Source organism: Streptomyces sp. NPDC006193 (assembly GCF_040613915.1).
Taxonomy (GTDB): Bacteria; Actinomycetota; Actinomycetes; order Streptomycetales; family Streptomycetaceae; genus Streptomyces.
In genome coordinates this window covers 1-114633 of record NZ_JBEXTB010000003.1, presented here as the reverse complement: position 1 = coordinate 114633, position 114633 = coordinate 1, and the positions used below count along the sequence as shown (strand labels likewise).

97 protein-coding genes, 1 tRNA gene and 4 pseudogenes (1 of these 102 only partly in view) are annotated in these 114633 nt (G+C 72.5%); 59 read left to right on the top strand and 43 right to left on the bottom strand.

Annotated elements, in window-relative coordinates:
- From ABZ261_RS04290 to ABZ261_RS04275, 4 genes are all read right to left on the bottom strand, one after another.
- Positions 1-1293 carry the 5' portion of an FtsW/RodA/SpoVE family cell cycle protein gene (locus ABZ261_RS04290; RefSeq protein ID WP_356855115.1) on the bottom strand. It extends 69 nt beyond the left edge of the window, so 1293 of the gene's 1362 nt are visible here — the first part of the coding sequence; its start codon is at positions 1291-1293; its stop codon lies off the left edge, out of view.
- 81 nt (positions 1294-1374) lie between these two features.
- Positions 1375-2619, bottom strand: coding sequence for a HAMP domain-containing sensor histidine kinase (locus tag ABZ261_RS04285; RefSeq protein ID WP_356855113.1), 1245 nt, complete (start codon positions 2617-2619; stop codon positions 1375-1377).
- Positions 2616-3422 carry a hypothetical protein gene (locus ABZ261_RS04280; RefSeq protein WP_356855111.1) on the bottom strand — a complete coding sequence of 269 codons (807 nt, stop codon included), beginning with the start codon at positions 3420-3422 and terminating at the stop codon, positions 2616-2618. Before ABZ261_RS04280 ends, ABZ261_RS04285 begins: the two co-directional genes overlap by 4 nt.
- Positions 3423-3547: 125 nt before the next feature.
- A complete protein-coding gene (locus ABZ261_RS04275) occupies positions 3548-4054 on the bottom strand; it encodes a dual specificity protein phosphatase family protein (RefSeq protein ID WP_356855109.1) in 507 nt (168 codons plus the stop codon).
- Between the two features lie 98 nt (positions 4055-4152).
- Between ABZ261_RS04275 and ABZ261_RS04270 the strand changes: the two genes are divergently transcribed.
- Entirely contained in the window at positions 4153-4956 is an 804-nt protein-coding gene (locus tag ABZ261_RS04270) for a nuclease-related domain-containing protein (protein ID WP_356855107.1), read from the top strand.
- Positions 4957-5097: 141 nt separating this feature from the next.
- On the opposite strand, the gene ligD is transcribed toward ABZ261_RS04270, so the two are convergent.
- Positions 5098-5985 (bottom strand): non-homologous end-joining DNA ligase, encoded by an 888-nt coding sequence (ligD, locus tag ABZ261_RS04265; protein WP_356855105.1) that lies wholly within the window; start codon positions 5983-5985, stop codon positions 5098-5100.
- 44 nt (positions 5986-6029) lie between these two features.
- Between ligD and ABZ261_RS04260 the strand changes: the two genes are divergently transcribed.
- Positions 6030-7103 carry a Ku protein gene (locus ABZ261_RS04260; RefSeq protein ID WP_356855103.1) on the top strand — a complete coding sequence of 358 codons (1074 nt, stop codon included), beginning with the start codon at positions 6030-6032 and terminating at the stop codon, positions 7101-7103.
- Between the two features lie 179 nt (positions 7104-7282).
- Here the strand turns inward: ABZ261_RS04260 and ABZ261_RS04255 are convergent, their stop codons facing one another.
- Positions 7283-9310, bottom strand: coding sequence for a hypothetical protein (locus ABZ261_RS04255; RefSeq protein ID WP_356855549.1), 2028 nt, complete (start codon positions 9308-9310; stop codon positions 7283-7285).
- Positions 9311-10048: 738 nt separating this feature from the next.
- Here ABZ261_RS04255 and ABZ261_RS04250 point away from each other — a divergent pair.
- From ABZ261_RS04250 to ABZ261_RS04240, 3 genes and pseudogenes are all read left to right on the top strand, one after another.
- On the top strand, positions 10049-10591 hold the full coding sequence (locus ABZ261_RS04250) for a hypothetical protein (protein WP_356855101.1): 543 nt from the start codon (positions 10049-10051) through the stop codon (positions 10589-10591).
- A 41-nt stretch (positions 10592-10632) separates the two neighbouring features.
- Positions 10633-11256: a hypothetical protein gene (locus ABZ261_RS04245; RefSeq protein WP_356855099.1), complete on the top strand. Its 624-nt coding sequence runs from the start codon at positions 10633-10635 to the stop codon at positions 11254-11256.
- A gap of 306 nt (positions 11257-11562) precedes the next feature.
- Positions 11563-11744, top strand: a pseudogene (locus ABZ261_RS04240) (replication initiator); the annotation flags it as partial.
- Positions 11745-11890: 146 nt separating this feature from the next.
- Here the strand turns inward: ABZ261_RS04240 and ABZ261_RS04235 are convergent.
- Positions 11891-12640, bottom strand: a complete 750-nt coding sequence (locus ABZ261_RS04235) for a hypothetical protein (protein WP_356855097.1) — start codon at positions 12638-12640, stop codon at positions 11891-11893.
- Between the two features lie 361 nt (positions 12641-13001).
- Entirely contained in the window at positions 13002-13211 is a 210-nt protein-coding gene (locus ABZ261_RS04230) for a hypothetical protein (RefSeq protein WP_356855095.1), read from the bottom strand.
- A 457-nt stretch (positions 13212-13668) separates the two neighbouring features.
- On the opposite strand from ABZ261_RS04230, the pseudogene ABZ261_RS04225 reads away from it, so the two are divergent.
- Positions 13669-13848: pseudogene (locus ABZ261_RS04225) on the top strand (hypothetical protein); the annotation flags it as partial.
- 5 nt (positions 13849-13853) lie between these two features.
- Positions 13854-14717, top strand: a pseudogene (locus tag ABZ261_RS04220) (tyrosine-type recombinase/integrase); the annotation flags it as partial.
- A 75-nt stretch (positions 14718-14792) separates the two neighbouring features.
- Here the strand turns inward: ABZ261_RS04220 and ABZ261_RS04215 are convergent.
- Complete coding sequence (locus tag ABZ261_RS04215) at positions 14793-15401, bottom strand: hypothetical protein (protein WP_356855093.1); 609 nt, start codon at positions 15399-15401, stop codon at positions 14793-14795.
- Between the two features lie 337 nt (positions 15402-15738).
- Positions 15739-15810, bottom strand: a tRNA-Arg gene (locus ABZ261_RS04210).
- Positions 15811-15950: 140 nt separating this feature from the next.
- Here ABZ261_RS04210 and ABZ261_RS04205 point away from each other — a divergent pair.
- The 26 genes from ABZ261_RS04205 (at position 15951) to ABZ261_RS04080 (ending at position 44226) form a co-directional block, all read left to right on the top strand.
- Positions 15951-16565 carry a response regulator gene (locus ABZ261_RS04205; RefSeq protein ID WP_356855091.1) on the top strand — a complete coding sequence of 205 codons (615 nt, stop codon included), beginning with the start codon at positions 15951-15953 and terminating at the stop codon, positions 16563-16565.
- Positions 16566-16839: 274 nt separating this feature from the next.
- On the top strand, positions 16840-17997 hold the full coding sequence (nrtL, locus tag ABZ261_RS04200; RefSeq protein WP_356855089.1) for an ArgS-related anticodon-binding protein NrtL: 1158 nt from the start codon (positions 16840-16842) through the stop codon (positions 17995-17997).
- A gap of 51 nt (positions 17998-18048) precedes the next feature.
- Entirely contained in the window at positions 18049-19440 is a 1392-nt protein-coding gene (gene lysA / locus ABZ261_RS04195) for a diaminopimelate decarboxylase (RefSeq protein ID WP_356855087.1), read from the top strand.
- A gap of 154 nt (positions 19441-19594) precedes the next feature.
- A complete protein-coding gene (locus tag ABZ261_RS04190; RefSeq protein WP_356855085.1) occupies positions 19595-20887 on the top strand; it encodes a homoserine dehydrogenase in 1293 nt (430 codons plus the stop codon).
- A gap of 6 nt (positions 20888-20893) precedes the next feature.
- On the top strand, positions 20894-21952 hold the full coding sequence (gene thrC, locus ABZ261_RS04185; RefSeq protein WP_356855083.1) for a threonine synthase: 1059 nt from the start codon (positions 20894-20896) through the stop codon (positions 21950-21952).
- A gap of 270 nt (positions 21953-22222) precedes the next feature.
- The gene (thrB, locus tag ABZ261_RS04180; protein WP_356855081.1) at positions 22223-23140 is read left to right on the top strand and encodes a homoserine kinase; all 918 of its coding nucleotides are present in this window, start codon (positions 22223-22225) and stop codon (positions 23138-23140) included.
- A gap of 421 nt (positions 23141-23561) precedes the next feature.
- Complete coding sequence (rho, locus tag ABZ261_RS04175) at positions 23562-25547, top strand: transcription termination factor Rho (RefSeq protein WP_356855079.1); 1986 nt, start codon at positions 23562-23564, stop codon at positions 25545-25547.
- Positions 25548-25674: 127 nt separating this feature from the next.
- The gene (locus ABZ261_RS04170; RefSeq protein ID WP_356855077.1) at positions 25675-27519 is read left to right on the top strand and encodes a trypsin-like serine protease; all 1845 of its coding nucleotides are present in this window, start codon (positions 25675-25677) and stop codon (positions 27517-27519) included.
- A gap of 199 nt (positions 27520-27718) precedes the next feature.
- Positions 27719-28864 (top strand): LCP family protein, encoded by a 1146-nt coding sequence (locus tag ABZ261_RS04165; RefSeq protein WP_356855075.1) that lies wholly within the window; start codon positions 27719-27721, stop codon positions 28862-28864.
- 134 nt (positions 28865-28998) lie between these two features.
- Positions 28999-29223, top strand: coding sequence for a 50S ribosomal protein L31 (gene rpmE / locus ABZ261_RS04160; protein ID WP_014675000.1), 225 nt, complete (start codon positions 28999-29001; stop codon positions 29221-29223).
- Positions 29224-29329: 106 nt separating this feature from the next.
- Positions 29330-30397 (top strand): peptide chain release factor 1, encoded by a 1068-nt coding sequence (gene prfA, locus ABZ261_RS04155; protein ID WP_356855073.1) that lies wholly within the window; start codon positions 29330-29332, stop codon positions 30395-30397.
- 37 nt (positions 30398-30434) lie between these two features.
- The gene (prmC, locus tag ABZ261_RS04150) at positions 30435-31280 is read left to right on the top strand and encodes a peptide chain release factor N(5)-glutamine methyltransferase (protein WP_356855071.1); all 846 of its coding nucleotides are present in this window, start codon (positions 30435-30437) and stop codon (positions 31278-31280) included.
- Positions 31281-31332: 52 nt separating this feature from the next.
- The gene (locus ABZ261_RS04145) at positions 31333-31980 is read left to right on the top strand and encodes an L-threonylcarbamoyladenylate synthase (protein ID WP_356855069.1); all 648 of its coding nucleotides are present in this window, start codon (positions 31333-31335) and stop codon (positions 31978-31980) included.
- Between the two features lie 43 nt (positions 31981-32023).
- The gene (locus ABZ261_RS04140; protein WP_356855067.1) at positions 32024-32683 is read left to right on the top strand and encodes a protein-tyrosine-phosphatase; all 660 of its coding nucleotides are present in this window, start codon (positions 32024-32026) and stop codon (positions 32681-32683) included.
- Positions 32684-32771: 88 nt separating this feature from the next.
- On the top strand, positions 32772-34010 hold the full coding sequence (gene glyA / locus ABZ261_RS04135; RefSeq protein ID WP_356855065.1) for a serine hydroxymethyltransferase: 1239 nt from the start codon (positions 32772-32774) through the stop codon (positions 34008-34010).
- Between the two features lie 127 nt (positions 34011-34137).
- Positions 34138-35529 (top strand): MraY family glycosyltransferase, encoded by a 1392-nt coding sequence (locus tag ABZ261_RS04130; RefSeq protein WP_356855063.1) that lies wholly within the window; start codon positions 34138-34140, stop codon positions 35527-35529.
- Positions 35530-35829: 300 nt separating this feature from the next.
- A complete protein-coding gene (locus ABZ261_RS04125) occupies positions 35830-36270 on the top strand; it encodes a hypothetical protein (RefSeq protein WP_356855061.1) in 441 nt (146 codons plus the stop codon).
- A 210-nt stretch (positions 36271-36480) separates the two neighbouring features.
- Positions 36481-37317 (top strand): F0F1 ATP synthase subunit A, encoded by an 837-nt coding sequence (gene atpB / locus ABZ261_RS04120; protein WP_356855059.1) that lies wholly within the window; start codon positions 36481-36483, stop codon positions 37315-37317.
- 72 nt (positions 37318-37389) lie between these two features.
- Complete coding sequence (locus ABZ261_RS04115) at positions 37390-37638, top strand: ATP synthase subunit C (RefSeq protein ID WP_010357477.1); 249 nt, start codon at positions 37390-37392, stop codon at positions 37636-37638.
- 34 nt (positions 37639-37672) lie between these two features.
- Positions 37673-38218, top strand: coding sequence for a F0F1 ATP synthase subunit B (locus tag ABZ261_RS04110; RefSeq protein WP_356855057.1), 546 nt, complete (start codon positions 37673-37675; stop codon positions 38216-38218).
- Positions 38215-39030 carry a F0F1 ATP synthase subunit delta gene (locus ABZ261_RS04105; RefSeq protein WP_356855055.1) on the top strand — a complete coding sequence of 272 codons (816 nt, stop codon included), beginning with the start codon at positions 38215-38217 and terminating at the stop codon, positions 39028-39030. The genes ABZ261_RS04110 and ABZ261_RS04105 overlap by 4 nt, the downstream gene beginning before the upstream one ends.
- A gap of 140 nt (positions 39031-39170) precedes the next feature.
- On the top strand, positions 39171-40763 hold the full coding sequence (gene atpA, locus ABZ261_RS04100) for a F0F1 ATP synthase subunit alpha (RefSeq protein ID WP_356855053.1): 1593 nt from the start codon (positions 39171-39173) through the stop codon (positions 40761-40763).
- Positions 40764-40784: 21 nt separating this feature from the next.
- Positions 40785-41702, top strand: coding sequence for a F0F1 ATP synthase subunit gamma (locus tag ABZ261_RS04095; RefSeq protein ID WP_356855051.1), 918 nt, complete (start codon positions 40785-40787; stop codon positions 41700-41702).
- On the top strand, positions 41703-43139 hold the full coding sequence (gene atpD / locus ABZ261_RS04090; RefSeq protein ID WP_356855049.1) for a F0F1 ATP synthase subunit beta: 1437 nt from the start codon (positions 41703-41705) through the stop codon (positions 43137-43139).
- A gap of 111 nt (positions 43140-43250) precedes the next feature.
- Positions 43251-43625, top strand: coding sequence for a F0F1 ATP synthase subunit epsilon (locus tag ABZ261_RS04085; protein ID WP_067129289.1), 375 nt, complete (start codon positions 43251-43253; stop codon positions 43623-43625).
- Positions 43626-43779: 154 nt separating this feature from the next.
- Positions 43780-44226: a DUF2550 domain-containing protein gene (locus tag ABZ261_RS04080; protein WP_356855047.1), complete on the top strand. Its 447-nt coding sequence runs from the start codon at positions 43780-43782 to the stop codon at positions 44224-44226.
- Between the two features lie 91 nt (positions 44227-44317).
- Here ABZ261_RS04080 and ABZ261_RS04075 read toward each other — a convergent pair whose 3' ends face one another.
- The 3 genes from ABZ261_RS04075 to ABZ261_RS04065 all read right to left on the bottom strand — a co-directional run bounded on the left by ABZ261_RS04075 (position 44318) and on the right by ABZ261_RS04065 (position 48083).
- Positions 44318-46150: a glycoside hydrolase family 18 chitinase gene (locus ABZ261_RS04075; protein ID WP_356855045.1), complete on the bottom strand. Its 1833-nt coding sequence runs from the start codon at positions 46148-46150 to the stop codon at positions 44318-44320.
- Between the two features lie 123 nt (positions 46151-46273).
- Positions 46274-46915, bottom strand: a complete 642-nt coding sequence (locus ABZ261_RS04070; protein ID WP_356855043.1) for a response regulator transcription factor — start codon at positions 46913-46915, stop codon at positions 46274-46276.
- 4 nt (positions 46916-46919) lie between these two features.
- Positions 46920-48083: a histidine kinase gene (locus tag ABZ261_RS04065; RefSeq protein WP_356855041.1), complete on the bottom strand. Its 1164-nt coding sequence runs from the start codon at positions 48081-48083 to the stop codon at positions 46920-46922.
- 152 nt (positions 48084-48235) lie between these two features.
- Between ABZ261_RS04065 and ABZ261_RS04060 the strand changes: the two genes are divergently transcribed.
- On the top strand, positions 48236-48856 hold the full coding sequence (locus tag ABZ261_RS04060) for a hypothetical protein (protein ID WP_356855039.1): 621 nt from the start codon (positions 48236-48238) through the stop codon (positions 48854-48856).
- A 594-nt stretch (positions 48857-49450) separates the two neighbouring features.
- On the opposite strand, the gene ABZ261_RS04055 is transcribed toward ABZ261_RS04060, so the two are convergent.
- From ABZ261_RS04055 to ABZ261_RS04045, 3 genes are read right to left on the bottom strand one after another with little or no spacing between them, the layout of a single operon-like run.
- The gene (locus tag ABZ261_RS04055) at positions 49451-50023 is read right to left on the bottom strand and encodes a cob(I)yrinic acid a,c-diamide adenosyltransferase (RefSeq protein ID WP_356855037.1); all 573 of its coding nucleotides are present in this window, start codon (positions 50021-50023) and stop codon (positions 49451-49453) included.
- A gap of 13 nt (positions 50024-50036) precedes the next feature.
- Entirely contained in the window at positions 50037-50786 is a 750-nt protein-coding gene (locus tag ABZ261_RS04050) for an ABC transporter permease (protein WP_356855035.1), read from the bottom strand.
- An 8-nt stretch (positions 50787-50794) separates the two neighbouring features.
- Positions 50795-51580 carry an ATP-binding cassette domain-containing protein gene (locus ABZ261_RS04045; protein ID WP_356855033.1) on the bottom strand — a complete coding sequence of 262 codons (786 nt, stop codon included), beginning with the start codon at positions 51578-51580 and terminating at the stop codon, positions 50795-50797.
- Positions 51581-51659: 79 nt separating this feature from the next.
- On the opposite strand from ABZ261_RS04045, the gene ABZ261_RS04040 reads away from it, so the two are divergent.
- The 4 genes from ABZ261_RS04040 to ABZ261_RS04025 all read left to right on the top strand — a co-directional run bounded on the left by ABZ261_RS04040 (position 51660) and on the right by ABZ261_RS04025 (position 56781).
- Complete coding sequence (locus ABZ261_RS04040) at positions 51660-52301, top strand: helix-turn-helix domain-containing protein (protein ID WP_356855031.1); 642 nt, start codon at positions 51660-51662, stop codon at positions 52299-52301.
- Positions 52302-52562: 261 nt separating this feature from the next.
- A complete protein-coding gene (locus tag ABZ261_RS04035; RefSeq protein ID WP_356855029.1) occupies positions 52563-53411 on the top strand; it encodes a 3-hydroxyacyl-CoA dehydrogenase family protein in 849 nt (282 codons plus the stop codon).
- A 158-nt stretch (positions 53412-53569) separates the two neighbouring features.
- The gene (locus ABZ261_RS04030) at positions 53570-53893 is read left to right on the top strand and encodes an STAS domain-containing protein (RefSeq protein ID WP_356855027.1); all 324 of its coding nucleotides are present in this window, start codon (positions 53570-53572) and stop codon (positions 53891-53893) included.
- Positions 53894-54222: 329 nt separating this feature from the next.
- On the top strand, positions 54223-56781 hold the full coding sequence (locus ABZ261_RS04025; protein ID WP_356855025.1) for an ATP-binding protein: 2559 nt from the start codon (positions 54223-54225) through the stop codon (positions 56779-56781).
- A gap of 790 nt (positions 56782-57571) precedes the next feature.
- On the opposite strand, the gene nucS is transcribed toward ABZ261_RS04025, so the two are convergent.
- On the bottom strand, positions 57572-58243 hold the full coding sequence (nucS, locus tag ABZ261_RS04020) for an endonuclease NucS (protein WP_356855023.1): 672 nt from the start codon (positions 58241-58243) through the stop codon (positions 57572-57574).
- Positions 58244-58519: 276 nt separating this feature from the next.
- On the opposite strand from nucS, the gene ABZ261_RS04015 reads away from it, so the two are divergent.
- Positions 58520-58912: an SCO5389 family protein gene (locus ABZ261_RS04015; protein WP_014675028.1), complete on the top strand. Its 393-nt coding sequence runs from the start codon at positions 58520-58522 to the stop codon at positions 58910-58912.
- 112 nt (positions 58913-59024) lie between these two features.
- Here the strand turns inward: ABZ261_RS04015 and ABZ261_RS04010 are convergent, their stop codons facing one another.
- On the bottom strand, positions 59025-60053 hold the full coding sequence (locus ABZ261_RS04010) for an LLM class flavin-dependent oxidoreductase (RefSeq protein ID WP_356855020.1): 1029 nt from the start codon (positions 60051-60053) through the stop codon (positions 59025-59027).
- Between the two features lie 222 nt (positions 60054-60275).
- Here ABZ261_RS04010 and ABZ261_RS04005 point away from each other — a divergent pair, with 222 nt between their 5' ends.
- Positions 60276-60608: an ATP/GTP-binding protein gene (locus tag ABZ261_RS04005; RefSeq protein WP_356855018.1), complete on the top strand. Its 333-nt coding sequence runs from the start codon at positions 60276-60278 to the stop codon at positions 60606-60608.
- 25 nt (positions 60609-60633) lie between these two features.
- Here ABZ261_RS04005 and ABZ261_RS04000 read toward each other — a convergent pair whose 3' ends face one another.
- The 8 genes from ABZ261_RS04000 to mce all read right to left on the bottom strand — a co-directional run bounded on the left by ABZ261_RS04000 (position 60634) and on the right by mce (position 71041).
- Positions 60634-61542 carry an ABC transporter permease gene (locus ABZ261_RS04000; protein WP_356855016.1) on the bottom strand — a complete coding sequence of 303 codons (909 nt, stop codon included), beginning with the start codon at positions 61540-61542 and terminating at the stop codon, positions 60634-60636.
- A complete protein-coding gene (locus ABZ261_RS03995; protein ID WP_356855014.1) occupies positions 61539-62855 on the bottom strand; it encodes an ABC transporter ATP-binding protein in 1317 nt (438 codons plus the stop codon). The genes ABZ261_RS04000 and ABZ261_RS03995 overlap by 4 nt, the downstream gene beginning before the upstream one ends.
- Positions 62856-62985: 130 nt before the next feature.
- Complete coding sequence (locus ABZ261_RS03990) at positions 62986-63759, bottom strand: ABC transporter permease (protein WP_356855011.1); 774 nt, start codon at positions 63757-63759, stop codon at positions 62986-62988.
- A 1-nt stretch (position 63760) separates the two neighbouring features.
- Complete coding sequence (locus tag ABZ261_RS03985) at positions 63761-64714, bottom strand: ATP-binding cassette domain-containing protein (protein WP_356855009.1); 954 nt, start codon at positions 64712-64714, stop codon at positions 63761-63763.
- Between the two features lie 60 nt (positions 64715-64774).
- Entirely contained in the window at positions 64775-65035 is a 261-nt protein-coding gene (locus tag ABZ261_RS03980) for a DUF3253 domain-containing protein (RefSeq protein WP_356855007.1), read from the bottom strand.
- Between the two features lie 294 nt (positions 65036-65329).
- The gene (locus ABZ261_RS03975) at positions 65330-66265 is read right to left on the bottom strand and encodes a cellulose-binding protein (RefSeq protein WP_356855005.1); all 936 of its coding nucleotides are present in this window, start codon (positions 66263-66265) and stop codon (positions 65330-65332) included.
- Positions 66266-66447: 182 nt separating this feature from the next.
- On the bottom strand, positions 66448-70395 hold the full coding sequence (gene scy / locus ABZ261_RS03970; RefSeq protein WP_356855003.1) for a polarized growth protein Scy: 3948 nt from the start codon (positions 70393-70395) through the stop codon (positions 66448-66450).
- 205 nt (positions 70396-70600) lie between these two features.
- Positions 70601-71041: a methylmalonyl-CoA epimerase gene (gene mce, locus ABZ261_RS03965; protein ID WP_356855001.1), complete on the bottom strand. Its 441-nt coding sequence runs from the start codon at positions 71039-71041 to the stop codon at positions 70601-70603.
- 149 nt (positions 71042-71190) lie between these two features.
- On the opposite strand from mce, the gene ABZ261_RS03960 reads away from it, so the two are divergent.
- Positions 71191-72390: an acetyl-CoA C-acetyltransferase gene (locus ABZ261_RS03960; protein WP_356854999.1), complete on the top strand. Its 1200-nt coding sequence runs from the start codon at positions 71191-71193 to the stop codon at positions 72388-72390.
- 37 nt (positions 72391-72427) lie between these two features.
- Entirely contained in the window at positions 72428-73390 is a 963-nt protein-coding gene (gene meaB / locus ABZ261_RS03955) for a methylmalonyl Co-A mutase-associated GTPase MeaB (protein WP_356854997.1), read from the top strand.
- A gap of 1231 nt (positions 73391-74621) precedes the next feature.
- On the opposite strand, the gene ABZ261_RS03950 is transcribed toward meaB, so the two are convergent.
- The 4 genes from ABZ261_RS03950 to ABZ261_RS03935 form a co-directional block, all read right to left on the bottom strand.
- Positions 74622-75098 (bottom strand): MarR family transcriptional regulator, encoded by a 477-nt coding sequence (locus ABZ261_RS03950; protein WP_356854995.1) that lies wholly within the window; start codon positions 75096-75098, stop codon positions 74622-74624.
- A gap of 91 nt (positions 75099-75189) precedes the next feature.
- Positions 75190-75999 carry an AIM24 family protein gene (locus ABZ261_RS03945; protein WP_356854993.1) on the bottom strand — a complete coding sequence of 270 codons (810 nt, stop codon included), beginning with the start codon at positions 75997-75999 and terminating at the stop codon, positions 75190-75192.
- A complete protein-coding gene (locus ABZ261_RS03940; RefSeq protein WP_356854991.1) occupies positions 75996-76646 on the bottom strand; it encodes an AIM24 family protein in 651 nt (216 codons plus the stop codon). The genes ABZ261_RS03945 and ABZ261_RS03940 overlap by 4 nt, the downstream gene beginning before the upstream one ends.
- A gap of 1 nt (position 76647) precedes the next feature.
- Entirely contained in the window at positions 76648-77280 is a 633-nt protein-coding gene (locus ABZ261_RS03935) for an AIM24 family protein (RefSeq protein WP_356855547.1), read from the bottom strand.
- A 155-nt stretch (positions 77281-77435) separates the two neighbouring features.
- Between ABZ261_RS03935 and ABZ261_RS03930 the strand changes: the two genes are divergently transcribed.
- The 5 genes from ABZ261_RS03930 to ABZ261_RS03910 all read left to right on the top strand — a co-directional run bounded on the left by ABZ261_RS03930 (position 77436) and on the right by ABZ261_RS03910 (position 80875).
- Positions 77436-77780, top strand: a complete 345-nt coding sequence (locus tag ABZ261_RS03930; RefSeq protein WP_356854989.1) for a DUF3817 domain-containing protein — start codon at positions 77436-77438, stop codon at positions 77778-77780.
- Positions 77777-78070 (top strand): MTH1187 family thiamine-binding protein, encoded by a 294-nt coding sequence (locus tag ABZ261_RS03925; RefSeq protein ID WP_189986363.1) that lies wholly within the window; start codon positions 77777-77779, stop codon positions 78068-78070. The genes ABZ261_RS03930 and ABZ261_RS03925 overlap by 4 nt, the downstream gene beginning before the upstream one ends.
- Positions 78071-78185: 115 nt before the next feature.
- On the top strand, positions 78186-78695 hold the full coding sequence (locus tag ABZ261_RS03920; RefSeq protein ID WP_356854987.1) for a MarR family transcriptional regulator: 510 nt from the start codon (positions 78186-78188) through the stop codon (positions 78693-78695).
- Positions 78696-78738: 43 nt separating this feature from the next.
- Complete coding sequence (locus ABZ261_RS03915; RefSeq protein WP_356854986.1) at positions 78739-79077, top strand: DUF3817 domain-containing protein; 339 nt, start codon at positions 78739-78741, stop codon at positions 79075-79077.
- 97 nt (positions 79078-79174) lie between these two features.
- Entirely contained in the window at positions 79175-80875 is a 1701-nt protein-coding gene (locus ABZ261_RS03910; RefSeq protein WP_356854985.1) for a methylmalonyl-CoA mutase family protein, read from the top strand.
- 6 nt (positions 80876-80881) lie between these two features.
- On the opposite strand, the gene ABZ261_RS03905 is transcribed toward ABZ261_RS03910, so the two are convergent.
- Complete coding sequence (locus ABZ261_RS03905; protein ID WP_356854984.1) at positions 80882-81499, bottom strand: TetR/AcrR family transcriptional regulator; 618 nt, start codon at positions 81497-81499, stop codon at positions 80882-80884.
- A 210-nt stretch (positions 81500-81709) separates the two neighbouring features.
- Here ABZ261_RS03905 and ABZ261_RS03900 point away from each other — a divergent pair, with 210 nt between their 5' ends.
- The 4 genes from ABZ261_RS03900 to ABZ261_RS03885 all read left to right on the top strand — a co-directional run bounded on the left by ABZ261_RS03900 (position 81710) and on the right by ABZ261_RS03885 (position 86174).
- Positions 81710-82681, top strand: coding sequence for a tetratricopeptide repeat protein (locus ABZ261_RS03900; RefSeq protein ID WP_356854983.1), 972 nt, complete (start codon positions 81710-81712; stop codon positions 82679-82681).
- A gap of 621 nt (positions 82682-83302) precedes the next feature.
- A complete protein-coding gene (locus ABZ261_RS03895) occupies positions 83303-83959 on the top strand; it encodes a DUF6230 family protein (protein WP_356854982.1) in 657 nt (218 codons plus the stop codon).
- A 120-nt stretch (positions 83960-84079) separates the two neighbouring features.
- The gene (locus tag ABZ261_RS03890; RefSeq protein WP_356854981.1) at positions 84080-84625 is read left to right on the top strand and encodes a DUF6114 domain-containing protein; all 546 of its coding nucleotides are present in this window, start codon (positions 84080-84082) and stop codon (positions 84623-84625) included.
- A 94-nt stretch (positions 84626-84719) separates the two neighbouring features.
- Positions 84720-86174: a hypothetical protein gene (locus ABZ261_RS03885; protein ID WP_356854980.1), complete on the top strand. Its 1455-nt coding sequence runs from the start codon at positions 84720-84722 to the stop codon at positions 86172-86174.
- A 99-nt stretch (positions 86175-86273) separates the two neighbouring features.
- Here the strand turns inward: ABZ261_RS03885 and pyk are convergent, their stop codons facing one another.
- The 3 genes from pyk to pta all read right to left on the bottom strand — a co-directional run bounded on the left by pyk (position 86274) and on the right by pta (position 91081).
- Positions 86274-87698 (bottom strand): pyruvate kinase, encoded by a 1425-nt coding sequence (gene pyk, locus ABZ261_RS03880; protein WP_356854979.1) that lies wholly within the window; start codon positions 87696-87698, stop codon positions 86274-86276.
- Positions 87699-87782: 84 nt separating this feature from the next.
- Positions 87783-88994 (bottom strand): acetate kinase, encoded by a 1212-nt coding sequence (locus ABZ261_RS03875; protein ID WP_356854978.1) that lies wholly within the window; start codon positions 88992-88994, stop codon positions 87783-87785.
- Positions 88991-91081, bottom strand: a complete 2091-nt coding sequence (gene pta, locus ABZ261_RS03870) for a phosphate acetyltransferase (protein ID WP_356854977.1) — start codon at positions 91079-91081, stop codon at positions 88991-88993. The genes ABZ261_RS03875 and pta overlap by 4 nt, the downstream gene beginning before the upstream one ends.
- 193 nt (positions 91082-91274) lie before the next feature.
- On the opposite strand from pta, the gene ABZ261_RS03865 reads away from it, so the two are divergent.
- Complete coding sequence (locus ABZ261_RS03865) at positions 91275-92300, top strand: ATP-dependent 6-phosphofructokinase (protein WP_356854976.1); 1026 nt, start codon at positions 91275-91277, stop codon at positions 92298-92300.
- A 137-nt stretch (positions 92301-92437) separates the two neighbouring features.
- On the opposite strand, the gene ABZ261_RS03860 is transcribed toward ABZ261_RS03865, so the two are convergent.
- Both ABZ261_RS03860 and ABZ261_RS03855 read right to left on the bottom strand, forming a co-directional pair.
- Positions 92438-94894, bottom strand: coding sequence for an ABC transporter permease (locus tag ABZ261_RS03860; protein ID WP_356854975.1), 2457 nt, complete (start codon positions 94892-94894; stop codon positions 92438-92440).
- A complete protein-coding gene (locus tag ABZ261_RS03855; RefSeq protein WP_356854974.1) occupies positions 94888-95625 on the bottom strand; it encodes an ABC transporter ATP-binding protein in 738 nt (245 codons plus the stop codon). Before ABZ261_RS03855 ends, ABZ261_RS03860 begins: the two co-directional genes overlap by 7 nt.
- 172 nt (positions 95626-95797) lie before the next feature.
- Between ABZ261_RS03855 and ABZ261_RS03850 the strand changes: the two genes are divergently transcribed.
- Together ABZ261_RS03850 and ABZ261_RS03845 are read left to right on the top strand one after the other, a co-directional pair.
- On the top strand, positions 95798-97096 hold the full coding sequence (locus ABZ261_RS03850; RefSeq protein ID WP_356854973.1) for a sensor domain-containing protein: 1299 nt from the start codon (positions 95798-95800) through the stop codon (positions 97094-97096).
- Entirely contained in the window at positions 97060-97728 is a 669-nt protein-coding gene (locus tag ABZ261_RS03845) for a response regulator transcription factor (protein ID WP_356854972.1), read from the top strand. Before ABZ261_RS03850 ends, ABZ261_RS03845 begins: the two co-directional genes overlap by 37 nt.
- A 31-nt stretch (positions 97729-97759) precedes the next feature.
- Here the strand turns inward: ABZ261_RS03845 and ABZ261_RS03840 are convergent, their stop codons facing one another.
- Complete coding sequence (locus tag ABZ261_RS03840; RefSeq protein ID WP_356854971.1) at positions 97760-98461, bottom strand: response regulator; 702 nt, start codon at positions 98459-98461, stop codon at positions 97760-97762.
- Positions 98458-100104 (bottom strand): sensor histidine kinase, encoded by a 1647-nt coding sequence (locus tag ABZ261_RS03835; protein WP_356854970.1) that lies wholly within the window; start codon positions 100102-100104, stop codon positions 98458-98460. Before ABZ261_RS03835 ends, ABZ261_RS03840 begins: the two co-directional genes overlap by 4 nt.
- A gap of 153 nt (positions 100105-100257) precedes the next feature.
- On the opposite strand from ABZ261_RS03835, the gene ABZ261_RS03830 reads away from it, so the two are divergent.
- Positions 100258-101637, top strand: a complete 1380-nt coding sequence (locus tag ABZ261_RS03830) for a cation:dicarboxylase symporter family transporter (RefSeq protein WP_356854969.1) — start codon at positions 100258-100260, stop codon at positions 101635-101637.
- Positions 101638-102418: 781 nt separating this feature from the next.
- On the opposite strand, the gene ABZ261_RS03825 is transcribed toward ABZ261_RS03830, so the two are convergent.
- Positions 102419-103057, bottom strand: a complete 639-nt coding sequence (locus tag ABZ261_RS03825; protein ID WP_356854968.1) for a TetR/AcrR family transcriptional regulator — start codon at positions 103055-103057, stop codon at positions 102419-102421.
- 163 nt (positions 103058-103220) lie between these two features.
- Between ABZ261_RS03825 and ABZ261_RS03820 the strand changes: the two genes are divergently transcribed.
- The 4 genes from ABZ261_RS03820 to ABZ261_RS03805 all read left to right on the top strand — a co-directional run bounded on the left by ABZ261_RS03820 (position 103221) and on the right by ABZ261_RS03805 (position 108193).
- On the top strand, positions 103221-104894 hold the full coding sequence (locus ABZ261_RS03820; protein ID WP_356854967.1) for an MFS transporter: 1674 nt from the start codon (positions 103221-103223) through the stop codon (positions 104892-104894).
- Positions 104895-105008: 114 nt separating this feature from the next.
- The gene (locus ABZ261_RS03815; RefSeq protein ID WP_356854966.1) at positions 105009-105437 is read left to right on the top strand and encodes a MerR family transcriptional regulator; all 429 of its coding nucleotides are present in this window, start codon (positions 105009-105011) and stop codon (positions 105435-105437) included.
- Positions 105434-105766 (top strand): thioredoxin domain-containing protein, encoded by a 333-nt coding sequence (locus ABZ261_RS03810; RefSeq protein ID WP_356854965.1) that lies wholly within the window; start codon positions 105434-105436, stop codon positions 105764-105766. The genes ABZ261_RS03815 and ABZ261_RS03810 overlap by 4 nt, the downstream gene beginning before the upstream one ends.
- Positions 105767-105949: 183 nt before the next feature.
- Positions 105950-108193 carry an ATP-dependent DNA helicase gene (locus tag ABZ261_RS03805; RefSeq protein WP_356854964.1) on the top strand — a complete coding sequence of 748 codons (2244 nt, stop codon included), beginning with the start codon at positions 105950-105952 and terminating at the stop codon, positions 108191-108193.
- A 93-nt stretch (positions 108194-108286) separates the two neighbouring features.
- Here ABZ261_RS03805 and glgB read toward each other — a convergent pair whose 3' ends face one another.
- The 4 genes and pseudogenes from glgB to ABZ261_RS03785 all read right to left on the bottom strand — a co-directional run.
- On the bottom strand, positions 108287-110728 hold the full coding sequence (gene glgB, locus ABZ261_RS03800) for a 1,4-alpha-glucan branching protein GlgB (protein WP_356855545.1): 2442 nt from the start codon (positions 110726-110728) through the stop codon (positions 108287-108289).
- 143 nt (positions 110729-110871) lie between these two features.
- Complete coding sequence (locus tag ABZ261_RS03795; RefSeq protein ID WP_356854963.1) at positions 110872-112266, bottom strand: maltokinase; 1395 nt, start codon at positions 112264-112266, stop codon at positions 110872-110874.
- Between the two features lie 85 nt (positions 112267-112351).
- On the bottom strand, positions 112352-114052 hold the full coding sequence (gene treS, locus ABZ261_RS03790) for a maltose alpha-D-glucosyltransferase (RefSeq protein ID WP_356854962.1): 1701 nt from the start codon (positions 114050-114052) through the stop codon (positions 112352-112354).
- A pseudogene (locus tag ABZ261_RS03785) lies at positions 114049-114633 on the bottom strand (alpha-1,4-glucan--maltose-1-phosphate maltosyltransferase); the annotation flags it as partial. The gene treS and the pseudogene ABZ261_RS03785, both read right to left, overlap by 4 nt.

The following is a 114633-nucleotide window of genomic DNA, read 5'->3' as shown; positions in this document are numbered from 1 at the left end:
CGCCCAGTTGGTGACCACCGAGGAGCCGCCCTGGGCGAGGAACGGCATCGCCATGCCGGTCAGCGGGATCAGCCCGGTGACCCCGCCCGCGATCACGAACACCTGCAGCGCCACGATCGAGGCGAGCCCCACCGCGAGGAGCCGGCCGAACGGCTCGCGCAGCGCCAGGCCCGCCCGGTAGCCGCGCTCCACCAGCAGCGCGTACAGCAGCACGATCGCCGCGAGTCCCGCGAGGCCCAGCTCCTCACCGGCGGTCGCCAGGATGAAGTCCGACTTGACGGCGAAGCCGATCAGGATCGAGTGCCCGAGCCCCAGCCCGGTGCCGAGGACCCCGCCCGCGGCGAACGCGAACAGGGACTGGGCGAGCTGGTTGGGGCCCTGCCCGGCCTCGATGGTGGCGAACGGGTGCAGCCAGTCCTCGATCCGCCCGTGGACGTGCGGTTCCAGCCGCCCGACGGCCACGGCGCCGAGCACGGCCAGCAGCAGCCCGACCGCGATCCACCCGGTCCGCCCGGTGGCCACGTACAGCAGCACCACGAACAGCCCGAAGAACAGCAGCGAGGTCCCGAGGTCCCGTTCCAGGACGAGCACGCCCACGCTCACCAGCCAGATCGTCAGGATCGGCCCGAGCACCCGCCCGGTCGGGAACTGCATCCGCCACAGCCGGCGGCCGGCGTACGCGAGCGCGCTGCGGTTGGCGGCCAGATAGGCGGCGAAGAACACCGCGAGCAGCACCTTCGCGAACTCGCCCGGCTGGATGGAGAACCCGGCGACCCGGATCCAGATCCGGGCGCCGTTGACCGCCGGGAACAGGATCGGCAGCACCAGGAGGACGAGGGCGGCCACCACGCACACGTACGCGTACCGCTGCAGCACCCGGTGGTCGCGCAGCACCAGCACGACAGCGATGAACAGGGCCACCCCGAGCGTGGACCACACCAGCTGGGTGGGTGCCGCCCGGTCGCCCGGCGTCTCCAGGTCCAGCCGGTAGATCAGCACCAGCCCGAGCCCGTTGAGCAGCACGCCGATGGGCAGCGGCAGCGGATCGGCGTAGGGCGCCCGGATCCGGACCGCCAGGTGCGCGAACAGGGCGAGCACACCGAGCCCGGCGCCGTACCCGGCGGCGCCGGGCGGGACGGCGCCGGTCCTCGCCAGCCCCACCGCGCAGTAGCCGTACACGGACAGGAGCACGGCCAGCACGATCAGGGAGAGCTCGACGCCCCGGCGCCGGGGGAGGCGTACGGCGCGCGGGGGAGCGGGGGCCGCCGCCACGGTGGTTCCGGCCTTCGTCATGCCCGGAACCTACCGAAACAGTCGGCCTTGCGTGTGTTGTCCGGCGGCGCGTCAGCACCAGCGTGGCGCGAAGCCGGCGGCCTACCCGGCCCCTGGCAGCGCCAGGGTGGCCACCGCGCCCCCGTCCGGCGCGTCGGCGAACGTGAGCCGCGCCCCCAGCACCTCCGCCTGCCCCGCCGCGATGGTCAGGCCCAGCCCGTGTCCCGTGGCCCCGCCCTCCGTGCGGAACCGCTGCGGCCCGTGCGTCACCAGGTACCCGGGGAAGCCGTCCCCGTGATCGCGCACGGTCACCACGGGCCCGTCGACGGTGAGCACCACCGGCGGCCGCCCGTGCTTGTGCGCGTTGGCCACCAGGTTCCCCAGCACCCGCTCCAGCCGCCGCCGGTCGGTCTCCACCCGGGCGTCCCGCACGATCCGCACCTCCGTGTCGGTGCCCGACGCCCGCACCACCCGCGCGGCCAGCGCCCCCAGCTCCTCGGTGTCCACCTCCGACTCCTCCCGCCCGGTGTCCAGCCGGGAGATCTCCAGCAGGTCCTCGGTGAGGGTGCGCAGCGCCGCGACCCGGTCGCGGACCAGTTCCGTCGGCCGGCCCGGCGGCAGCAGCTCCGCCGCCGCGTGCAGCCCGGTGAGCGGGGTGCGCAGCTCGTGCGCCACGTCCGCGGTGAACCGCTGCTCGCTCAGCAGCTTGCTCTGCAGCGACGACGCCATCGAGTCCAGGGCCGCGGCCACCGCCGCCACCTCGTCCTGCGGCCGGGTCGGATCCTTCGTCCGCGGATCGTCCACCCGGGCGTCCAGGTCGCCGGCGCTGATCCGCCGGGCCACCCGCGCGGTGGCGTGCAGCCGCCGTGTCACCCGGCTCACCGCGAACACCCCGACCAGCACGGTCGCCCCGATGGCCGGCGCCGAGGACCACAGGATCGACTCGTCCAGACCGGCGATGGTGCGGGCCGCTTGCGCGTAGTCGACCTCCACCGCGAGCGCCCGGTGCCCGGCCACCGGTCCCGCCGCCCACATGGTCGGACGCCCGTGGTGCGCGGAGACCATCGTGCCGCGCCGCCCGTGCGCCGCGAGCGCCCGCAGCGGCGCGGGCAGCCCCTCCGGGTCCACCCCGGCGCCCGGCAGCAGCGTGTCCCCGGCCTCGTACGCCCGCGTGGCGTCCGCGAGCCGGGACAGCGCCAGGTCGCGTGCCTGGCCGACGGTCTGGTCGGTCACCGAGACGTGCACGAGCACGCCGAGCAGCGCGGCCAGCGCACAGCACATCACCGTGATGAACGCGGCGGCCTTGACGGCGAGCGTCCCGGCCCAGTGGGGCAGCGCGGGCCTCATCGCACGCCCGGGGACGACGTGCGCGGGGACGCGCCCGGGGACGACGAGTTCGGGGAGGACGTGCTCCGGGAGGACGCGCCCGGTGAGGGCCGGGCCGGGGCCGGCGGGGACGGCGTCCTGCCGTGCCGGCCGCCGCCGACGTGCAGGTACTCGTCGCGGGAGAACACCATCGCGCGCTGCACCGGGTCCCAGACCCAGGTGGTGCGGTACTCGTAGCCGGACACGTCGGCCGGCGACCGCTCGATCAGCGCCCGCCTGGCCAGCGCCACCCCGACGATCGCGTCGTCGTCGGCCAGCACCTGCACCAGCCGGCGCCCCTCGGCGGTGTAGACCCGCACCGCCGTCTGATTGGTCGGGTACAGCCGGAAGCCGAGCGTCAGCTCCGCCCGGCCGTCCCCGGTGAGGTCCCGGCGGTACGGCTCCAGCAGCGGGCACCGGGCCCGGTCCCCGCCCGGACGGCACTGCCGCATCCGGCCCGCCGTCGCGCGGTACGCCCCCTTCGGGCCGTAGTCGTCCGGGTGCGCCCTCAGCTCCGCCTCGACGACGTCCACCGGATCCACCGTCCGGACGTCGCCGCCGGACACCGTCACGCCCTTCACCGTCTCCCGCGTCGCCACGTCGTACGGGTACGCCGGGCTGGACGCCGGCCGCAGACCGGGCCAGAGCCGGACGGGGCTGACGGCGCTCGGGGTCGCTCCGGCGCCGCGCAGTCCGCCGGTGTCCCCGCAGGCCGCGGCCGTCGCCGTCAGCAGGGCGGCGGCGGCCACGGCGAGGGCGGTGCGCGCGGGGCGGCGGGCTGGCACGGTGCTCCTGGGCGTCGGGGGAGGGGATCCCGTACACCTTAATTCGTCAGTTCGTAGGCAAGTGTGATCAGTTCCCGGCGGACGTCCGTTTTGCGTGCCCGCGGCGCCCGGCGGACCGGCCAAGGCTATTCGGCCAGGTCCTCCAGCAGCCGCACGGTCGACAGCCCCGCCCGCAGGTACTCCACGAACAGCTCGTTGTGCAGCGCCCACGCCGAGCGCCGGGCCCGGATCAGCCGGATGGCCTCGTCGGCCGGGTGGCCCCGCTGGACCAGGGCGTGCGCGACGACCAGCCCCGAGCGGTTGTACCCGTGGTAGCAGCGCACGAGCACCCGGCGTCCGGCGTCCAGCGCCTCGTTCACCGCCCGCGCCAGCCGGATCACCCCGGCCAGCTGCGTCCCGTCCAGCGGGCCGTCCGGGATCGGCCACACGTGGTGCTCCACGCCCGGATCGGGCCCGTACCCCGGCAGCCGCAGCAGGGTCTGCACCACGTCGAACTCGTCGCGCACGACGGCGAACTCCAGGTCACCGGAGCGCGCCCGGAACTGGTGCCCGCCCATCCACAGGCCCGGCACGATCTCGCTCCACGGGCTGTCCGGAGCCGGTACGCCGAGCTGCTCTCCGCGGATCCGCAACGGCGTTCCCCCACTTCCCCTCGCAGGGCCGCCCTCCACGGTAACCGGTCTTGCCCGGGAGCGCCCCGCCTGTTCCCATGGTCGAGGGGTGATGGCACATGAGCGGACTGCGCGTGGTGCCGGCCTACCGGCACGGCAGGGAACGGCTGTACGTCTGCCGCACGGACGGAACCACCCTCGCCTGGTACGACCGCGAGGCCGGCCGGGTCAACCTGCTCGGCGCGGACGACGGCGACGACGTGCTGCGCGCCCTGCGGCCCTTCCTCACCGGCCCGGTGACCGTGGGCCCGCCCCCGGTCCCGACCCCGGCGGAACTCGCCCGGCTCACCCTGCACCCCGACGACGACCTGGCCCCCAACCGCCCCGGCGAGGCCCTGCTCGTCGCCCTCGACCGCGACCCCGGCCCGGCCCGCCGGCTGCGCCCCGACCCGCGCCGGCGCGCCCTGGCCGCCGAGGAGACCGTCGGCCGGGCCCTGGAGGAGCTGGAGGGCGCCGGCTGGCACACCCTGCACTCCGTCCCGCTGCCCGGCGGCGACCGCATCCACCACCTGGTGATCGGCCCCGGCGGCCTGTTCACCGTGCACGCCCTGTACGCCCGCAGGACCCGGGTGCTGGTCGCCGACCCCATGATCACCCTGGGCCGCCGCGAGGCGGAGCCGCTGCTGCGCCGCCTGCGCGCCGACGCCGACCGCGCCTCCTACGCCCTGACCGCCGAGGTCCGCCCGCTGCTGGCCCTGGCCGGCCCGGCGGAGGTGACCGTGACGGCGCAGCCGCGGCGGGTGCGGATCCTGCAGGACGCCGAGCTGGCGGGCCTGGCCCGGCTGGGCGGGGTGCTCAAGCCGGCGGACGTGGAGGCCCTGCACGGGATGGCCCGGGACCGGAACACCTGGGCGAGGCTGTAGCCGGGCGCGGGTGCGGGTGCGGGTGCGGGTGCGGCGGGGGCGCGGCCGGGCACGGATGCCGGCGCCGTCGGGCGGGGCGGGCGGACCCCTTGTCCGGGCCGGCCGGGGCTGCGGCGCGGTCCGCGCGGGCAGGGGCTGCGGTCAGGGCAGGGGCACGGCGCCGGCCGGGTCCGTCAGGGGCGCCATCAGGTCGCCGAGATCCCGCAGCCGCGGAGCGATGTCGTCGGCGTGGAACTCCAGCTGCCCGGGGCTGCGGCAGCCGGCGACCTCCTCCCAGGTCACCGGCGCGGACACCAGCGGCGCCCGGCGGGCACGCAGCGTGTACGGCGTGGCCGTGGTCTTGCGGGCCGCGTTCTGGCTCCAGTCGACGAACACCTTCCCCGGCCTGAGGCTCTTGGTCATCCGGTGCACCACCAGCCGGGGCATCGCCCGCTCGGCCTCCACCGCCAGCGCCTTCGCGTACTCGCTGGTGCGCTCGGACGAACTCCCGCGCACCGCCGCCAGCAGGTGCAGCCCCTTCGACCCGGCCGTCTTCGGGTACGCCTCGATCCCGTCCGCCGCGAGCCGCTCGCGCAGCCACAGGGCGACCTCGCAGCAGTGCACGACCGTCGCGGGCGCGCCCGGGTCGAGGTCGAACACCAGCCGGTCGGCCTCGCCCGGCGTCTGCACCCGCCACTGGTGCGTGTGGAACTCGGTGACCAGGTTCGCCGCCCAGACCAGGCTCGGCAGGTCCTGCACCACCACCATCCGCGCCGGACTGTCCGCCGACGACCGCGGCACCTCGGCCGTCCTGACCCAGTCGGGCGTACCCGGCGGCACGTTCTTGGAGAAGAACAGCTGCCCGTCCGGGCCGTCCGGGAAGCGCAGGAAGGACACCGCGCGGTCGCGCAGATGCGGCAGCAGGGCCGCGGCGGCGGTCGCGTAGTAGTGCAGCAGCTCCCCCTTGGTGAAGCCGGTCTCCGGATACAGCACCTTCTCCAGGTTGCTGAGCGCGACCCGGCGCCCCTCCACCTCTGTGATAGGCGTCATAGGATGACAATCCCAGACAAACCGTAAAAAACGGCAAAGGAAGGGTGCGGCACGTGCGATCCATCTGGAACGGCGCGATCTCCTTCGGCCTCGTCAGCATCCCGATCAAGCTGGTGAACGCCACGGAGAGCCACGCCATCTCCTTCCGCCAGATCCACATGGAGGACAACGGCCGCATCCGCTACCGCAAGGTGTGCGAACTGGAGGACCGCGAGGTCGCCCAGGCCGAGATCGGCAAGGGCTACGAGGACGCCGACGGGACGATCATCCCGATCACCGACGAGGACCTGTCCCACCTGCCCCTTCCCACCGCCCGGACCATCGAGATCGTCGCCTTCGTGCCGGCCGACCGGATCGACCCCCTGCAGATGGACGCGGCCTACTACCTCGCGGCCGCGGGGGCCCCCGCCGCCAAGCCGTACACCCTCCTGCGCGAGGCCCTCAAACGCAGCAACAAGGTCGCCGTCGCCAAGTACGCCCTCCGCGGCCGCGAACGCCTGGGCATGCTGCGGGTCGTCGGCGACGCCATCGCCATGCACGGCCTGCTCTGGCCCGACGAGGTCCGCGCCCCCGAGGGCCTCGCCCCGGACAGCGCCGTCACCATCCGCGACAAGGAGCTGGACCTCGCGGACGCCCTGATGGACACCCTCGGGGAGGTCGACTTGGAGGACCTGCACGACGAGTACCGGGAGGCCCTGGAGGAGGTCATCGCGGCCAAGGCCTCCGGCGAGGCGCCCCCCGAGGCCCCCGCACCCGCGGACGGCGGCAAGGTGCTGGACCTGATGGCCGCGCTGGAGAGCAGCGTGCGGGCGGCGCGGGAGTCCCGCGGAACCGCCGCCGACGAGGGGGCCGAGGTCAGGCAGCTGCGGCGGGGGCGGGCCGAGCCGAAGGAGACCGGCGGCGGGAAGACGGCGAAGGCCGCCGCGAAGAAGACGGCCACGGCGCGCAAGGCGACGTCCAAGGCCGGGGGGACGGCGAAGAAGACGACGACCGCGAAGAGCGCGGCCGAGCCGACGGCGGACAGGTCGACGGCGAAGAGCTCGACGCCGCCGGCTGCGGCGGCTCCGGCGAAGAAGACGGCGGCGAGGAAGACCGCGTCACGCAAGCGGTCCGCCTGACACAAGCCGAGACCTGAGCGGGAGCCGTCCCCCACGGCCACGGCCCTGACCGGGCCGCCGCGCACCGCTTCGCACCGACCGGCCGGGCAGCACCCCGGGGCCGGAGGTCCGCGGGAAAACGCCCGGCCGCCGCGGCGACCGCTGTCGCCGCGACGGCCGGGCGTCGCTGAGATGATGCGTCACACGCCCCGGGACTCGGCCCCCGGAGCGCTCCCTTCCAGCGGTGCCACGGCGTCCCGCTGCCGGGGGATGCCCGACAGATTCCGCACCGCCATGCCCGCCCGGTGCTCGTCGGCCGCCGCGCACAGCGCACGGGCCGCCTCGTTGAACCGGACGACGGACGGCGGGTCGGACGGACCCAGCAGATGCAGCTTCAGCTCGGCACGGGCCTCGGCGTACAGGTCCTTCTCCGGGTGCCGCACGGACTCCAGCAGGGCCGGTATGCCCGAGGCGTCCGGAGTCAGCACGGCGCCCGCCCGCACGGTGGGGAAGGTGTCGCGGAAGTCCTGCTCCGACAGGCCGCTGGTGTTGGCGACGGCGTAGGGCTTCTCGCTGGCCAGGTAGTCGGAGATGACGCTGGAGACATCGCTGATCAGCAGGTCGGCCACGTTGAAGCAGGCGTAGACGGACGGCCGGGCCCCCACGACGATCCGGTGCTCCCAGGCCGGGAACGAGGCCCAGTACGCGGCCTCCCAGGCGGCGGTCGCGGCGGTCACGGCCGCGGCCCGCCCGGGCTCCGGAGCCGTCTGCAGCAGCATCCGCTCCGCGTCGTCCGCGCTCGCCCGGAACGCGGACGTGGTCAGCCGGTCCAGTTCGGCGGTGCGGCGGGCCAGCTCCGCCGCCGCGGAGGGCGCGGGCCGCTCGCCGGCGTGCTCCGCGGCGCGCACGGCGTTGGCCGCGCGGATCATCTCCTGGATCCGCTTGTTCGCGGCTCCCGCCCGGGGATCGACCGAACCGGTCAGCGGGTGCGGCTTGTACAGCAGGCGGACCCCGGGATCGGCCAGCAGGGCGCGGACGATGTTCTCACCGGCCTCGATGACCGAGGTGTTGCCCGGGTTGCCGTCCCAGCCCTCCCAGGTCGGGGCGTAGAGGACCGTGGTGTACGGGCCCGTGGGCGCACCGGCGTACGGCTTTATCACGTCCAGCTGCGGGCGCCCGATCTCCACGATGTCCCGGTCGTCGACGCCCACGGCCGCCAGGGCGTACCGCTCGCGCGCCGCGGGACCGGCCACCCACACCTCGTCGTACGCCTTCGCGTACGGGTTGCAGCTGGAGAGCTTGTCGCTCTCGCCGTGGTTGACGAACGCGTGCTTGATGGTGGGGATCCGCAGCACCTGCGAGGTCTTCCCCGAGTTCGACGGGTGGATCAGCATCTTCAGCGTGGAGTGCTCCAGCCGCATCAGGTCGGCGACCTTCGGCAGGCACACGATCGGGATGTCCGTGGACGCGATCTTGCCCACCATGAAGCGCTCGCGCAGCACGATGATCGGCCGGCCCTCCAGCCGGGACAGCGGCTCCAGCCACATGTTCGCCTGGTAGGCCGAGCTGGTGCCGCCGGAGAAGTACATGCCCACCGTCGGCCGGTACTCGGCGAGCCAGGACTCGAACCACTCCAGCGCCTGCTCGCCCGTCACCGGCCGGCGTCGCGGCAGCAGCCGCACCAGCAGCACGCCTGCGGCCACCGCCATCAGGGCGGCGGACACGGCGATCCCCCCGACGGCCCACCGCGCCGCACCGGCTACCGCGGTGGCCGTGAGACCGGCCGCGGACGGCACACCGAACAGCAGCAGCCGCTGCCCGGAGCGGCGCAGCAGCAGCGCCGGGGGAGCGGGGCTCAGCCGCAGCGGCGAGGCGTCGATGTTCCGGGTCAGCACGGGCAGCGTGCGGGTGCGGCGCACGACGGTCGCGAGCGCCTGGCACGTGAAGTGCAGCCCGTAGAAGAGCAGCAGGCCGCAGACGAGGACCAGGTACCGCGTCTCGTAACGCTGCTCCTCGATCCGGAGCAGCCCGGTCACCAGGAGCATGTCCCGAACGACCTGACGCACGGTCACGGTCGCGTGCAGCTTCCCGAGGGCGACGGCCACGCTCCGCTGCCAGCGGTGCAGGGTGATGTCCGTCGCCAGTGCGCCGGCGGTGCAGACCACGAGCAGGGGAACGCTGGGGAGGAAGGCGCCCACGGCCAGACCGGCGAACGACAGGGCGAGCACCGTGGGCAGGAGGAGGCGCGCCGCTGCGGTGCGCAACCGAGCGGTGCGCGACCGAGCGGGCAAGGGCGATGCTGACACTTCGCGGGCTCCAGGCAACTCAACATCCTCGAGCACGGACTTGCTGACTGGCGCGATCAGACGGGCGCGGGCCGGAAGCCGATGCATACGGATGGTCTTCAACTCAAGTAGGTGGTCGGACTTTACCCGCGCACCGGTCATTCTGGCTCTCCGGGACGGCGTGAGATCGGCAACCGCCGGATCGGGAGCCTTCCCGGGCGGCACACGGCCGCGCGCACGGACACCCGGCAGCACCGTCCCGGCCGGCGCCGGGCTCGCCGGCCACCGAGAGCAAGGTACCCCGGCGCCGATCGCGCCGGGGCACCACGGCGCCGGTTCGACGCCCCTGTTGCAGCCTCGTGACCTGCGCGGGAGCGGGACCGCCACGGTACGGACACACGCTGTGCCGGAACCATGCCGGAACCGTGCCGGACCCATGCGGAAGCTGTGCCGGAGCCACGCCGCAGCCACACAGCAGCCGCAGCGCACGACAAAGACGTGCCGACGCCCCTTGCGTGCGCACGATGCCATCAAAACGGAAACCGCACCCCAAACACCTCCATCCCCAGATAGGCCGCCAACCTGTGCGAAATGTGCCATGCTCCTCCCGGAAGCTCCGGCCGGGGGCGGCCGAATCGCGCCGCCGGGCAGGTGACCGATGAACCGTTGGGGGGCCGTCAAGTGATCCAGTTCGTCGTGCCGATCGCCATTTCCGTGGGAATCGCTCTGCTGAACCGTGGACAAACCGACAAAACGGTCTGGGAGTCGGCCGGAAAATCGACCGACGGAACGGAGCGGGAACTCGACGCGGTGGAGCGCATCGGCGTGTGGGCGAACAGCACGCACGCCGCCGTCCGGGTGGAGCGGACCGTTTCCCGGCAGTGGCAGCGCTCTGTGGCGTGGGACGTCAAGGCGGCGATGAGCAGGGCGCTGAAAGCCGACGTGGTGGTGGCGGAGGCGGAACTGACCTCCACCCTGGAGGTGCACCGCGGCACGGAGACCACGGAACAGCACACCTCGTCCCAGCGCATGACCGTGGACATTCAGCCGGGCGCACACGTCGAGATCCTGGTGCACTGGTACCGGCAGATCCAGACGGGCACCCTCCTGCTGACCAGGCGAGCGGCCGGCGACGCCCGCCCGCCCCGCCTGGCGGTGCCCTACCGCGAGACAGCGGGACTACTGGCAGAGGTCCACGTCAACGACCTCCCCGCCCACCCCTGACCCACCGGCCCGGCCCCCCGTCATACGGCTTCGCCACCGCCGTGTACTTCACTCTGCGGGAGACGGTCATCCAGCGCGTGGTACCCCGGTTGACGGCCATGCGAGCGCTGGGCTTCGACTTCGAACTCGCCGGCGAGCTGCTCGACCGCGCCCAGGAGGAGAGGGGGACGACCGCCAGGAGGACGGCATCGGGCAGGCTGGAACACGCCGCGGACGTCCTGCACGGCGGCAGGATGCTGCGGCTCGACGACCAGCCGCACGGCAACGCCTCGCTCGTGGAGCTCCTCCGCGCCGCCGGCATGCAGATCGACGTGGTCGTCGTCTCCGGCTCGATTTCCTCGCGCGTAGCACCAGTCATCGGGGTATCTGCCCTGAGCGCTTTGGCAGTGAGTGCATACTCTGTTGTGCAGGTGATGGGCGTGCTTATGGGCACGCGAACGCCCTCGACGTCTTCCGGACCGCCGGAAACCCGGCTCTCGCTCGCATACAGCTACAGCGGTACTGTGAGCGTCTGCGACTTATCGGCGGCATACAGTTCCTGTCCCAGAGTACGGAAGAAGTCACCGACGCGGCCATTCTCGAACTGTGGCGGTGCATACGTCTTCATCATGCCAGGACAAGGAAGCTGCAGCGTGGAACGCGCTGGCTGCTCACAAGCACGATAATCCTGGTCGCCTTGACCGTGGAAAAGCTGGTCATCAGCCTCTTCTGACCCGGCTGCGTGTGTGCTGCAGCGCCCCCCCGTCGGCCTGCGACTCTGGCTGGCTCCCCTGACTTCACGTACATGGCCTAGCGGCGGTGAAACTCACGTGCCGCGTAGACATTGAGAAGGCCTGGCCACGCTCCGAGCGGCCTCCGAAACGGCATCGCCCTGCCCGACCCCTACCGCACCCGCGTAGTGGAGCGCCGATGGCTGCGGCCGCGTCCGCCTTCCCGCCAGCTCGACGTCCGCCCCCTCCGCTCCGCCGACCTTCCGCGGCCACTTCTCCACCAGGTCCCGCCGCTACTCCACCACCCTCGGCGCCCTCCGTGACGCCCGCGCCGGTGGCGCATCGCCCAGACCGCTCCAGTTGTCCCGCAGGGCGGCGAAACCACGCTCGTCCTCGCCCGCTGGGTTTTCGCCGGGACCGGCCTGTCGCGCGCCGAAGTCTGACTTGCCGCATCCCTCGAACCCGCCCCTCGAACGGAAGGAGCGCCGACATGAACGCCCGCCGCGACGAACTGATGACTGTTCACCGAGCCCTTGATGAGTTGGGCGGCATTTCCATCGCGCCTTGTGAGCTGATCGGCGGCAGTGGTTCACGCGTCCCAGCGAGTGGTGATGGCTTCCGCGACGCTGAAGACCTCGTCGCACTCGGCGCACTGTGCTCTGCCGAAAACGTAAGTCAGCTTGTGCGCGACATCGTTCTGACCGTCTGCCAGTGCGCGGCTGTGGAGTCTTTGGGCCAGCCCCTCCAGCGTCGAGGCGTCCGCAGGCTGTAGCGGCAGCTTCTTCGCTGCGGTCTCATTCATGTACATGCTGTCGGTCGTAGAGAAGCAGCCGTACTCGCCGAAGGCTATGAAGTTCTCTGTACTGCACGAGGGGCAGGGGACTTCGTACTCGCCGTCGTTGAGTTCTTCGAGTTGTTCTCCCCAGACCTCGATCCCCTCGAAACTGATGAGCGCGGCCAGCAAGTAGACGTAAGTATCGGGGTCGTTGCCGAGAGCCGCATCTTGAAGGGCTTCCTCTGCCAGTTGCGCCAGGTCGGACATCTCCGAGGCGTAGGCCACATGGGGATCGTGCTCGCCGTATGGCTGATCGGTGCTCGCTGCGATGGCACCTGCCAGCATGAGTGGCATCTGCCTGTCCGCAGGTGACCACTGACGTGCCATGTCTCGCAAGATCGGCAAGGCCGCGTGGCTTGCTGAGTAGACGGTGCCCTGATGGCACAGCCGGGACCACAGTGCGGTCCAGCCCGGATCGTTCGCTGCCGGGCTCACTGCGTCGAGCAGGCCGGGAACGTCTTCTGCCGTGCCGTAGGCGTGGTGGAGCTGGGACCAGTCCGTCATGCCGGCGATCTAAGCAGTCGGATGCGGCGGCTTCACGACTGGGGCCACGACGGTGCACTGCCGCCGAGGGAAGCCAGATTGTGGGTCGAAAGGAAGCAGTGACCTGCGGCGATGCTCCAAGATCCCGTGCGGCACACGCCTGCACATACGCGAAGACACCGGCCTCAGCGTTTCCGCTGGTGACGGGGTCTTGGACACACTTGCACAGTGTACCCCCGGCAAGATTCGAACCTGCGCACACGGCTCCGGAGGGCGTTTGGCACCGGGACGAAGCCGCAGGTCATGGCACGAGCGCGGCAGAACAGGCATGGACCGGTCCACGCATGGTCCACAACTTCCAGCGCGTGGTCGACGTCTCAGGTCATCCGCTGGCGAACGCTGAGACATGGGCCAGGGCGGCAGCCGTCAGAGCAGGGATCGCGGAAAGTGCCTCGTCCATGAGGTGCTCGATCGCTACCGCGGGGAACGCCGGCTGATCAACGTCAATCAGGTTGGCCCAGGTCTCTGGCTCGTAGCGGGCGAGAGAGGAGAGTGCCAGCAGGATCGCCCACCAGACGAGAAGAGGATGCACAGGCTCGGACACACCATGCAAGGCGGGTAGTACCCACCACTCCCCGCCATATTGGGTGGCTCGACGTACCCACGGTGCGCGCACATCTGGGAAACCACTCAGTTGCGGATTCAGTCGCTGAAGTTCTCGCCAACCGGCATGCTCCGCCTGTGTCGGCCACACCAACCTGATGCGGACATCACCGCCGAGCAGCGCAATCTTTGGCTTTCCTGTCCACCCTGTGAGTTTGGGATACCTCGCCAGCCACTGCTCAACGACGCCGGGAGAATCCCGATTGTCGTACAAGCTCCATGGCACGCCGTTAAGCCAAGCAACTTCGAAATCTGGCCCGGAGGCCATAGGGCCTGAGGCAAGGTGCTCGTAGCGTAGGGCCGTGAACGGGCTCAGCTCGTACGGAGCTCTTTCCGGCGCCGTGTCGGGAAGCAAAGGCCAGAGCTCTGCCAACGTCAACCTCGTTTTGGCGGACCAAATTGCTGTCGTCCTCGGCTTCTTCGCCTGGGGAGCGATCAAGTTCCTCGGCGTGCGCACCTGGATCGTCGTCCTGATCGCCCTGTTCGGCTTCTGGCTCTCGCACACCTTCCTCGCCCCCGCCATCGAGTCCGGCACGCGCTCCGGAGTGAGCGTCGTAAACGGCTCACCGCGATCGGCAGGGCCGTCCTGGAGTCGCTCAGCTGAACTCGACGGAACGGCGGCAGCTGCGGAGACTGTCCGGCGCGAGCGTCGGACACTCGTCAACGCGCTGCACTACGCGGTGGACCTCGGAGAGTTCAAAGAGAACCCGATCACGGCCATCCGCTGGAAGAAGCCGAAGGTTGCCGGGGAAGTCGATCCCCGGGTTGTTGCCAATCCCGAGCAGGCTCGTTCCCTGCTGACTGCGGTCTCGTACGTCGGTGGGTACAGCCGGGCGCGTGGCCGCCGACTGGTCGGCTATTCGCCTGCATGTACTACGGCGCCCTGCGTCCGGCCGAGGCCGTGGGCCTCACCAGTGCCGACCTGAAGCTGCCTAGAGTCGGCTGGGGGACGGCACTGCTGAACCGGACAAGCCTCAGTGTGGGCAAGCAATGGACCGACTCCGGCGAGACCCACGACGACCGCGGCCTCAAGAACAGGCCGGCGGAGGAGGTCCGGCTCGTACCAATACCGCCCCAGCTCGTCGCCATCCTCCGGCAGCACCTCGACACGTTCGGCAGTGCTTCGGATGGGCGGCTGTTCACCAACGAGCGCGGGGGAGTGGTGGGCTCGTCCACGTACTACCGCGTCTGGCAGGAGGCTCGTGCGCTGGCGCTCCCGCCGGCTGCGGTCGCTTCGCCGCTTGCTGCGCGTCCGTACGATCTCCGGCACTCCGCACTGTCGACCTGGCTCAACTCGGGCGTGGACCCCACCGAGGTAGCCGAGCGTGCGGGCAACAGCGTCGAGGTGCTACTGAGCCGCTACGCCAAGTGCATCGATGGTCGGCAGGAGATCGCCAACCGCAAGATCGAGGAGCTATTGCGCGAGTACGAGTGATCACTGCTCCACCAGGCGTGGGCCCCTCGGGTTCTTCGGGGGGCCTGCGCCTTTCGCATCATCGGCTGTAAATATTCAGTGGCTGTGTTGCCAATGCGATGCGGCCCCGATGTTGGGGTCGTACCAGTCTGGGAGTTCTTCAGTGGCGCGCACCTCAACACGCATGAGTGCTCGCACGTGCCCTTGTTGCTCGGTGAGTGAGTTTAAGCGACGGATGACGAGGTTGAGTTTCGCCTCGCGAGTGGATGAATCCGACTCGCCTGCTGCCTCCATCAGGTCCCTGTAAGCGGCTGTGAGCTGGGCGTTCACGCGGCTCTCGATCTGCAGTACTGCGTCGCTTGCAATCAGCTGAGCTTCAGCGCGGGTGTCCCGTTGGGCGCGCCGCGCAGTATTCACTTCCGCTGCTTCTGCATCGGCGGCTCCCGACTTGAGCGCGTAGGCGTACGCCAGCATTGCATCTCGGTAGTAGCGATCATTGGCGTTCAGTTGCACGTAGCAGCTTCGGAGCTGATCGATCTTCCGTTGATCTTCAGAAGCTCGCTGTTCCGCGATACGGACCTGCTTTTCCATCTCCGATCTTGCCGATTCGGCACGCTGGGCGAGCACTTGAGTGATCACTGCTGAGGCCAGCGTGCCGAGTACGCCAACGCTCGCGACGATCACAGAGATGGTGCCGCTGGACATCCCCACCCCCCGGAACTACGGCCTTGCCCTGATGCGCAGACGGTAGCCAACCCGCGCGCCTGGCTCGGTGCAATCCCTGACACAGCCGAGGAGGACGCCGCTGTGTGGCGTTGCTGGTGGCCTGCCTGGCGCTGTCGTCTAGTGCGCGGCCTGTAGACGCGTGCGCGGCTGCTCGGTTTGTCCAGCTGACCAGGGCGGACGCCTAACGATCCTGTCCACGAATGGTCCACAGGTCTCGGCATACGCCCGCTCCGAGCGGCACACGGCTGCACATACGCGAAGACCCCGGCCTCAGCGTTTCCGCTGGTGACGGGGTCTTTGGGCACCTCATGCTGGGTGCCCCCGGCAGGATTCGAACCTGCGCACACGGCTCCGGAGGCCGTTGCTCTATCCCCTGAGCTACGGGGGCGTGTCGGCTGCGGAGCTCTTCGCTCGCGGCGACGGGTAGAACACTAGCAGGTCCGGAGGGGTGATCAGGAACCCGATTCCCCGGTGGGGCGTGCGCGGGCGCTCCGCGGGGGCACGACGGGTCCCCGGCAGGGGGTGGAAGTGGGGAAAACCCGGACGCGGTGGCCGGTTCGGACCTACTCTCGACGTGTGCCAGGCGCTTCCGGCCGGGTGCTTGTTGTGGACGACAACAAGGTCATCCGGCAGCTGATCAGGGTCAACCTCGAGCTCGAAGGGCTCGAGGTCGTGACCGCGGCCGACGGTGCCGAGTGCCTGGACGTGATCCATCAGGTGCAGCCCGACGTCGTGACGCTCGACGTCGTCATGCCCCGGCTCGACGGACTGCGTACCGCCGCCCGGCTCCGCGCCGATCCCCGCACGCACCACCTGCCCCTCGCGATCATCAGCGCCTGCACGCAGTACGAGGTCGAGGCCGGCCTGGACGTCGGCGTGGACGCCTTCCTCGCCAAGCCCTTCGAGCCCGCCGAACTGGTACGGCTCGTCATGCGCCTCATGGAGCGCCGGACCGCCCACGGCCGGCGTCCTGGACGGGAGGGGCGGAGCGGGGACGGGCAGGAGGGAGACGGCCGCGGGGGCGACGGTCGCGCGGACGGGGGAGAGGGTCCCGGCGGTGAGCCGGGCGGGGGTGGTGACGGGGAGGCCGACGGTGACGGGGTCTCCGACGGCGTACCCGGTGGGCTGCCGTACGGGGCGTAGTTTCCGGGCCGCCCCCCTTGGTGGTCGGCGCCTGCGGGGTTGCCGCGTTCCCATGCGCGCCCCGGTGGCTTGACCAGCCGGGTTCGCAAGCTCCGCAGGTACGCCCGCCCCGGTGGACGGTGCCCTCGCGGGGCTGGAGCGGCCCGGTACGCACCCGCGGCGCGGTATGCGCGCACCGGGCTCCCGCGGCGGTCGCCGAAGGCACCCCCGCGCCCGGTCCGGGACGTGTCGACCGGCTCGCGTGTCCGTCCGCCGCCTCCCCTAGGCTTGTCCCGTGACCCCCGTCGAACTGTCCCGTACCGTGCTGCGCGCGGTGCGCCGTGCTGTGGACGAGGGGGAGCTGAGCGTGACCGTGCCCGAGCGGGCCGTGGTGACCGAGCCGGGGCCCGGGGGGTGCGGGGACTTCGCCACCGCGATCGCGCTGCGGCTGGCCCGGCCGGCGGGGCTGCCGCCGCGGCGGATCGCCGAGATCCTGCGGGCCCGCCTCGTCGGCGCCGCCGGCATCCGGGACGTCGTCGTCACCGGGCCGGGGTTCCTCAACATCAGCCTGGACGAGCAGGCCGACGCCGTCACCGCGCTGGTGCGGGAGATCCGGGACGCCGGGCCGCGGTACGGGCACTCCGACGCCCTCGCCGGGCAGGTCGTCGCGCTGCGGGTGCCGTACGAGGTGCGGGCCGAGGTCGTCGCCGACGCCGTCGTGCGCATCGTCGCCGCCCAGGGCGGGCGGGCCACCGTCGAGCACGGGGAGCCCGTCAATCTGCGGCCCGTGCCCGCGCCGGAGGATCCCGCTCCGCTCGGGCCCGACGCCGCCCGGTGGGCCCTGCTGCACCCCGCCCCGCACGACCGGCCCCGGATCACCGCCGACCACCTGGTCCAGCGGGAGGGCAACCCCCTCTTCCGGGTCCGGTACGCCCACGCGCGCATCCGGTCCCTCAGCCGCAACGCCGTCCGCCTGGGCTTCACCGCCGAACCCGGCCCCGTCGGCGGCCACCCGGACATCCTCGACGCCGGCCACCCGGACACCCCCGACGCCGGCCCGGAGGCGGCCGGCGGCACGGCCACGGGGGCCGCCCACCCGGCCACCGGAACCGCCCGCATTGGAACCGCCCGCACCGGAACCGCCCGCGCAGGAAACCTCCGCACCGGAACCGCCCGCGCCGAGGCCACCGCCGCGCACCCGCTCCTCACCCCCCTCGCCGACCACCCCCGCATCCTCGCCGCGGCCGCCACCCACCGTGCCCCGGACCGGCTCGCCCGGCATCTCGTCACCGTCGCCGATGCCGTGCTGCCTTTTCTGCCCTCCGTGCTGCCCTGCGGCGAGGAGAAACCCTCGGCCGCCCACCGTGCCCGGCTGGCCCTCGCCGAAGCCGCCGGAACGGTGCTGGCCGGTGGCCTGTCCCTGCTCGGCATCGACGCACCCGAACATCTCTGAGGCGCCCGAGACCGCGTGCGCCCCGGAGAGAGACAGAGAGTCCGAAGAGTCATGAGCCGTTCCGCCCACCCCGCCGGGCCCCGCCACGCCGACGTCCTTCCCGAGGGGCACTACTCCGCGCCGCCCGCCGACCTCAACGCCCTCGACCCCAAGGTGTGGGCCCGGACGGTCGGCCGGGACGAGGACGGCGTCCTCACCGTCGGCGGGCTCCCCGCCACCCGGCTCGCCGAGGAGTTCGGGACGCCCGCCTACATCCTCGACGAGGACGACTTCCGGGCCCGGGCGCGGGCGTGGCGCACCGCGTTCGGACCGGACGCCGACGTGTTCTACGCGGGGAAGGCGTTCCTGTGCCGGGCCGTCGTGCGGTGGCTGCACGAGGAGGGGCTGAACCTGGACGTGTGCTCGGGCGGGGAGCTGACCACCGCCCTGTCCGCCGGCATGCCCGCCGAGCGCATCGCCTTCCACGGCAACAACAAGTCCGTGGCGGAGATCACCCGTGCCGTGGAGAGCGGCGTCGGGCGGATCGTCCTCGACTCCTTCCAGGAGATCGTGCGGGTCGCCCACATCGCGCAGTCGCTCGGGAAGCGGCAGAAGGTCCAGATCAGGATCACCGTCGGGGTGGAGGCGCACACGCACGAGTTCATCGCCACCGCCCACGAGGACCAGAAGTTCGGCATCCCGCTCGCCGGCGGGCAGGCCGCCGAGGCCGTGCGGCGGGCCCTGCAGCTGGACGGGCTCGAACTGATCGGGATCCACTCCCACATCGGCTCGCAGATCTTCGACATGTCCGGGTTCGAGGTCGCCGCCCACCGGGTGGTCGGGCTGCTGCGGGACGTCCGGGACGAGCACGGGGTGGAGCTGCCCGAGATCGATCTCGGGGGCGGGCTCGGCATCGCCTACACGAGCGACGACGACCCCCGCGAGCCGCACGAGATCGCCAAGGCGCTCACCGAGATCGTCACGCGCGAGTGCGAGGCCGCCGGTCTGCGAACGCCCCGGATCTCCGTCGAGCCCGGACGCGCCGTCGTCGGCCCCACCGCCTTCACGCTCTACGAGGTCGGCACCGTCAAGCCGCTCGACGGGCTGCGGACGTACGTCTCCGTCGACGGCGGCATGTCCGACAACATCCGCACCGCGCTGTACGACGCCGAGTACAGCGTGGCGCTGGTGTCGCGGACCTCCGAGGCCGAGCCGATGCTCGCCCGCGTCGTCGGAAAGCACTGCGAGAGCGGGGACATCGTGGTCAGGGACGCGTTCCTGCCCGCCGACCTGGCGCCGGGCGACCTGATCGCCGTACCGGCGACGGGCGCCTACTGCCGCTCCATGGCGAGCAACTACAACCACGTGCCCCGGCCGCCCGTCGTCGCCGTGCGCGACGGCGCGGCCCGGGTGATCGTCCGGCGTGAGACGGAGGAGGACCTGCTGCGTCTCGACGTCGGGTGACCGCGCGCCCCAAGGTCCGCGGGGGCGGAGGATCTCCGGTCGTCCGCCGCGGCACACATGAAATACATGTCTCACGATCCGGACGAAGGGTAGATACTCCCGTTCGGTGCGTGAGACTGGTCCAACCGCAGACGGTATGAGGAAACGAGGTCGGATGATGCGTACGCGTCCGCTGAAGGTGGCGCTGCTGGGCTGTGGAGTGGTCGGCTCAGAGGTGGCCCGCATCATGACGACGCACGCCGACGACCTCGCCGCCCGCATCGGGGCCCCGGTGGAGCTCGCCGGGGTCGCCGTGCGGCGGCCGGACAAGGTGCGTGAGGGCATCGACCCCGCACTGGTCACCACCGACGCCACCGCCCTCGTCAAACGCGGCGACATCGACGTGGTGGTCGAGGTCATCGGCGGGATCGAGCCCGCCCGGACCCTCATCACCGCCGCCCTGGAGCACGGCGCCTCCGTGGTCTCCGCCAACAAGGCACTGCTCGCCCAGGACGGGGCCGCGCTGCACGCCGCCGCCGAGGAGCACGGCAAGGACCTCTACTACGAGGCAGCCGTCGCCGGCGCCATCCCGCTGATCCGCCCGCTGCGCGAGTCCCTCGCCGGCGACAAGGTCAACCGGGTGCTCGGCATCGTCAACGGCACGACCAACTTCATCCTCGACAAGATGGACAGCACCGGGGCGGGGTACCAGGAGGCCCTCGACGAGGCCACCGCCCTCGGGTACGCCGAGGCCGACCCGACCGCGGACGTCGAGGGCTTCGACGCCGCCGCCAAGGCCGCGATCCTCGCCGGCATCGCCTTCCACACGCGCGTGCGGCTGGACGACGTCTACCGCGAGGGCATGACCGAGGTCACCTCGGCCGACTTCCGCTCGGCCAAGGAGATGGGCTGCACCATCAAACTGCTCGCCATCTGCGAGCGGTCGGAGGACGGGGCGTCGGTCACCGCGCGGGTGCATCCCGCGATGATCCCGCTCAGCCACCCGCTCGCCTCCGTGCGCGGCGCGTACAACGCCGTCTTCGTCGAGTCCGACGCGGCCGGGCAGCTGATGTTCTACGGCCCCGGCGCCGGCGGTTCCCCGACCGCCTCCGCCGTCCTCGGCGACCTGGTCGCCGTGTGCCGCAACCGGCTGAACGGCGCGACCGGGCCGGGCGAGTCGGCGTACGCCGACCTGACCGTCTCGCCGATGGGCGAGGTCGTCACCCGGTACCACATCAGCCTCGACGTGGCCGACAAACCGGGCGTCCTCGCCCAGGTCGCGACCGTGTTCGCCGAGCACGGGGTGTCGATCGACACCGTCCGGCAGCAGGGCAAGGACGGCGAGGCGTCCCTCGTCGTCGTCACCCACCGGGCCTCGGACGCCTCCCTCACCGGGACCGTCGAGGCGCTGCGCAAGCTCGACACCGTGCGGGGTGTCGCCAGCATCATGCGGGTTGAAGGAGAGTAACCAGCAATGACCCACCAGTGGCGCGGAATCATCGAGGAGTACCGGGACCGGCTGCCGGTGTCCGGCAGCACGCCGGTCGTGACGCTCCGCGAGGGCGGCACGCCCCTCGTGCCCGCGCAGGTGCTCTCCGAGCGCACCGGCTGCGAGGTCCACCTGAAGGTGGAGGGGGCCAACCCCACCGGGTCCTTCAAGGACCGGGGCATGACCATGGCCATCAGCAAGGCCAAGGAGGAGGGGGCGAAGGCCGTGATCTGCGCCTCCACCGGCAACACCTCCGCCTCGGCCGCCGCCTACGCCGTACGCGCCGGCATGGTGTCCGCCGTGCTGGTGCCGCAGGGCAAGATCGCGCTCGGCAAGATGGGCCAGGCCCTCGTGCACGGCGCGAAGATCCTCCAGGTGGAGGGGAACTTCGACGACTGCCTGACGCTGGCCCGCGCCCTCAGCGACAACTACCCCGTGGCGCTGGTGAATTCGGTCAACCCGGTGCGCATCGAGGGCCAGAAGACGGCCGCCTTCGAGATCGTGGACATGCTCGGCGACGCGCCCGACATCCACGTCCTCCCGGTCGGCAACGCGGGCAACATCACCGCCTACTGGAAGGGCTACAAGGAGTACGCCGCCGACGGCGTCGCCGCCCGGACCCCCCGGATGTGGGGCTTCCAGGCGTCCGGCAGCGCCCCGATCGTGCGCGGCGAGGTCGTCAAGGACCCCTCGACCATCGCCACCGCCATCCGCATCGGCAACCCCGCCTCCTGGGAGCACGCCCTGCGGGCGCGCGACGAGTCCGGCGGCGCCGTCGACGAGGTGACGGACCGTGAGATCCTGCGCGCCTACCGGCTGTTGGCCGCGCAGGAGGGGGTGTTCGTGGAGCCCGCCTCCGCCGCCTCCGTGGCCGGCCTGCTCAAGGCCGCCGAACAGGGCAAGGTCGATCCGGGCCAGCGCATCGTGTGCACCGTGACCGGCAACGGCCTGAAGGACCCCGACTGGGCCGTCGCCGGCGCCCCGCAGCCGGTCACCGTCCCCGTCGACGCGGCCACCGCGGCGGAGCGGCTCGGCCTCGCCTGAGAACCGGACCCGCAATGCCCCGGCAGGGTGCACAGGGGGCTTGCGACACGCATCGTGCGCCTCCTGTGCGCCCTATGTCCTCGCAGAACGTTCCTTCGATAGGCTGTATCGAACCCGCCTGCCGCATATGCCGCCGCGAACGGCTCGGCGCCGCGCCGTCCTCGCGGCCCGGCGGGTCCCCGTAGGTCAGTCATCGGCAGTCCACGGATGACCATCGGATCCCGATGGCGTCATCCGACCGTCACGCAGCTCAAGGAGAGTCAACGAGCGATGGCCGGTCCAGCGTTCCGCGCCGCCGCCGTGCGGGTGCGCGTCCCCGCCACCAGCGCCAACCTCGGCCCGGGCTTCGACGCCCTGGGCCTGGCGCTGGGGCTCTACGACGACGTCGTCGTCCGGGTGGCGGACTCCGGGCTGCACATCGACATCGCGGGCGAGGGCGGCGAGACCCTGCCGCGCGACGAGAGCCACCTCCTGGTCCGCTCCCTGCGCACCGCCTTCGACCTGCTGGGCGGGCAGCCCCGCGGCCTGGAGATCGTCTGCGCCAACCGCATTCCGCACGGCCGCGGCCTCGGCTCCTCCTCCGCCGCCATCTGCGCCGGGATCGTCGCCGCCCGCGCGGTGACCATAGGCGGCGAGGCCCGTATGGACGACGCCGCGCTGCTGGAGCTGGCCACCGAGATCGAGGGCCACCCGGACAACGTGGCCGCCTGTCTGCTCGGCGGCTTCACCCTGTCCTGGATGGAGGCCGGCGCCGCCCGGGCGATCAGGATGGAGCCGCACGATTCCATCGTTCCGGTGGTTTTCGTGCCCGGGAAGCCGGTCCTGACCGAGACGGCGCGCGGTCTGCTGCCGCGCACCGTGCCGCACGTCGACGCCGCCGCCAACGCGGGCCGCGCCGCCCTGCTGGTGGAGGCCCTGACCAGGCGCCCCGAGCTGCTGCTGCCCGCCACCGAGGACCGCCTCCACCAGGAGTACCGGGCCCCGGCCATGCCGGAGAGCGCCGCGCTGGTGGAGCGGCTGCGCGCCGACGGCATCCCGGCCGTGATCTCGGGCGCCGGGCCCACCGTCATGGCCCTCGCCGACGCCGGCACCGCCGACAAGGTGGAAGCCCTGGCCGGCGCCGACTGGGCCGCCAACCGGCTGAGCCTGGACGTGCGGGGCGCGAGCGTGCTGCCGCTCGCCGCCTGACACGCGGCAGCCGGATTTCGAGAGGGGGAATGTTTGTTGGATCCGGTAGTGTTAATCTCAAGTCTGCACCCGACCCCACCATGGCGAGGTGCCTTGTGTCCCCGTCCGGGACAGACATTCTTCCGGAAGCCTCCCGCGCCACTCCGTGTTCCCTGCGTCGTGCCTGGGCAGTACGTCGTATGCGAGCACTGAGCGGTCCGCTGGTCGGGGTACCCCCTCTGGGGGAGCTCCGGAACCGGTGCTACCACGCCACGTGACACTGGGTGCCACGGCTCGCGGAAGCGCCATCACCGCACATTTCTTCCGCCGCTTTGGCGGACCACCGCCCCGGCACGGTCCACAGAAGACAGGACCGTAGCCGGACAGCACAACCGGTCGCCGAGCCAGACAGGCCGACGTCCGCTCCAGGGAAGGACCCTTCGTGAGCGACACCACCGATCTGATGGGCGCACGTGTCGAGGAGACCGCTGCCGCGCCCGCCACGGACGCCTCCGCGCCTGCCACCGGTGCCGGCTCCCGGCGGCGCCGCGGTACCGGCCTCGAGGGCATGGTGCTGGCCGAGCTGCAGCAGGTCGCCTCGGGCCTCGGCATCAGGGGCACCGCGCGGATGCGCAAGAGCCAGCTGATCGAGGTCATCAAGGAGGCGCAGGCCTCCGGGGCGGCCCCCAAGGCCGAGCCGGCCGCCGAGAGCAAGCCGAAGCGCCGGGCCACCTCCAAGGCCCGCACCGGCGAGGACGCGGAGAAGAAGGCCGAGGCCACGACGGACGCGGCCGCCGACAAGGCCGCCCAGCAGCAGATCGAGATCCCCGGCCAGCCGTCCCCCAAGCTCGCGGCGTCGCCCGAGCAGACGGGCGCGCCCGCCGAGGACGCCCCGGCCGAGCGCCGTCGCCGCCGTGCCACCGCCGACGCGGGCAGCCCGGCCGTGAACGGCGCCGAGACCTCCGCCGAGGCCAAGGGCGAGTCCAGGGCCGAGACGCAGCAGCAGGGCGAGGGCAAGGGCGACGCCGGCGACGGCGAGGGCCGCGGCCGCCGCGACCGCCGCGAGCGCGGCCGGGACCGTGACCGCGACCGCCGCAACAAGGGCGACGAGCAGCAGGGCGGCGGCCAGCAGCGGCAGCAGCAGGGCCAGCAGCAGGGCGGCCGTCAGGACCGCCAGCAGGACGACGACGACTTCGAGGGCGGCCGCCGTGGCCGCCGGGGCCGCTACCGCGACCGCCGGGGCCGCCGGGGCCGCGACGACATCGCCGAGCCGCAGGTCACCGAGGACGACGTCCTGATCCCGGTCGCGGGCATCCTGGACATTCTCGACAATTACGCCTTCATCCGGACCTCGGGCTACCTGCCCGGCCCGAACGACGTGTACGTCTCCCTCGCCCAGGTCCGCAAGAACGGCCTGCGCAAGGGCGACCACGTCACCGGTGCGGTCCGCCAGCCCAAGGAGGGCGAGCGCCGCGAGAAGTTCAACGCGCTGGTCCGGCTGGACTCCGTCAACGGCATGGCGCCCGAACACGGCCGAGGCCGCCCGGAGTTCAACAAGCTGACCCCGCTCTACCCGCAGGACCGCCTGCGCCTGGAGACGGACCCCGGCGTCCTGACCACCCGCATCATCGACCTGGTCTCGCCGATCGGCAAGGGCCAGCGCGGTCTGATCGTGGCCCCGCCGAAGACCGGCAAGACCATGATCATGCAGGCGATCGCCAACGCGATCACGCACAACAACCCCGAGTGCCACCTGATGGTCGTCCTCGTCGACGAGCGTCCGGAAGAGGTCACCGACATGCAGCGGTCGGTCAAGGGCGAGGTCATCTCCTCGACCTTCGACCGCCCGGCCGAGGACCACACCACGGTCGCCGAGCTGGCCATCGAGCGCGCCAAGCGCCTGGTGGAGCTGGGTCACGACGTGGTCGTGCTGCTGGACTCGATCACCCGTCTGGGCCGTGCGTACAACCTGGCCGCGCCGGCCTCCGGCCGCATCCTGTCCGGTGGTGTCGACTCCACCGCCCTCTACCCGCCGAAGCGGTTCTTCGGCGCGGCGCGCAACATCGAGGACGGCGGCTCGCTCACCATCCTGGCCACCGCTCTCGTGGACACCGGGTCCCGCATGGACGAGGTGATCTTCGAGGAGTTCAAGGGCACGGGCAACATGGAGCTCAAGCTCGACCGGAAGCTCGCCGACAAGCGCATCTTCCCGGCGGTGGACGTCGACGCGTCCGGCACCCGCAAGGAAGAGATCCTGCTGGGCGCGGAGGAGCTGGGCATCGTCTGGAAGCTCCGCCGTGTGCTGCACGCGCTCGACCAGCAGCAGGCCATCGAGCTGCTGCTCGACAAGATGAAGCAGACGAAGTCGAACGTCGAGTTCCTCATGCAGATCCAGAAGACGACGCCGGCGCCGGGCAACGGCGACTGACGTCCCGCTCCGGGTCCCGGAAGCCCGCTCCCGTCCACAGTGACAGGGGGCGGGCTTCCGGCGCTGAGAGGTACGGGACCTGCGTCATGCGTCCCTGTCCGCTCATCTCTCCCCGGGGGGAACCTCCTTGCCCACGCCCCTGCCCGGGCGGCACAGACGTCGTGCCCGTCCGGCCCTGTCCCTCGCCGCCGCCGGTCTCGCCGGAGCCGTCGCCGCCGCCCTGCTGACCGTCTCCGCCGGCGCGGCCACCGCACTGCCGCAGCCGCAGCCGAGCGCCCCGCCCGTCGTCGACCAGCCGTCGCAGGCCGCGCTGGAGAAGCGCATCGCGGGCGCCCTCCGGACGGACGCCCAGGCCCCCGCCGGCACACCGGACAAGAGCGGCGGCAGCCCCTCCTCAGTGTCCGGGATCATCGGCGGCAGCGAGACCGCCGTCACCTCGGCGCCCTGGATGGCCCAGCTCTGGTACCACGACAAGAGGGGCACCAGCGACACCGGCGACGACCTGGCCTTCTTCTGCGGCGGCTCGGTCGTCACGCCGTCGAAGATCCTCACCGCCGCGCACTGCGTCCGCGACGAGGACGGCAGGGCCTACGACTGGAAGGCCAACGGCGCCGTCGTCACCGGCACCGGCCAGTTGCCCACCACCGACTCCTCCGGCGCGACCGACCTGCACGGCGGCCAGGCCACCGGCGTCCTGCGCCAGTGGAACCACCCGTCGTACGACCCGGTGGAGATCGACAACGACATCGCGGTGCTCACCCTGGCCGCCCCGGTCAAGGCCACCCCGATCGGCATGGTCACCTCCGGCGACACCGCCTCCTACGCGGCCGGCACGAGCGCGAAGGTCTACGGCTGGGGCCGCACCAGCTCCACCGACCCGGACATCTCCCCGACTCTGAGGACGGCCACCCTGCCCGTCCAGTCCGACACCACCTGCACCGGCTACTACGGCTCCTACTTCGTCAAGGGCCACATGGTGTGCGCGGGCAAGCCCGCCAGCGGCGGGGACAGCGGGACGACCTCCGCCTGCAACGGCGACTCCGGGGGCCCGCTCGTGGTGAACGGCCGGATCGCCGGCGTGGTCTCCTGGGGCGTCCAGGACTGCGTGGCCCGGGGCGCCTACAGCGTCTTCAGCAAGGTCACCACGTACGTCGGCGCGGTCCAGCCGCAGCTCGACGACGCCAACCTGAGCCGGTTCAACAGCGTCCACGACGGCAAGGCCGACCTCTTCGTGCGCAAGGCCTCCACGAAGACGGGCTACGAGAAGGACTCCAAGGGCACGTCCTTCGGCTCCGCGGTCTCCTGGGGCGACTACAGCGGCGTCGACCTGGTCGTGCAGACCGACCTCGACCGGGACGGCTACCAGGACCTGCTCCACCGGGTCGGCTCCTCCGGCGACGTCTACTGGCAGCACGTGGTGCTCGACAGCGCGCGCACCCAGGCCGCCTGGACCACCACGAAGGTCTTCACCGGCTGGAAGACCCGCACCCGGATCATCGCCCCGGGCGACGTCACCGGCGACCACCGGCCCGACGTGCTGTCCGTGGACTCCGGCGGCGCGCTGTGGATCTACCCCGGCAGGGGCGACGGCACCTTCGCCTCGCGTGTGCAGGCCGGCACGGGCTGGAACCAGTACGACATGGTGCGCGGGCACGGCGACTTCACCGGCGACGGCCGGGCCGACCTGCTCGCCCGCGCGTCCGGCAGCGGCGATCTGTACCTGTACAAGGGCACCGGCAGGTCCGGCACCGGCGCCTTCGCGGCCCGCATCAAGGTGCGCAGCGCCTGGACCGGCTACAACGCCTTCGACGCGGTCGGCGATGTGAGCGGCGACGGCCGGGCCGACTTCCTGGCCCGCACCCCCGGCGGCACCCTGTACCTGTACAAGGGCACCGGAAAGGCCACAAGCGAGATCTTTGCCACAAGGGTCTCGATGGGCACCGGGTTCCAGGCATACGACCTCTGGGGCTGAATCCGCAGGTGAAGGGGGGTCCACCCCCGCGCAGCCACTACGCACCGTGCCCGCCGCCGCGCGCGGCGGGCACGGTGCGTAGTGCAACCCTTTCCCGAGTTTCCCCGTCCTGCCGGGTGGAGCGACGATGGAGCGGTGAGGACCGCGCCTGACCCTGACCCGCAGGGGGTAATCGACCGACGAGAGACCTAGGAGCGAAGTGGCCGCCGAGAGCACGCCCGCCATACCCGACCCGGGAACGAACGGCCCCCGCCGCAGGGGCAAGGGCCGCCGCCGCAAGGCCCGCGGCACCGGCCGCACGGCCCTGCGCGCAACCGCCTGGACGGCCGCGGGCGTGGTGGTGCTCGGCGGCGCCGGCGCCGGCTACCTGGTCTTCAAGCTCAACGGCAACCTCCGCAGCGTCGACATCGACCAGGCACTCGGCGGCGACCGGCCCACCAAGATCGACAACGGGTCCCAGAACATCCTCGTCCTCGGCTCCGACACCCGCTCCGGCGGCAACCGCAAGCTCGGCGGCGGCACGGACGACGGCAGCGCCCGCTCCGACACGGCGATGATCGTCCACGTGCACGAGGGCCACCGGAGCGCCGACGTCGTCTCGATCCCCCGCGACACCCTGATCGACCGCCCCGCCTGCACCGGCGCCGACGGCGCGACCCACCCGGCGGCCACCGGGGTGATGTTCAACTCGGCCTACTCCACGGGCGGCGCGGCCTGCGCGGTCAAGACCGTCGAGTCCCTCACCGGCATCCGCATGGACCACTACCTGGAGGTCGACTTCTCGGGCTTCCAGCAGCTCGTCGACGACCTCGGCGGGGTCCGGGTCACGACCACCAGGGACATCGACGACCCGCAGAGCCACCTGCACCTGCGGGCCGGCGCCCACACCCTCGACGGCAAGCAGGCCCTCGGCCTGGTCCGCACCCGGCACGGCGTGGGCGACGGCTCCGACCTGGGCCGCATCCAGCTCCAGCAGGCGTTCGTCAAAGCCCTGATCGACCAGGTCTCCCACGTCGGCGTCCTCACCAGCCCCAAGAAGCTGTACGACCTCGCCGACACCGCCACCAGGGCCGTCACCACCGACTCCGGCCTCGGCTCGGTCAACTCCCTGATGGACTTCGCGAACGGCCTCAAGGGCATCAGCTCGTCCCGCGTGAAGATGGTCACGATGCCCGTCCGGTACGACCCGGCCGACCCCAACCGCGTCCTCCTGGCGAGGTCCAAGGCGCGGCTCGTGTGGAACGCCCTGCGGAACGACGAGCCGATCCCCGCGGCGGCCACCGAAGGCACCGCCACCGGCGAGGCGGACGGCGTGGTCGGCACCGGACAGCGCACGGGGCGGTAGGGCCGGAATAGAACGACCGCACCCCCGGTTTGGGAGGATGGCCCCAGTCCTGGCAGACTGGTACGTCGGCTCCGGTTCACGCTCCCGCATCCCGCGGCTGCGACCCGGCGCCCTCCCGGAACCTAGGAGACACCTTGAAGCGCGACATCCACCCCGCGTACGTCGAGACGCAGGTCAGCTGCACCTGCGGCGCGTCGTTCACCACCCGCAGCACCATCGAGTCCGGCACCATCCGGGCCGAGGTCTGCTCCGAGTGCCACCCGTTCTACACGGGCAAGCAGAAGATCCTCGACACCGGTGGCCGTGTGGCCCGCTTCGAGGCCCGCTTCGGCAAGGCTGCCGCCGGCTCCAAGAAGTAGCGAGCCCCATTCCGCCGGTCCACGGCCACACCCCGCCAGGGGTGTGCCCGGGACCGGCGTTTTTGGTCGCCCGCCGTCGTCCTTCACCGCAGCACAGGAGCCCAAGATGTTCGAGGCCGTCGACGAACTCGTCGCCGAGCACGCCGATCTGGAGAAGAAGCTCGCCGACCCGTCGGTCCACTCCGACCAGGCGAACGCGCGCAAGCTGAACAAGCGCTACGCCGAGCTCACCCCGATCGTCGCCGCGTACCGCTCCTGGAAGCAGACCGGCGACGACATCGAGACCGCGCGCGAGCTGGCCGCCGACGACCCCGACTTCGCGGCCGAGGTCAAGGAGCTGGAGAAGCAGCGCGAGGAGCTGACCGAGAAGCTGCGCCTGCTGCTCGTCCCCCGCGACCCGAGCGACGACAAGGACGTCATCCTCGAGATCAAGGCCGGCGCCGGCGGCGACGAGTCCGCCCTCTTCGCGGGCGACCTGCTGCGCATGTACCTGCGCTACGCCGAGCGCGTCGGCTGGAAGACCGAGATCATCGACGCCACCGAGTCCGAGCTGGGCGGCTACAAGGACGTCCAGGTCGCGGTGAAGGCCCGCGGGCAGGTCGAGCCGGGGCAGGGCGTGTGGGCGCGGCTGAAGTACGAGGGCGGTGTGCACCGCGTGCAGCGCGTTCCGGCCACCGAGTCCCAGGGCCGCATCCACACCTCCGCCGCCGGTGTGCTCGTGACGCCGGAGGCCGAGGAGGTGGACGTGGAGATCAACCCCAACGACCTCCGCATCGACGTCTACCGCTCCTCCGGACCGGGCGGCCAGTCGGTCAACACCACCGACTCCGCCGTGCGCATCACGCACATCCCGACCGGGGTCGTCGCCTCCTGCCAGAACGAGAAGAGCCAGCTCCAGAACAAGGAGCAGGCGCTGCGCATCCTGCGCTCCCGGCTGCTCGCCATCGCGCAGGAGGAGGCGGAGCGGGAGGCCGCCGACGCCCGCCGCAGCCAGGTCCGCACCGTCGACCGCTCCGAGAAGATCCGCACCTACAACTTCCCGGAGAACCGCATCTCGGACCACCGCGTCGGCTTCAAGGCGTACAACCTGGACCAGGTCCTGGACGGTGACCTCGACGCGGTCATCCAGGCCTGCGTCGACGCCGACTCGGCCGCCAAGCTCGCCGCCGCGTAAGACCCCCCTACGCACGAGCACGACACGGAGGACTCGCGTGAACCTGCTGCTCGCGGAGGTGGCCCAGGCCACCCAGCGGCTGGCCGACGCCGGCGTGCCCTCGCCGCGCACCGACGCGGAGGAACTGGCCGCGTTCGTGCACGGCGTGAAGCGCGGCGAACTGCACTCCGTGAAGGACGCCGACTTCGACGCCCGGTACTGGGAGGTCATCGCCCGGCGCGAGCAGCGCGAGCCGCTGCAGCACATCACCGGGCGGGCCTACTTCCGGTACCTGGAGCTCCAGGTCGGGCCCGGGGTGTTCGTGCCCAGGCCCGAGACCGAGTCCGTGGTCGGCTGGGCCATAGACGCGGTACGCGCCATGGACGTGGTCGAGCCGTGCATCGTCGACCTGTGCACCGGCTCGGGCGCCATCGCGCTCGCCCTCGCCCAGGAGGTCCCCCGCTCGCGCGTGCACGCCGTGGAGCTGTCGGAGGAGGCCCTGGTGTGGACCCGCAAGAACGTCGCCGGGTCACGGGTCGACCTGCGCCAGGGCGACGCCCTCACGGCCTTCCCCGACCTCGACGGCCAGGTCGACCTGGTCATCTCCAACCCGCCGTACATCCCGCTCACCGAGTGGGAGTACGTCGCCCCGGAGGCCCGCGACTACGACCCGGAGATGGCGCTGTTCTCCGGCGAGGACGGACTCGACCTGATCCGGGGCATCGAGCGCACCGCGCACCGGCTGCTGCGCCCCGGGGGTGTCGTCGTGATCGAGCACGCCGACACCCAGGGCGGCCAGGTGCCGTGGATCTTCACCGAGGAGCGGGGCTGGGCCGACGCGGCCGACCACCCCGACCTCAACAACCGCCCCCGCTTCGCGACCGCCCGCAAGGCGCTGCCGTGAGCACCCCGAAGACTTCGACCCCGCAGTACGTGTACGAGGAGGCCAGCTAGACATGGCACGGCGATACGACACCAACGACGCGACCGACCGCGCGACGGGTCTGCGTGAGGCCGCGTCCGCCGTCCGCCGGGGCGAGCTGGTGGTGCTGCCGACCGACACGGTGTACGGCATCGGCGCCGACGCGTTCTCCCCGGAGGCCGTCGCCGACCTGCTCGCCGCCAAGGGCCGGGGCCGCAACATGCCCACCCCCGTCCTCATCGGCTCCCCGAACACCCTGCACGGCCTGGTCACGGACTTCTCCGAGAAGGCCTGGGACCTGGTCGACGCGTTCTGGCCGGGCGCCCTGACGCTGGTCGCCAGGCACCAGCCGTCGCTGCAGTGGGACCTCGGCGACACCCGGGGCACGGTCGCCGTGCGCATGCCCCTGCACCCGGTCGCCATCGAACTGCTCACCGACGTCGGCCCGATGGCCGTGTCCTCCGCGAACCTCACCGGCCACCCCGCCCCGGAGAACTGCGACGCCGCGCAGGAGATGCTCGGCGACTCCGTCTCCGTCTACCTCGACGGCGGCCCGACCCCGGGCAACGTGCCGTCGTCCATCGTGGACGTCTCCCGCGAGGTGCCGCTGCTGCTGCGCCAGGGGGCCGTCTCGCCGGACGAGCTGCGCAAGGTCGTACCCGACCTCGAGGTGGCGAATTGACGGCCCCCGGACGCCCCGGGCTCCCGGAGCAGGGGGTGCCCCCATGCGTGGCATAGGCGGCGGGGGATACAGCGCGGAGGAGACGACGACCTTCGGGTTCCCGCGCGACACCTTCCGCATCCTCCACGTCAGCACCGGCAACGTGTGCCGCTCGCCCATCACCGAGCGGCTGACCCGCCACTTCGTCGCGGAGCGGCTCGGCGTGCTCGGCGGCGGGCTGATCGTGGAGAGCGCGGGCACCTGGGGCCACGAGGGCGCGCCGATGGAGTCCCACGCGGAGACCGTGCTGGCCGAGTTCGGCGCGGACGCCTCCGGCTTCGTCGGCCGGGAACTGCTGGACGAGCACGTCATCAGGGCCGACCTCGTGCTGACCGCCACCCGCGACCACCGCGCCCAGGTCATCTCCATGGGCCACTCGGCGGGCCTGCGCACCTTCACCCTGAAGGAGTTCACCCGGCTGGTCCGCGCCATAGACCCGGCCACCCTGCCGCCCCTGGAGGACGGCCTGGTCATGCGGGCCCGCGCGCTGGTGCGGGCGGCCGCCGCGCTGCGCGGCTGGCTGCTCGCCCCGAACGCCGAGGCGGACGAGGTGTACGACCCGTACGGCGCCCCGCTGACCTTCTTCCGGTCGATCGGCGACGAGATACACCAGGCGCTGGATCCGGTCGTCACTGCGCTGACAGGCGTACCCGCACGCACCTGAGCGGGCGGACGGGACGCGGCGACCGCGCGGCGGCCGCACCCCGGGCCTACATTGGGGATACGTCACCGTCGACCGCCCGGAGCCCGTCATGCCGGTCACCACCGCCCACGAGACCGACGTCCTGCGGCGGCAGGACCCGGCGATGGCCGAGATCCTGCTGGGGGAGCTGGCGCGGCAGTCCACCACGCTGCAGCTGAACGCCGCGGAGAACTTCTGCTCGCCGGCCGTGCTGGCCGCCCTGGGCTCACCGCTCGCCAACAAGTACGCCGAGGGCTATCCCGGCGCCCGGCACCACGGCGGCTGCGAGATCGTCGACGTCGCCGAACGCGCCGCCGTCGACCGGGCCAAGGCCCTGTTCGGCGCCGAGCACGCCAACGTCCAGCCCCACTCCGGCTCCTCCGCCGTGCTGGCCGCCTACGCGGCCCTGCTGCGCCCCGGCGACACCGTCCTCGCCCTCGGCCTGCCCCACGGCGGCCACCTCACCCACGGCTCACCGGCCAACTTCTCCGGGCGCTGGTTCGACTTCGTCGGCTACGGCGTGGACGCCGAGAGCGGGCTGATCGACCACGACCAGGTGCGCCACCTCGCCCGCAACCACCGCCCCAAGGCCCTGGTGTGCGGCTCCATCGCCTACCCCCGCCACCTGGACTACGCCTTCTTCCGCGAGGTCGCCGACGAGGTCGGGGCCTACCTGATCGCCGACGCGGCGCACCCGATCGGGCTGGTCGCCGGGGGAGCCGCGCCGAACCCGGTGCCGTACGCCGACATCGTCTGCGCCACCACCCACAAGGTGCTGCGCGGGCCGCGCGGCGGGATGATCCTGTGCGGCGCCGAACTGGCCCGGCGCGTCGACCGGGCCGTGTTCCCCTTCACCCAGGGCGGCGCGCAGATGCACACCGTCGCCGCCAAGGCCGTCGCGTTCGGCGAGGCGGCGACCCCCGCGTTCGCCGCGTACGCGCACCAGGTGGTGGCCAACGCGCGCGTGCTCGCCGGGCACCTGGCCGCGGAGGGGCTGGCCGTCACCACCGGCGGCACGGACACCCACCTGATCACCGCGGACCCGGCCCCGCTCGGCGTGGACGGCCGCACCGCGCGGGGCCGGCTGCTCGCGGCCGGCCTGGTGCTGGACTGCTGCGCGCTGCCGCACGGCGACGGCCGCGGACTGCGCCTGGGCACGGCCGCGGTGACCACGCAGGGCATGGGGGAGCCGGAGATGGTGCGGATCGCGGCGCTGCTGGCGGCCGTGCTGCGCGGGGAGACGGAACCGGCCGCGGCGCGGGAGGAGGTGCGCGCGCTCACCGATCAGTTTCCGCCGTATCCCGGCTGAACGGGGGCGGTGGCCGCCGTGCACGGCTGCGCGTGCAACCATCGTCGCCACCCGGCAGTCTTCATCGGCATGCATCCGTCGCTAGGGTGTGGGGCTGTGATGGCCAGCGAGACCTGTGGGGAAGCCCGTGCGTGAATACCTGCTGACGCTCTGCATCACGGCCGCGGTGACGTACCTGCTGACAGGACCGGTACGGAAGTTCGCGATCGTGGCCGGGGCGATGCCGGAGATCAGGGCCCGGGACGTGCACCGGGAACCCACTCCCCGTCTCGGCGGTATCGCGATGTTCTTCGGACTGTGCGCGGGCCTGCTGGTCGCGGACCACCTCACCAACCTCAACCAGGTCTTCGCCAAGTCCAACGAGCCGCGGGCACTGCTGTCCGGGGCGGCCCTCATCTGGCTGATCGGCGTCCTGGACGACAAGTTCGAGATCGACGCGCTGATCAAGCTCGGCGGGCAGATGATCGCCGCGGGCGTCATGGTCATGCAGGGCCTGACGATCCTGTGGCTGCCCATCCCGAGCGTCGGCAACGTGGCCCTGACCCAGTGGCAGGGCACCCTGCTGACCGTCGCGCTGGTCGTCATCACGATCAACGCGGTGAACTTCGTGGACGGCCTGGACGGTCTCGCCGCCGGCATGGTGTGCATCGCGGCGGCCGCGTTCTTCCTGTACGCCTACCGGATCTGGTACTCGTACGGCATCGAGGCCGCGGCTCCCGGCACGCTGTTCGCGGCGATCCTCATGGGCATGTGCCTGGGCTTCCTGCCGCACAACATGCACCCGGCGCGGATCTTCATGGGCGACTCCGGCTCCATGCTGATCGGGCTGGTGCTGTCGGCCGGGGCCATCTCGATCACGGGCCAGGTGGACCCGGACGCGCTGGCGCTGTTCACCGGTTCGGAGAAGGCGGCGGTCCACCAGACGGTCCCGGTGTACATCCCGCTGCTGCTGCCGCTGACGATCATCGCCGTGCCCGCAGCCGACCTGGTCCTGGCCATCGTCCGCCGCACCTGGCGCGGCCAGTCCCCGTTCGCCGCCGACCGCGGCCACCTGCACCACCGCCTGCTGGAGATCGGCCACTCGCACAGCCGGGCCGTGCTGATCATGTACTTCTGGTCGGCGCTCATCGGCTTCGGGGCGCTGGCCTTCTCGGTCAACTCGGCCTCGATGTGGATCGTCCTGGGCGTGGTCTTCTTCAGCGCGGTCGGCCTGGTGCTGCTGCTCCTGCCGCGCTTCACCCCGCGCGTTCCGGTGTGGGCCCAGCGGTTCGTGCCCCCGCGGTACCGCAGGCGCCGCCGCGGCGCCGAGGCGGGCGCGTCGGCGCAGACCGCGGCGAGGCGGACCGGCGAGGCCGGGGAGGCCGGGGAGGCCGGCGACGAGACGGGAGTGACCCGAGAGGCGGGCGAGGCCGGCGGGCCCGGGGAAGGCGAGGGGCGCGCTCCCGTCGCCGCCGGCGTCCCGGGCGTCGACGGGGCCACCGCGATCGGCGCCCGGTCCCGGTCCCTCGACCGCCGGTGAAACGGCTTAGGTAAGAATCTGACGAGAGCATTGCCAAGTCGTGGGGGAACGAAGCCCCCCAATATCAGACAAGACAGCCCAGTTTTTGCACAGACGCGCACTGTCACTCTCATGTGTGACAGCAAGCACACCCAGCAGGTAAAGACCTCATCAAATAGTTTGTGATACGGTTCACGAGAACCCCGGATAGAGCCGAAGGACCGTGTGCGACGGTCCGTTGGCGTGAGGTCTCGACCACTCAGCCCGGGACTACGCTCGTCCATGACGACACCTGCCCCCTGTGAAAGCGGAGTTGCCGCCATGCCGTCCAATGACGCCCGGATCCTGGCCCAGGCCGCCGTGCCCACGGCTGCCGTCGGCGTGATCGCCGCCGTCGTCAGCGGGGTGGTCGCCGGCGGCAAAGGGGCCATCGGGGCCGTCGTGGGGACGCTTGTGGTGATCGCGTTCATGGGCCTCGGTCTCTACGTGCTCCAGCGCACCGCCGCATCCTTCCCTCAGCTGTTCCAGATGATGGGCCTGATGCTGTACGCGGCCCAGCTGCTGCTGCTGGTCATCTTCGTCGGCCTGTTCAAGAACACCACCCTCTTCAACCCGCGTGCCTTCGCCGTCGCGCTCGTGGTCGCCACCCTGACGTGGATCGCCGCGCAGACGCGTGCCCACATGAAGGCGAAGATCCTCTACGTCGATCCCGAAGCCTCGTCGAAGGGCGACAAGCCCGAGAAGACAGGGTCTTCGTCGTGAGAGGTAGGGCCGGGATAAAGGCGCACGAGAGATGCTGCTATCGTCCGGTGCCAACTGCGGCATCGCGGGCGCGGGCATCTGAGCTGACGCCTGCTCAATCGCGAGGCGAGATGCCCCCACGCCGCCCCCACATCCGTAACACCAGTCCCGTGCCGACCCGCGGCCGTACGCCGCGCCGACACAACGAGGTTGCCGTACCTATGCGCCACGATGAAGGAGCCCGCGGTGAGTGCTGACCCGACGCAGACGCTCGCTTTCGACACGAGCTGCCACCTGTTCGACGGGTGCGGCTTCCCGGCTCCGGGCCTGCACTCGTTCCTGTTCAAGCCGCTCTGGGGCGACGCGGACAGCAGCGTGTACTTCAACAAGACGATGCTGCTGGCGCTGCTCGGTTCCATCATCATCGTGGGCTTCTTCTGGGCCGCCTTCGCCAAGCCGAAGGTCGTCCCGGGCAAGCTCCAGCTGGTGGCCGAGGCCGGTTACGACTTCGTCCGTCGCGGCGTCGTCTACGAGACCATCGGCAAGAAGGAAGGCGACAAGTACGTCCCGCTCGTCGTCTCGCTCTTCTTCTTCGTCTGGATGATGAACCTCTGGTCGATCATCCCGGTCGCGGCCTTCCCGGTGACGGCGATCATCTCGTACCCGGCCGTCCTGGCCGGCATCGTCTACATCATCTGGGTCTCCCTGACCTTCAAGCGTCACGGCTTCGTCGGGGCCTTCAAGAACTTCACCGGTTACGACAAGACGCTCGGCCCGGTGCTGCCGCTGTCGATGACGATCGAGTTCTTCTCGAACCTCCTCGTCCGGCCCTTCACCCACGCCGTGCGACTGTTCGCGAACATGTTCGCCGGTCACACGCTGCTGCTGCTCTTCACGATCGCCAGCTGGTACATGCTGAACGGCATCGGCATCGCCTACTCCGGTGTCTCGTTCGTCATGGTCATCGTGATGACCGCTTTCGAGCTCTTCATCCAGGCTGTCCAGGCGTACGTCTTCGTACTGCTGACCTGCAGCTACATTCAGGGCGCGCTCGCCGAGCACCACTGAGCCACCCGACCACCCACCCAGACATCCGGTGGCCAACCCCCACCGGTCATTGAAAGAGAAGGAAGAACCGGCATGTCCGCTCTCCAGACCCTTGCCGCCGGCGTCGAGATCAAGGGCAACCTCGGCTCCATCGGTTACGGCCTCGCCGCCATCGGCCCGGGCGTCGGCGTCGGCATCATCTTCGGCAACGGCACGCAGGCCCTGGCCCGCCAGCCCGAGGCGGCCGGCCTGATCCGCGCCAACCAGATCCTGGGCTTCGCCTTCTGCGAGGCGCTCGCCCTGATCGGTCTGGTCATGCCGTTCGTCTACCCGAGCGCCTGATCCGACCGTCGCCCTTTAGACGAAAGGCACTGATATGAGCCCCCTGGTTCAGCTTGCGGCTGAGGAGGCCGAGAACCCCCTCATCCCGCCGATCCCAGAGCTCGTCATCGGCCTGATCGCCTTCGTCATCGTCTTCGGCTTCCTCGCCAAGAAGCTCCTCCCGAACATCAACAAGGTTCTGGAAGAGCGCCGTGAGGCCATCGAGGGCGGTATCGAAAAGGCCGAGGCCGCGCAGACCGAGGCCCAGAGCGTCCTTGAGCAGTACAAGGCCCAGCTCGCCGAGGCCCGGCACGAGGCCGCGCGCCTGCGCCAGGAGGCGCAGGAGCAGGGTGCCGCGCTCATCGCCGAGATGCGGGCCGAGGGCCAGCGGCAGCGCGAGGAGATCATCGCCGCCGGTCACGCCCAGATCCAGGCCGACCGCAAGGCCGCCGCTGCCGCGCTGCGTCAGGACGTCGGCAAGCTCGCCACCGACCTGGCCGGCAAGCTCGTCGGCGAGTCCCTCGAGGACCACGCCCGCCAGAGCCGTGTGATCGACCGCTTCCTCGACGAGCTCGAGGAGAAGGCCGAGGCCGCGCGATGAACGGAGCGAGCCGCGAGGCACTGGCAGCCGCACGTGAGCGTCTGGACGCGCTGACGGACTCCACGTCCGTGGACGCCGCGCGCCTCGCCGACGAGCTGGCGGCCGTCACCGCGCTGCTCGACCGCGAGGCCGGCCTGCGCCGGGTCCTCACCGACCCGGCGCAGCCCGGAGAGGCGAAGGCGCAGCTGGTCCAGCGCCTGATCGGTGGCCAGGTCAGCGGCACCACCGCCGACCTGGTGTCCGGGCTGGCGCGCTCCCGCTGGTCGCAGTCCCGCGACCTGGTGGACGCGCTGGAGGAGCTGGCGAACATCGCCGACCTCACGGCCGCGGAGCGGACGGGCGCCCTCGACGACGTCGAGGACGAGCTGTTCCGGTTCGGCCGGATCGTCTCCTCCAGCACCGAGCTGCGCGCCGCGCTCACCGACCGTGCCGCCGGCGCCTCGGCCAAGTCCGAGCTGCTGCACCGGCTGCTCGGCGGGCGGGCCAAGCCGGCCACCGAGCGTCTGGTGACGCGCCTCGCGACCGCGCCGCGTGGACGTAGCCTGGAGACGGGGCTGGAGTCCCTGTCCAGGCTCGCCGCGGAGCGCCGGGACCGGATGGTCGCCGTCGTCACGTCGGCGGTGCCGCTGAGCGACCCGCAGAAGCAGCGCCTCGGCGCCGCCCTCGCGAAGCTCTACGGCCGCCGGATGCACCTCAACCTGGACGTGGACCCCGGGGTGCTCGGCGGCATCCGGGTGCAGGTCGGTGACGAGGTCATCAACGGCTCCATCGCGGACCGGCTGGACGAGGCCGCCCGCCGCATGGCGAGCTAGCAGCAACTCGACAACTCGAGACAAGCAGTACGTACTTACGGCCCTGGTTGGGCCGTGCAGAGGATTCACCTCCTGTTGGGGGGAGTCCCCATCCCCCCAAAGTGAAACTTCGGGCCCAACAAGGAGAGCAGGGAACCCAGATGGCGGAGCTCACGATCCGGCCGGAGGAGATCCGGGACGCGCTGGAGAACTTCGTCCAGTCGTACAAGCCGGACGCGGCCTCGCGCGAGGAGGTCGGTACGGTCACCCTTGCCGGCGACGGCATCGCGAAGGTCGAGGGTCTTCCCTCGGCCATGGCCAACGAACTGCTGAAGTTCGAGGACGGCACCCTCGGCCTGGCGCTGAACCTGGAAGAGCGCGAGATCGGTGCCATCGTCCTCGGTGAGTTCAGCGGCATCGAGGAGGGTCAGCCGGTCACGCGCACCGGTGAGGTCCTCTCCGTCGCGGTGGGCGAGGGCTACCTCGGCCGCGTCGTCGACCCGCTCGGCAACCCGATCGACGGCCTCGGCGAGATCGAGACCGACGGCCGCCGCGCCCTCGAGCTGCAGGCCCCCACGGTCATGCAGCGCAAGTCGGTGCACGAGCCGATGGAGACGGGTTACAAGGCCGTCGACGCGATGACCCCGATCGGCCGTGGTCAGCGTCAGCTGATCATCGGCGACCGCCAGACCGGCAAGACCGCCCTGGCCGTCGACACGATCATCAACCAGCGCGACAACTGGCGCTCGGGCGACCCGAAGAAGCAGGTCCGCTGCATCTACGTCGCCATCGGCCAGAAGGGCTCCACCATCGCCGGCGTGCGCCGCGCGCTGGAGGAGAACGGCGCCCTGGAGTACACGACCATCGTCGCCGCCCCGGCGTCCGACCCGGCCGGCTTCAAGTACCTGGCGCCGTACACCGGTTCGGCCATCGGCCAGCACTGGATGTACCAGGGCAAGCACGTCCTGATCATCTTCGACGACCTGTCGAAGCAGGCCGACGCCTACCGCGCCGTGTCGCTGCTGCTGCGCCGCCCGCCGGGCCGTGAGGCCTACCCGGGTGACGTCTTCTACCTGCACTCCCGCCTGCTGGAGCGCTGCGCCAAGCTCTCCGACGAGATGGGCGCCGGTTCGATGACCGGTCTGCCGATCGTCGAGACCAAGGCCAACGACGTCTCGGCGTTCATCCCGACCAACGTCATCTCCATCACCGACGGCCAGTGCTTCCTGGAGTCGGACCTGTTCAACGCCGGTCAGCGCCCCGCGCTGAACGTCGGTATCTCCGTCTCCCGAGTCGGTGGTTCCGCGCAGCACAAGGCGATGAAGCAGGTCTCCGGCCGCCTCCGTGTCGACCTCGCCCAGTTCCGTGAGCTGGAGGCGTTCGCCGCCTTCGGTTCCGACCTGGACGCGGCCTCGAAGGCCCAGCTGGAGCGCGGTCAGCGCATGGTCGAGCTGCTGAAGCAGGACCAGTACCAGCCGATGTCCACCGAGGACCAGGTCGTCTCCGTGTGGGCCGGCACCACCGGCAAGATGGACGACGTCCCGGTCGCCGACATCCGCCGCTTCGAGAAGGAACTCCTGGAGTACCTGCACCGCAAGGAGCAGGGCCTCATGACCTCCATCCGCGAGGGCGGCAAGATGTCCGACGACACGCTGACGGCCGTCGCCGACGCGATCGCCGAGTTCAAGAAGCAGTTCGAGACCTCGGACGGCAAGCTGCTCGGCGAGGACACTCCTGCCGCTGCCGCCAAGTGACGTAAGGAAGGGACCTGACTCATGGGAGCCCAGCTCCGGGTCTACAAGCGTCGCATCCGATCCGTCAGCGCGACCAAGAAGATCACCAAGGCGATGGAGATGATCGCCGCCTCGCGCGTCGTCAAGGCGCAGCGCAAGGTGGCGGCCTCCACGCCGTACGCGCAGGAGCTCACGCGCGCGGTCACGGCGGTCGGCACCGGCTCGAACACCAAGCACCCGCTCACCACGGAGGCGGAGAACCCGACCCGTGCCGCGGTCCTGCTCCTCACGAGCGACCGCGGTCTGGCCGGCGCCTTCAACTCCAACGCCATCAAGACGGCGGAGCAGCTGACCGAGCGCCTGGAGCGCGAGGGCAAGCAGGTCGACACGTACATCGTCGGCCGGCGCGGTGTCGCCCACTACAACTTCCGTGAGCGCAAGATCGCGGAGTCGTGGAGCGGGTTCACCGACGAGCCCACGTACGCGGACGCCAAGAAGGTCGCGGCGCCCCTGATCGAGGCGATCGAGAAGGACACGGCCGACGGCGGTGTGGACGAACTCCACATCGTCTACACCGAGTTCGTCTCGATGATGACGCAGACGGCGCTCGGCGCCCGGCTGCTTCCGCTGCGCCTCGACGAGGTCGCGGAGGAGACGAAGCCGCAGGGCGGGATCCTCCCGCTGTACGACTTCGAGCCCTCGGCGGAGGACGTCCTCGACGCGCTGCTGCCGCGCTACGTGGAGAGCCGGATCTACAACGCGCTGCTCCAGTCGGCCGCTTCGAAGCACGCCGCCACGCGGCGCGCGATGAAGTCGGCCACCGACAACGCGGGCGAGCTGATCAACACGCTCTCCCGTCTTGCCAACGCGGCCCGCCAGGCCGAAATCACCCAGGAAATCAGCGAGATCGTCGGTGGCGCGAGCGCCCTGGCCGACGCGACCGCGGGGAGTGACCGATAAATGACCACCACTGTTGAGACCGCGACGGCTACGGGCCGCGTCGCCCGGGTCATCGGCCCGGTCGTCGACGTGGAGTTCCCCGTCGACGCGATGCCGGACATCTACCAGGCCCTTCACGTCGAGGTGGCCGACCCGGCCAACGCCGGCGAGAAGAAGACGCTGACCCTCGAGGTCGCGCAGCACCTGGGTGACGGCCTGGTCCGCACCATCTCCATGCAGCCGACCGACGGTCTGGTCCGCCAGGCCCCGGTCGTCGACACCGGCGCCCCGATCTCGGTGCCGGTCGGCGACTTCACCAAGGGCAAGGTGTTCAACACCCTCGGTGAGGTGCTGAACGTCGACGAGTCCTACGACGGCGAGCGCTGGCCGATCCACCGCAAGGCCCCGAACTTCGACGAGCTCGAGTCCAAGACCGAGATGTTCGAGACGGGCGTCAAGGTCATCGACCTGCTCACCCCGTACGTCAAGGGCGGCAAGATCGGCCTGTTCGGCGGCGCCGGCGTCGGCAAGACGGTGCTCATCCAGGAGATGATCTACCGTGTCGCCAACAACCACGACGGTGTCTCCGTGTTCGCCGGTGTCGGTGAGCGCACCCGTGAGGGCAACGACCTCATCGAGGAGATGACCGAGTCGGGCGTCATCGACAAGACCGCCCTGGTCTTCGGCCAGATGGACGAGCCCCCGGGCACCCGTCTGCGCGTCGCGCTGGCCGGCCTCACCATGGCCGAGTACTTCCGTGACGTCCAGAAGCAGGACGTGCTGTTCTTCATCGACAACATCTTCCGCTTCACGCAGGCCGGTTCCGAGGTCTCCACCCTGCTCGGCCGCATGCCGTCCGCGGTGGGTTACCAGCCGAACCTGGCCGACGAGATGGGCCTCCTGCAGGAGCGCATCACCTCGACCCGCGGTCACTCGATCACCTCGATGCAGGCGATCTACGTCCCCGCCGACGACCTGACCGACCCGGCCCCGGCCACCACCTTCGCCCACCTCGACGCGACGACGGTTCTGTCCCGTCCGATCTCCGAGAAGGGCATCTACCCGGCCGTGGACCCGCTGGACTCCACGTCCCGGATCCTGGACCCGCGCTACATCTCGCAGGACCACTACGACGCGGCGATGCGCGTGAAGACGATCCTGCAGAAGTACAAGGACCTCCAGGACATCATCGCGATCCTCGGCATCGACGAGCTCGGCGAGGAGGACAAGCTCGTCGTCCACCGTGCCCGTCGCGTGGAGCGCTTCCTGTCGCAGAACACCCACGTCGCCAAGCAGTTCACCGGTGTGGACGGCTCGGACGTGCCGCTCGACGAGTCGATCGCCGCGTTCAACGCGATCTGCGACGGCGAGTACGACCACTTCCCCGAGCAGGCGTTCTTCATGTGCGGTGGTCTCGACGACCTGAAGAAGAACGCGAAGGAGCTGGGCGTCTCCTGAGCTTCGCGCTCTCGGTGAGGGGGCGGGCGCGTCCCGCCCCCTTCGCCACGCCCCTTAGAATTGACCCCAACACCCGGCACTACCGCCGGGTGGTGACCCGAGGAGCCACCCTTGGCTGCTGAGCTGCACGTCGAGCTGGTCGCCGCCGACCGCCAGGTCTGGTCCGGCGAGGCCACCCTGGTCGTCGCGCGCACCACGTCCGGCGACATCGGCGTCATGCCCGGTCACCAGCCGCTGCTCGGTGTGCTGGAGTCGGGCCCGGTGACCATCCGTACGAGTGATGGCGGGACGGTCGTCGCCGCGGTGCACGGCGGTTTCATCTCGTTCGCGGACGACAAGCTCTCGCTGCTGGCGGAGATCGCCGAGCTGTCGGACGAGATCGACGTCCAGCGCACGGAGCGGGAGCTGGAGCGCGCGAAGGCGGAGGGCGACGCCGCCGCCGAGCGTCGTGCGGACGTTCGACTGCGTGCCGCGGCGGCGCGCTGAACCAGCCCCGCTGTACGTTGACGTCACTCAGCCGCGGCCGGCCCGGAGCAATCCGGTGCCGGTCGCGGCTGAGGCAGATGTGGGTGTCTTCTCCGTTCCATTGCTCACATACAGAAGCAGTTCCCCAACCTGAGAGACGAGGAGGTCGGTGCCGATGGTCCTCGCTCTGACTGTGTGCGGGATCGTGGTCGCGCTCGTGGTGGTGGGACTGTTCCTGTTCGGGCTGCGCCGCAGGCTGATCCAGCGCTCCGGCGGCACCTTCGACTGCTCGCTGCGCTGGGACGTGCCCGAGAAGCCGGACGCCGGCGGCAAGGGCTGGAGCTACGGCGTCGCCCGCTACAACGGCGACCGCATCGAGTGGTACCGGGTCTTCTCCTACGCCCCCCGCCCGCGCCGCGTCCTGGAACGCGCGCAGATCGAGGTGGCCGGCCGCCGGCTGCCCGACGGGGAGGAGGAGCTGGCGCTGCTCTCCGACGCGGTGGTGCTGGCCTGCACACATCGCGGTGTCCGCCTGGAACTCGCCATGAGCGAGGACGCGCTGACCGGTTTCCTCGCGTGGCTGGAGGCGGCGCCCCCCGGCCAGCGGGTGAACGTGGCCTGACCCCTGCGGCCCCCTCCGGGCGGGCGCACACGAGGAGGCGCCGCGGGCGGACCCGGAGGCCGCCCACGGCGCCGTCGCCGGGCGGAGCGGGTCAGCTCAGCCCGCTGTCGATGGCGCTCACCAGTTCGCCGTCGCTGGTGTCGCCGCTGAACTCCCAGAAGAACGCGCCGCCGAGGCCCTGGCTCTCGGCCCAGGCCATCTTGGACTTGACGGTGGCCGGAGTGTCGTACGACCACCAGTTGCCGCCGCAGTGCGCGTACGCGGTGCCGGCGATCGTGCCGGTGGCCGGGCAGGACGTCTTCAGGACCTTGTAGTCCTCGATGCCCTGCTCGTAGGTGCCGGCCGCGGGGCCGGTGGCGGTGCCGCCGGGGGCGTCCTGGGTGACGCCGGTCCAGCCGCGGCCGTAGAAGCCGATGCCGATGAGCAGTTTCTTCGCGGGCACGCCGATCGCCTTGAACTTGGCCATCGCGTCGGCGGTGGTGAAGCCCGCCTTCGGGATGCCGCTGTACGAGGTGAGCGGGGAGTGCGGGGCGGTGGGGCCCTTGGCGTCCCAGGCGCCGAAGAAGTCGTACGTCATCACGTTGTACCAGTCGACGTACTGGGCGGCGCCCGCGTAGTCGGCGGCCTCGATCTTGCCGCCGGCCGAGCCGTCGGCGGTGGTCGCCGCGGTGACCAGGTTGTTCGAGCCGAACTTGGCGCGCAGGGCGGCCATCAGGTTCTTGTAGGCCGCCGCCCCGCTGGTGTCGCAGGACAGGCCGCAGGCGTTGGGGTACTCCCAGTCGATGTCGATGCCGTCGAAGACGTCGGCCCAGCGCGGGTCCTCCACCAGGTCGTAGCAGGACTGGGCGAAGGCGGCCGGGTTCTTCGCGGCCTCGCCGAAGCCGCCGGACCAGGTCCAGCCGCCGAACGACCACAGCACCTTCAGGTGCGGGTACTTGGCCTTCAGCTGGCGCAGCTGGTTGAAGTTGCCGCGCAGCGGCTGGTCCCAGGTGTCCGCGGTGCCGCTGACCGACTGGTCGGCGGTGAAGGCCTTGTCGTAGTCGGCGTAGGAGTCGCCGATCGCGCACTTGCCGCCGGTGACGTTGCCGAAGGCGTAGTTGATGTGCGTGATCTTGGCCGCGGAGCCGGACGTCACCAGGTTCTTGACGTTGTAGTTCCGGCCGTAGACGCCCCACTCGGTGAAGTAGCCGAGCTTGACCTTGTCGCCGGTGGGCGGGGGAGTGGTGCTGCCGCCGGTGGTGTGCACCCTGACCGCGCCGCTGACCGGGCCGGTCTGGTCGGCGGTGTCACGGGCCTGCACGGTGTAGGAGTAGTCGGTGCCGGCGGTCAGGCCGGTGTCGGTGTACGACGTGGCGGTGACCGTGGCGACCTTGGCGCCGTCGCGCAGGACGTCGTAGTTCTTGACGCCCTTGTCGTCGGTGGCCGCGCTCCAGCTGAGCTTCACCGAGGTGTCGGTGACGGAGGAGGCGGTCGGGGTGCCGGGCGCGGAGGGGGCCGCGTCGCCGGGGACCGTGGTGCCGTCGCAGCTGTCGCCGTTCAGCGTGCAGTGGGACGGGGAGCCGGAGCCGGCGCCGTTGAAGCCGAAGGAGACGGAGGCGCCGGGGGCGATGGCGCCGTTGTAGGACTTGTTCTTCGCGGTCCAGTGGGTGCCGGAGCCGGTGACGTCCGCGTCCCACGCGGAGGTCACGGAGGTGCCGGAGGGGAAGTCCCACTCGACGGTCCAGGAGCTGATGCCGGTGGCGCCGGTGTTCTTGATGGTCCACTGGCCGCCGAAGCCGGTGCCCCAGTCGCTGGTCTTGGTGAAGGTGGCGGTCACGTTCGTGGCGTTCGCCGCAGCCTGGGCGGGGCTCGCGAGGCCGGCCAGGCCGGCCAGGGGGAGCAACAGGGACGCGAACCCTGCCGCGGCTCTGTGTCTGAAGCGCATGCTGCGCCTCCCTCGTCGTCGGGGGTGTCAGGGACATGACTGAGCCTTCATGTCCGAGTGCTGCGAGAGTAGGAAGGTCTGGACCATGGGTCAATAGGTCTGGACCAATTGCCCGGCGGGCGTCTAGACCCCCAACTCGCGGGCGAGCACGGCCGCTTGCACCCGGCTGCGCAGCCCCAGCTTGGCCAGCAACCGGCTGACGTGCGTCTTCACCGTGCCCTCCGCCATGTCCAGCCGGGCCGCGATCTCCGCGTTCGACAGGCCCTGCCCGATGCCGGCCAGCACCTCCCGCTCCCGCGGGGTGAGGTCCCCGAGCACCGCCGGGTCCGCCTGCGCCGCACGCGCCGGCGCCGCCGCGAACGCGGCGATCAGCCGCCGGGTCACGGCCGGCGCGACGATCCCCTCCCCGCGCGCCACCGTCCGCACCGCGTCCAGCAGCTCCCGGGCCTCGGCGTGCTTCAGCAGGAACCCGGCCGCCCCCGCCCGCAGCGCCCCGAACACGTACTCGTCGAGGTCGAACGTGGTCAGCACCAGGACGTCCGCCAGCTCCTCCGCGACGATCCGCCGGGTCGCCGACACTCCGTCGAGCAGCGGCATCTGCACGTCCATCAGCACCACGTCGGGCCGCAGCCGGCGGGCCAGCTCCACGGCCCGCTCCCCGTCCGCCGCCTCCCCGGCCACCTCGATGTCGGGCGCGCTGCCCAGGATGAGCACCAGGCCGGCGCGGACGGCGGACTGGTCCTCGGCGACCAGGACGCGGATCATGCGTTCAGCTCCCCTCGGTGAGCGGCAGTTCGGCGTGCACGGTCCACCGGTCCGCCTCGGGCCCGGCCTCGAACCGCCCGCCGAGCAGCGCGGCCCGCTCCCGCATCCCGGCGAGCCCGGCGCCCGAACCCGGGGCGCGCGGCCGGTCACCGGGGCGGTACGGGCTGGTCACCCGCACGTGCAGCAAGCCGTCGGCCTGCCACAGGCGGACCCGGACCGGCCCGTCCGCCGCGTGCTTCAGCGCGTTGGTCAGCGACTCCTGCACGATCCGGTAGGCGGCCAGCCCGACCGGCGCGGGCACCCGGTCGTGCCCGGCGTCCAGCGTGACGTCCAGGCCGTTGGTGCGGGCGCCCTCGACCAGGGCGGCCAGGCCGTCGAGGGTGGGGGTGGCCGAGGGCCGCCGGTCGCCGCCGTCCCGCAGGATCCCGATCAGCCGGCGCATCTCGGCCAGCCCCTCGACGCTGTTCTCCCGGATGACGGCCAGCGCGTCCCGCGAGGTCCCCGGATCGTCGAGGGAGAGCGCGGCCGTGGAGTGGATGGCGATCGCCGACAGGTGGTTGGCGACCATGTCGTGCAACTCGCGCGCCACCCGCGCCCGCTCGGCGGTCACCGCCTGCGTCCGGTCCATCTCGGCCAGCAGCGCGGTCTGTTCGGCGCGCAGCCGGGCGGCCTCGGCGGCGTCGCGGTGGTTGCGCACCAGGGCGCCGGTGGCGGCGGGGGCCAGCGCCACCACCCCGACGCCCACACCGATCAGCAGCCCCTGCGGATCGCGCCAGAGTGCCGCGGGGACGACCCCGCCGAGCACCGTCAGCATCCCGGTGATCCACGGGATGCGGCGCGCGGAGGCCGGGGTGCCGTACAGCACTGCCGCGTACACCAGGTCGGTGTACAGCACGACGGTGACGACGCTGCCGACGGTCACCGTGTCCAGCGCCAGCGCGGCCGTGCCGATCAGCAGACCGGTGCGGGGCAGGGTGCGGCGCAGCGGCTCGCAGGCGGCGGTCAGCGCCAGCGGCACCAGCGGCGCCCAGGCCGCCCCCCACAGCACCAGACCGTCTCCGGGCAGGCGCGGATGGATGCCGGCCGCCCACAGCAGCACCCCGCCGAGCAGTCCGCCCACGGCGATGCGCAGGTCGTCGCGGTGCGGGCGGGGCGGTGTGCGGGCCATGCCCTCCATCCAACACGGCCGGCGAGCGGCCGGCCTGCTCCCCGGGGAGGGTGCCGGGCTGCGACTTTCGCTTACCGCGGGTTCGTCTGCGCCGACGATGGAAACGGCGGCGCCGGCCGGGAGCCTGGAAGGGCGAACGAGGGGAGCACGCCATGATCGTCGGACTGGTCGTCGCCTGCGAGGTGGCCTTCTGGGTGCTGCTGGCGGCCGGACTCGCCTTCCGGTACGCGCTGCGGATGCCGCGAACGGGCATGGCACTGCTGCTGTGCGAGCCGCTGCTGGAGGTGGTGCTGTTCACCGTGACCGCGATCGACCTCAGGAACGGAGCCGAACCCGACTGGCGGCACGGTCTCGCCGCCGTCTACATCGGCTTCACGGTCGGCCTCGGCCACTCCACCGTCACATGGGCGGACGCCCGGGTCGCCCACCGCTTCGCCGGCGGGCCGCCGCCCGTGAAGCCCCCCAGGTACGGCTGGGCGCGCGCCGTCCACGAGGCGAAGGTCGCGGCCCGCTGGATCCTCTCCGCGGCCGTCGCCCTCGCCCTGCTCCAGAGCGCCGTCTGGTACGTCGGCGACGGCGGCGACACCACCTCGCTGCGCGCCTGGCAGACGCGCATGCTGTGGGTGATCGTCGTCAACCTGGTCGTCGCGGCGAGCTACGCGCTGTTCCCGAAGAAGGAACCGCGGGACCCAGGGGCCCGGGACCGCGCCGACCGGGCGGTCGCGCAGCCCGCCGACAGCGAGACGGGCACCGGGCGGTCGGCCCGGTCATGACGGACCCGTGCCGGGGCGCCTGCCGCGCGGGCGCGGAGCCGGTCAGCGGCACGGCCTGACCGCGCAGTCGCCGCACGCTGTGTCCACCAGGTCCACGGCGGCGGCTCGATCGCGGGCGACCGGTGCTCGCGGACCGGCATCCCGCTGGAGCGGCTCGACGCGCTCGGCACGGCCGTGGTGCCCGCGGACCACCGGCTCGCCCCCGGAGCCGCCGGCGCCGCCCTCGTCGAGGACTGCCACCGGGGGCTGCTCCGGATGACCGACCCGTCCCGCCGCCGGTACTCCGGCGGCCCCGGCGTCCGGACCCGCGGGAGGGCCGGGGTCTCCCCGCGCCGAAGGCCTCGGCTACGCCATCCGTGTCCGGGCGGCCGGCGAACCGGGGCCGCACCGCACGTCCGGGCGGCTGCCCCGACGCCCCGGACCGGCAGGCGCGCCTCCCGGCCACGGCCCGCCGCACCCGGCTCCCCGCCCGGCTCCTGCCCCCGCACGCCGCCGCACACGGACGCCGGCCCTCCGCGGCGGCACGCCGTGGCTCCGGCGCCGTGGGCGCGCCTGCCCCCGTGCGGGTCGGGAGCCACCGCGGCGGGGTGCCCTTCAGCGCTCGCCGCCCGGCACCCACAGCACGTCCCCGGTCTCCCGGTTGGCGCTGCGGGCCAGGATGAACAGCAGGTCGGAGAGGCGGTTGAGATAGGTCGCGGTGAGCGGGTTCATCGTCTCGCCGTGCACCTCCAGGGCCGCCCAGGTGGAGCGCTCGGCCCGCCGGACCACCGTGCACGCCTGGTGGAGCAGCGCGGCGCCCGGCGTGCCCCCGGGCAGGATGAAGGAGCGCAGCTTCTCCAGCCGCTCGTTGAAGCGGTCGCAGTCCGCCTCCAGCCGGTCGATGTAGAACTGCTCCACCCGCAGCGGCGGGAACTCCGGGTTCTCCACCACCGGCGTCGACAGGTCCGCACCCACGTCGAACAGGTCGTTCTGGACGCGGGTGAGGACCGCGACGATCTCCTCGTCCAGGCCGCCCAGCGCGATCGCGGCGCCGATGACCGCGTTGGCCTCGTTCGCGTCGGCGTAGGCGGAGATCCGCAGGTCCGTCTTGGGCACCCGGCTCATGTCGCCGAGGCTGGTGGTGCCCTGGTCCCCGGTCCTGGTGTAGATGCGCGTCAGATTGACCATGCGGCCAGCGTAGTTACGCCCCGGCCGTCCGGAACACCCGTGTGCCCGCCGTCACGGTCAGCGCCGCGAAGCCGACGGCGACCAGGACGCCGTAGAGCATGTGGGCGGTCGTGTAGGAGCCGACGTACGCGTCGCGGACCGCGTCCACCAGGTAGCGGAACGGCACGAAGTGCGACAGCACGTCCAGCCAGGCGGGCGCCAGGGTCATCGGCAGCATCAGGCCGGACAGCAGTATCGACGGCATCGACACCATGTTGATCAGCGGCCCGAACTCCTGCGGGGTGCGCACCTTCATCCCCACCGCGTAGGACAGCGAGGCGAGGGAGAGGGTGAGGACGGCCGCGAACGCGAAGCCGATCAGGATGCCCGCGAGCGGTGCGCGCAGGCCCATCGCCAGCGCCGCGAGCACCAGCAGCACCGCCTGGAGGACGAGGACCGTGGCGTCCCGCAGCACCCGGCCGAGCAGCAGGGCGAGCCGGCTGACCGGGGTCACCCGCATCCGGTCCACCACCCCCTGCCCCTTCTCCAGGATGACCGTGAACCCCGCGAACAGGCCGCTGAACAGCGCCAGTTGGAGGAGCAGGCCGGGGGTCAGCAGCTGCCAGGAGCTGCCCGCGCCGCCGAGCGGCAGACCGGTGAGCAGCGGCCCGAAGAAGACCAGGTGGAGCAGGGGCGTCAAGAGCCCGAAGAGCAGGGCGAAGCGGGAGCGCAGGGACTGGCGGACGTAGCGGCCGTAGACGAGGCCCGTGTCGTGAAGCAGCATGAGCGGTCCTATACGGCGACGGGGGCGGAGTCGGCCGGGGAGGGACCGCGGCCGGTGACGGCGAGGAAGGTGTCCTGGAGGGTGGCGTCGAGCGAGCCGCCGTGGCGGAGCCGCAGCGCGGCCGGGGTGCCCTCGGCGGCGACCGTGCCCCGGTCGACGATGACCAGGCGGTCGGCGAGGGCGTCGGCCTCGTCCAGGTAGTGGGTGGTCAGGAAGACGGTCGTGCCGTGCTCGTCGCGCAGCCGGCGCACCAGGTCCCACAGGTCGGCGCGGCTGCCCGGGTCCAGGCCGGTCGTCGGCTCGTCCAGGAACAGCACCGCCGGGCGGTGGGTGAGCGCCATCGCGATGTCGAGCCGGCGCCGCTGGCCGCCGGAGAGCGCGCCGGTCCTCCGGTCCAGCAGATCGGTGAGGTCCAGTTCCCGGGCCAGTTCCCGGGCCCGCGCGACCGCCTCCGCCTTCGGCAGGCGGTACATCCGGCCCTGGGTGACCAGCTCCTCCCGAACGGTGATCTGCGGATCGACCCCGCCGGACTGGGCGACGTAGCCGCTGGCCCGGCGCACCCCGGCCGGGTCCGCGGCCAGGTCGCACCCGGCGACCACGGCCGTGCCGCCGGTCGGCCTCAGCAGGGTGGTGAGCATGCGCAGCGTGGTGGTCTTGCCCGCGCCGTTGGGGCCGAGGAAGCCGAGTATCTCGCCCTTATGGACGGTCAGGTCGATGCCCCGTACGGCTTCCACGGGGCCGGCTTTCGTGACGAAGGTGCGGGCGAGGCCCGCTGTCCTGATGACTGCTGTCATGCGCCCAGAAAAACAGAGTCTCCCCAAAAATGCAATGACTCCAAGTTTCCAATGGACCCAACGAAGGTAGGATGCCGTCATGGCGGAAGGGCTGAGGGAGCGGAAGAAGCGGCAGACCCGGCAGTACATCTCGGACGTCGCCACGGGTCTGTTCATCGAGCGCGGCTTCGAGGCGGTGACGGTCGCGGAGATCGCCGAGGCGGCGAACGTCTCGGTCAACACCGTCTACAACTACTTCCCCGCCAAGGAGGACCTCTTCCTCGACCGTTCCGCCGGCATGGTCGACCGGCTCGCCCGCTGGGTCCGCGGCCGCGACGCGGGGGAGTCCGCCGCCCGCGCCGTCCTGCGCGAGCTGCGCGGGGAGGTCGAGGCCGTCTCGCCCCGGGTGGGCCTGACCGAGGGCATGGGGCGCTTCCTGCGCGTCGTCCACGAGGCGCCGGCGCTGCGTTCCCGGCTGTGGAGTCTTCAGCAGGAGATGCAGGACGCCCTGGTGGCGGCCCTGCGCGAGGAGACCGGCGCCGCCGACGACGATCCGCTGCCCCACCTGATCGCCGGTCAGATCTGCTGGCTCCACCAGGCGGTCTCCGCCGCCGTCGAACGCGCGATGCTCGCCGGGCGGGAACCGGCCGAGGTGTCACGGGAGGTGCTCGTCCTGCTGGACGACATCGAGGACCTGCTGAGCGAGAAGGTGCTCGACTACGCCGTCCGGGCGACGGGCTGAGCCCGCGGCCGCGCGACCCCGGCGCCGGCCGCTCCGCGGCCCGCCGACCGGCCCCGTGAACAGGCGAGTCGACGTGCCGGCTCCTTCGGCCCCGACCGCGCCGGCCCGGCCGGCCCGGCGCCGCCGCGCCCCTGGCACACGACGTGACGGGTGTCTCACGCCCTGAGACCGTGACACGCGTTACTTACCGGTCACACAGCGGCGCGGGGGCGCTAGGGTCCGCCGGAGAGGCAGACTTTCACCGCGTTCAAGGGAGTCGGAGTGGCACGGAAGCTCGCCGTCATCGGAGCCGGTCTCATGGGTTCCGGCATCGCCCAGGTCGCCGCCCAGGCGGGCTGGGACGTGGTCCTGCGGGACGTCACCGACGAGGCACTCAGGCGTGGCACCGACGGCATCAAGGCCTCGTACGACAAGTTCGTCGGCAAGGGCAAGCTGGCGGCCGAGGACGCCGAGGCCGCCCTCGCGCGCATCACCCCGACCACCGACCTGGACGCCGCCGTGGACGCCGACGTCGTCGTGGAGGCCGTCTTCGAGAAGCTGGAGGTCAAGCACGAGATCTTCCGCGCGCTCGACAAGCTCGTGCGCGAGGACACCGTGCTCGCCTCCAACACCTCCGCCATCCCGATCACCAAGATCGCGGCGGTCACCGAGCGCCCCGAGCGGGTCGTCGGCGTGCACTTCTTCTCGCCGGTGCCGATGATGCAGCTGGTCGAACTGGTCCGCGGCTACAAGACCAGCGACGAAACCCTCGCCACGGCGCGGCAGTTCGCCGAGTCCGTCGGCAAGACCTGCATCGTCGTCAACCGGGACGTCGCCGGCTTCGTCACCACCCGGCTGATCTCCGCCCTGGTCGTCGAGGCCACCAAGCTCTACGAGTCGGGCGTCGCGAGCGCCGAGGACATCGACCTCGCCTGCAAGCTCGGCTTCGGCCACGCCATGGGCCCGCTCGCCACCGCCGACCTGACCGGCGTCGACATCCTCCTGCACGCCACCAGCAACATCTACACCGAGTCGCAGGACGAGAAGTTCGCCCCGCCGGAGCTGATGCGCCGGATGGTGGACGCCGGTGACATCGGCCGCAAGAGCGGGCAGGGCTTCTACACGTACTGAGTCACCCGTCCACGCACGACAGCCCCGGGAGTATCACTCCCGGGGGTGAATTCGGTCTCGGTTCGCTGACAAGCAGCAACCGCACCGGCACCCACGCAGTCAGACGTTGCACAGCATCGTCACGGAGTACGCCAACCGCATGACAACGGGGAGCGCATATGCATATCAGGGGCGACCACGCCGAGCTGGTCGTCGGGGGCCGCCTCGACGTCCGCAGCGCGGCGGACGCCCGTACGGCCCTGCACTCGGCGCTCGACACCGGAGCCGGCGACCTGGTGCTCGACCTGTCCGAACTGGACTCCTGGGACGCCACCGGACTGGGCGTCATCATGGGCGCCCACCGGCGGGCCGGCCGCTGCGGGCGCCGGCTCGTGCTGCGCGGCGTACCGCCGCAGATGCAGCGCCTGCTGGTGGCGACCCGGCTGCACCGCATCCTCGCCATCGAGGGCGGCATCGGAGTGGAGTCGCTGCCCCGCGTGTGAGCGGCGGACCGGATCCGGGTGGACCGGGCGGCGGACCGGCGTGAGCGGCGGACCGGTCGAGAGGCGGACCGGCATGAACCGGGCGACGGGGGAGACCCGGACGCAGCAGCCGAACCACCCGTGGAGGGCAATCCTCACGAGACCGTGACGTCTCGGACCGCAGCGCACCCCGGCCTGTCGGGGATACTGGGCGACGGTTTAGGGTTCGGTCGCCCGCCGCCTCGCAACCCTCGACCGAGCGGGCCCGGACCAGAAGCGACAGCGCAGTGTGCGACACGGCCGGGAGGGCCGCAACACGGGCACACGACGCTTTTGGGGGGCATGAACCCATGGACCCGATGAACAAGGGACCCGAGGAGCACGGCCAGGTGCACCACCGCCGTCCGCCCCGGGAGTCCCTGACCGCCGACTTCGCACCGGGCGCGCCCGCGCCCGCCCGCACCGCCCAGCTCGTCACCGGCGACCTGCAGCTGACCGTCAACCCCGTCGACGGCAGCGAGATAGAACCCTGCCCGCCCGCCGAGCTGCCCGGCAGGCCCCGCAAGCGCACCCCCGAGGAGCGCGCGGAGACCGAACGCGCGGCCCGGCCGCCCGCGCCGGCCGGCCCCACCCGGCCGGCGCTCTCCCTGCTGGAACGCCAGGACGAACGCGAACGCCTGGTCCGCCTCCTCGCCCGCGGCCGCTCCGTCCGCCTCACCGGCCCGGCCGGCTCCGGCCGCACCGCCCTGCTCGACCTGGTCGCCGAGGACTGCCAGGACCTCGCCCCCGACGGTGTCGTACGCCTCGACGGCTGCCACCGCACGGCGGGCGACCTCCTGCGCGACCTGTTCCACGCCGTCCACGACGCCCCCCGCTACCGTCCCGAGCAGGAGGAACTCCTCGCCTGCGTCCGGGAGACCGGCGCGGTCGTCGTCGTGGACGACCTCGAGTTCGGCGGCGCCGCCCTCGACGAACTGCTCGACGCCACCCCCGAGTGCGCGTTCCTCTTCGCCGCCACCCCGGACGTGCCCGCGCCCTCCGCCGCGGCGGAGGTGGAGGAGGTCTTCCTCAGCGGCCTCGACCGCGCCGCCGGCGTGGAGATCCTGGAGCGGACCGTCGGCCGGGTCCTCACCGAGGAAGAGGCCAACTGGGCCGGCGACCTGTGGTTCGAGTCCGAAGGGCTGCCCCTGCGCTTCGTGCAGGCCGGCGCCCTGCTCCGGCAGCGCGACCAGTTGCGCGCCGCCTCCGGGGCGGTGGACGAGTACGGCGTCTTCGAGGACGTGCGGTCCGCCGCCGACCCGGCGCCGGAGGCCGACGAGGAGGAGCACATACCGCTGCCCTCCCTCGGCGAGGCCGCGGGCCCGGCGCCGCTGCTCGCCTCCCGGCTCAGCGCCTCCGCCCGCGCCGCGCTCCGCTTCGCGGTCGCCCTCGGCGGCGAGGTGCCCCACCAGGCGCACCTGCCCGCCCTCGTCGGCGACACCCACGCGGACGCCGCCCTCGGCGAGCTGGCCGGGTGCGGCCTGGTCTCCCCGGCCGGCTCCCGCTACCGGCTCGCGGCCGGCGTGCAGGCCCAGCTGGAGGCCGCCGGATACGACGACGACGCCGCCGACCGGGCGCGCACCGCCGCCCAGCACTACGCCTGGTGGGCCGGGCACCCCTCGGTCACCCCGGAACGGGTGTGCGCGGAGGCCGACGCGGTCCTGGCCGCGCTCGCCGCCGTCGTCCCCCGTACGTCCCCGTCCGCCGAGGACGACGACAGCAGCGCCGTACGGCTCGCCCGCGCGGCCGCGCCCGCCTTCGCCGCCGGACTCCACTGGAGCGCCTGGGAACGGGCCCTGCGGTTCGGCGCGGAGGCCGCCCGGCTGTCCGGGGAGGTCGCCGAACAGGCCTACTTCCACCACGAGCTGGGCATTCTCGCGCTCTGCACCGGACAGTTCGACCGGGCCCGCGCCGAGCTGGAGACCTCGGGCGGACTGCGCGGCGCCCTCGCCGACAAGCGCGGCGCGGTCGCCGGACGCCGGGCCCTGGCGCTGCTCGCCGACCGCGCGGGCGCGCTGCCCGGCCCGCCGGAGCCCACGGGACAGGAGCCGCCGGAGGCACGGCGCAAGGAGCCGGCTCCGCCGCCTCACGCCCCCGCGGCCGCCCCCGCGGCAGCCCCGCAGCTCCCGCCGCCCGCGGCGCAGCCCGCCGGTCTGCGGCGTCTGGCCGGCCGCAACCTGATGGCGGCCGGTTCGGGCGCGCTGCTCGCCGCCGTCCTCGGCACGGTCGTCACCCTCGGCATGGCCTCCCCCGACGACACCGACCGGAACCCGGCCGGCGAGGTCGGCGTCAACCCGTCCGCGAGCCAGGACGTCGACGACGGCGGCCCCGGCGCGGATCCGGCGGACTCCGGCGGCAGCGGCGGCACGGTCCGCAGGGCCACCGCCCGGCCGACCGCCCCCGGCGCCGGCGGCACGGCCGGCGCCCCGGCGCCGCGGGCGCGCACGGCCCGGCCGTCGCAGACCGCGAAGCCCTCCGGTTCCGGCACGTCCTCCGGCTCACCGTCCAAGTCGCCCGAGCCCGGCGGCTCCAGCGACGGCACGACCGGCGGCACCACGGGAGGCACGGCGACCGGCGGCTCGACGGGCGGCACCGGGGGCGCGTCCACGGGCGGCTCCACCGGCACCACGGGCTCCACCGGCACCACGGGTTCCACCGGCTCGACCGGGGGCACGACCGACGGCACCACCGGGGGCGAGACGGGCGGCGGCTCGACGGAAGGGTCCACGACCGGCACCAGCGGGGGCGAGACGGGCGGCGCCGGCAACGGCACGACGACGGGCGGCACGGACGCCGGCACGACCGGCTCCGCCGCGGGCTCGTCCAGCAGCGCACCCGCGGCCGGAGGCACCACCGGCACGGTGATGTGACCGAGCCGACCGGGCTCCCCGGCGCAGGCTGAGCTGTCCTGCCTGGGGGGCGCGAGGCACTGCGCGAACCGCACCGGCGCAGGTTCAGGTGCCTTGCCCAGGGGCGCGGGGAACTGCGCGATCCGCACCGCCGGGCCGCGGGAAAATCACCGGGCCGCGAAGACGCGGCGGGCGGTGCGGGGATGCCGGGTGGCGCGGAGGCGGCGTGCGGGGGCGCCGGGGTCCCGGTCAGGCTGCTGAGCGCAGGTTCAGGTGTCCTGCCCAGGGGCGCGGGGAACTGCGCGATCCGCACCGCCGGGCCGCGGAAAAATCACCGGGCCGCGAAGACGTGCCCGGCGGTGCGGGGATGCCGGGTGGCGCGTAGGCGGCGTGCGGGGGCGCCTGGGTCCCGGTCAGGCTGCCCGGCGCAGGTTCAGGTGCCTTACCCAGGGGCGCGGGGAACTGCGCGATCCGCAGCGCCGGGCCGCGGAAAAATCACCGGGCCGCGAAGACGCGGCGGGCGGTGCGGGGATGCCGGGTGGCGCGTAGGCGGCGTGCGGGGCGCCGGGGTCCCGGTCAGGCTGCTCGGCGCAGGTTCAGGTGCCCTGCCTGGGCGAACCGCAGCGCCGGGCCGCCAAGTGACCCTGGGCGGCGGGAACGCGCCGGGCCCGGGCAGGCGGGATTCCGCGCCCGGCAGGGGACCGGCGCGCCCCGGGCGCACGGACGGGCCCGGGGCCGGGAAGGAGGACCCGCAGCCCCGGGCCACGGGCCCCGTACGGATGCCGGCCGGTGAGGCCGGAGCCACCGCGGCTCAGAACAGCCGGAGTTTGTCGTCCTCGATGCCCCGCAGGGCGTTGTAGTCCAGGATCTGGCAGTCGATCCCGCGGTCGGTGGCGAGCACGCGGGCCTGCGGCTTGATCTCCTGCGCGGCGAAGATGCCGCGGACCGGCGCCAGATGCGGGTCGCGGTTCAACAGTTCGAGGTACCGCGTGAGTTGCTCCACGCCGTCGATCTCGCCCCGCCGCTTGATCTCGACGGCGACCGTCCGGCCGTCGGCGTCCCGGCACAGGATGTCCACCGGACCGATCGCGGTCATGTACTCGCGGCGGATGAGCGTGTAGCCCTCGCCGAGTGTCTCGATGCGATCGGCGAGCAGTTCCTGGAGGTGCGCTTCCACGCCGTCCTTGATCAGGCCGGGGTCCACGCCCAGTTCGTGCGAGGAGTCGTGGAGGATCTCCTCCATCGTGATGATCAGTTTCTCGCCCGCCTTGTTGACGACGGTCCACACGCCCTCGTCCGCGCCCGTCCCCTCCTTCAGCGTGCAGGGCGGCGACATCCAGTTGAGCGGCTTGTAGGCCCGGTCGTCGGCGTGGATGGAAACGCTGCCGTCCGCCTTGACCAGGATCAGGCGGGGCGCCGAGGGCAGGTGGGCGGTGAGCCGGCCGGCGTAGTCGACCGAGCATCGGGCAATGACGAGACGCATGGTCGGCAACGCTACTCGACACCCGCGGCCGGACGCGATTCGCCCGTACCGCTCCCCGGCGGACGCCCCAATTGTCCCTGGAAACTCTTGTTCATCCCTGGCCGATTGTGCCCGGAAAGGGACCGCTCCATATACGCGTTCTGCTGGTGTGGTCACCGACCGTTGCCTACCGTAGAGAACGGGAGGTCGCGGTGTTCGCACTGAGCGTGTTCGACATCGCGAACTCCCCTATCTGTCCGGCAACCCCTGCTCTTCGGGGGTGCGAGAGGAGAACCCATGTCGCTCGACGTCTCACCGGCCCTGCTCGAACAGGCCGAGCGAGGCGAGGTCGACGAAGCAGCATTCGTCGACTGCGTCCGGACCTCCCTGCCCTACGCATGGGAGATGATCAGCTCCCTGGTGGCCCAGCTGAAGGTGGACGGCGGTCCCTTCGCCGACAACCAGACGCCCCCGCCGGACGAGCAGGCACGCGGTCAGCTGCTGCGTGCGCTGGCGAGTGACGCGATACGCGGCGCCCTGCAGCGGCACTTCGGCGTACGGCTGGCCTTCCAGAACTGCCACCGGGTGGCGGTGTTCCCGCTGGACGCCTCCGTGGACGAGACGTTGGCCCGCTTCACGTCCGTGCGCAACCAGTTGCTGAACCAGTCGCCGGAGCTCCGGGACTGCTGACGCGCGGCTTCGGCACGGCAGTGAAGCCGCTCGCTTGCCGCTCCACCCGTGGGAGGTGCATCCGGACCGGGGCGGCAAGCCGGCCGTGGCGGCCGGGCGGCGCGCGGGCGGGTCAGCGCAACTGGGGCAGCACCTCGGCGCCGAGTCGCCGTACGTTCTCCTCCGTGGCCGCGAGATCGCCGGAGCCCTCCACCAGGAGGGCGAAGCGCGAGATGCCGGTGCGCTCCGAGGTGGCCGCGAGCCGGTCGGCGGCCAGCCGCGGGGTGCCCACCGGGTGCAGTCCGCAGAGCAGTTCGGTGTAGGCGTACGGGTCGCGCATCGCGCGGGCCCGTCCGTCCACCGTCACATGGGCCTCCAGACCCTGTTTCAGCCAGCCCGGCATCGCCTTCAGGAGCGTCTCGGCCGCGTCGGTGCGCCGGTCGGCGAGCTGGCAGACCCCGGCCGACACATGGGCGGCGCCCGCGATCTCCCCGGCCGGCCGCCCCGCCGCGCGGGCGCAGCGCCGCCACAGGGCGACCATCTCGGCCTTCTCCTCGTCCCCGACGTGCATGCCCAGCAGCATCGGCAGCCCGCGCTCGGCGGCCAGCCGTACGCTCGCCGGTGAGGTGCAGGCGAGGACGACCTCCGGGCCCGGGGTGTCCGTCAGGGCCTCCGAGGGGCGGGGCACGACCGGCACCTCGCGGAAGGAGAACCGCTCGCCGCAGGCCGCGACCGACGGCTCGCCCAGCCAGCGCAGCAGCAGATCGAGCGACTCCGGGAACCCGTGTTCGTACGCGGTCAGGCCCGTGCCGAAGACCTCCAGGTCCACCCAGGGGCCGCCGCGCCCCACGCCCAGCGTGAACCGTCCGCCGCTCGTCAGGTGCAGCAGCGCGGCCTGTTCGCCGAGGGCGACCGGGTGGGCGGTGGGCAGTACGCTGACCGCGGTGCCGATGCGGAGGCGGCGGGTGCGGCCGAGCAGCAGCGCGGCCAGGGTGACGGCGGACGGGCATGTGCCGTAGGGCACGAAGTGGTGCTCGGCCAGCCACACGGCGTCCAGCCCGGCCTGCTCGGCGACCTCCGCCGAGCGGACCGCCCGGTGCAGGGCCTCCGCGGGACCCTGGCCCGGGAACTGGGCCGCCAGCACAAAAGTTCCTACGTGCATCGCGTTTCCTGCTTCCTTCGCTCCGACCCGGAGCTCCCTCGTCCGGCATAACCGTCTGACACGTGCCAAGGACACGGCCTGACGGGGAGATTGGCGGATTGTCTGCAGAAAAGATCGCTAGGGAGGGGAACTTGTACGGGTTGGTCCCCTCCGCGTACCCCCCGCGGCGGCGCGTAGGCTGGAAGCAGTTCCTGCTCCCCGCACAGCCCCGAGAGGTGTCCCGTGTCCCCGCGCCGCAACCGACCGAAGGCAGCCGGATCGTCGGGCCGGAGCGCCGAGGACGACCCCGCCGGCCGGTACGGCGGCTGGCAGTCCACCGAGAGCTGGCAGGGCGAGGACTGGAGCGTCCGGCACGTCGCCGGGGCGAGCGCGCAGGGCAAGACGTACCGCTGCCCGGGCTGCGACCAGCTCATCGCCTCCGGTGTGCCGCACGTGGTGGCCTGGCCGCAGTACGCGGGCGTCGACGACCGCCGGCACTGGCACAAGGCCTGCTGGAACGCGAAGGACCGCCGCACCGCACGGGTGCAGCGGTCCCGTAACGCGCCGAGGTTCTAGGCGCGGGTCGCGAAGGCGCCGGGTGTCACACGTCCCGGCTGTGCAGCAGCGCGTACGCGCCCGCGTACGCCGCAGCGGTCAGGCCCAGCATGATCCACAGCGGGTCCCAGCCCGAGGGCCCGGACTGGCTCAGCGAGTTGGCGTAGAAGACGCTCAGCTGGTTGGGGATCGAGTACTCGAACAGCCACTCGCGCAGCTTGTCGAGCGACTCCGTCACCATGAACAGCGCGAGCACCAGCGGAGCGAGCAGCACGCCGATCATGATGGTGATGGCGCCCGCGGAATGCCGGATGACCGAGCCGATGAGCAGCGAGAGCAGTCCGAGCAGCGCCAGGAAGAGGCTGACGCCGACGGTGGCCTTCAGCCAGTCGCCGCCGCTGGGGGTCCGGGCGCCGGTGTCCTGCAGCAGGGACGCGTGGACCATGGCCACGAGGCCGGACGAGGCCAGGGTGACGACGAACGCGAGCGCGAAGAACACGATCGACTTGGCCGCGAGCACCCGGGCGCGGCTGGGGCACGCGGTCATCGTCGTGCGGATCATGCCGGTGCCGTACTCGGAGGCCGTGGTCAGCACCCCGAGCGTGATGATGCAGATGCTGCCGAGCAGCAGGCCGAAGAAACCGAACGACAGCGGGTTCTCGCCGGACAGGCTCGCGTCATCGGAGTTGGACTCGACCAGGACGCCGGCCAGCAGACCGATGCCGACGACGAGCAGCACGAACACGCCGAGCGTCCACATCGTCGACCGCACCGACCTGATCTTCGTCCACTCGGAGGCCAGCGCGTGCCCGAGGTGGGTGCGCACGACCGGGATGGGCGAGGTGTAGCCGGGGTACGGCCCAGCGGGCGGCGCCTGCCACCCGGGCACGGACGGGGCTGCGCCCGCCGGGGCGGAGCCGGGGGCCTGCGGCATCGGGGACTGGTGGGTGCTCATCGGGCGTCCTCGGGCTGGGTCGGTTCGGCGGAGGCGGCGGGGGGCTGCTGCGGCGCGGGCGGCTCGGCGGACGCCGCCGCGGGGGCCGGCTCACCCGCGGAGGCCGCCGGGGCCTGCGGGGCCGGGGCCGCCGGCGCGGGGGCCGCCGCCGGGACCGGCGGCTGGGCCTGCGGGGCCGCGGCCGGCTGCGGGGCCGGCGCGGCCGGCTGGGCGTACGGGTTGGCGGTCCCGGCGCCCGGGGCGCCGTACGCGCCCGCCGGGACACCGCCGTGCGCACCCGCCGGGGCCGTCTGCGGCGGCGGCGGCGCGTACCAGCCGGGCTGGCCCTGGCCGGGGACCGGCAGGGGCGGCTGGGCGCCGGGCGGCAGCGGCTGCTGGAGGCCCGCCTTCTGGTCGACGGTCGAGCGGTAGTCCACGGCGGCCTGCGTCATCCGCATGTACGCCTCCTCCAGGGAGGCCTGGTGCGGGGACAGCTCCCACAGCCGGACGTCCGCCTCGTGCGCCAGGTCGCTGATGCGCGGCAGCGGCAGCCCGGTGACGCGCAGCGCGCCGTCCTGCTCCGGGAGCACGTGCCCGCCCGCCTCGGTGAGCGCCGAGGTCAGCTTCTCGCGCAGCTGCGGCTCGGTGTCGGGGGTGCGTACGCGCGCGAAGTCGGCGGAGTTGGCCGAGATGAAGTCCTTGACGCTCATGTCGGCCAGCAGCTGCCCGCGCCCGATGACGATGAGGTGGTCGGCGGTCAGCGCCATCTCGCTCATCAGGTGCGAGGAGACGAAGACCGTCCGGCCCTCGGCGGCGAGCGCCCTCATCAGATTGCGGACCCAGTGGATGCCCTCGGGGTCGAGGCCGTTGACCGGCTCGTCGAAGAGCAGCACCTGCGGGTCGCCGAGGAGCGCGGCGGCGATGCCGAGCCGCTGGCCCATGCCGAGCGAGAAGCCCTTGGAGCGCTTTCTGGCCACCTCGTGCAGGCCGACGACCCCGAGCACCTCGTCCACCCGGCGGGCCGGGATGCCGGACAGCTGGGCGAGGCTCAGCAGATGGTTGCGGGCCGAGCGGCCGCCGTGCACGGCCTTGGCGTCGAGCAGCGCGCCGACCTGCCGGGGGGCGTTGGGCAGCATGCGGTAGGGGTGACCGCCGATGGTCACCGACCCGGACGTGGGATTGTCCAGGCCGAGGATCATCCTCATCGTCGTGGACTTGCCCGAGCCGTTCGGCCCGAGGAAGCCGGTGACGGCGCCGGGCCGCACCTGGAAGGAAAGGTTGTACACGGCGGTCTTGTCGCCGTAGCGCTTGGTCAGGCCGACAGCCTCGATCATGCTCCGCACCCATCAAAGGTTCAGGACAGCGGGGCACACGCCCCCGTAAGGGTTAGGAGGATATCGGGGCGCTGACGGTTCCGCTCAAGAGAAAGCAAAGCCAGAGCATCACTCTGGGTGAATAATGCGGTCACTGGGCGTCCCGCCGCTTCAGCAGGACGTACCCGCCGGCCAGCGCGGCGGTCACCCACAGCGCCATGATGCCGAGCCCGCCCCAGGGGCCGTAGGGGGTGTCGTCGCCGATGCGCGGCACCACCTGCATGACCCGGCTGCCGGCCTGGTCGGGCAGGAAGCGGCCGACCTTCCGGGTGGCCTCCACGTTGCCGAGGACGTTGGAGATCAGGAAGAAGAACGGCATCAGGATGCCGAGCGACAGCGTCGGCGAGCGCAGCATCGCGGCGACCCCCATGGAGAACACCGCGATCAAGGTCAGGTACAGGCCGCCGCCGAGGACCGCGCGCAGCACCCCCGGGTCGCCGAGGCCGGCCCGGTGGGAGCCGAGCATCGCCTGACCGAGGAAGAACGCGGCGAAGGCGGTGGCCATGCCGACGGCCAGGGCCGGTGCGGCCGCCACGGCGATCTTGCCGGACAGGAAGGCGCCGCGCCGCGGTACGGCGGCCAGGGAGACCCGGATCATCCCGGTGCTGTACTCGTTCGCCACGACCAGCACCCCGAACACGATCATCGCGAGCTGGCCGAGGCCCATGCCCGCGAAGCTGACGAAGGTCGGGTCGAACGACTGCCGCTCCCGCGCCGGCATCGAGTCGAACTGGCTCCTCGACAGCCCGGAGATGAGCATCCCGAGGGCGACGGTGACCACCGCGGCCAACGACAGCGTCCACACCGTGGACGACACCGACCGGATCTTCGTCCACTCGGACCGGATGACCTGCGCGGCCGTCATCTCACACCACCTTCCGACCGGTGACTTTGTCCTGCGGGGCGGACACCGCGCCGGCGTTCGCGTGGTACTCCACCGTCTGCGCCGTCAGCCGCATGAACGCCTCCTCCAGCGAGGCCTGCTGCGTGCTCAGCTCGTGCAGCACCAGCCCGTGCCGCGCGGCCAGTTCGCCCACCTGCCCGGCCGTGCCCCCCGCTGCCTCCAGGGCTCCGCCGCCCGCCTCCACGACGGTGATCCCCGCCCGGTGCAGCACGTCGAGCAGCCGCTCGCGCTGGGGTGTGCGGATCCTGACGTACGACCGTGCGTGCGCCCGGATGAAGTCGGCCATGGAGGTGTTCGCGAGCAGCCGCCCCCGCCCGATGACGACCAGATGATCGGCGGTCAGCGCCATCTCGCTCATCAGATGGCTGGAGACGAACACCGTCCGGCCCTGCGCCGCCAGCGACTTCATCAGGTTCCGGATCCAGTGGATGCCCTCCGGGTCGAGCCCGTTCACCGGCTCGTCGAACATCAGGATCCGCGGGTCGCCGAGCAGGGCGGCGGCGATCCCGAGCCGCTGCCCCATCCCGTACGAGAACCCCTTGGCCTTCTTCCGCGCCACGGCCGTGAGCCCGACGGTGTCCAGCACCTGGGCCACCCGGCTTTCGGGGATGCCGTTGCTCTGCGCGAGGCAGAGCAGGTGGTGGTAGGCGCTCCGGCCGCCGTGCAGGGCCTTGGCGTCCAGCAGGGCGCCGATGCACGTCAGCGGGTCCTTCAGCCGGTCGTAGCGCGTGCCGTCGATCCGGACGTCGCCCGCGGTGGGACGGTCCAGCCCGAGGATCATCCGCATGGTCGTGGACTTCCCGGCGCCGTTGGGTCCGAGGAACCCGGTCACGACGCCCGGCCCGACCGTGAAGGTGAGGCCGTCGACCGCCACCTTCCCGCCGTACCGTTTGGTCAGTCCCGCCAGCTCGATCATGCGGCCACGCTAGGGCGGGCGCCGGGGCCCTGCCACTCGAGCGCCGCCGGCCGCTCGCGCTCAGCGCGGGCGGCGGATCCGGACGGGACCGCGGACCCGGTCCGGGTCGACGCGAACGCCGTGCCGGGTGACCTCCACCTCGCCGCGGGCGGCGAGCCGGGCCGCGGCCCGGCGGACGGGCTCCATCAGCTCACGCCATCCGTCCCCGTCCCGCGGCGCGACCGCCCGGGCCACCTCCGAGGGGCAGACCGACGCGCCCGGAGCCCTCCGGCCGAGCAGCTCCAGGACGGCGGCCTCCAGGCCCCGGTCGGTGACCTCCATACGGGCGCCTCCTTCCCTCGGGCCCGCACCGCGCCTGCGCCGGCGCCGGGAGCGCGACCGGGCGGACACCACGGCCCGCTCCCACCGGCCGTCCGCGCTGCCGCCCGTGTCCCGCTGCCGCCCGTGTCCCGCACGACCGCATCGGCTCACCGGCCCGCCCGACCCGCACCGGCCTCGCTCCCCAGGCTACGGCCCCGGCGGTGCCCGGGCGCACCGGGCGGGCCGGCGCATGCGGGAGGGGCGGTGGGACACGGTCCCACCGCCCCTCCTCCCGGCGCCGTACGACTACGGAACCTACCGGGTCTGCTGCGCCGGAACGCTCCGGGAGATCGACTCGTCGTCGCCGGACGTGCCGGCCGCGGCCACCGCGGCGCCGGTCAGCGTGGCGAGCATCTCGCGGACGTTGGTCAGCTGGGCGTTGATGCTGTCGCGGCGGTTGGTGAGCGCCGCCAGCTCGCGCTCGGACTCCGAACGGATGCGGTCGGCCTTGGCGTTGGCGTCGGCCACGATGTCCTCGGCCTGGCGCTGGGCGGTCTCCACCGTCTGGCGGGCGCGGCGCTCGGCGTCGGTGCGCAGCTTCTCCGCCTCCAGGCGCAGCTGCTCGGCCCGGTGCTCGATCTCCGCCAGGCGCTTCTCGGCCTTCTGCTGACGCGAGGCCAGGTCGCGCTCGGACTGCTCGCGGCGCTTGGCGAGGTTCGTCTCGAAGTCGGCTGCGGCCTGCGCGGCCTTGGCGCGGGTCTCCTCGAAGAGAGCGTCGGCCTCCTCGCGCTTGGACTGCGCGTCCCTCTGCGCGTCGGTGCGCAGCTGGGCCGCCTCGGCCTTGGCCTTCTCGACGATCCGGACGCCCTCGTCCTCGGCCTTGGCCTTGCGCTCGGCCGCGTACGCCTCGGCGTCGTTGCGGACCTGCTGGGCCGCGGACTCGGCGAGGTCGCGGTGCTGCTCGGCCGCCCGCCGGGCCTCCTCACGCAGCTCCTTGGCCTCTTCCTCGGCCAGGCGCAGGATCTTCTCGACGCGTGCGCCGAGACCCGCGTAGGACGGCTCGGCGTCCGTGATCTGCGCCTGAGCGTTCTGCGTCTCGAGGTGCAGCTCCTCGATGCGCTTCTCCAGGGCGGTGATGCGGGCCAGAGCACTGTCACGGTCGGAGACGAGCTTCGAGATCCGTTCGTCCACCTGAGCGCGGTCGTACCCACGCCGCACAAGCTCGAAGCCGTAGGGGGAAGTGTCGCTCATGGGGTTCCTGTCGAATGAGACCGGTGAGGTGATAAGGGAATCCTAGGGGCCGAAGCGGTGTGTCATCGAGCGGATACGTGTTTGATCTGGAGAATGACACCTCTTTCGAGTGGCTGACTCCCGGACGGCTTGCCAGGGACTCGGGCAAAGCCACCAGAAGACACCGGAACCCCCCTCTTCCGCTAGCTCTCTGACGACTTGCCACCCGATCGGGGGGCACCCACGGTGGCCCCCGCCTTGACCCCGCCGTCCTTGGCGGCGCCCGGCGCCTCGAACGACTCCAGCGCCTCCAGCACGTCCTGGACACGGGAGATCTCGGCGTTGATGTCCTCACGCCGGCGCATCAGGATCTCCAGCTCCCGCTTGCCCTCCTCGACCGTGCGCCGGGCCTCGCGGACCGCCTCCGCCTTCAGCTCCTCGGCCTCCTTGACGAGACGGGCCTTCTTCTGCTCGGCCTCCTTGAGCAGCCCCTCCGCCTTCTTGACCGCGGCGATGCGCACCTTGCCCGCCTCGGAGTCGGCCTCGGACACCAGCTCCTTGGCCTTCGCCTCGGCCTTCGCCAGCTGCTCCTCGGCGGCCTTGATGAGCGCGTCGCAGCGGTCGCCGGTGGACTTCATCGTCTCGGCCGCCTCGCGGCGGGCCCGCTCGTGCAACTCCTCGACCTCGGCGGTGATGCGGTCGCGCAGCTCCTCCGCCCGCTCCCTTATCGCGGTGGCGTCCCGGCGGGCGCCGACCAGCAGCTCGTCCGCGTCCGTACGGGCCTTCTCCACCAGCGAGTTGCCCTTGACGGTCGCCTCGGCGACGATCCGCTCGGCCTCGCTGCGGGCCGCGCCGACCATCGTGTCGGCCTGCGACTCGGCGTCCGCGGTGGTCTTCAGCGCCTGCTGCTGCGCCTCGGCGAGCAGCTTGTCGGCCTCGGCCGCGGTCTCGGTGATGAGCTTGTCGACCTGCTCCGCCGCCTCCGAACGCCGCTTGTTGGCTTCCTTCCGGGCCTCGTCCAGGGTCCGCTCGGCCTCCTCGCGCGCGGAGCCGACCAGCCGCTCGGCCTCCGCCTCCGCGTCCGCCTTGAGCCGCTCGGCCTCGGCCCGCACCCGCTCCGCGTGCTGCTGGGCGGAGCCGACGGCCTCGGCGGCCTCGGCGCGCAGCCGCTCGGCGTCGCCGGTGGCGTCCCCGATGAGCTGCTCGGCGGTGGCGGCGGCCTCCGCACGGACGCGGTCCGCCTCGGCGAGGGCCTCCGTGCGCACCCGCTCCGCCTCGGCGGCCGTCTCCGTCTGCAGGCGCTCCGCCTCGGTCAGCGCCTCCGTGCGCACCCGGTCGGCCTCCGCGGCCGTCTCGGTCTGCAGGCGCTCCGCCTCGCTGCGGGCCTCGGTGATGAGGGTGTCGGCCTGGGTGGCCGCGTCCGAGCGGATGCGGTTGGCGTCCTCGCGGGCGTCCGCACGGGTACGGGCCGCCGCCTGGTCGGCCTCGGCCAGCGCGTCCGACGCCTCGGTGCGCACCCGCTGGGCGTACTCGCCCGCGTCGGCGCGCAGCCGCTCCGCCTCGGCGGCCGCCTCCGCCACGGTCCGCTCGGCCAGGGCCCTGGCGGCCTCCGCCTCCTCGTTCGCCTCGTGCCGCAGCCGGGCGGCGTCCTCGCTGGCCCGGTCCCGCTCGGCGTAGGCGTCGGCGCGGACCCGGTCCGCCTCCTCCTCGGCCTCCCGCTTCGTGCGGTCCGCCGCGTGCTCGGCGGCCGAGCGCAGCCCGGCGATCTCCTCCTGGGCCTGCTCGTGCAGCCCGGCGACGGAGTCCCGCACCTGCTGGGCGTGCTGCTCGGCGGCGGCGACCATCTCGGTGGCCCGCCGCTCGGCCTCCTCCACCAGACGGGTCGCCTCGGCCTGCGCCTCCTCGACGCGCTTGCGGGCGGAGGCGAGCAGCTCCTCGCTCTGCTCGCGGGCCCGCTGCCGCTCCTGGTCGGCCTCCTCGCGGGCGGCGCCGAGCAGTTCCTCGGCCTCGCGGCGGCGCCGGGCGGCCTCCTCCTGCGCGGCGGCCAGCGTCTCGGACGCCTCGGCGCCGAGCCGTTCGGCGGCGGCCTGCGCCTCGGCACGCACCCGGTCGGCGGTGTCCTGGGCCTCCGCCTTCAGCCGCTCGGCCTCGGCGGCGGCCTCGGACCGCAGCCGAACGGCGACGGCCTCGCCCTCGGCGCGGGAGGCGGACGCGTCGGACGCGGCCTCGGTGCGCAGCCGGTCGGCCTCGGCCTCCGCCTGCTGCTGGAGCGCACGGATCCGCTCGGCGGACTCCGTGCGCAGCCGCTCGGTCTCCTCGGCGGCCTCCCGCCGGATGCGGGCCGCCTCCTCGCGGGCGTCGGCCAGCGCCTGCTCGGCGGCCGTCAGCCTCTCCTGCGCCTCGTTCTGAAGACGGGTCAGCTCCTCGGCGGCCTCGCCGCGGCGCGCCTCGACCGCCTTCTCGGTCTCCTCGCGCAGCTCGCGCGCGGCCTTCTCGGCGTCCGCCCGGACCGTCTCCGCCTGCTCGGCGGCCTCGGCGCGCAGCCGCTCGGCCTCCTTGCGGGTGCGTTCGAGGGTCTCCTCGGCCTGCCGGCGCAAGGTGGTGGCGCGCTCGATGGCCTCGGTGCGGACCTTCTCGCTGTCGGCGGTCGCGGTCTGGCGCAGCTCGTCGGCGTCCGCCTTGGCCTTGGCCAGCAGCTCCTCGGCGGACCTGGCCGCCTCCTCGATCTGCGCCACCGCCTCGCGGCGGGCCTCGGCACGGATCGACTCGCCCTCGGCGACCGCGTCGGCGCGCAGCTGCTCGGCCTCGCCGCGCAGCCGGCGGGCCTCCTCCTGCAGCTCGACCGTCTTGGCGCGGTACTCCTTGGTGTCGTCCTTCGCCGCGCCCTTGAGCTGCTCGGCGATGTCGTGCGCCTCCGCGCGCAGCCGGTCCGCCTCGGCCTCGGCCTCCTTGCGGATCCGCTCGGCCTCCTCGGCGGCGGCCCTGGTGGTCTTCTGGGCGTCCTCCGACGCCTTGTTGAGCACGTCCTCCGCGGTCTTGGCCGCCTTGGACAGCTGGGTGGCGGTCTCCTCGGCGGTGATCGAGCGGGCCTTCTCGGCGGCCTCGGCGACGATCTTCTCCGCCTCGGCGCGCGCGTCGGCGACCAGCTGCTCGGCCTCGGACCGGGTGCTCTCGGCCTCCTTGGTGGCCTCCTCGACCAGCCGGGCGACCTGCTCCTTCGCGGTGCGCGTGCGCGTCTCGTTGGCGGCCTCGGCGCTGGCGAGGGCCTTGGCGGCGGCCTCCTTGGCCTCCGCGACCACCTTCTCGGCCTCGGCCTGCGCCTTGCGCAGCGCCTCCTCGGCCGCCGCCATCCGCTCCGCGGCGGCCCGGCTCAGCTCGGCGGCCTGCCGGCGGGCCGCGTCCGACTCGGTGACCGTGGCGGTGCGCAGCTGCTCGGCGTGCTCGGTGGCCTCCTGCGCCTGCGTGGAGGCGGCGTTCAGCAGCCGCTCGGCGTCCGCGCGGGCCCGGCGCAGGATCTGCTCGGCCTCCGTGCGGGCGGCCTCGGCCTCGCTCTGCAGCCGCTCGCGGGCCTGACGCGTCAGCCGTTCGGCCTCCGCGCGGGCGCTCGCCAGGGCCTGCTCGGCCTCCGCGCGGGACTCCTCGAGGAGCCGGCGGGCCTGTGCCTCCGTCCGGGCACGCAGTTGCTCCGCCCAGGCGACGTTCTCGTTGACGTGCGACTCGACGGTGGCCCGGCGCTCGGCCAGCTCCTGGTCGAGCTGCTGGCGCCGGGTCACCGCCTCCTGGTGCAGCTCGGCCTGCAGCCGGGCCGCCTGCTCGGCGTGCTCCTGCAGGATGCGCTGGGTCTGCGCGCGGGCCTGGCTCAGCTCCCGCTCGGCGTCCTGGCGCAGCTGCTCGGCCTGCATCTGGGCGTTGCGGAGCAACTGCTCGGCCTGGTAGCCGATGTCACCCGCGTCGTAGGCGGGCCGGGTCATGAGGGTGCGCCGCGCCTCGTGCAGCTTGGCACGCAGCACCTCGACCTGGTAGCCGAGGTCCTCGGCGTGCTGGATCGCCTTTTCCCGCTCGGTCCTCAGCCGCTTCATCTCGGCCTCGAACCGAGAGAGGTGGTCGACGTCAGCCGCCGGCTCTCGCTCCTGGCTCTCGTAGCCCCGCACTGCGCGGTCCCATCCGTCCCCTGGTCAGCTTCTCCAACGAGCGCCGTCCATCCGCCGGACGGCGCCCCCGGGGAATGGTGTCAGATCAACGGCGGAGCACGGGCTTTGCCCCGACGCACGTCCCCCGAAACCCGGACCCCGGCATGCGGTCGTCCCGGTTGAGGGGACGACCGCCCCCAACCCTACCGGCCCTTATGTACGGGGGTCAGTGCTCGGGCGACTCAACAGGCGCCGAAGTGACCAGTTCTGTGAGGACGCCATGGCAATCCTTGGGGTGCAGGAAGGTGATCCGCGACCCCATGGAGCCGCGCCGTGGCTCGTCGTAGAGCACCCGCACGCCCTTGCCGCGGACGGCGGCGGCCTCCGCGTCGACGTCCGCGGTGCCGAAGGCGATGTGATGGACGCCCTCCCCGTTCTTGGCGAGCCACTTGGCGACCGTGGAGTCCTCGCGGGTCGGTTCCAGCAGCTGGAGGTAGGAGGCGCCGCCGTCCGAGGTCTCGTTGATCTTGAGCATGGCCTCGCGCACGCCCTGCTCCTCGTTGACCTCGGTGTGGAACACCTCGAAGCCGTACGTGGCACGGTAGAACTCGACGGTGGCGTCGAGGTCGTGGCAGGCGATCCCGATGTGGTCGATTCGCGTCAGCATGGATTCAGTGCAGCGCCCCCGGGGTGGTTACGCAACGTGCGCGCGATCACACCGACAGCCCGGTGACGCCGTGTCCAACCGCTCAGTACATTCGAAGTAAACCCTCGTTCACTCCTCGGCTCTGCGGAGCTGGAAGGGGATCGCACCTCATGTCTTCTGACACCACCGGCTCGGTGATCGTCGCGGGCGCCCGTACGCCCATGGGACGACTGCTGGGCTCGCTGAAGTCCTTCTCCGGAGCCGACCTGGGCGGCTTCGCGATCAAGGCCGCCCTCGACCGTGCGGGGATCGGCGGCGACCAGGTGCAGTACGTGATCATGGGCCAGGTCCTGCAGGCCGGAGCGGGCCAGATCCCGGCCCGCCAGGCCGCGGTCAAGGCCGGCATCCCGATGAACGTCCCGGCACTCACCGTCAACAAGGTGTGCCTCTCCGGCCTCGACGCGATCGCGCTCGCCGACCAGCTGATCCGCGCGGGTGAATTCGACATCGTCGTCGCCGGCGGCCAGGAGTCGATGACCAACGCCCCGCACCTGCTGCCGAAGTCCCGCGAGGGCTTCAAGTACGGCGCGCTGCAGATGCTCGACGCGATGGCCTACGACGGCCTGACCGACCCGTGGGAGAACATCCCGATGGGCGAGTCCACCGAGAAGCACAACACCCGGCTCGGCATCGGCCGCGCCGAGCAGGACGAGATCGCCGCCCTGTCCCACCAGCGCGCCGCCGCCGCGCAGAAGAACGGCCTGTTCGAGGCCGAGATCACCCCGGTGGAGATCCCGCAGCGCAAGGGCGACGCGGTCCTGTTCAGCAAGGACGAGGGCATTCGCGGCGACACGACCGCGGAGTCCCTGGCCAGGCTGCGCCCCGCCTTCGCCAAGGACGGCACGATCACCGCCGGCTCCTCCTCGCAGATCTCGGACGGTGCGGCGGCCGTGGTCGTGATGAGCAAGGCCAAGGCCGAGGAACTGGGCCTGGAGTGGCTCGCCGAGATCGGCGCGCACGGCAATGTGGCCGGACCGGACAACTCCCTGCAGTCCCAGCCGTCCAACGCCATCCGGCACGCCCTGAAGAAGGAGGGGCTGGAGGTCTCCGACCTGGACCTCATCGAGATCAACGAGGCCTTCGCCGCCGTCGCCGTGCAGTCGATGAAGGACCTCGGCGTCTCCACGGACAAGGTCAACGTGAACGGCGGCGCCATCGCGCTGGGTCACCCGATCGGCATGTCCGGCGCCCGGATCGTGCTCCACCTGGCGCTGGAGCTCAAGCGCCGCGGCGGCGGCATCGGCGCGGCGGCGCTGTGCGGCGGCGGCGGCCAGGGCGACGCGCTGATCGTGCGGGTACCGAAGGCCTGAGAATCCTGTACGTCGGTGAAGTGAACGGAGCTGTTTGATGCACGACGTCTCCACGCTGGTCGCCCAGGCGAGGGAGGGCCGGCCGCGGGCCGTGGCCCGGCTGATCTCGCTGGTGGAGGGGGCGTCCCCGCAGCTCCGGGAGGTCATGGCGGCCCTGGCCCCGCTGACCGGCAACGCCTATGTGGTGGGCCTGACGGGCTCGCCCGGCGTCGGCAAGTCCACCTCCACCTCCGCGCTCGTCACCGCGTACCGCAAGCAGGGCAGGCGGGTCGGCGTCCTCGCCGTCGACCCGTCCTCGCCGTTCTCCGGCGGGGCCCTGCTCGGCGACCGGGTCCGGATGTCGGAGCACGCCTCCGACCCCGGCGTCTACATCCGCTCCATGGCCACACGCGGCCACCTGGGCGGCCTGGCCTGGGCGGCGCCGCAGGCCGTCCGGGTGCTGGACGCGGCGGGCTGCGACGTGATCCTGGTCGAGACCGTCGGCGTCGGCCAGTCGGAGGTCGAGATCGCCTCCCAGGCGGACACCTCCGTCGTCCTGCTGGCCCCCGGCATGGGCGACGGCATCCAGGCGGCGAAGGCCGGGATCCTGGAGATCGGCGACGTCTACGTCGTCAACAAGGCCGACCGGGACGGCGCCGACGCCACGGCCCGCGAGCTGAACCACATGCTGGGCCTGGGGGAGGCCCGCGGCCCCGGCGACTGGCGCCCGCCCATCGTCAAGACGGTCGCCGCCCGCGCCGAGGGCGTCGACGAGGTCGTCCAGGCCCTGGAGAAGCACCGCGCGTGGATGGAGGAGCACGGTGTCCTGGCCGAGCGCCGCAGGGCCCGCGCGGCCCGCGAGGTGGAGACCATCGCCGTCACGGCCCTGCGCGAACGCATCGGCGACCTGCACGGCGACCGCCGCCTCAGCGCCCTCGCGGAGCGCATCGTGGCCGGCGAGCTGGACCCCTACCGCGCCGCCGACGAACTGGTGACCGGCCTGACGCAGGCGCAGGCCTGACGGGCCGGCCCGGAGCGGACCCCAGCGGCCGGGCCGCGCCGCCCCGCCGCCCCGGCCGAGGGACCCGTACCGCGCAGCTCCTCCGGCCCCCGCTCCGGAGGCCGGAGCGCGCCCCTGAAGCCGCAGCCGACGGCCCGTGCCGCCCGGCCCACCCCCGGTGGTGCCGGAGGTGGGCCGGGCGCCGGGTGCCGACCTGGCTCCGCGCGCCGTGATGCCTCTGCGGCGACTCGGGCCGCGCAGCCTCCCGCAACGGCACCGGGGCGCGCGCCGTACCGCCGCTGTCCGGCGGGCCCAGCGGCCCGCAGCCACCCGTGGCAGCCGCCCTGAAGGCAGGTGCTCGCCGGGTGCCGGGCGGGGTCTGCGTGCCGTGGAGCCGCTGCCGGCGGCCCGTGCCGCGGCTCCGGTACCCGCTTGCGCCCACTGGGGCGCGCAGAGGGCGGTGCGGCGGCCTTCTGTGGCCTCCACCGGGGGCGATGGCCCACCCGGGCGCGTCCGTAGGCCCGGGTGCCTCGGCACCCGCTGAGGGGCGCGTGGCGGGTGCCGGGCTGGTTCTGTGCGCCGTGGAGCCGCTGCCGGCGGCCCGTGCCGCGCAGCGACACGCTCCCGTCCCTTCGGCGGTGTGGTGCTGCTCCAGCTGGGCGATGGGACTCGCGGGCGCGTCCGTCGCCTCGGTGCTGACGGCGGCGCGCCGCTCGGCCGACGCGCGGTCGGCCGGGTGCCTCGGCACCCGCCGGGGGCGCGTGGCCGCTGAGCTCCGGCGGGCCGGGCGTCCCACCCCCGGGTGGTGCCGGGGGGAGGTGCTCGCCGGGTGCCGGGCGGGGTCTGCGTGCCGTGGAGCCGCTGCCGGCGGCCCGTGCCGCGGCTCCGGTACCCGCTTGCGCCCACTGGGGCGCGCAGAGGGCGGTGCGGCGGCATGGCCCTCACAGGCGCGTCATAGGCCCCGGTGCTGACGGGTGGCGCGTCCGCCGGACCGACGCGCGGTCGGTCGGGTGCCTCGGCACCCGCCGGGGGGCGCGTGGCCGCTGAGCTCCGGCGGGCCCGGCGGCCCACCCCCGGTGGTGCCGGAGGTGGGCGCGTGCCGGGCGCCGAGCCGGCTCTGCGCGCCGGGGAGCCGCTGGGGCGCGCAGGGCGGTGCGGGGCGTGCCGGCGACGGCCCGCCGCGTACACGGGCGGGGCGGGGCGTGCCGCGGGCGTTTTCGGCCAGTGCCGCGGGGCTGCCGCACGCCGACGGTCAGGGACGCCCCCGCTGTCCCCTCAGGTGCTCGGCGATCGGCTTCAGCGCCTTGTCCAGCTCGATCAGCGCCTCCTGCGAGAGCAGGTCGATGAAGTGCCGCCGCACGGACGCGACGTGGTGCGGCGCGACCTTCCTCATCGTCTCCATGCCGTGCTCCGTGAGCACGGCGTACAGGCCCCGCCGGTCCGACTCGCAGTTCTCACGGCGCACCAGGTTCGCGTTCTCCATCCGCGTGATCTGGTGTGAGAGCCGGCTCTTGGACTGCAGGGTCGCGGAGGCGAGGTCGCTCATCCGCATCCGCACGTCCTCCGACTCGGACAGGTTCACCAGGATCTCGTAGTCGTTCAGCGTCAGGCCGAACGGCTGCAGGTCCTTCTCGAGTTGGTACGTCAACAGCCTGTTGACCTCCAGGTGGGTGCGCCAGGCGCACTGCTCCGCATCGGTCAGCCAGCGCGTGGCCGTCTCGGTCTCCATGTATGAAGTCTACCTAAGAAGTTGAATGGCGAACTACTTCGGGTGGTGTGACATGCGCACGCGTTCGACGTCACACTCCGCAGACTACCGCTCACAGCCCGAAGCGACGCTGGAGGTCCCCGAGCTGTCCGGGAAGGCGCGGTGCGGCCGACGATTGCGGACCGTGTCCGCCCGGTGCCGCTCCGCCACCTCCGGGAACGCCCGGATCGGGCGGAACCGCCCCCGTGGCCGCCTCGGCCGCCAAGGTCTCCGTCGACTGCAGCAGCACCGTCCCGGCGCCGGCGAACTCGAACTGGTGCTCCTCCCCGGAAACCCCGCCGATGCCCGTCATCGCACGTAGACCGCCCAGTACACCCGTCAGGTACGCGTGGTCGTAGTGGTGGCAGGGGGACGGGCAGTCCGCCCACCCGACGAGCGCCTGGGGGTCGACCCGGATCGGAGGCTCCATGAACACCACCGGTCCGTTGGATGCGGCCACGAACTTCCCGGTTCCGAGGAGGGTCAGAAAACCGGGCACGATCGATTGTTTGAGTGCCAGAGTTGGCTGAAAAGCGAGCAGGTTGCCCGCGCGAATGGTCAAATTCCCGTCGTCCAGGTCATAGGAGTTGACGTCGAAGGCCCGGTCGGCCAGCAGCATCTTCCCCGAGCCCTCCGCCACGACCCAGTCCCCGGCGTGCAGTGGCGAATGGAACGACGTCCGCACGAGCCGGTCGAGCCGGCCGTGCCCGATGCCGTTGAACTCGATCGCCCCGTAGTAGGCGATCATCTTCCCCTTCTGCAGGAACCACTGGCCGCTCTTGAGCTCGACGCAGAAGGTGTACGGGTTCACGTTGTCGTCGGCGGGCAGGGTCATCGGGTCGTACACGACCGGTCCGCCGCCCGGCGCTCCGTAGGTGCTCACAGCTTCTCCTCCGACGCCTGGACGTACACCGTGCCGCTGCCGCTCAGCTCCAGCTGGAACGCCTCGCCGGAGCCGCGGCCCACCATGTCGCGCCAGCCGAGCGCGGTGGACAGCCTGTTGCGCAGGTCGCCGTGGTGGGCGACGTAGGCCTGCGGATCGACGTGGACCGGCCGCTCGGGGGTGACCGGGAGCTCGAAGACCCCGCCGTGCGCCATCACGGCGACCGCGCCCCGGCCCTGGAGGGTCGTGGTGAACAGGCCCTGCCCGGTGACCTGCCCGCGCACCAGGCCCATGACCCCGCCCTGCGCGCCGAGGAACATGGTGCCCTGCCGCAGCGTGCCCTCGAAGGCGAGCAGCCGGTCGGCCTCCACGTACAGGGTGTCGCCGGTGAGGGCGATCACGTGCACATGATGGCCGCCGTGCCCGAAGAGGACCGTGCCGCTGCCCTCCACGGTCATCAGGGGAGTCGCCTCGCCGGCCACCCGGCGCCCGACCATGGACATCAGCCCGCCCTGGCCGCCCTGCACGCTGGGGGTGAAGGACACGTCCCCCCGGTAGGCGAGCATCGCCCCGCGCTGGCTGAACAGCCGCTGCCCCGGCAGGACGGTCGCCTCGACCATCTTGGGGTTGATCTCTCGGAAGGTCATCTCACAGGTCCCCCGCGATCGTGTTCCGCTCGCTGGGCTGGACGTAGACCAGTCCGTCGCCCTCGAAGCGGATCTGGAAGGCCTCGCCGCCGCCCTCGCCGAGGAGCGTGCGGAAGGTCACACCGGACTGGAAGGACTGGCGGACGTCGCCCTGGTGGGCGACATAGGCCCCCGGGTCCACGATCAGCGGGTACTGCGGGGTGACCCGCAGCGCGACCGCCGGGCCGTCGGAGACGATCGCCGCCTGGCCGTGGCCCTCGACGGTCGTCGTGAACAGCCCGTTGCCCTGCGAGGCGCCGCGCAGGCCGGTGAACGTCGTGCCCGTCCGCAGCCCCGCGTCCGCCGCCAGCAGATTGCCCGCCTCGACGTGCAGCCTGTCCCCGTGCAGGCTCACCAGATTGATCTCGGACGCCCGGTCCGCGAACCAGCAGGTCCCGTGTCCCTTCACCTCCATCACCGTCATCTGCTCGCCGGTGAGCCGCCGGGTCACCATCCCGCGCAGCCCCTCGCCGCCACCGCTCAGCTTCTTGAAGGTCATCTGCCCGTCGTACGCGACCATCGAGCCGTTCTTCGCCTTCACGGCGTCCCCGGTCATGTCGACGGCGAGGACCTTGCTCCCCTGGAGCCGGAACATCGCCACGCTGTGAACGTAGCGGCCGGGCGGGTGGACGGAACAGGGCCTACGGGTGGAGACCCACCCTGAGCGGACCCCCAGGGGCGCCGTTTGCCACAATGAGGGAACGCTTGTGCGTGCGTTCACAAACATGTCGCTCCCACCGAAGGTGATCCGTGGACATCAAGACCGCCACCGCCCTACGCCGCCTCCGTCTGGTCTCGGCCCCGGAGGCCGTGTCCTTCCTGATCCTGCTCCTGTGCTCCGTGCTGAAGCGGACCACGGAGTTCAACGCGGTGCCCGTGATGGGCGCGATCCACGGCGTCCTGTTCATCCTGTACGTCATCTTCTGGGCGGACGCCTGGAACCGCGCCAAGTGGCCGCTGGGGACCGCGGCCCTCTACTTCGTCCTCTCGGTGCTGCCCACCGGCGGCTTCTTCGCCGAGCGCAGGCTGCGCCGCGAGGCGGAGGACGCCGTCGTCGCCGCCCGCGCCCGCAAGGAAGGGGTCGTGAACGCATGATCGTCGCCTTCTCCGTGACGCCCCTGGGCGTCGGCGAGGACGTGGGGGAGTACGTCGCCGACGCCGTGCGCGTGGTCCGCGAGTCGGGCCTGCCGAACCGCACCGACGCGATGTTCACCTCGATCGAGGGCGAGTGGGACGAGGTGATGGACGTCGTCCGGCGGGCCGTCGCCGCCGTGGAGGCGCGGGCGCCGCGCGTGTCCCTCGTCCTCAAGGCCGACATCCGCCCCGGCGTGACCGACGGACTCACCTCCAAGGTGGAGACCGTGGAGCGGCACCTGGCGCGGTGAGCCCTCCCGGGCGCCCGGGCCCCGGCCCCGCCGGGCCGGGTTCCGCACGCCGGCCGGTGACCGAAAGCCGAGACGGAGCTGACCGGCATATGACCGGCCGGTAGGGTCTGGTGCCGTGCCGAAGCCACTCAGCCTTCCGTTCGACCCCATCGCCCGCGCCGACGAGCTGTGGAAGCAGCGCTGGGGAAACGTGCCGTCCATGGCCGCGATCACCTCGATCATGCGGGCCCAGCAGATCCTGCTCGCCGAGGTGGACGCGGTGGTCAAGCCGTACGGGCTGACGTTCGCCCGTTACGAGGCGCTGGTGCTGCTCACCTTCTCCAAGGCCGGTGAGCTGCCCATGTCCAAGATCGGCGAGCGGCTGATGGTGCACCCCACGTCCGTGACGAACACCGTCGACCGGCTGGTGCGCAGCGGGCTGGTCGCCAAGCGCCCCAACCCCAACGACGGCCGCGGCACCCTCGCCGTCATCACCGACAAGGGCCGCGAGGTGGTCGACGCGGCCACCCGCGACCTGATGGCCATGGACTTCGGGCTCGGGGTGTACGACGCGGAGGAGTGCCGGGAGATCTTCGCGATGCTCCGCCCGCTGCGGATCGCGGCGCACGACTTCGAGGAGGAGTGACCCGGGGCGAGATCTCCCGGATCGGGTGGTTACGCTCGACTCCATGAAGAAGAGCGTGCTGACCCGCTACCGCGTCATGGCCTACCTGACCGGTGTCCTGCTCGTGCTGCTGTGCCTGGGCATGATCGCGAAGTACGGGCTGGACGTCGGCGGTGCCGCCGACTTCACCCGGGTCGTCGCCATCGCCCACGGCTGGCTGTACGTCCTGTACCTGATCTTCGCCTTCGACCTGGGCTCCAAGGCGAAGTGGCCGGTCGGCAAGCAGCTGTGGGTGCTGCTCGCGGGCACCGTCCCCACGGCCGCCTTCTTCGTCGAGCGCAGGATCAGCCACGAGCTGCAGGCGCGGGCCGGCGACCGGGCCCCGGCCGCCGCCGAAGCCTGAGTTCCACCGCCGCACGGGCTCCGCGCCACCGCCGTACGCACGCCGTACGGCGGTCTGCCATCGACATTTACTAGGACGTCCAAGTAAATTCGAGGGTATGGACGCTCACGCCATCGAGGAGGGCCGCCGACGCTGGCAGGCCCGCTACGACGCCGCACGCAAGCGCGACGCGGATTTCACCACGCTCTCCGGGGATCCCGTGGAGCCGGTGTACGGGCCCCGACCGGGCGACACGTACCAGGGATTCGAACGGATCGGCTGGCCCGGGGAGTACCCCTTCACGCGCGGGCTCCATCCGACCGGCTACCGCGGGCGCACGTGGACGATCCGGCAGTTCGCCGGGTTCGGCAACGCCGAGCAGACCAACGAGCGGTACAAGATGATCCTCGCCGCCGGCGGCGGGGGCCTGTCCGTCGCCTTCGACATGCCGACGCTGATGGGGCGCGACTCCGACGACCCCCGCTCGCTCGGCGAGGTCGGGCACTGCGGGGTCGCCATCGACTCGGCCGCCGACATGGAGGTGCTCTTCAAGGACATCCCGCTCGGCGACGTCACGACCTCCATGACCATCAGCGGCCCCGCCGTGCCCGTCTTCTGCATGTACCTGGTCGCCGCCGAGCGGCAGGGCGTGGACCCGTCGGTCCTCAACGGCACGCTGCAGACCGACATCTTCAAGGAGTACATCGCCCAGAAGGAGTGGCTCTTCGAGCCGGAGCCCCATCTGCGGCTGATCGGCGACCTGATGGAGTACTGCGCCGCGGGCATCCCGGCGTACAAGCCGCTGTCCGTCTCCGGCTACCACATCCGGGAGGCCGGGGCCACGGCCGCGCAGGAGCTGGCCTACACGCTCGCGGACGGGTTCGGCTACGTCGAACTGGGGCTCAGCCGCGGGCTCGACGTCGACGTCTTCGCCCTCGGCCTGTCCTTCTTCTTCGACGCGCACGTCGACTTCTTCGAGGAGATCGCCAAGTTCCGCGCCGCGCGCCGGATCTGGGCGCGCTGGATGCGGGACGTGTACGGCGCCAAGAGCGAGAAGGCGCAGTGGCTGCGCTTCCACACGCAGACGGCCGGCGTCTCGCTGACCGCGCAGCAGCCGTACAACAACGTGGTGCGCACCGCCGTGGAGGCGCTCGCCGCCGTGCTCGGCGGGACCAACTCGCTGCACACCAACGCCCTGGACGAGACCCTCGCGCTGCCGAGCGAGCAGGCCGCGGAGATCGCGCTGCGCACGCAGCAGGTGCTGATGGAGGAGACCGGCGTCGCCAACGTGGCCGATCCGCTGGGCGGTTCCTGGTACGTCGAGCAGCTGACGGACCGGATCGAGGCCGACGCGGAGAAGATCTTCGAGCAGATCAAGGAGCGGGGCCTGAGGGCGCACCCGGACGGACGGCACCCGATCGGGCCGATCACCTCCGGCATCCTGCGCGGGATCGAGGACGGCTGGTTCACCGGGGAGATCGCCGAGTCGGCGTTCCGCTACCAGCAGGCGCTGGAGAAGGGCGACAAGAAGGTCGTCGGCGTCAACGTCCACACCGGCTCGGTCACCGGCGACCTGGAGATCCTGCGGGTCAGCCACGAGGTGGAGCGGGAGCAGGTCCGGGCGCTCGCCGACCGGAAGGCGGCACGGGACGAGGGCGCGGTGCGCACCGCGCTGGACGGCATGCTGGCCGCGGCCCGGTCCGGCGCCAACATGATCGAGCCCATGCTGGACGCGGTGCGCGCCGAGGCCACGCTGGGCGAGATCTGCGGGGTGCTCCGGGACGAGTGGGGGGTGTACACGGAGCCCGCGGGCTTCTGAGCGGGCTCAGGCGGACGCGGTCAGTCCCAGCAGCAGCACCCGGGTGAAGCTGCGGACCCACTCCTCGTCCGCCGGCTTGCCGCTGACCAGGGTGCGGTGGACGACCGCGCCCGCCACCATGTCGAAGATCAGGTCGACGGTGCGGGCGAACTCCCGCGGATCGGGTTCCGGAGGGAGTTCGCCCCGTTGCTGCGCCCGGGCGCGGCCCTCCAGGACCAGCCGTTTCTGCCGGTCCACGACGGAGGCGCGCAGGCGTTCGCGCAGGGCGTCGTCCCGGGTGGCCTCCGCGACCGCCGCCATCAGGCCGCTCTTGGCCTCGGGGCGGGCCAGGATCGCCGCGAACTGCAGCACCACGCCCTCGATGTCGGCGGCCAGGCTGCCGCGGTCCGGGAGCTCCAGTTCGTCGAAGAGTTCGGCGACCGCGTCCACCAGCAGCTCGCGCTTGCCGGCCCAGCGGCGGTAGAGCGTGGTCTTGGCGACTCCGGCCCGTGCGGCGACGTCCCCGAGGGTGAGCCCGGACCAGCCGAGTTCGACCAGTGCCTCCCGGGTCGCGGCCAGGATCGCGGCGTCCGCCGCGGCGCTGCGCGGGCGCCCGGGACGGCTGGCGGGGGTGCGGCTTCGCATCCTCCGACCATAACCGGCGCCTTCCGCACCGCCGTGAGGGAGATCACCGGGGCGGGGTGTCGCAGGGCGTCCCGATGGCATTACGCTACGAGTCGTAGCGAAAGCTCGTGAGGGACGCACACGGGCGACGACCACGGGCGCGGGGTGGGGACCCGGCGCCGACACACGCTTTTTTTTCGTTCAGGCGCGTAATCGGGGGAGGATAGACGCATGCAGCCACGGAACATGTCCATGAGCGGCGTCGTCGACCTCGCCGCGGTCAAGGCGGCCCAGGAGGCCAAGGCCAAGGCCGAGCAGGCGCGCGCCGAAGCCGCCCGGCAGGGCGGGGCGGGGGCCGTCTCGCCGGCCGATCTCGTCATCGACGTCGATGAGGCGGGGTTCGAGCGGGACGTCCTGCAGCGCTCCGCCGAAGTGCCCGTCGTCATCGACTTCTGGGCCGAGTGGTGTCAGCCCTGCAAGCAGCTGAGCCCGGTCCTGGAGCGGCTGGCCGTCGAGTACAACGGGCGCTTCCTCCTCGCGAAGATCGACGTCGACGCCAACCAGATGCTGATGCAGCAGTTCGGGATCCAGGGCATCCCGGCCGTGTTCGCCGTCGTCGCCGGCCAGGCGCTGCCGCTGTTCCAGGGAGCGGCCGGCGAACAGCAGATCCGGCAGACCCTGGACCAGCTGGTGCAGGTCGCCGAGCAGCGCTTCGGGCTGACCGGCCTGACCGTCGACCCGGAAGCCGAGCCGGGCGGCGCCCCGCAGTCCGCGCCCCAGGCCGGGCCGTACGACGCGGCGCTGAACGCGGCCGCGCAGGCCCTGGACGCGGGCGACCTCGGCGGCGCCGTCCAGGCGTACAAGAACGTGCTGGCCGAGGACCCGGCCCACCCGGAGGCGAAACTCGGCCTCGCGCAGGCGGAGTTGCTGCAGCGGGTGCAGGGCATGGACCCGCAGCGGGTCCGCCGGGAGGCGGCCGAGAAGTCCAAGGACGTCGACGCGCAGATCGCCGCCGCCGACCTGGACCTGGTGGGCGGTCATGTCGAGGACGCCTTCGGGCGGTTGATCGACACCGTGCAGCGCACGGCGGGCGAGGACCGCGACAAGGTACGGCTCCGGCTGCTGGAGCTGTTCGAGGTCGTGGGTCCCGAGGACCCGCGGGTGGTCGGAGCGCGCAGGGCCCTGGCCCGCGCCCTGTTCTGACCGGTTGTCGACCCTCCCGGCGGCCTGTGCCGGGGGGCGAGATCGGCGGTCCTGCGCCGAGCGGCCGCGCTTTGCCAAATCTTGGCAATCGCGGCCGCTGTTACTCCGAGTAAATCGGGGTCGTTGGTCTGTCTGAATTCGTCCACCGATCAACGGCTTTGCTCTGCCCTGGGCTGCCACCGAGCGTCGCCCTCCGACACCGGTCGGTCGTCCCCCGGTTACCCGGCCGTTACTAGCCAGTAACGAACCCCCTTGTGCCGAGGCCGAGAATGCACCACGATCGGCGACGCTCGGTCCATTCCCGCACCCCGGCAGCCGGCCGGGTCACGGGAGATTCTGGGTCCCCACCGAGCAGACCCTGCGGCAGTTGCGCCGGGTCCGGGGCAGGGGGGTCTTCGCCGCACCGGTGAAGCCTGTCCAGCAAGGTTGTGCGTGATGCGTGTCAGGCGCGACCAGTGGTTGTCGCTCGGGGGTGATCGCCGGTGATCCGGGCGCCGTTGGCGCTGTCGGGCGCGGGCGCTCTCCTTCCCGAGGACGGAGCACTTCTCCCATCCCTGCCCGGTCGAGCCGCCGCCTGCGGCCAGTCCGGGACAGGAGATGTACGTCCGAGAAGGAGGAAATATGGAGTCCCAGGTGCGTGGCGGGACCAGATGGAAACGGTTCGCTGTGGTCATGGTGCCCAGCGTCGCCGCTACGGCCGCGATAGGCGTGGCGCTGGCGCAGGGCGCGCTCGCGGCGTCGTTCAGCGTGTCGGGCCAGCAGTTCAAGGTGAGCGCCGACAAACTCGTCGGTCACCAGTTCTCCCAGTACGGCGCACTCGACTCGGGCAAGGGTCTCGACGGCAAGGACGAGGCGCACCCGGTGGCGGTCTCGGCGTTCGAGACGGCCGAGATCACCAACATGTGCCAGTCCGTGGTCACGCCGATCCCGTTCCTGAACAAGGACATCACCCTCAAGCTGACCGCGGGCAACAAGGGCAAGGACGTCAAGGCGTCCAAGCTCTACATCGACGTCGCCAACCTCGACGCCGAAGGCGCCGTGTTCAGTGAGATGGACATCGGCGTCGCGGCCGGCAGCGTCACCAAGGGCCCCAGGCCCAAGTCCGGCGAGTACGAGCAGAAGAAGGCCAACCCCTACGGGTTCGCCCAGCAGGCCGACTCGGCCGTGCTGACCGGCGTGAAGCAGACGGCGTGGGCGACCACCGCCGGCACCTTCGAGCTGTCCAACCTGCACATGGGCCTGTCGTTCGGCAGCGGCGAGAAGTTCGAGTGCTACTGAGCAGTCGATGACGGGCGGGGGAGCCCCTGGTTTCCCCGCCCTGCCCGCTCTGCCGCACCGCCCACATCTCCACCCAGCACCACCTCACCAGAGCAACGCCGCACCAGGGAGCTGTTTTCCATGAGCGCCGAGACTTCTGTCGCCCCCGGTCAGTTCACCCGCCGGAGGCAGCAGTTCCGCGCCTGGCGGGGCAACCGCCCGTTCTGGGCGGGCCTGTACATCATGCTCGGCGGCTTCCCGATCATGTACTTCCCGTACGCGCACCTCCGCTTCGGGCAGCTCACGGTGGCGATGGCGACCACCGCGGGAGCCGGATCCCTGATCATCGGCGTGCTCCTCGTCGTCCTGGGCCTGACCCTGTGGTTCCAGCAGCACGTGCGGGTGTTCTCCGGCGTCGCCGCGATCCTGCTGGCGCTGGTGTCCATTCCGGTCTCCAACTTCGGCGGGTTCATCATCGGTTTCCTGCTCGCGCTGGTCGGCGGGGCGATGGCGGTGGCCTGGGCGCCCCACAAGTCCGCGCCGCAGCCGGCCGAGACGGTCCCGGCGGACGGCGCCGGAGCTCCCGCAGGGACGACGCCCGAGACGGCCCACGGCCCGGGTGAGGCGAACGACGTGTCAGGAACGAGCCCGGCCAACGGGGCGAACGGGAGGCACAGTGCCGGCTGACGAGGTCACCCGCGGGACCGACGCGGACGGGGCCCGCGCGAGAACCGGGCCACGCCACGCGGCGCCCAGGAAGCCGCTGTTCAACAGGTTCCACATGCCGGCCGGCAAGGCGATGGCCTCCGTGGCGATGCCCACGGCGGTGCTGATGGGGCTGGGCGTCACGTCCACGCTCGCCCTCGCCGACAGCAGCAGCACGTCGGCGTCGGCGAAGAGCCTGACGGCCGACGAGTACCAGGAATGCCTCGAGGCGCTGGACGACTCCGCGAAGAAGCCGGACGCCACGGCCTCGCCGTCGCCGTCGGCCTCGCAGAGCACGTCCGCCTCGCCCTCGCCGTCGAAGACCGCCGAGCCGCAGCAGACGCAGAAGACGCAGAAGTCCCCGAAGACCCAGCAGTCGCAGAAGTCTCCGGAACCGGGGCCCCAGGAGACGCGGGAGCCGGAACGGCCGCAGGAGCAGGGCGGGACCGTTTCGCCGGATACGGGTTCCGGCGGCACGGCGCCCGGGCCAGCCGGGACCTCCGGCTCCACCGGTTCCACGGGCTCCGGTACGGACACGGGCTCCGGCACGGGCACGGGCGCGGGCTCCGGCACGGGCACGGGCTCCGGCGGCGCCGCGGACGCGCCGGTGCGCATCGGCGGCGTCGGCGGAGACGTCCTCGACGCCGTCGGCGACACGGTGGGCGACATCCTCACCGGCGGCAAGGGGACGTCCGGCACCCCGTCCGCGATCCCGGAGCCGTCCGCGTCCGCCTCCCCGGCGGCGCCGGCCGCCGCGGGCCCGTCCGGCTCGGGTTCCGGCGCCGCGGACCCCGGCTCGGGCTCCGGCTCGTCCTCCTCGTCCGGCGCCGGCAGCGCTTCCGGCACCCGCGAGGAGAAGGCCGGGAAGGCCCAGAAGGCCCAGAAGGCCGCCGGCGCGGCCGAGGACACCATCCGCACGGCCCCCGGGACGCCGGAGGACGTCACCCGGACGCTGATGAAGGCCGCGCAGAAGGCGAAGGACGCCGGCGGGAAGGCCGGGGACGCCACCGCGTCGGCCACGGCGAGTCCGTCCGCGAGCGCCTCCCTCACCGCCGAGGACTGCCCGGCGGCGACCGACAGGGTGGGCGGCGTCGACAACGAGGTGCTGGTGGCGGACGACCCCTGGTACCTCGACGCCAGCAAGCTGACGCTGGACGGCGCCGACTACCAGGGCGTCGTCGAGGTGCGGACGGCGAGCGGCGCCACGAAGAAGGTCCTCAAGTACGTGGTCTCCGGCGGCACCCGCATCGACGACCTGCACCAGACGGTGAAGGACAAGCAGTCGGGCAGGACCTACCACGTGCAGGCGGCCAAGGGCTCGGAGTCGACGATCACCGGCGGCAGGACCACGATGTACACCGAGAGCATCTCGGGCAACCTGCTGGGCCTCGTGCCTGTGACGTTCACCCCCGACAACCCGCCGCCGCTGAACATACCGTGGATCATGTTCACCCGCGTCACGGTGGTCCAGGCCGCCCAGTTCGGCGGCACCCTGCACATCCCCGGCATGCGCGTGTACACGACCGACTGAGCCCTCGCACCGGCCGGTTCCGCAGCCGCCACGCGCCGAGGGGCGCCCCCCTTTGCCGGAGGGCGCCCCTCGTGCCGTGCGGCACCCGTGCGGGACGGCTCAGTTGCCGCCGCCGAGGTGGTGGACGCGGAGCATGTTGGTGGTGCCGGGGACCCCGGGGGGCGAGCCGGCGGTGATGATGACCGTGTCGCCCGCGTCGAAGCGGCCCAGCCTGGCGATCTCCTGGTCCACCAGGTCGACCATCTCGTCGGTGGTGTGCACGAACGGCACCACGTGCGACTCCACGCCCCAGCTGAGGGCGAGCTGGTTGCGGGTGCCCTCGTCCGTGGTGAAGGCGATGATCGGCTGGGTGGCGCGGTAGCGGGACAGGCGGCGGGCGGTGTCACCGGACTGGGTGAAGGCGATCAGGCCCTTGCCGCCGAGGAAGTCGGCGATCTCGCAGGCCGCGCGGGCCACCGAACCGCCCTGGGTGCGCGGCTTCTTGCCGGGCACCAGCGGCTGCAGGCCCTTGGACAGCAGCTCCTGCTCGGCCGCGGTGACGATCTTCGACATGGTCTTGACCGTCTCGACCGGGTAGGCGCCCACGCTGGACTCGGCCGACAGCATGACCGCGTCGGCGCCGTCCAGGATCGCGTTGGCCACGTCGGAGGCCTCGGCGCGGGTGGGGCGCGAGTTGGTGATCATCGACTCCATCATCTGGGTCGCGACGATCACCGGCTTGGCGTTGCGCCGGCACAGCTCGATCAGGCGCTTCTGCACCATCGGGACCTTCTCGAGCGGGTACTCGACGGCGAGGTCGCCGCGGGCGACCATCACGCCGTCGAACGCCATGACGACGTCCTCCATGTTCTCCACCGCCTGCGGCTTCTCCACCTTGGCGATGACGGGGACGCGGCGGCCCTCCTCGTCCATGACGCGGTGGACGTCCTGGACGTCCTTGGCGTCGCGGACGAAGGACAGCGCGACCAGGTCGCAGCCCATGCGGAGGGCGAAGCGCAGGTCCTCGACGTCCTTGTCGCTGAGCGCGGGCACGTTGACGGCCGCGCCGGGCAGGTTGATGCCCTTGTGGTCGGAGACGACACCGCCCTCGATGACGATCGTCCGCACCCGGGGGCCCTCGACGTCCAGGACCTTCAGCTCGACGTTGCCGTCGTTGATCAGGACCTGGTCGCCGCGCGAGACGTCGCCCGGCAGCCCCTTGTACGTCGTGCCGCAGATGTGCTTGTCGCCCGGCACGTCCTCGGTCGTGATGACGAACTCGTCACCGCGCTGCAGCTCGACCGGCCCCTCGGCGAAGGTCTCCAGGCGGATCTTCGGGCCCTGGAGGTCGGCGAGGACGCCGATGGCCCGGCCGGTCTCCTTCGCGGCGGCCCGGACGCGGTCGTACCGCGCCTGGTGCTCGGCGTGGGAGCCGTGGCTGAAGTTGAACCGGGCCACGTTCATGCCCGCCTCGATCATGGCGACGAGCATCTCGTGGGAGTCGACCGCGGGGCCGAGGGTACAGACGATTTTCGAACGGCGCATGAGGCGATCCTAACGGTTTGTTTCGCTACGGAATATTCCGTCTGGCGGAAGATACAAATGAGTAGGGCACCGCTCAGGTGCTATTCAGTTGTGCTTTCCGACCAGTGCGTAGGTCTGCGTCGCGATCTCCAGTTCCTCGTCCGTCGGCACCACGGCCACCGCCACCCGCGCGTCCGGCGGCGAGATGAGCCGGGCCCGGTCGGCGCGCACGGCGTTCAGCTCCGGGTCGACCGCCAGGCCCAGCCCCTCCAGGCCCGCGACCGCCGCCTCCCGCACGGGCGCCGCGTTCTCGCCGACACCGGCGGTGAACGCCACCGCGTCCACCGTCCCGAGCACGGCGTAATAGGCGCCGATGTACTTCTTGATCCGGTGAATGTAAATGTCGAAGGCGAGCGCGGCCTCTTCGTCGCCCTCGTCCACCCGGCGGCGGATCTCACGCATGTCGTTGTCCCCGCACAGACCGAACAGGCCGCTCCGCTTGTTGAGGAGCGTGTCGATCTCGTCCATGGACATTCCGCCGACCCGCGCCAGATGGAAGATGACGGCCGGGTCGAGGTCACCGGAACGCGTACCCATCACGAGCCCCTCCAAGGGCGTCAGCCCCATGGAGGTGTCCACGCACCGGCCCCGCTCGACCGCGGAGACGGAGGCGCCGTTGCCCAGGTGCAGCACGACGACGTTCACCTCGGACGGCTCCTTGCCCAGCAGCCGCGCCGTCTCGCGGGAGACGTAGGCGTGCGAGGTGCCGTGGAAGCCGTAGCGGCGGATGCGGTGCCGGTCGGCGATCTTCGGGTCGATCGCGTAGCGCGCCGCGGCCTCCGGCATCGTGGTGTGGAACGCGGTGTCGAAGACGGCGACCTGGGGCAGGTCCGGGCGCAGCGCCTGGGCGGTGCGGATGCCGGTGAGGTTGGCCGGGTTGTGCAGCGGGGCGACCGGGATCAGCCGCTCGATCTCGGTCAGCACCTCCTCGTCGACGACCGTCGGCTCGGTGAAGAACATCCCGCCGTGCACCACCCGGTGACCGATCGCGGCCAGCTCGGGGGAGTCCAGGCCGAGGCCGTCGCGGCCCAGCTCCCCGGCGACCGCCTTCAGGGCGGCGTCGTGGTCGGCGATCGGCCCGTTCTGCTCACGGGTGTCGCCGGTGGCGAGGCAGGTGTGCTTGAGCCGGGAGGTCTGCTCGCCGATGCGCTCGACCAGGCCCACCGCCAGACGGCTGCTGTCCCGCATGTCCAGCAGCTGGTACTTCACCGACGAGGAACCGGAGTTGAGGACGAGGACTCGGGTGGGGGAGGTCACTGCTGGGTTGCCTTCTCGCTCGGGTTCTGGGCCTGGATCGCCGTGATGGCGACGGTGTTCACGATGTCCTGGACGAGGGCGCCCCGGGACAGGTCGTTGACCGGCTTGCGCAGACCCTGCAGGACCGGGCCGACGGCGATCGCGCCGGCCGAGCGCTGCACGGCCTTGTAGGTGTTGTTGCCGGTGTTGAGGTCGGGGAAGATCAGCACGCTGGCCTGGCCGGCGACCTCGGAGCCGGGCAGCTTGGTGGCGGCCACGGACGGCTCCACGGCCGCGTCGTACTGGATCGGCCCCTCGATCTTCAGGTCCGGCCGGCGCGAGCGGGCCAGCTCGGTCGCCTCGCGCACCTTGTCCACGTCGGCGCCCGAACCGGACGTGCCCGTGGAGTACGACAGCATGGCGATCCGGGGCTCCACCCCGAACTGCGCGGCCGTGCCCGCCGACTGGATGGCGATGTCCGCGAGCTGCTCGGCGTTCGGGTCCGGGTTGACCGCGCAGTCGCCGTAGACCAGCACCTTGTCGGCCAGGCACATGAAGAACACGGAGGAGACGATCGAGGAGTCCGGCCTGGTCTTGATGATCTCGAAGGCCGGCCGGATGGTGGCCGCGGTGGAGTGCACCGAGCCGGACACCATGCCGTCGGCCAGGCCCTCCTGGACCATCAGGGTGCCGAAGTAGTTCACGTCGGAGACGACGTCGTAGGCGAGTTCCACCGTGACGCCCTTGTGGGCGCGCAGCGCCGCGTACTTCTCGGCGAAGGAGTCGCGCAGTTCGGAGGTGGCCGGGTCGATCAGCAGGCTGTCGCCGAGGTCGATGCCGAGGTCGGCGGCCTTCTTGCGGATCTGGTCCACCGGCCCGAGCAGGGTCAGGTCGCACACGCCCCGGCGCAGCAGCACCTCGGCCGCGTGCAGCACCCGTTCCTCGGTGCCCTCCGGCAGCACCACCCGCCGCTTGTCGGCGCGGGCCTGCTCCAGCAGCTTGTGCTCGAACATCATCGGGGTGACCCGGTCGCTGCTCGGCGCCGAGACCCGGCGGGCCAGGTCGGCGGTGTCGGCGTACCGCTCGAACAGGCCGAGCGCGGTCTCCGCCTTGCGCGGGGTGGCCGCGTTCAGCTTGCCCTCCAGCGAGAACAGCTGCTCGGCGGTGGGGAAGCTGTTGCCGCTCACGGACAGGACCGGGGTGCCCGGGGCGAGACGCGCGGCGAGGGTGAGGACCTCCTCGCTCGGCACCTCGTTCAGGGTGAGCAGCACACCGGCGATCGGCGGGGTGCCGGCGCTGTGCGCGGCCAGCGACCCGACGACCAGGTCCGCGCGGTCGCCGGGGGTGACGACCAGGCAGCCCGGGGTGAGGGCGCTCAGGAAGTTCGGCAGCATCGCACCGCCGAAGACGAAGCCCAGCGCGTCCCGCGCGAGGCCGGAGTCGTCGCCGAGCAGCACCTTGGCGCCGAGGGCCTGGCCGATCTGCGCGACCGTCGGCGCGGACAGCGCGGGCTCGTCGGGCACGACGTAGCAGGGCACCGGCAGCCGGTCCGCGAGCCGCTCGGCGATCTCGTCGCGGTCCTCGCGGGCGACCCGGTTGGCGACCATGGCGAGGACGTCGCAGCCGAGGCCGTCGTAGGCGCGGTAGGCGTTGCGGGTCTCGGCGAGCACCGCCTCCGCGGACTGCTTGCGGCCGCCCACCACCGGGATCACCGGGGCGCCGAACTCGTTGGCGAGCCGGGCGTTGAGGGACAGCTCGTCCGGCAGCTGGGTGTCGGCGAAGTCGGTGCCGAGGACCAGGACCACGTCGTAGTCGCGGGCCACCTGGTGGAAGCGGTCCACGAGGGCGGCAACCAGCGCGTCGGCGCCCTGCTCGGCCTGGAGGGCGGCGGCCTCGCGGTAGTTCATGCCGTAGACGTTCGCCGGGTCCTGCGCGAGGCGGTAGCGGGCCCGCAGTAGCTCGAACAGGCGATCGGGGCCGTCGTGGACGAGCGGACGGAACACGCCCACCCGGTCGACCTGCCGGGTCAGGAGCTCCATGACCCCCAGTTCCACGACCTGGCGGCCGTCACCGCGGTCGATCCCGGTCACGTACACGCTGCGCGTCACGTGTCCACTCCGTTCCTTCTGTCGCGTGTTTCGCCTCGGCGGCATAAAAATCGCCCACCGAGGTGAGCAGAACCCTCTTGACAATACCCCTGCTGCCGGATAAGGCGCCCGTCAAGGCTTCGGCCGCCCCGCGGACGTGGAAGAATCGTCACCGGCTCACCGGCACACGACAGCGAGCAGGAGACACAGCACGATGCGCATCGGAGTTCTCACCGCAGGCGGCGACTGCCCCGGCCTGAACGCCGTGATCCGGTCGGTCGTGCACCGGGCGGTGGCCCAGTACGGCGACGAGGTCATCGGTTTCGAGGACGGCTACCGGGGTCTGCTGGGCCGTCACCACCGCACGCTCGACCTGGACGCCGTCAGCGGCATCCTGGCTCGCGGCGGCACCATACTCGGCTCCTCCCGCCTGGAGCGGGACCGGCTGCGGGAGGCCTGCGAGCGGGCCACCGACATGGTCGAGGAGTTCGGCATCGACGCGCTGATCCCGATCGGCGGCGAGGGCACCCTGACGGCGGCCCGCATGCTGTCCGACGCCGGGCTCCCGGTGGTCGGCGTGCCCAAGACGATCGACAACGACATCTCCTCCACCGACCGCACCTTCGGCTTCGACACCGCCGTCACCGTGGCCGCCGAGGCGATGGACCGCCTGAAGACCACCGCCGAGTCCCACCAGCGGGTCATGGTCGTGGAGGTCATGGGCCGGCACGCCGGCTGGATCGCCCTGGAGTCCGGCATGGCCGCCGGCGCCCACGGCATCTGCCTGCCCGAGCGGCCCTTCGACCCCGCCGACCTGGTCAAGATGGTCGAGGAGCGGTTCGCCCGCGGCAAGAAGTTCGCCGTCATCTGCGTCGCCGAGGGCGCCCACCCCGCCGAGGGCACCATGGACTACGGCAAGGGCGAGATCGACCAGTACGGCCATGAGCGCTTCCAGGGCATCGGCACCGCCCTGGCGTACGAGCTGGAGCGGCGCCTCGGCAAGGAGGCCAAGCCGGTCATCCTCGGCCACGTCCAGCGCGGCGGCGTCCCCACCGCCTACGACCGCGTCCTCGCCACCCGCTTCGGCTGGCACGCCGTCGAGGCCGCGCACCGCGGCGAGTTCGGCAGGATGACCGCGCTGCGCGGCACCGACATCGTGATGGTGCCGCTCGCGGAGGCGGTCACCGAGCTGAAGACGGTGCCCAAGGACCGGATGGACGAGGCCGAGTCGGTCTTCTAGCCGGACGGCTCACGCATCCGACGGGCCGCCGCCGGGCATGCGCGCCCTCCCCGCTCCGGCGGGGCGCGGACGCCCGGCGCACCCGTCCACGGGCCGGGCCGGCGGCCGGGGCGCGCCGCCGGCCCGGCCGGACCGGTTCACCGGTGCACGCCCCCCGGTCCCCTCGCCCCGCGGCGCAGGGCGAGGGCGGCCGGAGCGACCGACGAGAGCACGGCGAGCACCGCGCAGGCGCCCAGGACCCCCGCGAGCGGTGCCCACGGCACCTCGACGGACGTCCGCACCGACAACAGGCGCAGGGCGCTCCACACACCGGCCAGATCGAGCGCGGCGACCAGCGCGCCCAGCAGTCCGCCGACCGCGACCACCGTCAGCGCCTCGGCGCCCACCAGCCGCAGCACCTGCCGCCCGGTGGCGCCGGCCAGCCGCAGCACGGCCAGCTCGCGGACCCGGTCGGAGGTCGCCATGACCATCGTGTTGGCCAGCGAGATGCCCGTGTAGAGCAGGGCGATCCCGAGGACCAGGAAGAGACCGGCCCGGGTGGTGCGGTCGGTCCGGGGGTACGCCGCCCGCACCCAGGCGTCCCTGCTGAGGACCTCGCCTCCGGACGCCCGCACCGCCCGGCGCAGACCCGCGGCCACGGCGTCCGCGCCGACGCCGTCCGCGAGGCGGACGTCGACCCGGTCGACGGGCGCACCGGGGGCGTTGCGCGGGGTGACGTAGACGCCGTTGTCGCCGGTGCCGACGGTCATGACCGCGACGATCTCCAGAGACTTCCTCGTGCCGTCGCCGAGCCACACGTCCACCCGCTCGCCCACGGAGTGCTTCTCCCACTCCTCGTTGACGATGATCGAGTCGTCGTCCAGATCGCCCGCCCGCCCGGCGGCGAGCGGGAGACGGGCCGTCGCCGTGAGCGCCTCCGGCTCGACCGCCCTGGCCTCGGACCGGACCAGCGCCACGCCGTCCTCCAGGATGTACACGGCGCTCGGCGAGCTCGCGAAGACCTCGGCGCCGGGCACGGCCGCCAGCCGCCGCAGCGTCGCGCCGTCGAAGCCGGCGCCGCCCGCCGCGGTGACCACGAAGTCGGCGGCCGTCCGCTCCCGGACCTCGGCCGCCCGCGCCCCGTCGAGGGTGGCGGCGGTGCCCAGCAGCGAGCCCGCCAGCGCGACCGTGACCAGTACGGGCGCCGCGACGGCGGCGGTGCGGCGCACCCCGGCGGCGGCGTTCTCCCGCACCAGCATCCCGCCGGCGCCCGGCAGCCGGGCCGGCAGCCAGGTCATCAGCCGGGTCAGCGGCCGCACCAGCGCCGGCGCGAGCAGCGCCACCGCGGTGATCAGCAGCATCGGCCGGCTCACATAGGTCTTGCGCTGCAGCAGCTCGCCCGGGTTCGTCGCCAGGGCCAGGAACAGCGTCACCGCCGCCGTGATCAGCAGGGCCGCGCCGGCCAGCCGGCGGCCCGGCGTCATCGCCCCGGCGTCCACGGACGCCTCGCGCAGCGCCTCGGCCGGGCCGGTGCGCCCCGCCCGGAAGGACGCGGCCAGCACGCCGCACAGGGCCACGAACACCCCCGCACCGAACGCCACGCAGTAGGGCCAGGTGTGGTCGCCGATGGTGAACCAGCCGGGCGCGAGGCCCTCGTCGGCCGCCCACCGGGCCAGCCGCGGCGCCCCGTACGACCCGAGCGCGCAGCCTGCCGCCGCGGCGAGCACGCCGACGACGAGCCCCTCGTGGACGACCATGCGGCGGATCTGCCCCGGGGTCGCCCCGGCGGTGCGCAGCAGCCCGAACTCGCGGCGCCGCTGGGCCACCGCGAACGCGAACGTGGAGGCCACCACGAACACCGACACGAAGGCGGTGACCCCGCCGGCCGTGCCGAACAGGGCGTTCATCGCGGTGAGGGCCTCGCGGTCCCGGTCGGGGTCGGCGTCGGCGAACCGGCGCGCGTCCCCGGTGAGGACCCGGACCCCCTCGCCGTCGCCGACCGCCGCGCGCACGGCCGCCGCGTCGGCGTCGACCACCAGCTGGAGGCAGCGCGGCGACAGTTCGGCGGCGCGGGCGTCGGTGTAGAACACGGCGTTCTCGAAGCCGAGCGCGGCCACGGCGCCGACGACGCGCACCGTGCCCCGGTCGGTCCGCAGCCGGGCGCCCGGGCGGGCCCAGTCACCGCTGACGACGACCTCGTCCGCGGCCAAGGGCGCGCGTCCCGAGGTGAGCCGGTAGGGCGCGTAGGCCGCGGTGGACCAAGGGTGACCCACCAGATCGGCGGGCCCGCCCCGGGCCCGCACGGCGAACGACCGGTCCTCGACGACGGCGCCGAGGCGCCGCAGCTTCGCGACCGTCTCCTCGGGCACGGCACGCGGCAAGGCGAGCGGCTGGGCGCGGTCGCCGACCGGGGTGGGCACCCGCAGGGTGTCCCCGCCCTTGACGACGACCGGCGCGGCGGCGAACCGCTCCGGCCCCCGGTCGGGTGCGTCCAGCGAGGACGCCAGGGCCAGTCCCATGACGGCGGTCAGCGCCACGCCCAGGGACAGGGCGACGAAACTGCCGGCGAAGGTGGCCCAGCGGGCGCGCAGGGTGCGCAGCGAGGCGCTCAGCACGGCGCCGCCTCCAGCCTGGTCATGCGCGCCGCGATGTCCTCCGCGCCGGCGTCGGTCAACTCGCCGTTGACACGGCCGTCGACGAGGAAGACGACACGGTCGGCGTAGGAGGCGGCGACGGGGTCGTGGGTGACCATGACGACCGTCTGGCCGTCCCGGTCGACCATGCCGCGCAGCAGGGTCAGCACCTGGCGGCCGGTCCGCGAGTCGAGCGCGCCGGTCGGCTCGTCGCCGAACAGCACGTCGGGTCGGGTGATCAGGGCGCGGGCCAGGGCGACCCGCTGCTGCTGGCCGCCGGACATCTCGGCCGGCCGGTGCCGCGCGCGGTCGCCGAGTCCGACCTGCCGGAGCACCTCGCGCACCTGCGCCTTCTTCGGGCGGCGCCCGGCCAGCCGCAGCGGCAGCGCCACGTTCTGCTCGGCGGTCAGCGCGGGCAGCAGGTTGAACGCCTGGAAGACGAAGCCGATGCGTTCGCGGCGCAGCAGCGTCAGCCCGGTCTCGCTCAGCCCGGTCAGCTCCGTGCCGCCCACGGTGACCGACCCGGAGGTGGGCCGGTCCAGGCCCGCCGCGCACTGCAGCAGGGTCGACTTGCCGGACCCCGACGGGCCCATCACCGCGGTGAACGTCCCCCTCGGGAAGGCGAGCGACACCCGGTCGAGGGCGGTGACGGCCGTGCCGCCCGAGCCGTACCGCCGGGTGACGGCGCGCAGCCGGATCGCGTCGTCGCTCATGTGTTCCCCACCCAAGATCCGCTCCTCGGTTCGTCGTCGGTCCCAGGGAACCGCGGAAGACCCCGGTGACGCAGTACGGCAGGAACGAGACCCGGGGTAGGGCCAGACCCACCCCGGAAACGGACCCCAGGCCGATGGCACCCGGGCCGGGCGGCCGCCTACGGTCGTGCGCATGCACCCTCACACCGTGTGGCGGGCCCTGTCCCGGCCGGGCTTCGCGCTGTCGGCCTGGCCCTGGCGCTGCGCCGCGTATCTGCTGTCCGGCGCGGTGACCGGAGCCGCCGCCCTGGTGGGGATCGCGGCGCTGGCGACGGTCTGCGGCGCGCTCGCCCTCGTCCTGGTGGGGCTGCCGCTGCTCGTCCTGCTCGCCCTCAGCGGCATCCCGGTGGCCTGGGTGGAGCGGCGCAGGCTGCGTCTGATGGACCGCGGCCCGGTGTCCGGCCGGCGCCGGCCGCCGGCCGCGCCGGGACTGCGGGCCTGGCTGACCACCCGGCTGCGCGACCCGGCGACCTGGCGGGAACTCGGGTACGCGCTGCTGTTCGCCGTGCTGTTGTGGCCCGTGGACGCCGCGGCGCTCACGGCCGGTCTGCTCCTCCCGCTGTCCGTGGCCGCCACCCCGCTGCTGATGGCCACGGCCGGCGACGGCCAGGAGGCGAAGGTGCTCAAGCAGTGGACGGTCACCACCTGGCCGGCCGCCTTCGGCGTCGCCGTACTGGGCCTGCTCCTGCTGGGTGCGGGCGCTTACGTGCTCGGGGTCGCGGCGGGCGCCCGGGCCGGGCTGGCCCGGCTGCTGATCGCCTCCCGCGAGGGCGAGCTCGGCGCCGAGGTGGTGGAACTGGCCCGCTCCCGCGTGCGGTTGGTGGACGCGTTCGAGGCCGAGCGGCGCCGTATCGAGCGCGACCTGCACGACGGCGCCCAGCAGCGCCTGGTGGCCCTGTCGATGACGCTCGGGCTGGCCCGCCTCGACGTGCCGCCCGGCCCGCTCGCCGACCTGCTCGCGAAGGCCCACGCACAGGCGGGGGAGGCGCTGGCGGAACTGCGGGAACTCGTCCACGGCATCCACCCCGGGGTCCTCACGGACTACGGCCTCCAGGCGGCGGTCGCCGACGCCGCCGACCGCTGCGCGGTCCCCGTCGACGTCGACCTCGACCTGCCGGGCCGGCCGCCCCGTGCGGTGGAGTCCGCGGCGTACTTCGTGGTCCGCGAGGCGCTGGCCAACGTGGACCGGCACAGCGGGGCCGGCCGCGCGCGGGTGAGCGGCGGCCACCGCGACGGACGTCTGTTCCTCCAGGTGCGCGACGACGGCCGGGGCGGCGCGGACCCCTCGGCGGGCAGCGGCCTGACCGGCCTCGCGGACCGGGTGTCGGTGCTGGATGGCAGACTTGCCCTGACCAGTCCGCCGGGTGGACCGACTCTGTTGCGTGTGGAGTTTCCTTGCGAGTTGACCGAGGCGGCCGATCGCTCCGGATAGTCCTGGCCGAGGACGGCGTGCTGCTGCGGGAAGGACTCGTCGGCCTGCTCAGCCGCTGCGGCCACGAGGTGGTGTCGGCCGTCGGGGACGCACGGGCACTGGTCGCCGCGGTCGAGGAGCACGCTCCCGACATCGTGGTGACGGACGTGCGCATGCCGCCCGGTTTCCAGGACGAGGGCCTGCACGCGGCGGTGCGGCTGCGCGAGGCGCGGCCCGCGCTGCCGGTCCTGGTCCTCAGCCAGTACGTGCAGCGGACGTACGCCGCCGAACTGCTGGACTCAGGAGACGGGTCGGGGGTCGGCTACCTGCTCAAGGACCGGGTCGGCCAGGTCGGGGAGTTCGTGGCGGCGCTGCGCGAGGTGGCCGACGGCGGGACGGTGGTCGACCCCGAGGTGGTGCGCCAGTTGCTGCGCCGCCGCCGTGATCCGCTGGAGCGGCTCACCCCGCGCGAACGCGAGGTGCTGGCACTGGTCGCCGAGGGCCGGTCCAACGGCGCGATCGCCAGGGAACTGGTGGTGTCCGAGGCCGCGGTGGGCAAGCACATCGGCAACATCCTCACCAAGCTGGACCTGCCCGTGACGGACGCGACCCACCGCCGGGTGCTGGCCGTCCTCGCCTACCTGCGGACCTGACCCGGGTCCGCCGCCCGCACCCGCCGGGCGCTCAGGGGTCCCGCCGCTCCGCCCCGCTCACCCACCGGTACACCAGTTCCGGCCGCCCCACCTGCCCGTAGAGCGGGCTCCGGCCGGCCCGTCCCGCGTCCACCAGGTGCTCCAGATACCGGCGGGCCGTGATCCGGGAGATGCCCACGGCCTCGGCCGCGCCCGCCGCGGTCAGCCCCTCCGGCGCCTCCCGCAGCGCCACCGTGACCCGCTCCAGGGTCGGCCCGCTCAGCCCTTTCGGCAGGGCCGCGGGCGACGGCGCCCGCAGGGCCGCCAGCGCCCGGTCCACCTCGTCCTGCCCGCTCGCCTCCCCCGCCGCCGCGCGGAACTCGGCGTACCGCACCAGCCGGTCCCGCAGCGTGGCGAAGGTGAACGGTTTCAGCACGTACTGGACCACGCCCAGCGAGACGCCCTCCCGGACCACGGCCAGGTCCCGCGCGGACGTCACCGCTATCACGTCCGCGTGATGCCCCGCCGCCCGCAGGGACCGGGCGAGCTGCAGTCCGTGCACGTCCGGCAGGTGCAGGTCCAGCAGCAGCAGGTCCACCGGCGTGCGGTCCAGGAAGCGCCGCGCCTGCGCGCCCGTGTGCGCCCTGCCGACCGCCGCGAACCCCGGCACCCGGCCGACGTACAGCACGTGCGCGTCGGCGGCCACCGGGTCGTCCTCGACCACCAGGACCCTGATCGGCTGTCCGTCCGTCATGTCCCGCCGCCCTCCGGCGCCGCCGCGGCGGCGCGCACCGGCAGCCGCACCTCGAACACCGCTCCGCCGTCGCCGTCCCCGCCGCGGTCCGCCACCGTCAGCGTGCCCTCGTGCCGGGCGACCGCCTGCCGGACCAGGGCCAGCCCGAGCCCCCGCCCGCCGGGTCCGGCCGGTTTCGTCGTGAATCCCCGCCGGAACACCAGGCCGGCGTGGTCGGGGCGGACACCGGGGCCGGTGTCCGAGACGCGCAGCACCACCTCGCGCGCCGAGGCGTACGCCGTCACGGTCACCCGTGCCCGCGCGCTGCCCTGCGCCGCGTCCACCGCGTTGTCGATCAGGTTGCCGAGGACGGTCACCAGGTCCCGCGCGGACATGCCCCGCGGGAGCAGGCCGTCGTCCAGCCGGCTGTCCGGGGACACCACCAGCTCCACGCCCCGCTCGTTCGCCTGGGCCGTCTTGCCCAGCAGCAGAGCGGCCAGCACCGGCTCGCCCACCGCCGCGACGACCTGGTCGGTGAGGGCCTGGGCCAGTTCCAGCTCGGCCGTCGCGAACGCCACCGCCTCCTCGGCGCGGCCCAGCTCGATCAGGGAGACGACCGTGTGCAGGCGGTTCGCCGCCTCGTGCGCCTGGGCGCGCAGGGCCTCGGTGAAACCCCGCTCCGAGTCCAGCTCGCCCATCAGGGACTGCAGTTCGGTGACGTCGCGCAGGGTGACGACCGTGCCCCTGCGCTCCCCTCCCGACACCGGTGAGGTGTTCACCACCAGCACCCGGGAGGCCGTCAGGTGCACCTCGTCCACCCGGGGCTCGGAGGACAGCAGCGCGCCGGTCAGCGGGGCCGGCAGTCCGAGGTCGGCCACCGAGCGGCCGATCACCTCCGCGTCACAGGCGCCGCCCACGCCGAGCAGCTCCCGGCCGCCGTCGTTGATCAGCGCCACCCGGTACTGCCCGTCCAGCATCAGCAGTCCTTCCCGGACCGCGTGCAGCGCCGCCTGGTGGTAGTCGTGCATCCGGCTCAGCTCCTCGGCGTTCATGCCGTGGGTGTGACGGCGGAGCCGGGCGTTGATCACATACGTGCCGACCGCGCCGAGCAGCAGCGTTCCGCCGGCCACGCCGAGCAGGGCGGCGACCTGGCCGCGGACCCGGGCGCTGATCGCCTCCACCTTGATGCCGGCGCTGACCAGGCCGACGATCCGGCCGCCGTCGGCCACGGGCGTCACCGCGCGCACCGACGGGCCGAGCGTGCCCGTGTACGTCTCGGTGAAGGTGCGTCCCTCCCGGGCGGGGGCGATGCGGCCCAGGAAGTGCCTGCCGATCTGCTCCTCGTCGGGGTGGGTCCAGCGGATCCCGGACGGGCTCATGATCGTGACGAAGTCGACGTTCGCGTCCCGTGCCACCCGCAGCGCGTACGGCTGGAGCGCCTTCGTCGGGTCGGGGGTGCGGATCGCCGAGCGGACCGAGGGGGAGTCCGCGACCGAGCGGGCCACGGCCGTCGCGTGACGGGCCGCCGCGTCCTCCGCCTGGCGCTGGTCGCTGACGTAGGTGAACAGCGCGTACCCGGCCACGACCACCGCCATCAGCACCGCCTGCACGGCGAAGAGCTGGCCCGCGAGGCTGCGGGGGCGGGGCAGGGACGGGCGGCGCATGCCAGCAGTGTGCCTCCCCGGTGGAGTGTGAACTAAATGAACGCAAGGGTGACCGCCCTCACCCGCCGGGAGATAGTCACGGCATTCCCCAGCGACGCCGGACGTGAGCCGCACCCCGGTCGTTCGCCGACGAAGACGTCAAGGAGGGCAGTCGTGGCCGCCAGCACCCCCGATACGGCGCCTGCCGCACCCCGTGCGAAGCGGGACCGGACCCATCACCTCTACCTCGCCGTCGTCGTGGCGGTCGCGCTCGGCATCGCCGTGGGGCTCGTGTGGCCCGACGCCGCGGTGGAGCTGAAGCCGCTGGGCACCGGATTCGTGAACCTGATCAAGATGATGATCTCGCCGATCATCTTCTGCACGATCGTGCTCGGCATCGGATCCGTGCGCAAGGCCGCGAAGGTCGGCGCCGTCGGCGGCATCGCGCTCGGCTACTTCCTGGTGATGTCGCTCGTGGCGCTCGCCATCGGCCTCGTCGTCGGCAACGTGCTGCACCCGGGCGCCGGGCTGCACCTGACCCACGCGCTCCGGCAGACCGGACACGCCCAGGTGTCCAGCGAGGCCCTGCCGCCCGTCGACTTCGTCCTGTCGATCGTCCCGACCACGTTCGTGTCCGCGTTCACCACGGGCCAGGTCCTCCAGACGCTGCTGGTCGCCCTGCTCGCCGGGTTCGCGCTGCAGGCGATGGGGCCGGCCGGGCAGCCGGTGCTGCGCGGCGTCGAGCACCTCCAGCGGCTCGTCTTCCGGATCCTGTCCATGGTCATGTGGGCCGCGCCCGTCGGCGCCTTCGGCGCCATCGCGGCCGTGGTCGGCTCGGCCGGCCCGGACGCGCTCAAGAGCCTCGCCGCGCTGATGCTCGGCTTCTACGTCACCTGCCTCCTGTTCGTCTTCGTCGTGCTCGGGGCGCTGCTGCGGATCGTCGCGGGGCTGAACGTCCTCTCCCTGTTCAGGTACCTCGCCCGGGAGTTCCTGCTGATCCTGTCCACGTCCTCGTCCGAGTCGGCGCTGCCGCGGCTGATCGCGAAGATGGAGCACCTCGGCGTCAGCAAGCCGGTCGTCGGCATCACCGTGCCGACCGGCTACTCCTTCAACCTCGACGGCACGATGATCTACATGACCATGGCGTCGCTGTACATCGCGGAGGCGCTGGGCACCCCGATGTCGGTCGGCGAGCAGATCCCGCTGCTGCTGTTCCTGCTGCTGGCGTCCAAGGGCGCGGCCGGTGTCAGCGGTGCGGGCCTCGCCACCCTGGCCGGCGGCCTGCAGTCGCACAAGCCCGCGCTGGTCGACGGCGTCGGCCTGATCGTCGGCATCGACCGGTTCATGAGCGAGGCGCGGGCGCTGACGAACTTCGCGGGCAACGCGGTCGCCACCGTGCTCGTCGGCACGTGGACCAAGGAGATCGACGGGGCGCGGGTGCGGCGGGTGCTGGCCGGCGAGCTGCCGTTCGACGAGACGACGCTGCAGGACGAGGGCCGGCCGACGGTGGGCGGGGCCGCCGGGCCCCGGGAGGAGGGACTGGTCAAGGCGTAGCCGTCCGCCGCGCCGGTACGGGGCGGACGCTCCCCGGCGCGGCCCCGCACCCCTCCGCCGGCCCGCTCACCCCCCGGTCCGGCCCCGCCGGCGGCCGGTGCGGTGCACAGCGGGACCGGCGCCGGACAGCCTGCGAGCGGCGGGCGGGCGGGTGAGCGGCGTGGCGTCCCGGTTCGGTCGCTCCCCGGCGGCGGGGGCGGCGCGTGGCCGGGCCCGGCGCCGGCGCCGTACCGACCCGCTGCCGCTCCGGTTCCGCGGCCCCGGTGGTGGGGCGGCTCGGGGCGGGATGGGTGAACGGCGGGCGCGGGTGCGGCGTGGCGTTCCGGTCCGGCCGTTCCTGGCAGCCGGTGACGGCTGGGGGCGCCGGACAGGTGCCCGGCCGGCCTGTGACGCTCCGGCCCCGTGGCCCCCGGTGGCGGGGCGGCCCGCGGCGGGAGCGGTGAGCGGCGGGCATCGGTGCGGCGTGGGTTCCGGTCCCGTCGTACCCCGGCGGCTGGCGGCGCCGGACAGGGGCCCGGCGGGGACGGGAGTGGCGTGGCGTTCCGGTCGCGTCGTCCCCGGCTGCCGGGGACGGCATGCCGCCGGTGCCGGTGCCGGGCGGAGCCGCTCCCCGGCGGGTCGGGACGGCACGCGTCCGGAGCCGCTCCCGGTGGCGGCAGGGTGCGTGCCCGGCACCGGCGCCCCCGGCGGGAGGCGCCGACTGCGCTCCGGACGTCCGGCCCGGCCTGAACCCGGGCCGGGCGTCCGGTCACCGCCGCCGGGCGGCGGGAATCCCCTTGCCTCAGCCGCCGGGCCGCTGCCCGCTCCCCGCCACCTCGGCCACCAGCTCGGCGGCCCGTGCGGCGGGCACGCCCGCCGCGGTCAGCACGGCGACCGTGGCCGAGCGGCCCGCCTCCTCGGCCGCCAGCAGCCCGTCGTTCACCGCCTCCGTCACCGCGAACAGCATCTGCTCGTGCACATAGGCGAGCGCCTCGGCGGGCAGCGGCGAGACGAACACGCCCTCGTCCAGACCGCGCCGGAGCAGGCGGACCTTGTCCTCGCGCAGCGGTGCGAGGCGTTCGCGGATGCCCTGCACGGTGACCGTGCGCTGGGCCAGGGCGACCAGCAGCCGGTAGCGGTCGGCGATCTCCCAGATCGCCAGGATCGAGCGGGCCACCGCCTCCGCCGGGTCGGCCACGGCGGCGCGGGCCCGCGCGTCCGCGTCCGCCAGCGCTTCCACGGCTCCGTCCACGAGGGTGCTGATCAGCGCTTCCCGGCTGGGGAAGTGGCCGTACACCGTCCGCCGTACGACGCCCGCGGCGCGCGCGATCTGGTCCATGGAGGCGTCGGGGTCACGCAGCAGTTCGGCGAGGGCGACGTCGAGGATGCGGCGCCGGTTGGCGTCGGCGCGGCTGCTGTTACCCGTGGTCATGGCGGTCATTCTGCCTCCCCGCGGCATCCCCGACGCGACTTGCACAGTGCTGTGCAGGGACGTACATTGCACATGGTTGTGCAATTGCACGCCATTGTGCAAGTCGGTGCCGTCACGCACGTACGCACCGCCGTGCACGTACCGACGCGATCCGAGGAAGGCCACACCTGCCATGCGACTCGTCCTGACCGAACCGGTCGAGAAGACGGAGCGCCCCTACGCCCGGCGCTGGTGGGCGCTGCTGGTGCTCTGCCTCAGCCTGCTGATCATCGTGATGGCGAACACCGCCCTCACGGTCGCGGCTCCCGACATGACCAGGGACCTCGGCCTGACCAGCGCCGACCTCCAGTGGGTGATCGACGGCTACACCGTCCCCTACGCGGCGCTGATGCTGCTGCTCGGCGCCATCGGCGACAAGTACAGCCGGCGCGGGGCGCTGGTCCTCGGCCTGGTCGTGTTCGGCGGCGGAGCCGTGTCCGGGTACCTCGCCGACGGCTCCGCGACCGTCATCGCGGCCCGGGCCGTGATGGGCGTCGGCGCGGCCCTCATCATGCCCGCCACGCTCTCCCTGCTCGCGGCGACCTTCCCGCGCGCGGAGCGGGCCAAGGCGATCACGCTGTGGACCGCGACCGCCGGGCTCGCCATCGCCGCCGGACCGGTCGTCGCCGGCGCCCTGCTGCGCGACCACGGCTGGTCCTCGACCTTCCTGATCAACGTGCCCGTCGCGGCCGTCGCGCTCGTCGGCGCCCTGGTCCTCGTCCCGCCGTCGAAGGCCGGCCACCACGACCGCATCGACTGCACAGGCGGCCTGCTCTCGGTCGTCTGGACCGGCGCGCTCATCTACATGATCATCGAGGGCCCGCACTTCGGCTGGGGCGCCAAGGCCGTGGGCGCGGCCGTCGTCGCGGGCGTCGCCCTGGTCGCCTTCGTCCTGTGGGAGCTGCGCCACCCGCACCCGATCCTGGACGTGCGCCGCTTCGCCGACCGCCGGTTCGCGGGCTCCAACCTCGCCGTCGCGCTGTTCTTCCTCGCCGTCTTCGGCGCCTTCTACTTCCTCACCCAGCACCTTCAGTTCGTCCTCGGCTACGACGCCCTGGAGACCGGCGTGCGCATGCTGCCGCTGGCCGGCGCGGTCTTCGCCGGCTCCGCCCTGACCGGCTGGCTCACCCCGCGCGTCGGCATGAAGTGGACGGTCGGCGCGGGCATGGCCGGCGGTACGGCGGCCCTCGCGCTGCTGACGCGGGTGGACGCCGCATCCGGGTACGGCGACTTCCTGGCCCCCCTGATCATCCTGGGCCTCGCCATCGGGCTCGCCCTCTCGCCCTGCACCGACGCCATCATGGGCGCCTTCCCGGAGTCCGAACTGGGCGTCGGCGGCGCCGTCAACGACACCTCCCTGGAGCTGGGCGGCTCGCTCGGCATCGCCCTCCTCGGCTCGCTGCTCGCCACCTCCTACGGCGACCGCCTCTCCGACGCCACCGCGGGCAGCAGGCTCCCGGCGAGCGCCCTGGACACCGCGCGGGACTCGGTCGGCGCCGGGTACGCCGTCGCGCGGGGCATCGGCGACAAGGCGCAGCAGGCGGCCGCGCGGGCGGCGCACGCGAAGGACCCGCAGCAGGCCGCGCAGCTCAAGCAGCAGGCCGCCGAACTCGCCGCGGGCGCCCGGCGGATGGCCGACGCGGTGGGCGCCTCCTTCTCCGACGCGGTCGCCCGCACCAGCCTGGCCGGCGCGGTGATCCTGGGCGTCGGCACGGTCCTGGTGGCCGTCCTGCTGCCGCGTCGGGAGGCCGCCGCCCCGCGGCCGGAGACGCGGGAGAAGGAACTCGTGGACAGCACGGCCGGCTGACCCCGCGCCGCCCGCGGCCGGGTCGGGCCCCGCCGCGGCGCCCCGCGCCGCCGCCCCGTCCGGCCGGCACCGCCGCTTGCCTTGACGTCGGCGTCAACCCGTACCGTCGCACCCATGCGAATCGGCGAGCTGGCCGCCCGGGCCGGGACCACGACACGCACCCTGCGCTACTACGAGGCACGGGGGCTGCTGCCGGCCCGGCGCGACGGCCGGGGGCACCGCACGTACGACGAGAGCGACCTCAGGCTGCTGCGGCAGATCCGCACCCTGCAGGACTTCGGGTTCGGCCTGGAGGAGACCCGACCGTTCGTGGAGTGCCTGCGGGCCGGGCACCCGGAGGGTGACTCGTGTCCGGCCTCGCTCATGGTCTACCGGCGCAAGCTGGCCGAACTGGACGCGCTCATCGGGCAGCTGACGGCGGTGCGCGAGACGGTCGCGGGGCAGCTGGCGCGGGCGGAGCGGGCGCGGGACGACCTGGCCGCCGAGGCGCTGGTTCCGGGGGGTCCGGAACCCGCTTGCGAACTGGGAGGGCTGACGAGGTGAGCTTGGTGAGCGGACTGGACGAGGTGACGGACGCCGATTTCGGCACGGAGGTGATCGGCTCCGAGCTGCCGGTGCTGGTGCAGTTCACGGCCGAGTGGTGCGGGCCGTGCCGGCAGCTCGGGCCGGTGCTGAAGGACATCGCGTCCCAGGAGGGCGACCGGCTGAAGGTCGTGCAGATCGACGTGGACCGCAATCCGCGGACGGCGATCTCCTACGGCGTGATGGCCACGCCCACCCTGCTGCTGTTCCGGGGCGGCGAGCCGGTGCGCTCGATCGTGGGCGCCCGGCCCAGGCGCCGGCTGCTGGAGGATCTGGCGGACGTGCTGTAGAGCCGGCCCGGACGCAAGAAATCCCCTGAGCAATTGTGCTCGGGGGATTCTTCTGCGTATATTCGGTGGTTCACGACTTCAATTCGATGAAGTCGCGGAGAAGTCCAGTGACCACAGTATATGCGGGCGGGAGCGGAATTGTCAAACGCGGATCTGTCGCCGAGTGAATTCCCGGACGATGAAATGCGCGACGAGCAGGAATTCATCGACGGGCTGTACGCGCGCGTGGACGTGCTGCGCGGCGAGACCGCGACCTCCGTCGCGGACGCGCTCGCCCAGGGCGACACGCCCATGCAGGCCCGGCTGGAGCGTGACATCCTGGTCGCCGAGCGTTCCGGGCTGCTCGCCGCGCTGAACGCCGTGGACGGCTCGCTCTGCTTCGGCCGGATCGACCTGGCCGACGGCACCAGCCACCACATCGGCCGCATCGGGCTGCGCGAGGACGACGCCGAGCGCACCCCGGTTCTCATCGACTGGCGGGCCGACGTCGCCCGCCCCTTCTACCTGGCCACCGGCCACACCCCGATGGGCCTGCGCCGCCGTCGGCACATCGCGACCGAGGGCCGCACCGTCACCGCCCTGCACGACGAGATCCTGGACCTGCGCGACGCCACCCGCACCGGACACGAGGACCACAACGGCGACGCGGTGCTGCTGGCCTCGCTGAACTCGGCGCGCACCGGCCGGATGAGCGACATCGTGCGGACCATCCAGGCCGACCAGGACCGCATCATCCGCGCGCCGCACCGAGGGGTGCTGGTCGTGGAGGGCGGTCCCGGCACCGGCAAGACCGCGGTCGCCCTGCACCGCGCCGCCTACCTGCTGTACGAGCACCGGGAACTGCTGGCCCGCCGGGCCGTCCTCGTCGTCGGCCCCAATCCCGCCTTCCTCGGCTACATCGGCGAGGTGCTGCCCTCCCTCGGCGAGACCGGGGTGCTGCTGGCCACGGTCGGCGAACTGTTCCCCGGCGTGAAGGCCGCCGCCGCCGACACGCCGGAGGCCGCCGCCGTGAAGGGCCGCGCCGGCATGGCGGACGTGCTCGCCGCGGTGGTCCGCGACCGGCAGGCCCTGCCCGACCCGGTCCTCGCGATCGCGCACGACCGCGAGGTGCTCCTGCTGGACGACGGCCTGGTGAGCGTGGCCCGCGAACGCGCCCGCGCCACCCGGCTGCCGCACAACGTCGCCCGCGAGCACTTCGAGGGGCACATCCTCAACACGCTCACCGACCTGTACGCCGAGCGCGTCGGCACCGACCCCTACGACGGCGGCAGCCTGCTCGACGCCTCCGACATCACCCAGATCCGCGACGAACTCGCCGAGAACCCCGAGGTCTGGGACGCCATCGACCGGCTGTGGCCCCGGCTCACCCCGCAGCGGCTGGTCGCCGACTTCCTCGCGGAGCCCGACGGCTACCTGCCGCCCGAGGACGCCGACGCGATCCGCCGCCCGGTGACCCGCGCCTGGACCGTCGCCGACGTGCCCCTGCTGGACGAGGCCGCCGAACTCCTCGGCGAGGACGACCGGCTGGCGCGGACCCGCGCCGAGCACGAACGCCGCGACCGGATCGCCTACGCCCAGGGCGTGCTGGACGTCTCGTACGCCTCGCGCACCTACGAGTTCGAGGACAAGGAGGACAGCGACCCCGAGGCGTCCGAGGTGCTGTCGGCGCACGACATCATCGACGCCGAGCGGTTCGCCGAACGGCACGAGGAGGCCGACCACCGCAGCGCCGCCGAACGCGCCGCCGCCGACCGGACCTGGGCGTTCGGGCACATCATCGTCGACGAGGCGCAGGAGCTGTCGCCGATGGCCTGGCGGCTGCTGATGCGGCGCTGCCCGACCCGCTCGATGACCCTGGTCGGCGACCCCGCCCAGACCGCCGAGGCCGCCGGCGTCGGCTCCTGGTCGGACATCCTCGCCCCCTACGTCGAGGACCGCTGGGAACACACCCGCCTCGGCGTCAACTACCGCACCCCGGCCGAGATCATGGAACTGGCCGCGGCCGTGGTCCGCGCGGAGAACCCGGACTTCGAACCCCCGGCGTCCGTCCGCTCCACCGGCGTGCGGCCCTGGGTGCGGCAGGCGTCCGGCGACCTGCCCGGCGCGGTCGCCGGGGCCGTCGCCGAACTCACCCCTGAGGAGGGCCGCGTGGCGGTGATCGCCCCACGCGCCCTGCACCGCTCCCTGGCCGCCCGGCTGGACGGCGTCACGGCCGGCACGGAACCCGACCTGACGCGGCCGGTCGTCCTGCTGGACCCGCGCCAGGCCAAGGGACTGGAATTCGACTCCGTGCTGGTGGTGGAACCCGCCGCCTACGGCACCAGCGACCTGTACGTGGCCCTCACCCGGGCCACGCAACGCCTGGGCGTCCTGCACACCGGCGAACTGCCGAAGGGCCTGGCCGACGCCGGGACCGGCGAGGGGTAGGCCGCGCGGGCGCCGGAGCCGCCGCCGTGCTCCGGCGCCCGCGGGGACCCGGGAACGCGGGGACCGGTGGCCGGCCTACCCGGGCCGGGACCGTCAGGCCGGGCGCAGCCACACCGTCGCCAGTGGGGGCAGGGTCAGGCGGATGCTCGCCGGGCGGCCGTGCCAGGGCAGGGGTTCCGGCTTGACGACGTCCGGGTTGGTCACGTCACTGCCGCCGTAGGCGCCGGCGTCCGTGTTGAGCACCTCCACCCAGGCCGGCACCTCCTCCGGCACCCCGAGGCGGTAGTCGGGGCGGACCACCGCCGCCAGGTGGGTGACCGCGAGCAGCGGCGCGCCGTCGGCGTCGAGGCGCAGGAAGGCGAAGACGTTGTCGTCCGCCGCGTCCCCGGTGATCCACTGGAAGCCCGCCGGGTCGGTGTCGCGCTGCCACAGCGCCGGGGTGGCGCGGTACCGGGCGTTCAGGTCCCGTACGAGGTCCCGCACCCCCCGGTGATCCGCCTCGGCCCCGTACGACGGGTCCAGCAGCCACCAGTCCGGGCCGTGCACCTCGGACCACTCGGCGCCCTGGGCGAACTCCTGGCCCATGAAGAGGAGCTGCTTGCCCGGGTGGGCCCACATGAAGCCCAGGTAGGCGCGGTGGTTGGCGCGCTGCTGCCACCAGTCGCCGGGCATCTTCGACACCAGGGACCCCTTGCCGTGCACCACCTCGTCGTGGGAGATGGGCAGGACGTAGTTCTCGCTGTAGGCGTACACCATGGAGAAGGTCATCTCTTGGTGGTGGTACGTGCGGTGCACGGGGTCGTGGCTCATGTACTGCAGCGAGTCGTGCATCCAGCCCATGTTCCACTTCAGGCCGAAGCCGAGCCCGCCGAAGCCGCTCGGGCCCCGCAGGTGGGTGGGGCGGGTGACGCCGTCCCAGGCCGTGGACTCCTCGGCGACGGTCACCACGCCGGGGCAGCGGCGGTACACGGTGGCGTTCATCTCCTGGAGGAACGCCACCGCGTCCAGGTTCTCCCGGCCGCCGTGCGGGTTCGGCGTCCACTGGCCCGGCTCGCGCGAGTAGTCCAGGTAGAGCATCGAGGCGACCGCGTCCACGCGCAGGCCGTCGATGTGGAACTCCTCGCACCAGTACACGGCGTTGGCGACGAGGAAGTTGCGGACCTCCCGGCGGCCGAAGTCGAACTCCAGCGTTCCCCAGTCGGGGTGGGCGGCGCGCAGCGGGTCGTGGTGCTCGTACAGCGGGCGCCCGTCGAACTCGGCCAGCGCCCAGTCGTCGCGCGGGAAGTGCGCCGGCACCCAGTCCATCAGCACCCCGATGCCGGCCTGGTGCAGCCGGTCCACCAGGTACTTGAAGTCGTCGGGGGTGCCGAGGCGGGCCGTCGGGGCGTAGAAGCCGGTGACCTGGTAGCCCCAGGAGCCGCCGAACGGGTGCTCGGCGACCGGCATCAGCTCGACGTGCGTGAAGCCCGTCTCCGTCACGTAGGCCGGGAGTTGCTCCGCGAGCTGGCGGTAGGTGAGGCCGGGCCGCCAGGAGGGCAGGTGGACCTCGTAGACGGAGAAGGGCGCTTCGTGGACCGGGGTGTCCGCCCGGTGGGCCATCCATTCGGCGTCACCCCACTCGTGGTGCGAGACGTGCACGATCGAGGAGGTGGCGGGCGGCGCCTCGGTACGCCGGGCCAGCGGGTCGGCGCGCCGGGTGCGGGAGCCGTCCGGGCGGGTGATCTCGAACTTGTACAGCTCGCCCTCGCCGATGCCCGGCACGAACAGCTCCCAGACCCCGGTGCCGCCGAGCGAGCGCATGGGATGGCCGGCGCCGTCCCAGAAGTTGAAGCCGCCCGTGACCCGGACGCCCCGCGCGTTGGGCGCCCACACCGCGAACCGGGTGCCGGTGACGCCCTGATGGGTGGTGACGTGCGCGCCGAGCGCCTGCCACAGCTGCTCGTGCCGGCCCTCGCCGATCAGGTGCAGGTCCAGCTCGCCGAGGGTGGGCAGGAAACGGTAGGCGTCCTCGGTCTCGTGGACCGTGCCGTCGTAGGTCACCAGCAGCCGGTAGGCGGGAACCTCGGCGAGCGGGAGCAGGCCGGAGAAGAACCCGTCGCCGTCGTCGTGCAGCTCCGCCCGCAGTTCGCCCGAGACCACGGTGACCGCCTGCGCGTACGGGCGGAACGCGCGGAAGGCGACCCCGCCCGGGACCTGGTGCGCGCCCAGCACGGAGTGCGGGTCGTGGTGAGTGCCGTGCAGCAGCCGCTCGCGGTCGGCGGCGTGCACGGCGGGGGAGACGGCGGTCTCCAGGGCGGGCGCGGCCGGCTGCGGGGGGACCCGCCCGGCCGCCGGCTCCCGCACCGTGTTCCCCGGCCCGGCGGCGCCCTCCCCGGCCGTGCCCTCCCCGGCCGTGATCCTCTCGGCCGCGTTCGTCCCGGCTGCGTTCGTCCCGGCCGCGTTCGTCCCGGTCCCGCTCCGGGCGGCCGTGTCCTTCGCGGCCGTGTCCTTCGCGGACGTGTTCTTCTCGGCCGTGTTCGACTCGGCCGTGCTCATCTCCGGGCTCTTCTCGGCCGTGCTCTTCTGGGCCCTGGTCTTGCCGGACTTGTTCTTCGCGTTCTTGCTGTTCTTCTTCGCGCTCTTCGAAGGGGCTGACTTCTTGGACGTCACGAGCGGGTCTCCCCAGGGCGAGGTTCGGGTCAGGTCGGGTCGGACGCGGCGAGGCGGCGGACCGCCGACAGCGGCACGGCCAGCCAGTCGGGCCGGTGCCGGGCCTCGTAGACGACCTCGTACACCGCCTTGTCGGTCTCGTAGGCCCGCAGCATCACGGGGTCGGTGCGCGGGTCCCGGCCGGCCACCTCCGCGTATCCGGAGCAGTAGGCGGCCCGGCAGGCGTGCGCCCAGCCGGCGGCGGACGGGGCCGCCGAGTGGGCCGCGTAGTCGAAGGAGCGGAGCATGCCCGCGATGTCCCGGACCGGCGGCTGCGCCATCCGCCGCTCGGCCAGCGGCCGGGCCGGCTCGCCCTCGAAGTCGATCAGGGACCACTGCCCGGACGGCGAACGCAGGCACTGCCCGAGGTGCAGATCGCCGTGCACGCGCTGGGCGGTCCAGGTACGGCCCTCGGCGGCGAGAGCGGCCAGCGCCTCGTACGCCGAGCGCAGCCCCGGCTCGTACGGCCGCAGCGCCGGCACCGCCTGCACGGCCGCCGCCAGCCGCTCGGTCATGCCGTCGACCAGCGCGTTCATCTGCGTCGGGCCGAGGGTCACCGTCGGCAGGGCGCGGGCGAGCGCGGTGTGCACCTCGGCGGTCGCCCGGCCCAGCGCCCGGGCCTCGGCGGTGAAGTCCTCGCCCTTGGCCAGCTCGCGCAGCGCCAGCTCCCAGCCGTCGGCGGCGCCGGCGACATAGGGCTGGAGCACGGCCAGCACAGAGGACTCCGCCCCCACGTCGGCATGCAGCCACGCCGTGGGCGCGGGCACCCGGGGGCAGCCCTCGCGGGCCAGGGCGAGCGGTATCTCCAGGTCGGGGTTGACGCCGGGCACCACCCGGCGCAACAGCTTGAGGATGAACGTATCTCCGTAGACCACCGACGAGTTGGACTGCTCGGCGGTCAGCAGCCGGGGCACGAGACCGGCCCGGATCTCCTGGTGCGGATCCCGTTCGGACCGCAGCACGCCGACGCGGGCCCGGGTGCGCAGGGCCTCCAGGAGCAGCTCGGCGGGGCGGGCGTCGTACAGGGCCTCGTACACCGTGCGTCCGGCGAGCGGACCCTCCTCCACATGTCCGATCAGCGCGGGCGCCAGCCGGGGCGGCAGCGCCTCGCGCACGCCTATGAGGAGCTGGTAGCAGTCTCCGGCGTGCGGGGCGGAGCCCGGCGCGGGGGGCTGGTGGGCGCGCAGGAGCAGGTGGTAGAGGCCCAGCCGCCCGTCGGGCGGCAGGAGTTCGGTGACGGCCACGGGGGTGAGCCCGGTGACCGGGCGTCCCTTGCCTGCGAACCAGCGCTGGCGCGGCAGCCATTCGCGCAGCAGGGGTTCCAGTGAGGCGAGGAGGTGACCGGTGGTGCTGGTGGTGCCGGAAGAGGTGACCGTTTCCGCCATGCGCGTCACGTCCTTTCCCCGGAGCGCGAGGGGTGTCACTTCTGCGTGCCCCGGGTGAGGCGGGGGAAACCGCCTCACCCGGCCATTACGCGGCGTCCCGGCGCAACCGGAACCAGTAGAAGCCGTGTCCCGCGAGGGTGAGCAGGTACGGCAGCTCGCCGATCGCCGGGAACCGGACCCCGCCGAACAGCTCGACGGGGTGCCGCCCGTTGAACCGGCTCAGGTCCAGCTCCGTGGGCTGGGCGAAGCGGGAGAAGTTGTGGACGCACAGCACCAGGTCGTCCTCGTACTCCCGCAGGAAGGCGAGCACCGCCGGGTTGGAGGACGGCAGTTCGGTGTACGAGCCGAGTCCGAAGGCGGGGTTCTGCTTGCGGATCTCGATCATCCGGCGGGTCCAGTGCAGCAGGCTGGACGGGGAGGCCATCGACGCCTCCACGTTGGTGACCTGGTAGCCGTAGACCGGGTCCATGATCGCCGGCAGGAAGAGGCGTCCCGGGTCGCAGGACGAGAAGCCGGCGTTGCGGTCGGGGGTCCACTGCATGGGGGTGCGGACGGCGTCGCGGTCGCCGAGCCAGATGTTGTCGCCCATGCCGATCTCGTCGCCGTAGTAGAGGATCGGCGAGCCGGGCAGGGACAGCAGCAGGGCCGTGAACAGCTCGATCTGGTTGCGGTCGTTGTCGAGCAGGGGGGCCAGGCGCCGCCGGATGCCGATGTTCGCGCGCATCCGCGGGTCCTTGGCGTACTCGGCCCACATGTAGTCGCGTTCCTCGTCGGTGACCATCTCCAGGGTCAGCTCGTCGTGGTTGCGCAGGAAGATGCCCCACTGGCAGCCGGACGGGATCGCGGGGGTCTTGGCGAGGATCTCCGAGACCGGGTAGCGGGATTCCCGCCGTACGGCCATGAAGATGCGCGGCATGACGGGGAAGTGGAACGCCATGTGGCACTCGTCGCCGCCGGAGGGGTAGTCGCCGAAGTAGTCGACGACGTCCTCGGGCCACTGGTTGGCCTCGGCGAGGAGCACCTTGTCGGCGTACTGGGCGTCGATCTCCTTGCGCACCCGCTTCAGGAACTGGTGGGTCGCCGGCAGGTTCTCGCAGTTGGTGCCCTCCTGCTGGTACAGATACGGCACCGCGTCCAGCCGGAACCCGTCGATGCCGAGATCCAGCCAGAACTTCAGCGCGGAGATCATCTCCTCCTGCACGGCCGGGTTCTCGTAGTTGAGGTCCGGCTGGTGCGAGAAGAAGCGATGCCAGTAGTACTGCTTGCGCACCGGGTCGTACGTCCAGTTGGAGACCTCGGTGTCGACGAAGATGATGCGGGCGTCCTGATACTGCTTGTCGTCGTCGGCCCAGACGTAGTAGTCCCCGTACGGACCGTCCGGATCCCGCCTCGACTCCTGGAACCACGGGTGCTGGTCGCTGGTGTGGTTCATGACGAAGTCGATGATCACGCGCATGCCGCGCTGGTGCGCGGCGTCCACGAACTCCACGAAGTCGGCCAGGTCGCCGAACTCCGGGAGGACGGCGGTGTAGTCGGAGACGTCGTAACCGCCGTCCCGCAGGGGTGACTTGAAGAACGGCGGCAGCCACAGGCAGTCCACGCCGAGCCACTGCAGGTAGTCGAGCTTGGCGGTCAGGCCCTTCAGGTCGCCGACGCCGTCGCCGTTGCTGTCCTGGAAGGAGCGCACCAGGACCTCGTAGAAGACGGCGCGTTTGAACCAATCCGGGTCCCGGTCCTTGGCGGGCGTGTCCTCGAAGGTGTCCGGAACGGGCTCATTGACGATCATGTTGTGGGTGACCCTCCGATCTGCGGGGTGGACGGTCGCAGGACGGTGAAGACATGCGCGGGCCTATGACCCGGTTCGAGGCGCACATAGTTGGCCCTGCCCCAGTAGTAGGTCTCGCCGGTGAGCTCGTCGCGCACCGGCACGGACTCGTGCCAGTCCAGGCCGAGTTGCGGCATGTCCAACGAGACCGTGGCCTCCTGGGTGTGGTGCGGGTCGAGGTTGGCGACCACCAGAACCGTGTTCGATCCGCTCCGCTTCGAGTAGGCGATCACCTCGTCCTTGTCGGCGTGGTGGAAGTGCAGGTTCCGCAGCTGCTGCAGGGCCGGGTTGTGCCGCCGGACGGTGTTGAGCCGGGTGATGAGGGGGGCGATGGTGCGGCCCTCGCGGGCGGCGGTTTCCCAGTCGCGGGGTTTGAGCTGGTACTTCTCCGAGTCGAGGTACTCCTCGCTGCCGTCCTTCAGCGGGGTGTTCTCGCACAGTTCGTAGCCGCTGTAGATGCCCCAGGCGGGGGAGAGGGTGGCGGCCAGGACGGCGCGGACCTCGAAGGCGGGACGCCCGCCGTGCTGGAGGTAGGCGTGCAG

Coding starts and splice junctions, on each gene's coding strand:
- ABZ261_RS04040 (WP_356855031.1), top strand. CDS start 51,660: ATGGCGGAAGGGCTGAGGGAGCGGAAGAAGCGGCAGACCCGGCAGTAC.
- thrB (WP_356855081.1), top strand. CDS start 22,223: ATGGCCGGTCCAGCGTTCCGCGCCGCCGCCGTGCGGGTGCGCGTCCCC.
- glyA (WP_356855065.1), top strand. CDS start 32,772: ATGCCGGTCACCACCGCCCACGAGACCGACGTCCTGCGGCGGCAGGAC.
- ABZ261_RS04030 (WP_356855027.1), top strand. CDS start 53,570: ATGCATATCAGGGGCGACCACGCCGAGCTGGTCGTCGGGGGCCGCCTC.
- ABZ261_RS03940 (WP_356854991.1), bottom strand. CDS start 76,646: ATGACCTTCCGAGAGATCAACCCCAAGATGGTCGAGGCGACCGTCCTG.
- ABZ261_RS03950 (WP_356854995.1), bottom strand. CDS start 75,098: ATGGAGACCGAGACGGCCACGCGCTGGCTGACCGATGCGGAGCAGTGC.
- ABZ261_RS04080 (WP_356855047.1), top strand. CDS start 43,780: ATGGTCCTCGCTCTGACTGTGTGCGGGATCGTGGTCGCGCTCGTGGTG.
- ABZ261_RS03980 (WP_356855007.1), bottom strand. CDS start 65,035: ATGGAGGTCACCGACCGGGGCCTGGAGGCCGCCGTCCTGGAGCTGCTC.
- ABZ261_RS03935 (WP_356855547.1), bottom strand. CDS start 77,280: ATGTTCCGGCTCCAGGGGAGCAAGGTCCTCGCCGTCGACATGACCGGG.
- ABZ261_RS03805 (WP_356854964.1), top strand. CDS start 105,950: ATGCGCGACGAGCAGGAATTCATCGACGGGCTGTACGCGCGCGTGGAC.
- ABZ261_RS04115 (WP_010357477.1), top strand. CDS start 37,390: ATGTCCGCTCTCCAGACCCTTGCCGCCGGCGTCGAGATCAAGGGCAAC.
- treS (WP_356854962.1), bottom strand. CDS start 114,052: ATGATCGTCAATGAGCCCGTTCCGGACACCTTCGAGGACACGCCCGCC.
- ABZ261_RS04125 (WP_356855061.1), top strand. CDS start 35,830: ATGCCGTCCAATGACGCCCGGATCCTGGCCCAGGCCGCCGTGCCCACG.
- thrC (WP_356855083.1), top strand. CDS start 20,894: ATGACCCACCAGTGGCGCGGAATCATCGAGGAGTACCGGGACCGGCTG.
- ABZ261_RS04065 (WP_356855041.1), bottom strand. CDS start 48,083: ATGGCCCGCACACCGCCCCGCCCGCACCGCGACGACCTGCGCATCGCC.
- ABZ261_RS04095 (WP_356855051.1), top strand. CDS start 40,785: ATGGGAGCCCAGCTCCGGGTCTACAAGCGTCGCATCCGATCCGTCAGC.
- ABZ261_RS03900 (WP_356854983.1), top strand. CDS start 81,710: ATGCAGCCACGGAACATGTCCATGAGCGGCGTCGTCGACCTCGCCGCG.
- meaB (WP_356854997.1), top strand. CDS start 72,428: ATGCACGACGTCTCCACGCTGGTCGCCCAGGCGAGGGAGGGCCGGCCG.
- mce (WP_356855001.1), bottom strand. CDS start 71,041: ATGCTGACGCGAATCGACCACATCGGGATCGCCTGCCACGACCTCGAC.
- ABZ261_RS04045 (WP_356855033.1), bottom strand. CDS start 51,580: ATGACAGCAGTCATCAGGACAGCGGGCCTCGCCCGCACCTTCGTCACG.
- ABZ261_RS03985 (WP_356855009.1), bottom strand. CDS start 64,714: ATGATCGAGCTGGCGGGACTGACCAAACGGTACGGCGGGAAGGTGGCG.
- ABZ261_RS04140 (WP_356855067.1), top strand. CDS start 32,024: ATGCGTGGCATAGGCGGCGGGGGATACAGCGCGGAGGAGACGACGACC.
- ABZ261_RS04075 (WP_356855045.1), bottom strand. CDS start 46,150: ATGCGCTTCAGACACAGAGCCGCGGCAGGGTTCGCGTCCCTGTTGCTC.
- ABZ261_RS03825 (WP_356854968.1), bottom strand. CDS start 103,057: ATGACCGCCATGACCACGGGTAACAGCAGCCGCGCCGACGCCAACCGG.
- nucS (WP_356855023.1), bottom strand. CDS start 58,243: ATGCGTCTCGTCATTGCCCGATGCTCGGTCGACTACGCCGGCCGGCTC.
- ABZ261_RS04110 (WP_356855057.1), top strand. CDS start 37,673: ATGAGCCCCCTGGTTCAGCTTGCGGCTGAGGAGGCCGAGAACCCCCTC.
- ABZ261_RS03925 (WP_189986363.1), top strand. CDS start 77,777: ATGATCGTCGCCTTCTCCGTGACGCCCCTGGGCGTCGGCGAGGACGTG.
- ABZ261_RS04235 (WP_356855097.1), bottom strand. CDS start 12,640: ATGACGGACTGGTCCCAGCTCCACCACGCCTACGGCACGGCAGAAGAC.
- ABZ261_RS04070 (WP_356855043.1), bottom strand. CDS start 46,915: ATGATCCGCGTCCTGGTCGCCGAGGACCAGTCCGCCGTCCGCGCCGGC.
- ABZ261_RS03840 (WP_356854971.1), bottom strand. CDS start 98,461: ATGACGGACGGACAGCCGATCAGGGTCCTGGTGGTCGAGGACGACCCG.
- ABZ261_RS04145 (WP_356855069.1), top strand. CDS start 31,333: ATGGCACGGCGATACGACACCAACGACGCGACCGACCGCGCGACGGGT.
- ABZ261_RS04055 (WP_356855037.1), bottom strand. CDS start 50,023: ATGGTCAATCTGACGCGCATCTACACCAGGACCGGGGACCAGGGCACC.
- ABZ261_RS04105 (WP_356855055.1), top strand. CDS start 38,215: ATGAACGGAGCGAGCCGCGAGGCACTGGCAGCCGCACGTGAGCGTCTG.
- ABZ261_RS03795 (WP_356854963.1), bottom strand. CDS start 112,266: ATGGCGGAAACGGTCACCTCTTCCGGCACCACCAGCACCACCGGTCAC.
- ABZ261_RS04060 (WP_356855039.1), top strand. CDS start 48,236: ATGATCGTCGGACTGGTCGTCGCCTGCGAGGTGGCCTTCTGGGTGCTG.
- ABZ261_RS03990 (WP_356855011.1), bottom strand. CDS start 63,759: ATGACGGCCGCGCAGGTCATCCGGTCCGAGTGGACGAAGATCCGGTCG.
- ligD (WP_356855105.1), bottom strand. CDS start 5,985: ATGACGCCTATCACAGAGGTGGAGGGGCGCCGGGTCGCGCTCAGCAAC.
- atpA (WP_356855053.1), top strand. CDS start 39,171: ATGGCGGAGCTCACGATCCGGCCGGAGGAGATCCGGGACGCGCTGGAG.
- ABZ261_RS03815 (WP_356854966.1), top strand. CDS start 105,009: ATGCGAATCGGCGAGCTGGCCGCCCGGGCCGGGACCACGACACGCACC.
- prfA (WP_356855073.1), top strand. CDS start 29,330: ATGTTCGAGGCCGTCGACGAACTCGTCGCCGAGCACGCCGATCTGGAG.
- ABZ261_RS04050 (WP_356855035.1), bottom strand. CDS start 50,786: ATGCTGCTTCACGACACGGGCCTCGTCTACGGCCGCTACGTCCGCCAG.
- ABZ261_RS03960 (WP_356854999.1), top strand. CDS start 71,191: ATGTCTTCTGACACCACCGGCTCGGTGATCGTCGCGGGCGCCCGTACG.
- ABZ261_RS03895 (WP_356854982.1), top strand. CDS start 83,303: ATGGAGTCCCAGGTGCGTGGCGGGACCAGATGGAAACGGTTCGCTGTG.
- glgB (WP_356855545.1), bottom strand. CDS start 110,728: ATGAGCACGGCCGAGTCGAACACGGCCGAGAAGAACACGTCCGCGAAG.
- ABZ261_RS03905 (WP_356854984.1), bottom strand. CDS start 81,499: ATGCGAAGCCGCACCCCCGCCAGCCGTCCCGGGCGCCCGCGCAGCGCC.
- ABZ261_RS03855 (WP_356854974.1), bottom strand. CDS start 95,625: ATGAGCGACGACGCGATCCGGCTGCGCGCCGTCACCCGGCGGTACGGC.
- ABZ261_RS03890 (WP_356854981.1), top strand. CDS start 84,080: ATGAGCGCCGAGACTTCTGTCGCCCCCGGTCAGTTCACCCGCCGGAGG.
- ABZ261_RS03975 (WP_356855005.1), bottom strand. CDS start 66,265: ATGAGCGACACTTCCCCCTACGGCTTCGAGCTTGTGCGGCGTGGGTAC.
- ABZ261_RS04215 (WP_356855093.1), bottom strand. CDS start 15,401: ATGTCCAGCGGCACCATCTCTGTGATCGTCGCGAGCGTTGGCGTACTC.
- atpD (WP_356855049.1), top strand. CDS start 41,703: ATGACCACCACTGTTGAGACCGCGACGGCTACGGGCCGCGTCGCCCGG.
- atpB (WP_356855059.1), top strand. CDS start 36,481: ATGAAGGAGCCCGCGGTGAGTGCTGACCCGACGCAGACGCTCGCTTTC.
- ABZ261_RS04000 (WP_356855016.1), bottom strand. CDS start 61,542: ATGAGCACCCACCAGTCCCCGATGCCGCAGGCCCCCGGCTCCGCCCCG.
- ABZ261_RS04015 (WP_014675028.1), top strand. CDS start 58,520: ATGTCGCTCGACGTCTCACCGGCCCTGCTCGAACAGGCCGAGCGAGGC.
- ABZ261_RS03820 (WP_356854967.1), top strand. CDS start 103,221: ATGCGACTCGTCCTGACCGAACCGGTCGAGAAGACGGAGCGCCCCTAC.
- lysA (WP_356855087.1), top strand. CDS start 18,049: ATGAGCCGTTCCGCCCACCCCGCCGGGCCCCGCCACGCCGACGTCCTT.
- ABZ261_RS03915 (WP_356854986.1), top strand. CDS start 78,739: ATGAAGAAGAGCGTGCTGACCCGCTACCGCGTCATGGCCTACCTGACC.
- ABZ261_RS03910 (WP_356854985.1), top strand. CDS start 79,175: ATGGACGCTCACGCCATCGAGGAGGGCCGCCGACGCTGGCAGGCCCGC.
- ABZ261_RS03865 (WP_356854976.1), top strand. CDS start 91,275: ATGCGCATCGGAGTTCTCACCGCAGGCGGCGACTGCCCCGGCCTGAAC.
- ABZ261_RS04025 (WP_356855025.1), top strand. CDS start 54,223: ATGGACCCGATGAACAAGGGACCCGAGGAGCACGGCCAGGTGCACCAC.
- ABZ261_RS03850 (WP_356854973.1), top strand. CDS start 95,798: ATGCACCCTCACACCGTGTGGCGGGCCCTGTCCCGGCCGGGCTTCGCG.
- pyk (WP_356854979.1), bottom strand. CDS start 87,698: ATGCGCCGTTCGAAAATCGTCTGTACCCTCGGCCCCGCGGTCGACTCC.
- ABZ261_RS04190 (WP_356855085.1), top strand. CDS start 19,595: ATGATGCGTACGCGTCCGCTGAAGGTGGCGCTGCTGGGCTGTGGAGTG.
- ABZ261_RS03835 (WP_356854970.1), bottom strand. CDS start 100,104: ATGCGCCGCCCGTCCCTGCCCCGCCCCCGCAGCCTCGCGGGCCAGCTC.
- ABZ261_RS04010 (WP_356855020.1), bottom strand. CDS start 60,053: ATGCACGTAGGAACTTTTGTGCTGGCGGCCCAGTTCCCGGGCCAGGGT.
- ABZ261_RS04285 (WP_356855113.1), bottom strand. CDS start 2,619: ATGAGGCCCGCGCTGCCCCACTGGGCCGGGACGCTCGCCGTCAAGGCC.
- ABZ261_RS03885 (WP_356854980.1), top strand. CDS start 84,720: ATGCCGGCCGGCAAGGCGATGGCCTCCGTGGCGATGCCCACGGCGGTG.
- ABZ261_RS04270 (WP_356855107.1), top strand. CDS start 4,153: ATGAGCGGACTGCGCGTGGTGCCGGCCTACCGGCACGGCAGGGAACGG.
- ABZ261_RS03995 (WP_356855014.1), bottom strand. CDS start 62,855: ATGATCGAGGCTGTCGGCCTGACCAAGCGCTACGGCGACAAGACCGCC.